Below are 97,354 nucleotides of genomic sequence, written 5' to 3'. Positions count from 1 at the left end.
TGGGGAAGAAGGGCTGGAGCCGCGCCATCTGCGCGTCGGTCAGCCAGAAAAGGTTGCTCATCGATCAGGTCTCCTTGAGGAGCCTGAATCATGCCGAACGCGCAGGATCAATGGGTCCTGACCCTAGCTTGGACGTGCGCTTGCCTTTTGCCTGCTGCGATTTTGCATAATCCGCATAATGCTCTCGAAAGAGGAGCCCATTGGCGATCACCGTGCCTACCAAGAACACGATGACTGCTACAATGATGAGAACTATTGTGGTGTCCATGCACCAAAGCATGCCGCCTTCCACAGCAGAAGCAATGTGTATTCCGCAATTTCGCAGCGCGACATGTGATGCAGCTATAGCTTATAAAGCCAAAGACAGCTTTGGGCTCTTCGCGTCGATGCTGCGCCGAGCGCTGACCGTCCGCTCTTATGAAGTAGCAAAGCTTGAGAAGCAGACTGCCTGACAGAAAAGGCAGAACTATGTGCCACAGAACATCGGGGAAATGGTCGGAGCGAGAGGATTCGAACCTCCGACCCCCTGCTCCCGAAGCAGGTGCGCTACCAGGCTGCGCTACGCTCCGACCGTAGGACGGGCAGGTAGCGCGACGATCCGGAGAATGCAAGCCCCCATCAGCGACGGGGGGCCCACAATCTTTGCAGGATCGTCGATTTCGGCGCCGTCACCGTCTCGGCGCGCAGGCGGGCGCTGGTCGCGGGGCGATTGGCGCTGACGCCGCGGCCTTCGCGCCAGACGATGTAGATGCCCGAGGCGATGATCACCCCCGCGCCCAGCAGGGTGGCGGGGTCGACGCCCTCTCCGAACAGGAACCAGCCATAGCCGGTCGCCCACAGGATCTGCGAATACTGCATGGGCGCCACGATCGCGGCCTCTCCGGTGCGATAGGCCATGATGACCAGGAACCCGCCCATCAGGCCAAGCCCCGCGATGATGCCGGTCATCGCCAGATGCACCAGCTCCATCGGCTGATAGCTGACCGACAGCGCCGCGCCGGTCGCGAAGAAGTTGCCCAGCATCGGCCACATCATCAGCACCATCGGGCGTTCGGCCCGGCCAAGGCGGCGGATGATTACCGCGGCCAACGCGCTGGCCGTGGCGCCGGCCATCGCGGCGATGTGGCCCAACTGGATCTCTTGCCCGCCCGGGCGCAGCACGATCAGCACGCCGGTCAGGCCGACGATGACGGCGGCCCAGCGGTGCCAGCCCACCCTCTCGCCCAGAAGCGGGATCGACAGGATGGTGATCAGCAGGGGCGTCGTGAACAGGATCGCATAGACCTGCGTCAGTGGCAGGGTCGAGAAGGCGAAGAACCCCGCCATCCCCGCCACCACGGCGCACAACGTGCGCAGGATGACCCAACCCGGATTGGCCGGGCGCAGCGTGCCGGGCTGGGGGTCGCGCATCAGCACGATGCTGACCAGCGGGAACGACAGCAGCGATGCGAAGAACAGGATCTGCATCGCCGGATAGATGGCACCCAGCGACTTGATCACCACGTCATGCGTGGCATAGAGGCCCATCGCCGCAAGCTGCAGCAATGCGCCTCTGACATTGGCGGTCAGGGCCAATCAGGCCTCCAGCGCGGCGACGATGGCATCGCCCATCTGCGCCGTGCTGATCGGGGTGCCGCCTTCGGGCCCCATCAGGTCGGCGGTGCGCAGGCCGTCGGCCAGCACACGCTCGACCGCGGCCTCCAGCGCGTCGGCCGCGGCACCCTCGCCGAAGGAATAGCGCAGGGCCATGGCGAAGGAGAGGATGCAGGCGATCGGGTTGGCCTTGCCCTGCCCCGCGATGTCGGGTGCCGATCCGTGGACCGGTTCGTACAGCGCCTTGGGCCGGCCGTTCGCCATCACCGCGCCCAGCGACGCGGACGGCAGCATGCCCAGCGAGCCGGTCAGCATCGCCGCCGCGTCCGACAGCAGGTCGCCGAACAGGTTGTCGGTCACGATCACGTCGAACTGGCGCGGCGCGCGCACCAGCTGCATCGCGCCGTTGTCGGCATACATGTGCGACAGGGCCACGTCGGGGTATTCGTTGTCATGCACCCACTGGACCTCCTCGCGCCAAAGGATGCCCGATTCCATCACGTTGGCCTTTTCCATCGAACAGACCTTGTTGCCGCGGGCGCGGGCCAGCTCGAAGGCGGACCGGGCGACGCGGCGGATCTCTCCGCTGGTGTAACGCTGGGTGTTGATGCCGACGCGGCCACCCTCGTTGTCGGGATTGTTGTCGTCGGAATGGATGCCGCGCGGTTCGCCGAAATAGACGCCTGAGGTCAGCTCGCGCACGATCAGGATGTCCAGGCCGGCCACGACCTCGCGCTTCAGGCTGCTGAAGTCGGCCAGCGCGTCAAAGCACTGCGCCGGACGCAGGTTGGCGAACAGGTCCATCTCCTTGCGCAGGCGCAGCAGGCCGCGTTCGGGTTTCACGCTGAAATCCAGGACGTCGTATTTCGGGCCGCCGACCGCACCCAGCAGGACCGCATCAACCGCCTGAGCCTTGGCCATTGTCGCATCCGCCAGGGGCACGCCATGCACATCATAGGCCGCGCCGCCCACCAGGTCATGGGTCACGTCGAAGGTCATGCCGCGGTTCGCCTGGAACCAGTCGATGACCTTGACCACCTCGGCCATGACTTCGGGGCCGATCCCGTCGCCGGGCAGGATGAGAAGCGAATAGCGGTCGGACATGATCCCTCCTTCAGGTGCCAGCCGCGACAGCGCAGGCTGCGGCTTCGGGTTAGACGCCGCCCGCCCTAGGGTCAAGCGCGGCGGGGAACGGGCGCTCACGACAGTTTGCCTTGCGCCCGGGGGGCTGCTGGTCGACCCTGTCGCCCGACCAGCCCTGTGAATGAGGAATGCGATGACCCGCTGGACTGTCCTGATGATCGCCGCCGCGGCGGCGCTGACGCAACCCGCCCTGGCGCAGACCTCGGACGGGGTGCCGGGCGACCGGGTCGTGGTACCGCTGCCGGACGTGTCTGGGCTGTCCGACGACGAGGCGCAGGCGCTGGCGCGCGACGTCGCGCAGATGACCGTGATCACCGCGGAATGCCCCGAACACGATGTCAGCGGTCCGGAATTTCAGCTGATGGCCGGCACCACTGATGCGCTGACCGAACGGCTGGGGCTGGACCCGGTCAGCTATGACCGTGACTATGTCCGCCCGGCCTTTGCCGTGGTCGAGGAGGCGGATGCCTGTGACCGCCTTGGCCCGCAGGTTCCCGAACTGATCGCCCGGCTGGAGGGGATGGGCGGCAGCACCCAGCCCGTGACGCCGGGCCTGGCCGAGGCCGCCGCCGCCAAGGCCGCCGCCGCGGGCACCAGCGACACGGCCCCCGACCCGGAAGCCGCCCCCGCCGAATAACGCCCCGCCGCCCCCGGCGTGATTTGCACATCTTGCAGCTTCCGCGTCCTTGGCCCAGCGTGGCGCCGGGGAACGGAGGAACGAATTCATGCTCAAGGCCGGATTGGTCAGCCTGGTGCTGGCCTATATGCTGTCGCAATTCTATCGGGCCTTTCTGGCCGTGCTGGCCCCGGTGCTGCAGGATCAGGTCGGTGCCGGCCCTGGCGATCTGGCCCTGTCATCGGGGCTGTGGTTCATCGCCTTCGCGCTGATGCAGCTGCCAGTGGGGGCGGCGCTGGACCGGTTCGGACCGCGCCGCACGGTGGCGTGGCTGATGGCGGTGGGCGGGGCCGGAGGCGCGGTGATCTTTGCGACGGCAGACGCGCCGTGGCACCTGCATCTGGCGATGACCGCGCTGGGCATCGGTTGCTCTCCGGCGCTGATGGGGCCGTATTTCATCTTCGCGCGCGAATACCCGCCCGCGTCCTTCGGGATGCTGGCCGGGGTGCTGGTGGGGTTCGGATCGCTGGGCAACATCCTGGGTGCCTCGCCCCTGGTCTGGGTGATCGAGGCCGCGGGGTGGCGCCAGACCCTGTGGGGTCTTGCGGCCGTGACGCTGATGGTGGCCGCGCTGGTCCTGGCGGCGGTGCGCGACCCGGCGCGGCTGGGCGCGGGGCATCCGCAGGGCTCGATCGGTCAGATCCTGCGCCTGCGCGCGCTGTGGTTCATCGTGCCGCTGTTCGGCGTGAACTATGCGGTGACGGCGGCGATCCGCGGATTGTGGGCCGCCCCCTGGCTGGAGCAGGTGCATGGCGCCGACGCGACCCAGATCGGCCGCGTCACGCTGGCGATGGGGCTGGCCATGGTCGCGGGCAGCTTTGCCGTCGGACCCGCCGCGCGCCTGGCGGGCAGCGCACGCCGTGCGACGATGCTGTTTTCCGCGGTGATGATCGTCACGCTGGCGGTGATGTGGCAGGCCCCCGCCCTGCCCCTGCCCACAGTGACCGCGCTGCTGGTCGTGCTCGGGTTCTTCGGGTCGGCTTATCCCTTGCTGATGGCGCATGGACGATCGTTCCTGCCACCACATCTGGTGGGACGCGGGATGACCTTCCTCAACATGATCTCCATCGGCGGGGTCGGGGTGATGCAGTTCGCGTCGCGCCCGGTCTATGCCGCGGCACAGGGTGCCTATGCGCCCGCGCAGGCCTTCGCTATGCTGTGGCTGTTCTTCCTGATCCCGCTGGCGATCGGGTTCCTGCTGTATTTCCTGACGCCCGAGGCCGCCGCCCATGACTGACCCGCTGATCGTCGCACCGAACCTGAAACGTCGCCTGTCCGGGGTGACGGCGACGGTGGTGCGGCTGATCCCGGTCCAAGCGCGGATGATCGACATCCGCGCGACCGGCCCCGGCCTGCCCGCGGATGTCCCGCACATTCCCCTGGTGCGCGCGGCCACCCTGCCCCGCGACCGATGGCGGGTCTGGCACGCGCGCCGCAACACCGAGATGGCGCTGGGCCTGATCCTGCGTCGCCTGCTGCGGCGCCGGTACCGCCTGCTGTTCACGTCCGCCGCGCAGCGCCGGCACACCGGCTTCACCCGCTGGCTGATCCGACAACAGGACGCACTGATCGCGACCTCGCCCCAGGCGGCCAGCTATCTGGAACGTCCCGCGACCGTGATCCTGCACGGGGTCGACACGGACGTGTTCCACCCCGCCCCGGACCGTGCCGCTTTGCGCGCGCGGCTGGGCCTGGACCCGGACGCGGTGCTGATCGGCTGCTTCGGCCGCATCCGTGCGCAGAAGGGCGTCGATCTGCTGGTGCAGGCGGGGCTGGAACTGCTGCCCTCGCGCCCGCGGGTGCAGATCATCTTCACCGGCCGCATCACCCCCGACAACCGCGCTTTTGCCGATGACCTGCAGGCGCGCATCAAGGCGGCCGGGCTGGACGGTCGCATCCGCTTCCTGGGGGAACTGCCGTGGGACCAGGTGATCGCGCATTACCAGGCGCTAGATCTCTTTGCCGCCCCCGCCCGGTGGGAGGGCTTCGGCCTGACGCCGCTGGAGGCCGCCGCCTGCGCCGTCCCCACCGTCGCCGCCCGCGTCGGCGCCTACGAGGCGCTGATCCGCGACGGCCAGACCGGCAGCCTGGTCCCGAAAGATGACGCCCCCGCCCTGACCGCCGCGCTGGCCCGCTGGCTGGACGACGACGCAGGCCGCGCCGCGGCGGGTCAGGCCGCCCGCGCCCATGTCACCGCGAACCACGCCATCGAGGGCGAGGCGCGGGCCATCGTCGACATCTATCGGTCGCTGCTGTGAACCGGCTGGCCTTTGCCACGGCGCGCCTGATGCGCCGCGACGCGCCCCTGGCCGCGCTGTCGGTCCCGCAATCCGCGCTGCTGGCCGACCTGTCGGGCCGCCATGTCGCGCTGATCGGCAATGCCCGCGCGCTGGCCGATCAGGCCCACGGGGCACGGATCGATGCCGCCGACAGGGTCGTCCGCATCAACCGCGCGCCGATGCCCAGCCCTGCCAGCCACGGTACGCGCACCGACTGGCTGGGACTGGCCACGCGCCTGCCGGACGCGGACCGTGCGCGCCTGGACCCCGGCCGCATCCTGTGGATGTCGCCCAAACGCAAACGGTTGGACTGGGACAGCGCGTCCAGCCCCGGCTTCTACCTGCACCCCCTGGCGGATATCGACATGCTGGCCGGGCGGCTGGGCGCGCCGCCCACGACGGGCGCGATGCTGATCGACCTGTGCCTGCGCAGTGATCTGGCATCGCTGACGCTCTATGGTTTCGACTTCTTCGCCAGCCTGTCGCTGTCGGGACGGCGCAATGCCGCGCAGGTGCCGCATGATTTCGCGGCCGAGGGCGCCTGGGTCGCCGATCTGTTGCGCCAGGACCACCGTCTGACGCTGATCCGTTGAGGCGGCCTTGCACGTGCTGCGCGCTGTGCAATCCTGTGGGCTTCCCCCGCGCGGGGGACACCAAAAAGCAGGCAGGGAAACCCCATGAGAACCATCAAGGCCGCCTTGGCCTCCACGGCGCTGATCTGCGCCACCCCGGCATTGGCGCAGGATTTCGGCGCCTATGGCTATGATACGATGCGCGACTTGGCGCTGAATTATCCGGGCCGCTTCACGGGCGCGCCGGACAGCGGTACGACCTTCTTCAATGCGGCCCAATACATGCGCGACCGCCTGTCCTTCGGCAGCAACGCGGTCGTGCGTCAGGACTTCACCGCCACCAGCCGGTCTGGCGCCACGCTGGGCCCGTCGCAAAACCTGGTCGTGTCGATGCCCGGCGCCAGCGACCGCTTCATCGTGGTGGGGGCGCATTTCGACAGCGCCGGAACATCGCCCGACCTGCAGGGGGTCGACGACAATGCCTCGGGCGCGGGGGTGCTGACCGAACTGGCGGCGCACATGACCGGGTTGTCCACCGATGTCGGCCTGGAGTTCGTGGCCTTCGGCGCCGAGGAGGTCGGCCTGCAGGGGGCGGCCCATTACGTCGACGCCCTAGGCGGCCGCCGCGACGACATGGCCGGGATGATCAACATCGACAGCCTGATCACAGGCGACTTCATGTATGCCCATGCCGGGACCGAGTACCTGGAGAACCCGGCGCTGCTGTCGCTGTGGACCCGCGCGCACGCCATCGCGGACGAGCTTGGCATCGATCTACGCAGCAACCCCGGACGGAACCCGGACTATCCGATCAACACCGGCTGCTGTTCCGACGCCGCCGTGTTCGAAGGCTACGGCATCCCGATCCTGTGGCTGGAGGCGACGAACTGGGACTTGGGCGATCTGGACGGCTATACCCAGACCGACAATCCGCTGATCCCCGGCGGTTCGACCTGGCATGACCCGACCGAGGACAACTGGGACTTCCTGCTGGCGGCCTTGGGCCCTGAGCGGTTCGAGCAGCGCATGCGCGACTATGCCCGCATCCTGACCCGCCTGCTGGTCGAGGAGACGGGCGCCGACCTGGTGGCGTCGTCCCAGGACGCGGCCCTGTCGGCGGCCCAGATCGCCGATCTGGCCACCCGACAGCAGGCTGACCTGGCCGCCCTGTCGCTGCGCGCGACGCGTGACCGCCTGGGCGCGGATGCGCCCTTTGGCCAGATCACGCCCTCGATCGCGGTTCAGGGCCTGGCCACGCCGGACAGCAGCGCGACCTTCGGGCGCGACGGCGGGGCTGCGCTGATGGCGCGGGCAGGCGCGTCGTACCAGGTGGCCCCCGGCCTGTCCCTGGGCGGCCAGCTGGCCTATGCACGCACCGGCGACGACCTGCGCAGCGGCGACGACCTGGAATCGACCGGCTATCAGCTGTCGCTGGACGCGGCCTATGCGATGAACGACGACTGGGTGATCGGCGCGGTCAGCTGGGGCAAGTCGGACCTTGAGGGCACGCGCGACTTCGTGCTGCGCTCGGGCCTGGGCGCGACCATCGTCGAACGGGATTTCGACTGGTCGACCAACGCCTATACCCTGGGCGCGCGGGTCCAGGCCGGGCGCGACTATGCGCTGGCATCGGGCGTGACCTATGGTCCGGTCGTGGGGCTGGATTACAACCGCACCCGGATCGGCGGCTTTTCGGAAGGGTCGGGCGACCGCCGCGCGGTCACCTATGCAGGCCAGGCCATCGAAAGCCTGGAGGTCCAGCTGGGCGGTCGCGTCGGCACCGATCTGGCCGTGGCCGGGCGCGACGTGACGCTGTCGGCGCAAGGCACGCTGGTCCACGACCTGGCCGAGGGCGCGCCCTCGCGCATCCGCGTGACGGACAGCACCGGCAACGACCGCCGCGTGACGCTGGATGGACAGGACCGCAACTTTGCCCGCATCGGCCTGTCGGCCCAAACGGCCCTGTCCGACCAAGCCGATGCCTGGGTGACGCTGGACAGCCGCATCGGCCATGACGCCGGATCGCAGGCGACCGTCGGCGCGGGCCTGGGCCTGCGGTTCTGAAAACCGCTTGTGCGCGTCCGGTCAGCCGGGCGCGCACAAGCCGTCCCTGCGGCGTTTCGCGGCAATCGCCGGGGCCGCCCGACCTGTTGCCGGAACCCCGCGGCCGGGTGCGGACCTGCAACGCGCGCTGGCGTTGCGCGGCCGTTTGCGGTAAATGCCCCCGACCGCAGAAAAAGGAGCTCCCCCGAAATGGGTTACAAAGTCGTCGTCGCCGGCGCCACGGGCAATGTGGGCCGCGAAATGCTGAACATCCTGGACGAACGCCAGTTCCCCGTGGACGAGATCGCCGTGCTGGCGTCCCGCCGCAGCCAGGGCACCGAGGTCAGCTTTGGCGACAAGACTTTGAAGATCAAGGACATCGAGCAGTTCGACTGGACCGGCTGGGACATCGCGCTGTTTGCCATCGGATCGGATGCGACCAAGATCCACGCCCCCAAGGCCGCGGCCGCCGGCTGCGTGGTGATCGACAACTCCTCGCTCTATCGCTACGACGCCGACGTGCCGCTGATCGTGCCCGAGGTGAACCCCGACGCGATTCAGGGCTATGCGAAAAAGAACATCATCGCGAACCCCAACTGCTCGACCGCGCAGATGGTCGTGGCGCTCAAGCCCCTGCATGATCGCGCCCGCATCAAGCGCGTCGTCGTCTCGACCTACCAGTCGGTCAGCGGCGCGGGCAAGGAGGGCATGGACGAGCTGTGGGACCAGACCAAGGGCATGTACGTGCCGGGTCAGGAAAAGGAACCCAAGAAGTTCCAGAAGCAGATCGCCTTTAACGTGATCCCGCAGATCGACGTCTTCATGGAAGACGGCGCGACCAAGGAAGAATGGAAGATGGTCGCCGAGACCAAGAAGATCATGGACAAGTCGATCAAGGTCACCGCGACCTGCGTCCGGGTCCCCGTCTTCGTCGGCCATTCGGAATCGATCAACATCGAGTTCGAGGATTTCCTGGACGAGGACGAGGCCCGCGACATCCTGCGCGAGGCGCCCGGCGTCATGGTGATCGACAAGCGCGAGCCCGGCGGCTACATCACCCCCGTCGAATGTGTGGGGGAATACGCCACCTATGTCAGCCGCATCCGCCAGGACGGCACGGTCGAGAACGGCCTGAACCTGTGGTGCGTCAGCGACAACCTACGCAAGGGTGCGGCGCTGAACGCGGTGCAGATCGCCGAACTGCTGGGCAACCGCATCCTGAAGAAGGGCTGATCCTTGTTCGAATGGATCACCGGCCTGCTGGAAAGCGGGGGAGCCTGGGCGATCTTTGCCCTGATGCTGCTGGAAAACATCTTTCCGCCGATCCCGTCGGAACTGATCATGCCGCTGGCGGGGTTCAACGCCGCCCGCGGCGGCACGCCCCTGTGGCTGGCGATCCTGGCGGGCGGGGTCGGATCGACCCTGGGCGCGTGGTTCTGGTACGTGATCGGGGTGGCTTACGGCCCGGCGCGGATGCGCCGCGTCGTGGTCCGCTATGGCCGCTGGCTGACGCTGACGCCCAACGAGCTGACCTCGGCCGAGGGCTGGTTCGCCCGGCATGGCGGGGCCGCGGTCTTCTTCGGCCGCTTCCTGCCCACGATCCGCACGCTGATCTCGGTCCCCGCGGGGCTGGCGCAGATGCCGGTGGGGCGGTTCCTGCTGTTCACCGCCATCGGCAGCTTCATCTGGACGGGCGGGCTGGCCATCGCCGGCTATGTCCTTGAAAACGGCTATGAGGCCGTCAGCCACCTGATCGATCCGCTGTCCACGGCGATCGTTCTGGGCTTTGTCGCGTTGTATGTCTGGCGGGTCATCCGCTGGCGGCCCGACGCCTGAAGACGCGCCGGGCGGGCGGGTGTCAGATCGACACCCACCGCCTGCCGCCGTCATCGGCCTGCAAAAGTGTGCCTTCGCTGATGTCGTGCAGCAGACCGTGCAGCGACATTTCCCCGGACTCGACCGCCGCGCGGACGAAGGGGAAGGTCATCAGGTTCTCCAGCGACACCAGCACGGCCTCGCGCTCCAGCGCGTTGACCTGTTCGGCTTCGGGCAGGTCCTTCACGCGGTCATAGCCGGGGCGCAGAATGTCCATCCAGCGACCGACGAAGCTGGTCTTCTCCTCCAGTTCGGGCGCGGCGCCCGAACACATCGCGTGGCATCCCTTGACGCCGCCGCAATTGGTGTGGCCCACCACGATCAGATGCGCGACCTTCAGCGCCGTGACGGCGTATTCGACCGCCGCCGAGGTGCCGTGCTGCAACCCGTCGGGCGCATAGGCCGGCACCAGGTTGGCGATGTTGCGGTGAATGAAGAACTCGCCCGAATCGGCGCCGAAGATGCTGGTCACGTGCACGCGGCTGTCGCAGCAGGAGATGACCATCGCGCGCGGGCGCTGTCCTTCGGTCGCCAGCCGGCGGAACCAGGCCGCGTTCTCGGCATAGGACGTCGCCTTCCAGCCGTGGAAACGCTTGACCAGATATTGCGGCAACGGAGACAGGTCGTTCATCTGGCACCTCGCTTTCTGACAGGGGTGATAGGCCGGGATTGAGACAAATTCGAGCCTTTTCTTGATCCCGCCTCAAGGCTTTCTTCACCGCTTGCCCCGCATGGTCGGCGCGTGCGGGGACAGATCCCCTGGAGGTGCGGATGGCACAAATTTCGGCTTTGGCCATATCAGAGGCGGTCCGCGTGGACAGCCGCCGCGTCGCGGAAATCGTGGCCGAGCTGGGCGAGACATCGGCCCAGCATGTCATCGGCCTGGCGCTGGAACAGCTGGCGGCGGCGCTGACGGCGGTGGACGGTGCGCTGGACGACGCGGACCTGGCACAGGCGGCGGCGCATGCCGAACGCATGTCGCGCTTGGCCTGGCAGATCGGCCTGCTGTCGCTGGCGGGCGTCGCGATGGACCTGGGCAGCACCGCCGAACGCGGCGACGTGCCGGCGCTGGCCGCGATCCGCGCGCGCCTGCTGCGGGTGGGCAACCGGTCGCTGACGGCGATCTGGGACCGGACGGCTCTGGCCTGAGGTTGCAGTCGGGGCACGGTGCTGTAGGCTGTGCGCCGAACTGCCAAGGACCTGCCCATGACCCCCGAATTCGCGCCCGCCTCTGATGCCACCCTGCCGCTGTGGCTGGTCTGGACCGGCGACCCCCTGCCCCAGGACGCGGGCGACTGGCCCCAGGCCTGCGGGTTCGCAGCCAAGGCGGGACAGCTGTGCCTGCTGCCCGATGCGTCGGGCGGGCTGCGCGGCGCGATCATGGGCCTGGGCGAGCGCGCGCAGGCCGGCCGCGACCGGTTCCACCTGGCCCGCGCCCATGCCCTGCCCAAGGGCGACTGGCATCTGGCCGGCATCCCGCAGGGTCTGGACCCCGATCAGTTGGCGCTTGGCTGGCTGCTGGGCCAGTACCGGTTCACCCGCTACAAGGGCGCGCCGGTCCAGGGGCCGCGGCTGGTCTGCCCGGAAGGCGTGGACGCCGACCGCCTGCTGGCCATCACCGCGGGCGAATTCCTGACCCGCGACCTGATCAACACCCCTGCCAGCGATCTGGGCCCCGACAAGCTGGAGGCCGCCGCGCGCGGTCTTGCCAACGATCTGGGCGCGCGGGTCGAGGTGATCTGCGGCGGCCAGCTGCTGAAGCAGAACTTTCCCCTGATCCACGCGGTCGGCCGCGCCGCCGCCTGCGAGCCGCGACTGATCGACATCCGGCTTGGCGATGCGGGGCCGATGCTGACCATCGTCGGCAAGGGCGTGTGCTTTGACACCGGCGGGCTGAACTTGAAACCCGGCGCCTCGATGGGGCTGATGAAGAAGGACATGGGCGGGGCCGCGACCGCGCTTGGCCTGCTCAAGATGCTGGCGCGCAGCGGCGCGGCATCGGGCCTGCGCCTGCGGGTGCTGATCCCGGCGGTCGAGAACAGCGTCGCGGGCAACGCCTTCCGCCCCGGCGACGTGCTGGCCAGCCGCAAGGGCCTGTCGGTCGAGGTGAACAACACCGACGCCGAGGGTCGCCTGGTGCTGGCCGACGCCCTGACCTATGCGGCCGAGGAAAGCCCCGACCTGATGATCTCTCTGGCGACGCTGACGGGGGCGGCGCGGGTGGCGCTTGGTCCCGACCTGCCGCCGCTTTACTGCGACGACGACGCGACCGCGACCGCGATCCAGGCCGCCGGGATGCAGGTCGGCGACCCGGTCTGGCGGATGCCCTTCTGGGACGCGTATGAATCGCTGATCGAACCCGGCATCGCCGATCTGGACAACGCCCCCGCGGGCGGAATGGCCGGGTCGATCACCGCCGCCCTGTTCCTGCGCCGCTTTGCCGAGGGCGCGGGACGCTATGCGCATTTCGACATCTATGGCTGGCAGCCCACCGCCGCGCCGGGCCGCCCCAAGGGCGGCGTCGGGCAGGGCGCGCGCGCGATCCTGGCCGCGCTGCCGCAGATTTTGGCGCGCTGATGGATCGCCGTCTGACGCCCGCCACCGACCGCGTGGCCCTGGACAGCCTGCGCGGCGTCCTGGACCGGCCGTCCTTCGTGCCGGGACAGCCCGCACGGGTGATCATTCCGGTGGTCGACCTGCTGGACGCCCCCGAAGGCCGCCGCGACCGGCAGCTGAACTTCGGGGCCGACGTGACGGTGATCGACCGCGAGGCGGGGATGAGCTTTGTGCGCGCGGCGCTGGACGGCTATTGCGGCTGGATCGCCGACACCGCGCTGAGCGGCAGCCTGCCGCCCATCACCCACCGCGTCACCGCGCCGGCCACCCATGTCTATCTGGAACCCGACATGAAGCGGCCCGAGCGGTTTTCGCTGTCCCTGGGCGCGCGGGTGTCGGTCACCCAGGTCCAGGGGCGCTTTGCCACCTTGGCGACCGGCGGCCATGTCCCGGTCCAGCATCTGGCCGACGGCCCGGCCGGCGACCCGGTTCCGGTCGCGGAAAGCCTGCTGGGCACACCCTATCTGTGGGGGGGAAACAGCCGGGCGGGGATCGACTGTTCTGGGCTGGTGCAGGCCGCGCTGACCGCCTGCGACATCGCCTGCCCCGGCGACAGCGACCTGCAGCGCGCGATGTTCGCGCCGACCGACACGATCGCGCGCGGCGACCTGCTGTTCTGGCCGGGCCACGTGGCGATGGCCGTGTCGGCGGATCTGATGATCCACGCCACCGCCTGGACCATGTGCGTCACGTTCGAGCCGATCCGCGACGCCATAGCCCGCATCGACGCGGCGGGCGAGGGGCCCTTTCTGGGCGCCCACCGCCCCGGTGGCATCACAGGTTGAACACCCGGTCGGGCTGAACCATGCCGCCCTGATAACGGCCGATGCAGACCGGCCCCCTGGCGTCCTGGACCCAGACCAGCTCGCCCCATTCGGCGCCGCCGGTCACTTCTCCGGGATTGCCGTTGCGGATGCGGATGCCGCCTTCGGTCGTGGCGCGCAGCATGGGCAGGTCGGCCAGGCCCGTCTCCAACGGCAGCATCTGCGTTTCCAGCCAGTCCAGCGCGTCACGGTCGACGCGATCGAAGGCCACCCCGGCGCTGGCCTCGAAGGGGCCGGACCAGGTGCGGCGCAGATGCGCGACATGGCCCAGACAGCCCAAGGCCCGGCCCAGGTCGCGCGCGATCGAGCGGACATAGCCGCCCTTGCCGCAGACCATTTCAAGGCGGGCGGTGTCGGCCTGGGCTTCCAGCAGGGTCAGGCTGTCGACCCACAGCGGGCGCGCGGCCAGCTCCATCTCGACCCCCTCGCGGGCCAGGTCATAGGCGCGCTCGCCCTCGACCATGACGGCGGAAAAGGCGGGCGGGACCTGCATGATGTCACCGGTAAAGCCCGCCAGCGCCGCCTCGACCTGCGGGGCGGTGGGGCGGTCATCGCTGGTGCGGACCACGCTGCCGGACGCGTCGTCGGTGGTCGTCTCGGACCCCCAGTTCACCACGAAGTCATAGCATTTCAGCGCGTCGGTGACGATCGGCACGGTCTTGGTGGCCTCGCCCAGGGCGACGGCCAGGACGCCGGTCGCGTCGGGGTCCAGCGTGCCGGCATGACCGGCCTTCTTGGCGTCCAGCGCCCAACGCACCTTGGCCACGACGGCGGTCGAATTGACGCCCGCGGGCTTGTCCACGATCAGCCAGCCGTTGATGTCCCGGCCCTTCTTGCGCGCCATGATCACTCCTGAAAAAACAAGGGCCGGGGGATAGACCCGCGGCGGGCAGGGGTCAACCGGTCACTCGACCAGGCCGATGATCGGACCCATGCTGCGCCCGAAATCGGCCCGGTTCACCGACGGCGCATAAAGCCGCGAGATCGAGCCGTCGAAATACAGCGCATCGCGCACGCCCAGCCCGTCGCGGAAGAACCGCCCGAATTCGTGGAACGTCACCGGCCTGTTCGAGATCGCGAACCATGCGGTCTGCCCGTCGGGCGACACGCCGACCCCGTTGCGGATATAGCGGCTGTCGCTGTCGGCCAGGAACCGCGGATGCAGATCGCCGTCGATGACCAGCATCGGCCCGGACTGGCTGGCCAGTCGGCAGTCGGGGCGCGTCTCGGCAAAGCTGACGCTTTCGATGACCTGGAAGGGTTGCGCGCCGCCGGTACAGAAGACGCCGTTGGGCAGCATCCCGAAATTGTCGCGGCTGGCGCCGGTGACGATGGGCGACAGTTCGACCCTGTCGACGACCAGCAGACCCACTGGACGGTAATCGGCATGGAACATGCCCGCATTCATGGCAAACGACAGCGTCTGACCCGCGTCCAGCGTGCGGCGGACATTGGCGAAATTGCGCAAGGGCGCGCCGTCGGGGCCGTCCTGGAACAGCCGCAGGGCGGGTTCCTGCGCGGCCTCGACCTGGCACAGCACATAGCCCTGGCCATCATGGTCCACGCGTTCGCATTGCGCGGCCCCCGACGGCAGCGCCATCGCGACCAGCATTCCGACCGCCGCCGCCGCCAGACGCGGCAGATCAGGCGTCATCGTCGTCCCGGTCCGGGGCGGCGACGTCGCGGCGCACGCGCTCGTCCTCGAACAGGCGGCGGGTGTCGTCCATGCGGTCGAAGGTCTCGTCCAGCTGGAACCGCAGCTCGGGCGCGAATTTCAGCGTCATGGCCTTGGCGACCAGATGGCGCAGTTCCGGCGTGTTGCGGCGCAGCGCGGCCAGCGCCTCGGGCGCGTCGCGGCCGCCCAGCGGCAGCACATAGGCCGTCGCCACCTTGAGGTCGGTCGACATCGACACCTCGGCCACGGTGATGGAATGACGGTTCAGGTCGGGGTCGTGCACGTCCGCGCGCGCAAGCACGTCGGCGAGGGTGCGACGGATCAGTTCGCCCACGCGCAGCTGGCGCTGCTTGGGGCCCTGACCTTGGGAATTGCGGTTCTGTGCCATGCGTCCCGATGTAGGGGGTCGCGGCGCGGGCCGCAACCTTGTATCACGCCCCAAAGCCAACAGGGGTGGACCATGAGCGATTTGCAGAACACCGATCAGCCGCAACGGCCGGGCGTCGTGGTGACCGGCGCATCGGGCCGCATGGGCCGGATGCTGATCCGCCTGATCCTGGACAGCGACCACCTGCGGCTGGTCGGCGCGCTGGACCGCGCGGGCCACGACTGGATCGGGCAGGACATCGGCACGGCGATGGGCGGCGCGGCGGCCGGCGTCACGGTCAGCGACGATGCGGTGACGGCCATCGCGCAGGCGCAGGCGGTGATCGATTTCACCAGCCCCGATGCGACGGTGGCGTTCGCCGAACTGACCGCGCAGGCGCGCGCCGTCCACGTCATCGGGACCACCGGGCTGGAACAGCGGCACCTGGACGCGCTGGCGGCCGCCGCCCGCCACGCGCCGATCATCCGCGCCGGCAACATGAGCCTGGGCGTGAACCTGCTGGTCGGGCTGACCCGCAAGGTCGCCGCCGCCCTGGGCACGGACTGGGACATCGAGGTGGTCGAAAGCCACCACCGCCACAAGGTCGACGCCCCGTCGGGCACCGCCCTGATGCTGGGAGAGGCCGCGGCCCAGGGACGCGGCGCCCCGCTGGACGACCTGCGCGTTCCCGCCCGCGACGGCATCACCGGGGCCCGCGCACCGGGCAGCATCGGATTCTCCGCCATCCGCGGCGGTGACGTGGTGGGCGAACATGACGTGATCTTTGCCGCCGACGGTGAACGGATCGTCCTTCGCCACCTGGCGACCGACCGCGCGATCTTTGCCCGCGGCGCGATCCGCGCGGCGGTCTGGGGTCAGGACAAGGGTCCGGGTCAGTACGACATGATGGACGTGCTGGGCCTTCAGGGCTGAATCGAGCAGCACCCCGACAGCATCCGCGGGGCATCGCCGTGGATCACCACATGCGCGCGCATCCCGAACAGGCGGTCGGACATGCCGTCGGAACACAGCTGCGGGATGGCGGTCAGGGTCAGCCCATCGGCCACCACCGCGCGGGTCGGATCGCGAAAGATGCCGGTGGACAGCACCGCCCGGACGGGGCGCGTGTCCTCGGGCATGTCGGGGCCGCCCAGCACAACGCTGTCGCCCTGCGGGATGACGGCCCAGAACGGTTCCGTGCCGAAACACTGGAACCCCGTGGGCAGGGCGCCGTCCTGCCAGACGTCGACGCGGTAATCCAGATAGCGGTCCGACACCCAGCCCGACCCCTCTCCGGTGTTCACGCGCGACCAGCCGGCGCGCTGTTCGACCACCTCGATGCGGGTCGCATCAAAGGCCAGCGAGCCGATGATCGGGGCGGAGGCATCCGGCTCGGCCCGGATGTTCAGCACGTCGTCGGCCTCGACCCGCGCCACGTCGAACAGGGTGGGCAGGATGTATTCCTGGGTGGCCAGCGCAGGCCCCGACAGGGCCAACGTCAGGGCAAGGGCAATGCGCAGCATGGGGCCTCCGATCGGTTTCACCGCCAGCCTAGCGCATTCGCGCGCGCCGTCCATCCACGGCCTGTTTCCCCCGCCCGCGCGACAGGCTAGAACCGGGGCATGAACACGCGCCTGATCGCCTCCGAGACCCTGACCGCAGCCCTGGCCCGGATGCTGGCCGCACAGATCGCGCCCCCGGCGACGATCCTGCTGGACGGACCGGTGGGGGCGGGCAAGACGCATTTCGCCCGCGCCTTCATCCGCGCCCGCCAGGGCGATGCGGCCGAGGACGTGCCGAGCCCGACCTTCACCTTGGTCCAAACCTACGACGACCCGATGGGCACGCAGATCTGGCATGCCGACCTGTACCGTCTGACCGACCCGTCGGAATTGACCGAGCTGGGCCTGGACGAGGCGATGGAGGACGCCATCTGCCTGATCGAGTGGCCCGAACGGCTGGACCATGTGCCGCCCGGCGCGATCACCATCGCGATCAGTGCCGACCCGGACCCCGACCTGCGCCGCATCGACATGGCGTTCCCCGGCGCGGACCGTCTGGCGGCGCGGGCGGCGTTCGTCGTGGCGGCAGGACATGGCGACGCGCCGGTGCTGCCCTTGGCGGGCGACGCCTCGGCCCGGCGGTATTTCCGGCTGCCGGGGGTGGGCGTGCTGATGGACGACCCGTCGGGGTCCGTGGGGCCGTTCCTGACGATGACCGACTGGCTGCGCGGCCGCGGGTTCGGCGCGCCCAGGGTCCTGGCGCAGGACGCCGATCAAGGGTTCCTGCTGCTGGAGGATCTGGGCGACGATCTGGTGGCCCGGGTGCTGGCCGACAGGCCCGATCTGGGTCTGCTGATCCACGACCGCATCACCGACCTGCTGGTCGACCTGCACCGCCAGCCGGTCCCCGCTTTCGTGGCGCCGCTGGACGGGCCGGCGATGGGCGATCTGGCGGCGCTGTTCGTCGATTATTATCCGGGGGCCGACCTGCCGGACCTGCCCGCGCTGATCGCCGATCTGCACGACCGCCTGTGCGGCGATCTGCCCCCCGCCATCAGCATGCGCGATTTCCATGCCGAGAACCTGGTCTGGCGCGGCGACGCGCCCCTGGGCCTGCTGGACTATCAGGACGCGGTGGCCGCGCATCCGGCCTATGACCTGGTATCCGCCCTGCAGGACGCGCGCCGCGACGTGGACCCGGCAACGGAACAGGCACAGATCGCCCGCTATCTGGCCGCGACCGGCCTGGCCGAGGCCCCGTTCCGCGTGGCCTATGCCCTGATCGGCGCACAGCGGGCGCTGCGCATCCTGGGTGTCTTTGCCCGGCTGGCGATCCGGGACGGCAAGCCGCGCTATCTGGCCTTCATGCCGCGGGTCTGGGCGCATCTGCAGCGCGACCTGGCGCATCCGGCGCTGGCGCCTCTGCGGGCCATGCTGGCGAACGTGCCCGCCCCCGACGCCGCCCTGCGCGAAAGGATCGCCCGATGCCGTCCCTGATGATCTTTGCCGCGGGCCTGGGCACGCGGATGCGCCCGCTGACCGACGACCGGCCGAAACCGTTGATCAAGGTCGCGGACCGCACCCTGCTGGACCGCGCGCTGGACCTTGGCCGCGACGCGGGCGCCGCGCCCATCGTGGTCAACACGCATTACCTGGGCGATCAGATCGAACGGCACCTGGCCGGTCAGGAGGTCGCGATCAGCGCCGAGCCGGACCTGATCCTGGACACCGGCGGCGGGCTGCGCCAGGCGCTGCCCCTGCTGGGACCGGGGCCGGTGATGACGCTGAACCCCGACGTGGTCTGGACCGGGCCGAACGTCCTGTCGGCGCTGATGGCGGCGTGGGACGACCGCATGGACGCGCTGCTGGCGCTGGTGCCGCTGGCGCAGGCCACGGCGCGGCAGGGGGCGGGCGATTTCAGCCTGGATGGCGGACGCCTGCACCGGCGGGGCGACTATGTCTATGCGGGCGCCCAGATCATCCGCACCGACCGGCTGGCCGAAATCGGCGATGCGGTCTTTTCGCTGAACCGACTGTGGGATCTGATGATCGCGGACGGGCGCGCGCATGGGCTGATCCATCCCGGCGGCTGGTGCGACGTGGGCTATCCCGCCGCCATCCCCCTGGCCGAGGCGCTGCTGGATGGCTGAGATGCGCGGTCTTTACGCGCTGCCCCCCGGCGTGGATTTTGCCGACGCCTTCGTGCGGGGCCTGCTGGAGCGGATGGCGGACCAGCCGCCCGAGGCGCTGGCCGGGGTCACCGTCTTCGTCAACGCCGCGTCCACGCGCGGGGCGCTGTATCGCGCCTTCGATAGGGCGGGGCCGCTGCTGCTGCCGCAGATCCGGTCGATCACCGGGGTCGATCCGGGGCCCCTGGTCATGCCGGACCCGCCGGTGCCGCCCCTGGCGCGGCGGCTGGAACTGGCGCGGCTGATCGCGCAGATGCTGGCCATGCGTCCCGATCTGGGGGCGGGTCATTCGATCCCGGTGCTGGCGCAGTCCCTGTCCCAGCTGATGGTCGAGATGCAGACCGAAGGCCGCGACCTGTCCGACCTGGAGGCGATCGACACCGGCGATCATGCCCGGCACTGGCAGAACGCGCTGGCCTTCCTGCGCATCGCGGCCCAGTTCCACCTGGGCGATCCGTCCCAGGACCGCCCCGCCCGCCAGCGCGCCGCGGCCGAGGCGGCCTCCCGCGACTGGCCGCAGGGCATCGATCTGCCGCAGGGACCGGTGATCGTCGCGGGGTCCACCGGGTCGCACGGGGCGACGCGTCTGTACATGCAGGCGGTCGCTGCGCTGCCCAATGGCGCGGTGGTGCTGCCCGGTTTCGATTTCGACCAGCCCGCCCCGGTCTGGGACGGGCTGGAGCGCGCCGACGATCATCCGCAGGCGCGGTTCGCGCCGCTGATCGCGGCGGCGGGCTATCCGCAGCGCTGGACCGCGGTGCGGCCGCCATCCGAGGGGCGCAACCGGCTGATCTCTCTGGCGCTGCGGCCCGCGCCGGTCACCGACCAGTGGATCGCCGAGGGCCCCGCCCTGCCCGACCTGATCGCCGCCACCGCGGATCTGACCCTGATCGAGGCCGACCAGCCCGGCCAGGAGGCCGAGACCATCGCCCTGATCATGCGCGACGCGGCCGAACGCGGCGGCGAACAGGTCACGCTGATGGCGGCCGACAGCGGCCTGATCCGACGCGTCACCGCGGCGCTGGACCGCTGGCACATCCGCCCCGACGACAGCGCGGGCCGGCCCCTGCCGCTGACCGCGCCGGGCCTGTTCCTGCGCCAGGTGGCCGCGCTGTTCGGTCAGCCGCTGACCATCGACCGGCTGCTGATCCTGCTGAAGCATCCGCTGACCGCGACCGGATCGACCGCGATCGGTCGAAACGACATGCTGCGCGAGACGCGCGAGCTGGAACTGCAGCTGCGCCGGAACGGCCCGGCCTTTCCCGATGCCGCCACGCTGGCCGATTGGGCGACCAAGGGCAACGGCACGCGCAAGATCTGGGCGGAATGGCTGGCCGCGATGCTGTCGCGCATCACCGCCGTGGCCCGCGACCGGGCGCCGCGGCCCCTGCCCCATCGGCTGGCCGACCTGCTGGGCCTGGCCCAGGCCCTGGCGGCGGGACCGGATGGCGATGCGGAACGCTCTCAGCTGTGGCAGGACAAGGCCGGGCAGATGGCCCGCGCGGTGCTGGACCATCTGGTGGAACACGCGGCGCTTGGCCCCGACATCGGCCCGGGCGACTTCAGCGCGCTGCTGGTCACCGAACTGCAGGCCAAGGCGGTGCGCGACGATGTCGAGGCGCATCACTGCCTGCGCATCCACGGCCCGCGCGAGGCGCGCCTGCACGGCCACGGCACCGTGATCCTGTCAGGCCTGAACGAAGGGGGCTGGCCGCAGGCCCTGTCGCCCGACCCTTGGCTGTCGCGCCAGATGCGCGCCGCCGCGGGCCTGCCCTTGCCCGAACGCCAGATCGGGCTGGCGGCGCACGACTTTCAGCAGGCCGTGGCTGCCGACCGGGTCTATCTGACCCGCGCGAAACGCGATGCCGAGGCCGAGACCATCCCGTCGCGCTGGCTGAACCGGATGCTGAACCTGATGGGCGGGCTGCCGGATCGCGGCGGTCCAGAGGCGCTGGCCCGGATGCGGGCGCGCGGCGCGGAATGGCTGGCCCTGGCGCAGGCCGTGGCGCGGCCCCCCGCCCCGGTGCCCCCGGCGGCGCGCCCCTCGCCCATCCCGCCGCTGCCCCTGTTCCCGGACCTGCCGGTGACGGACGTGTCGCTGCTGATCCGCGACCCCTATGCGGTCTATGCCAAGCGCGTGCTGGGCCTGCGCGCGCTGCCCCCGCTGCGCCCGCAGCCCGACGCGTCGCTGCGCGGCCAGACCCTGCATGCCATCGTCGAGGCGCTGCTGCACAGCCGTCCTACCCCCGACACCCCGCCCGAGGTTCTCAGGGACCGGTTCCTGGCGCTGACCGACCGGGTGCTGGCGGACGAGGTGCCCTGGCCCGCCGCCCGCGCCTTCTGGTCGGCGCGCATCGCGCGGATCGCCGACCGCATCGTCGCGGACGAGCTGACCCGCCTGGCCGAGGGGCGGCCGATGGTCGTGGAGCATCGCGGCAAGGTGCCCGTGGCGGACCTGGGCATCACCCTGACCGCCAAGCCCGACCGGATCGACCTGCTGACCGACAACCGCGTCGTGGTCTATGACTACAAATCCGGCACGCCGCCGACCGACGCGATGATCCGCCATTTCGACAAGCAGCTGATGCTGGAGGCCGCGATGGCGCGCCGCGGCGGGTTCGACGCGCTTGGCCCGGTGGACGTGGCGGGCCTGCGCTACATCCAGCTGGGCGGAGAGGGCAAGACCCACCCGCGCGAGCATGACGACCTGATCGAGGCCGAGACCTGGGACGGCTTCGTCCGCCTGCTGCGGTCCTATGTGACCGGAGAGGCCGGGTTCACCGCGATGCGTGCGCCCCAAAGCACGTCCTATGCGGGCGATTACGATCACCTGGCGCGGTACGGCGAATGGGCGCTGACCGATGCCGCGGCGCCGCGAAAGGTGGGCGATCATCATGGATGAGGCGACGCTGAACCAGATCGCGGCGGCCGATCCGCTGCGCTCGACCTGGCTGACGGCCAATGCCGGGTCGGGCAAGACCCGCGTGCTGACCGACCGTGTCGCGCGGCTGCTGCTGGCGGGGACGCCGCCCGAACGCATCCTGTGCCTGACCTATACCAAGGCCGCCGCGACCGAGATGCAGAACCGCCTTCTGGCGCGGCTTGGAACCTGGGCGATGCTGCCCGAATCCGCCCTGCGTGCCGAACTGGCCCAGCTGGGCGAGGGGGGTGACCCCGACCTGCCCGCCGCGCGGCGCCTGTTCGCCCGCGCGATCGAGACGCCGGGCGGCCTCAAGGTGCAGACGATCCACAGCTTTTGCGCCGCCGTCCTGCGCCGCTTTCCGCTGGAGGCCGGGGTGCCGATGGGGTTCGCGGAACTGGACGACCGCAGCGCCCGCGCCATGCGCGCCGAGATCATCGAGGCGATGGCCGAGGAATCCCACCCCGCCATCGCGGACCTGACCCGCCTTCAGGGGGGCGACGACCTGGACGGGTTCTTGGCCGGGCTGTCCCTGGCCGATTACGCGGACGCCCCCGACGCGGCGGCGATCTGGGCCGCCCTGGACCTGCCCCCCGGCCTGACGGCGGACAGCCTGCTGGCCGGGGTCTTCACGGGCGGCGAAGGTGATCTGGCCGATGCGGTGATCCCGCCGCTGCGGGGCAGTTCCGCCAATGACGTCAAGCTGGCCGAGGCGCTGGCGCAGGTGAACTGGCGCGATCCCGGCATGGACGACCTGTCCCGCCTGTTCGGCTGCCTGCTGTTCGGCGGCAGCGCCAAGGTGCCGTTCGGCGCCAAGACCGGCAAGATCCCGACCAAGGCCATGGCCACCGGCCCCTGCGCCCCCTTCATGGACGATCTGGACGCCCTGATGGAGCGGGTCGAGCTGGCCCGCCCGCAGGCGCTGGCCCTGGCGGCGGCGGAACGCACGCTGGCGCTGCACCGGTTCGGGCATGCCTTCGCGGCGCGCATGAACGCGGCCAAGGCGGCGCAGGGCTGGCTGGATTTCGACGACCTGATCGGCCGCACCGCCGCGCTGCTGGAGGAATCCAGCATGGCGCAATGGGTGCTGTGGCGTCTGGACGGCGGCATCGACCATATCCTGGTCGACGAGGCGCAGGACACCAGCCCCGGCCAGTGGCGGGTGATCCGCCGCCTGACCGACGAATTCACCAGCGGCGCCGGCGCACATGACCGGCCCCGCACGCTGTTCGTGGTGGGCGATCCGAAACAGTCGATCTATTCGTTCCAGGGTGCCGACATCACCGTGTTCGAGGCGATGCGCGACCGCTTCGCCGCCGATTTCCAGGCCGTGCAGGCGCCCATGCAGCAGCGCGGGCTGGCCCACAGCTTTCGGTCGTCGCCCGCAGTGCTGGCGCTGGTCGACGCGGTGTTCCAGGGAGAGGCCGCGACGGGCTTGGGCGATCCGCCCCGGCACGTGGCCTTCAAGGCGGCCCTGCCCGGTCGCGTGGACATCTGGCCCGCTCTGCCCAAGCCCGACAAGACCGACCCCGAGGACTGGACCCGCCCGGTCGATGCGCCGTCCGAAAACGACGCCGACACGCAGTTGGCCCGCCATGTCGCGATCCAGATCCGTGCGATGCTGGGCAGTCCCATCATCGACGCGAAATCGGGCCAGCCACGACCCCTGCATGCGGGCGACATCCAGATCCTGGTCCAGCGGCGCGGCACGCTGTTCGCGGCGCTGATCGCGGCGCTGAAATCGGCGGGCCTGCCGGTGGCGGGGGCCGACCGCCTGCGCCTGGCGGGTGAGCTGGCCGTGCGCGACATCATCGCCACCCTGTCGGTGCTGGCCACGCCCGAGGACGACCTGTCGCTGGCGGCCGCGCTGCGCTCTCCGTTGTTCGGGCTGTCCGAGGACGACCTGTACCGCCTGGCCCATGGCCGTCGGTCGCGCGAATACCTGTGGATGCGCTTGCGCGAATCGTCCCACATGGACGCACAGGCGGTGCTGAACGACCTGGCCGGGCAGGCCGACTATCTGCGCCCGCACGACCTGATCGCCCGGCTGCTGACCCGCCATGGCGGCCGCGCCGCCCTGTTGGCCCGCCTTGGCCCCGAGGCCGTGGACGGCATCGACGAGCTGATGTCCCAAGCCCTGGCCTATGAGCAGGTGGAAACCCCGTCCCTGACCGGCTTCCTGGTCTGGTTGGCCCAGGACGAGGTCGAGGTGAAGCGACAGCTGCCCGGCGGCGCGGGCAGTCTGATCCGGGTGATGACGGTGCACGGGTCGAAGGGCTTGGAAAGCCCCGTGGTGATCCTGCCCGAGACCCAGGTCCGCAAGCCCAACAACCGCCAGGCGCTGGTGCGTCTGGACGACATGCCGGTCTGGCGCGGCGCCGCGCCCGAACGCTGCGACGCGGTCGCGATGGCCGTCGCCGAATGGCAGCGGCGGCAGGAGGAGGAGCGGCGGCGCCTGCTGTATGTCGCGATGACGCGGGCGGAAAGCTGGCTGATCGTGGCCGCAGCCGGCGATACGGGCGAGGGGCTGGACAGCTGGCACGCGATGGTCGCCGAAGGCGCGGGCCGCACCGCGCTGACGCGTCAGGACCTGCCGATCGAAGGCGTCGGCACCGGGCTGCGCCTGTCCTGGGGCGACTGGCCGGCAGAGGCCGAAAGCCCAGCCCCCGATGCGGCCGTGCCGGTCGCGGCGCCGGACTGGGCGCTGCGGATGGCCCCGCCCGCGCCTGATTTCGTAGGCCCGGTGACGGCCAGCGGGCTGGGGGGCGCCAAGGTGCTGGCCGGGACCAGCGCAGGCGACCGCGACGCCGCGATGCTGCGCGGCACGCGGCTGCACCTGCTGCTGGAGCATCTGCCCGCCCATCCTGCATCCGACTGGCCGCGCATCGCCCGTGCGATCCTGTCTGGGGCCGAAGGCGGCCTGCCCGACGCCCCCGACATGGCCGATCTGCTGGACGAGGCCCACGCGGTCCTGTCCGCGCCGGCCCTGACGCAGGTTCTGCAGCCCGGAGAGGGCGCCCGTATCCTGTCCGAGGTCGCGCTGACCGCGCCCGTCGCAGGCCTGGGGACGCTGAACGGGGTGATCGACCGGCTGGTGGTGACCGACGCGCTGATCACGGCCGTCGACTACAAGACCAATGCCGACGTGCCACAGGATGCCGATGCCGTGCCGGAGGGCATCCTGCGGCAGATGGCGGCCTATCGCGCGGCGCTGCGGGGCATCTGGCCGGACCGCCCGATCCGCATGGCGGTGCTGTGGACGGCGACGCGCAGCCTGATGACGCTTCCCGATGCTCTGCTGGACCGGGTGATGGCGGGGTTGGTCAAGGCGACCCCTGCCCCTTGACCCGTCCCCATGCGGCCCATACCTGTTGGACAGAACCCGATATGCCGGCCCGTCCGGCCCATCCCCAAAAGGAGCCCGAACATGGCCACCGTGCATGTGAACGACGCTGAATTCGACGCCGAAGTGCGTCAGGCCGACACCCCCGTGATCGTCGATTTCTGGGCCGAATGGTGCGGTCCCTGCAAGCAGATCGGCCCCGCCCTGGAAGAGCTGTCCGACGAATATGCGGGCAAGGTCAAGATCGTGAAGATCAACGTCGACGAGAACCCCGAACAGGCCGCGGCCCTGGGCGTGCGCGGTATCCCCGCGCTGTTCATGTTCAAGGGCGGAGAGGTCGTGTCGAACCGCATGGGCGCCGCCCCCAAGGCCGCGCTGAAAAGCTGGATCGACGAATCCGTCTGATCTCTGCCTGATTTGTGCGAAAGGCGGCGGCCCCTCAGACGGGCCAGCCGCCTTTTTTCATCGCCGCCAGCAGGCGGTCGTCGGCATCGGGCGCCATCATGTCCAGGCTGGTGCGGCGCAGGAACCAGTCCAGGAACTTCGCGGTCGGGGGTGTGTGGTCCGCCGCCATCGCCACGGCGCGGTCGGCGCCCAGGTGCCCCGCGTCCAGCGTGACGTGATGATAATCCGACAGGGCGAACAGCACGACCGGCTTGCCCAGGATCAGCCCGTCGAAGCCCACCCCGCTGTTCTGGGTCACGACGAAGGCGCAGTCGCGCAGGCGCGCGCCCGTGTCGCCGCCAATGGTCAGGTTCGGATGATCGCGGGCCAGGCGGTCCAGGGCCGCGCGGTCGGCATCGTCATAGACCTCCTTGGGGTGCAGGGTCGCGACGCAGGGCCGGCCCGTGCGGGCGGCGGCGCGGATCATCCGGACGGGGCTGGCCGACTGAAAGCTGCGCTGGCGGCGGATGTGGCCCTGCAGCGGGATCAGGATGTGATCGCCCCGCACCGGCTCCGGCCCCGGCAGCACGCGGTCGCGCAGGCGGCGGGCAAAGTTGTGCGCGGCACCGTCCTCGATCCGGGCGGGATCGAACGCGGCCTGCGCGATGGGCCAGCGCCAGCGTTCGGCCACGTGCTCCAGCCGCCAGTAGGGATAGTGATAGGCGAGGCGAAAGGTCAGCGCGCGGTCATGGGTCGGACGTTCCATGTTGAACAGCGCATGGCCGGGGCGGTCGGGCGCCTGCGCGCGCGCATCGGGGCCGGACCGCTCGATGCGGATCTGCCAGCCCCGGGGTTCCAGCAGCGCGCGGATGCGGTTCACGATGCCCAGCTTGCCCGCCTGCGCGGTCTGCAGGACGGGCGGATGCAGATACACGGTCAGCAGCAGATCGCTCATGGCGCGACGCTAGGGGGGGACCGGACGGTTTTCAACGGGTTGCAAGCCGGGCGGGGCGTCCATATCTGCTGCCCCAACGCAGACAGAACGGAGCGCGCAATGGCTGATGACAAGTTTCCCGGCTGGCATGGCACCACGATCCTGGCGGTCCGCCGGGGCGGCAAGGTGGTCGTGGCGGGCGATGGGCAGGTCAGCGTCGGTCCGACCGTGATGAAGGGCAGCGCGCGCAAGGTGCGCCGCCTGACCCCCGGCGGGCGCGACGTGGTCGTGGGCTTTGCCGGATCGACCGCCGATGCCTTCACCCTGCTGGAACGGCTGGAGAAGAAGCTGGAAGCCGCGCCCGGTCAGCTGCAGCGCGCCTGCGTGGATCTGGCCAAGGATTGGCGCATGGACAAGTACCTGCGCAACCTGGAGGCCATGCTGATCGTGACCGACGGAACCGACCTGCTGGTGGTGACCGGTGCGGGCGACGTGCTGGAGCCCGAGCATGATGTGGCGGCCATCGGGTCGGGCGGAAACTTTGCCTTGGCCGCTGCGCGGGGGTTGCTGGAGAGCGATCTGGATGCCGAGGCGATCGCGCGCAAGGCCATGCAGATCGCGGCCGACATCTGCGTCTATACCAACGGGCGTCTGACGGTCGAAACCATCGGTTGATGGATATTTGGACAAAGAAGAAGGGGCGCGCGGTGCACGGCGCCGGACCCCGTGGAGAACGACATGAGTGACCTGACCCCCCGCGAGATCGTGTCCGAACTGGACCGGTTCATCATCGGGCAGAGCGATGCCAAGCGCGCCGTCGCCGTGGCCCTGCGCAACCGCTGGCGCCGCAAGCAGCTGGGCGACGACCTGCGCGACGAGGTGTATCCCAAGAACATCCTGATGATCGGACCGACCGGCGTCGGCAAGACCGAGATCAGCCGCCGCCTAGCCAAGCTGGCCAATGCGCCCTTCATCAAGGTCGAGGCGACCAAGTTCACCGAAGTGGGCTATGTCGGTCGCGATGTCGAACAGATCATCCGCGACCTGGCGGACGCAGCCATGATCGACACGCGCGAGCGGATGCGCGAGGCGGTCAAGGCCCGTGCCCACAAGGCCGCCGAGGAGCGTGTCGTCGAGGCGCTGGCCGGCAAGGACGCCCGCGACGGCACCCGCCAGATGTTCCGCGACAAGCTGAAGCGCGGAGAGCTGGACGACACGGTGATCGAGCTGGAGGTCCAGGACAATTCCAACCCGCTTGGCGGGATGGAGATGCCGGGCCAGCCGGGCCAGCACTTGGGCGGGATGATGGATCTGTCGGGGCTGATGAAGGCCTTCGGCGGCCGCAAGGTGCGCCGCAAGGTGACGGTGGCGGAGAGCTATGAGCTGCTGATTGCCGAGGAGGCCGACAAGCTGTTGGACGACGACGCGGTCAAGGCGACCGCGCTGGAGGCCGTGCAGCAGAACGGCATCGTCTTCATCGATGAGATCGACAAGGTCTGCGCCCGTGCCGAGGCGCGCGGTGGCGATGTCAGCCGCGAGGGCGTCCAGCGCGACCTGCTGCCGCTGATCGAGGGCACGACGGTCAGCACGAAATACGGCGCGGTCAAGACGGACCACATCCTGTTCATCGCCTCGGGCGCGTTCCATGTGGCCAAGCCGTCGGACCTGCTGCCCGAGTTGCAGGGCCGCCTGCCGATCCGGGTCGAGCTGCGCGCCCTGACCGAGGAGGATTTCATCCGCATCCTGACCGAGACCGACAACGCCCTGACGCGCCAGTACACCGCGCTGATGCAGACCGAGGGCGTGACCGTCGATTTCACCCAGGACGGCATCGCGTCCCTGGCCCGCATCGCGGCCGAGGTGAACGCATCCGTGGAGAACATCGGGGCACGCCGGTTGTACACCGTGATCGAGCGGGTGTTCGAGGAGCTGTCCTTCACCGCCCCGGACCGCAGCGGCCAGTCGGTCAGCGTCGATGCCGATTTCGTGGAACGCCATCTGGGCGATCTGTCGCGGTCGACTGACCTGTCGCGCTACGTGCTGTGAACGGGGGAACCTGCGGCCAGCCTGTGGTGTTGGCTGGCTGAACACAACAGGGGACGGATCACATGGGTTGGCTTTTCAGCGTCATCATCTTTGCACTGGATGTCTGGGCGATCGCGCAGATCATCAACACCAATGCCAGCAACAAATCCAAGATCCTGTGGATCCTGCTGATCGTGATCCTGCCGGTGGTCGGCCTGATCATCTGGTACTTTGCCGGACCCAAGTCCAACGTCAGGCTTTGACGCGACCACACTGACCTGACGCCAGCGCCCCCCGATTTCGGGGGGCGTCTTTCATTGCGGCCTACGCAGATAGACGTAATAGGCGCCGTCGCCGCCATGACGGAAATGCGCGGCCGTGACCTGCTGAACCACCGCCGCCAGGGGAGGGCTGTGCAGCCAATAGGGCACCTGATGGCGCAGCGCGCCGGGCCGCGTCGGCAGCGGGCCGTGATCGCCCCGCCCCTTGCCCGTGATGACCAGCACCAGCCGCAGCCCTGACGCATGGCAGGACAGGATGAACCGCAGCAATTCCGGTCCCGCCGCGGCCAACGTCAGCCCGTGCAGGTCCAGACGGGCCTCGGGGCGCAGCTTGCCCTGGCTCATCTTGCGATGCGTGCGGGCATCCATTCGCAGCCCGGCTTGGGCCAGCCGTTCGGCCGGGGTCTGAGGGCGCGCGACGACGGGGGTGGCGGGCGTGGCCGCCTGACCGATGCGGAACCGGGGCATTGCCTGCGGCTGCGGCGGCACGGCGGCCGGGGCGACCGCGGGCGGTGCGACGAATGCGGAAAAGGCCGCCAGATCGGCGGCCTGTCCTTTGCGCTTGGGGTCAAGCGGCTCTGCGGTTCGGGCGACCCGGGACCACAGGTCCCGGTCTTCGGGCGTCAGGCCCCTGCGCCGGCGCATCAGCTTGTCGCGACAAGCTGCCAGTTCGGATCGTCCTGGCCCATGCGGCGCGCAAAGGTCCAGGTGTCCTTCTGCTTGCGCGAAGCCTTGGGATCGCCGTCGATGACCGTGCCGTCGGCGTCTCGGGTCGCGGCGATCAGCTCTCCGACGAATCGGATCGAGATCTCGGCCAGACCGGTCGCGGGGTCGAACTCGGCTGCGGCCAGCTTGGTGTCGCGGGTACCCAGATAGGTCGCCTCGACCGTCTGGCCGTTGGCAACGCGCTGGTCGATCACCGACTGGAATGCCTCTGCCACGGGATCGGACAGGAACGGGCGCACCTCGGTCAGATCGCCCCGTTCGAAGGCCATCAGGATCATCTCATAGGCGCTGCGGGCACCGCCCAGGAAATCGCGCAGCCCGAACGACGGTTCGACCCGTTTCATCGCGGCCAGCGCCTTGGCCGCGGCACCGCCGGCCTCGGCATGATCCAGGATGTCGTGATCCACCTCGTCGGCGGACCCCTCGATCACCTCGAAACGGGCGGGCGTGGTGCTGGCCGTCGGCTGGTCGACCTGCGGCGGCTCAAAGCCGTCACGCGTCCCCAGCACGTTTTTCAGCCGTAGGATCAGGAAGATCGCGATCCCGGCAAGGACGATCAGCTGAAGAAGCGGGTTGGACATGCAGGCAACCTCTGGGTCATAACGGGTCGTTGGTATCGGGCGGTCTGTGCATTATGTAGGGAGTGCCTCGGCGCAAGTCCAGTTTCCGCGCCGGCAGGAAGGGGAATTCACATGCGGCTGATCGCCATGTTTCTGGTGGTGCCGATCATCGAGATCGCGCTGTTCATCCAGGTCGGGGGCCTGATCGGCCTGTGGCCCACGCTGGCGCTGGTGCTGCTGTCGGCGGTGGCAGGCGTCGCCATCATGCGCAGCCAGGGTGCGCGGGCCGGCATGCAGATCCAGCGCAGCCTGGCCGAGATGCGCGATCCGTCACGCCCGCTGGCGCATGGCGCGATGATCATCGCCGCGGGCCTGCTGCTGCTGCTGCCGGGGTTCTTCAGCGATGCCTTGGGTCTGCTGCTGTTGATCCCCGCGGTCCGGACGATGCTGATGGCACAGCTTGCGCGCCGCGTGCGGGCATCACGGGTCCAGATGCATGCTGCGACGATGCGCCGCGACCCGCATCGCCCGCCCTATGACAAGGGCGTGATCGACGGCGAATTCGTCGTGGCCGACGAGGACGACCGCCGTCCGCCCGTCGATCTGCCGCTGGACACCGACGACACGGGGCCCTCGCGGCCGGGACGCGGGTCGGGCTGGACCCGGCATTGAGGGCAGGCGGCCGGCCTGCTACAAGCTGGGACAAATCCGCATCACAAAGGTAGGACCATGGCCGAAGAAACCCCGCAGAACGGCGCACAGCCCGCAGCAGCGGCACAGCCGCGCATGCAGATCATGGCACAGTTCATCCGCGACCTGTCCTTCGAGAACGCCGTGGCCCAGAAGGGCGCACCCCAGGGCGAGGTCCAGCCCGAGATCACCGTCCAGGTCAGCCTGGACGCCCGCAAGCGCGGCAGCGACACCCAGTTCGAGGTGATCACCAAGTACCGCGTCACCTCGACCAACAAGGGCGACGGCGCGACGCTGTTCCTGGCAGAGCTGGACTATGGCGGGGTGTTCCAGATCGAGGGCGTGCCGCAGGATCAGCTGCACCCCTTCCTGATGATCGAATGCCCGCGGATGCTGTTCCCCTATGTGCGTCGCATCATCTCGGACATGACCCGCGACGGGGGATTCCCGGCATTCAACATGGACCCGGTCGATTTCGTGGCGCTGTATCGCCAGGAACTGGCGCGCCGCGCCCAGACCGCGCAGGCGGCACCCGCCGATCAGCGCCTGTCCTGAGGCGCGATGGCCAAGCCCGCATCGCGTGCCTGGCAGCGGATGCTGTCGGGCCGCAGGCTGGACCTGTTGGACCCGACGCCCTTCGACATCGAGATCGAGGACATCGCCCACGGTCTGGCCTTCGTCGCGCGCTGGAACGGCCAGACGCGCGGCGACTGGCCCTATTCGGTGGCCGAACATTCGCTGCTGGTGGAACAGATCTTCGACGGGCTGAACCCCGGCGGCGATCCCTGCTGGCGGCTGGCGGCCCTGCTGCATGATGCGCCGGAATACGTGATCGGGGACATGATCTCTCCGGTCAAGGCGGCATTGGGGCGGGAATACGGGGCGATGGACGAACGGCTGGCCTCGGCCATCCACCGTCGGTTCGGCCTGCCCGCGACGCTGCCCGTGGCGGTCAAGCGGCGCATCAAGGCCGCCGACCGCGTGTCCGCCCGCCTGGAGGCCGTGACCATCGCGGGCTTTGCCCTGCCCGAGGCGCGGCGTCTTTTCCCCGTCCCCGAGGCGCAGATGCTGCCAGACCTGCAGATCACCCTGCGCCCGCCCGCCCAGACACGGGCCGCGTATCTTGAACGGTTCGCACAGCTGATCGCCCTGATCGACAAGACACGCTGATACGCAAAAGGGGGCCGCAAGGGCCCCCTGTCGATCACGTCGGCGATGTGTGGATCAGATCAGCAGATCGTCCAGCTCCTTGCCGCTTTCCAGGCTTTCCTGCACCCAGCGCGGTTTGCGGCCGCGACCCGTCCAGGTCATCGTCGGGTCCTGCGGGTTGGCGTATTTCGGGGCGACGGTCCCGGACTTGCGCGTCTTGGCGCCGGTCAGCTCGGACAGGTTGAAGCCATGCTCGCGCGCGGCTTCCTCGATGGCCGTCAGGGCTTCGCGCCGCTTGCGGTCCTCATAGGAGTTGATCGCGCGATCCAGCTTGGTCCGCAGGTCGCGCATTTCCTTAAGGGACATGGTGTCGAAATCGATGCTCATTGGTTCCGGTTTCTATATAGGGAATGTTAATCCCCATCCAATATAGACCGTTTTCTTAAACGTTCAATATATTTAAATCGTCAGCGTGGTCCGCGTTTTGCCAGAATACGCTGCAATGTCCGGCGATGCATATGCAATCGGCGCGCGGTTTCACTGACATTACGCTCGCATTGCTCATAGACGCGTTGAATATGTTCCCACCGCACGCGATCCGCGGACATCGGGTTTTCCGGTGGCGGCGGCAGCAATTCACCGCTGGACAGCAATGCGGATGTCACGTCATTCGCGTCGGCAGGCTTTGCCAGATAATCTGTGGCACCCATCTTCACCGCGGCGACGGCCGTGGCGATGGCGCCGTATCCGGTCAGGACGATGATGCGGGCATCGGCGCGCCGTTCGCGCAGCGCCTCGACCACGTCAAGGCCGTTCCCGTCCTCCAGACGCAGGTCCACGACCGCGTAGGCGGGCGCACGACGTTCGATCAGGCGCATCGCACCGGCCACGGTCAGCGAGGTTTCCGGCTGAAACCCGCGCTTTTCCATCGCGCGCGCCAGGCGGGTCACGAAGATCTCGTCATCGTCGACCAGCAGCAGCGAGGCGTCGGGGCCGATTTGTGCGTTCAACTGATCCATCTGTTGGCCTTTTCACGGAATTTAACGGCAAATGGGAAGTCGCGCGGGCAATATCAAACCCCATGCGACAAACTGCCTTATGCAGAGGCATCGGCATAACAGGCGACGGTCTCGGCAATCTGTTCGGGGGTGGTTTCGCGGGAAAAGAATTCGACCGTCTTTCCGCCGGGCATCACCAGATAGGTATTTGTCATGTGATCGACCAGATAATATTCCTGATCCTCTTCGTCATTCAGCTTGAAGTAATTGCGCCAGCCCTTGTTTACGGCAGCAATCTCCTCGTCGCTGCCGGTCAGGCCGATCATGCGGTCGGAAAACAATTCGGTATAGTCCGCCAGAACCTCGGGGGTGTCGCGGCGGGGATCGACGGTGACAAAAACGGTCTGCACATCCTCTCCGGCCTCTGTCAGCAGGGCCTCGGCCTCGGCGTTGCGGGCGCTGTCCAGGGGGCAGACGTCGGGACAGAAGGTATAGCCGAAATAGAGAAGCGTCGGCTTGTCGAAGACATCCTGGTCGGTGACACGCTGGCCGTCGTCGCGCGTCAGGGTGAAGGGTGTGCCAAAGGCGTCCATGCCCCCCGCGACGCTGCTGCTGCTGCATTGCGCGAACTGGTCGTCGCCCGGACGCATGGTCAGGAACAGCGCCCCGCCCGCCAGCACGCCGATGGCGGCCGCGGTGCCGATCAGCAGGATTTTCCGGTCCGTCATTGGCGGGCCTCCTTCGCGTGTCAAATGCCCGCATTGATCGTCCATCGGCGCGCGGGTATCAAGATCGGGCAATGTCGCAGCAAGGGTCGACGATGTCCACATCCACAGCCCCCGACGACATCGCCGATCCCGACCTGCACCAGGCCATGTCGCGGCCGATCGACACCCCAAAGGCCGAACCGATCCGCATGCGCACGCTGGTGCTGTTGCGCTGGTTCGCCATCGGCGGGCAGATGGCCGCGGTCATCGTCGCGTGGATGATGGGCATCGGCTTCGTCAAGACGCCGATCATCCTGCTGATCGCGGCGTCGATCACCATGAACCTGTGGCTGTTTTTGCGCCCGCACAAACGGACCTCTCCGGGGCGTGCGGTGCGGCAGCTGTCCTTCGACCTGGTCCAGATCTCGACGCTGATGGCGCTGACCGGGGGGATGGCCAATCCCTTCGCGCTGCTGGTGCTGGCGCCGGTCACGATCGCTGCCGCGTCGCTGAACGCGCGGCAGGTGCTGGCCCTGGGGCTGGCCACGGTGGCGCTGATCTCGGTCGCGGCGGTCTTCGGGCTGCCGCTGCGCGATCCGGACGGCCAGATCCTGCGGATGGAGCCGATTCTGGCGGTCGGCCACTGGGTCGCGCTGGTCATCGGCGTGGTGTTCTTTGCGGGTTACGCGCATCGGGTGACGGCGGAACTGTCGGACACCTCGGGCGCGCTGTTCGCAACCCAGATGGCCCTGTCGCGCGAACAGCGTCTGCAGCATCTGGGCGGCGTCGTGGCGGCCGCCGCGCACGAGATGGGCACCCCCCTGGCCACCATCAAGCTGATCGCCGGCGAACTGGCGGACGAGTTGCGCGACCGCCCCGACCTGCATGCAGACGCCATCGCCCTGCGCGACAGCGCCGACCGCTGCGCGGCGATCCTGCGCAGCATGGGGCGCGCGGGCAAGGACGACCTGCACATGCGCGCGGCCCCGCTGCGCGCCGTGGTGGAGGACGCCGCCCAGCCCCATATGGACCGCGGCCCCCTGATCGAGATCCATGCCGAAGGCCCGGTGATCCACCGCGATCCGGCCATCATCCACGCGCTGCGCAACCTGATCCAGAACGCCGTCGATTTCGCCGAAAGCCGCGTCGTGATCGAGACCCAGGTGACGCAGGGCGCGCTGGTCGTCACGGTGCGCGATGACGGGCCGGGCTATCCGCCGCATCTGCTGTCACGGATCGGCGACCCCTATCTGACCCGGCGCGCCGAGGCGCAGCGCGGCAGCTACGAAGGGATGGGCCTGGGTCTGTTCATCGCCAAGACCCTTCTGGAACGGTCGGGCGCGCGGCTGACCTTTGCCAATGGCGGGCCGGGTGCCATGGTGTCGGTGCGCTGGCCGCTGGACCGCATCCGCGCGCATGACCGGATCGCGCTGGCCCACAATCCGACCTTCGACGCCTGAGTTTCTTAACGCCCTGTTAATCAAGCCCGGATTATGGTCCCATCGAACGGAAGGGGGCGTCGGTAGTGGACATTCAGGGTGCAGGTCTTGTGGCGATGGCGGTCCTGTGCGGGACGGCGTCGGTTCTTCTGGCGGTGGCGGTGATCCGGGTCTGGGACCGCCGACAACCGGGCCAGGGCCGCGCGGCACGGGCGGGGCACGCGCTGGACGGCAAGGTGCAGCCGATGGTGTTCCTGTTCCGCGCCGCGCGCCTGGTCGACGCGACCGCGCCGGCCCGCGCGCTGCTGGACCGGATGGGCGCGCCGGATGACGACTGGCTGCGCCTGATGCGCTGGATCGGACCGCGCTTTCCCGACGCGCCCGACCGCCTGTCCATGCTGCCTCGCCTTGGCCGGATCGAGCTGGTGGGCCAGCAGGGGCGGGGCAGCGCCACCCTGCGCCTTGTGGCCGAGGATCTGGGCGACCGGCTGTGGCGCGTCAGCGTCACCGATCCGGGTGCCGAACATGCGGGCATCGTGGTCGATTCGATGTCCCTGCAGGCTATGGAGGAAGAGCTGGACCTGCTGCGCGGCGCGCTGGACCAGACGCCGATGCTGGTCTGGCGCCTGGATGAGGAGGACCGCGTAACCTGGGCCAACGCCGCCTATCTGCGCCGTGCCGAGGCCCGGTCCGACGAGGCGCTCGGTTGGCCCCTGCCCCGCCTGCTGGACGCGCCGCGCCCCGTGCCGGGTGCGGGCACCGCCACCCGCCGCGCCGGACTGGAGGATCAGGGCGCGGTGTCCTGGTACGACTGTCACAGCCACCGCATGGGCGACGAGGTGATGATGTTCGCCCTGCCCGCGGACGCCGCCGTGCGCGCCGAACGCAGCCTGCGCGATTTCGTCCAGACCCTGACCAAGACATTCGCCGACCTGCCGATCGGGCTGGCGATCTTCGACCAGGGCCGGAACCTGCAGCTGTTCAACCCGGCGCTGATCGACCTGACGAACCTGCCGACGGGCTTCCTGACCGCGCGGCCGTCGCTGTTCGATTTCCTGGACCAGCTGCGCGAACAGCGCATGGTGCCCGAACCCAAGGACTATCGCAGCTGGCGACAGCACATGGCCAATCTGGAAAGCGCGGCCGCCAACGGCCACCACGTCGAGACATGGTCCCTGCCGGGCGGGCAGACCTATCGCGTGACCGGCCGCCCCCATCCCGACGGCGCGGTGGCCTTCCTGTTCGAGAACATCACGTCCGAGATGTCGCTGACCCGCGAATTCCGGGCAGAGCTGCTGCTGGGCGCGCATGTCCTGGACGGGCTGGAGGACGGGCTGGTGGTCTTTTCGGACGCAGGCCAGCTGGTCCTGTCGAACCAGGCCTATCGCGGCTTGTGGGGCGCGCCGCCCGAAAGCCTGGCCGATGCCATCGCCACCTGGGAGGCCGCGGCCCCCGCCGGGCGGGGCTTTGCGGCAATGCGCGACGCGCTGAACCATGCCGATGCCCCGCGGGCCAGCGGCGCGATGGCCGGCCCCCAGGGCCAGCTGCTGGGCTGGACCGTCACCATCCTGTCGGGCGGGCGGCGGATGCTGCGTTTCGGCATCGCCTCGGGACAGGTGATGTCCCAGGGCCTGCCCCAGGACACGCGCCCCCTGTCCAGCGCGATCGGCGCCGACTGATCAGTAGTCGCGCTCGAAGAACACCCCAAGCGAGCTGCCGCCGTCGCTGCCCACCGATCCCCGCGCCCGCAGCGACTGCGTGATGTCCAGGTTCAGGTTGATCGACGACCGCCCCCCCTCGCCCACCGAGACGTCGGTATAGACGTTCTCGGACAGATAGCGTCCGGCACGAAGTTCGATGTTGCCTTCGTCGTCGGTCGTCAGGTCCAGGTCGTCCAGGCCCGCGCTTTCGCGCAGGTTGCTGATGATCCCGTCGCCGCCGCGCCCGGCCAGCACCGCGATGGCATTGGCCAGCTGTGCCGCCTGAAGCGGGCTGATGCTGTCCAGCCCCCGCCCGAACAGCAGCTGGGACAGCACCTCCTCCTGCGGCAGTTCCGGAGAGGATTCGAAGGTGATGTCAGGGTCGCGGACCTCTCCGTCGATGATGATGCGGGTGGTGATCTCGTCGCGCTCGGTCTCGGCGACCAGGCGGATGACGGGGATCAGGCTGCCCTGCAGCTCGACCAGACCCTCGGTCAGGTTGAAGCGACTGCCCAGCAGGTCGACCCGGCCGCGGATCAGCTGCAGGTTGCCGATGGGGATCGCGTTGCGGGCGGTGCCCTGGATGCGGAAGCCGCCGCCCAGTTCCGCGTCGATCCCGCGGCCGCGGATGAACACCCGGTTGGGCGCATTGATGACCAAGTCCAGCGCCGGCGGCCGTCCCGGCGTGGCCGGCGGCCCCGACATGCCCGCGTCGCGCGAGGCCTGGCTGGGATAGGGCTCCAGCCCGGCCTTGGCGCGCGTGGCGCGGACCGGCGGGCGCTGGTTGCCGACATGGGTGATGTCGGGGATCGCCCGCGCGCCGCCCAGGCCGGTCGAGGGGATTCGGATCTCGGTCTCACCCAGGTCGATGCGGCCGGACAGGGTCTGGCCAGTCGCGGCCGTTCCGCTGAAGCGGACCTGCCCGTCGATGATCGTCTGGTACAGGTTCGGGTCGCGCAGCACGACCTGCGCCAGCGCGACCGAGATGTCGGTCGCCCCGTTCGTCAGGTCCACCGGCCCGGACAGCGTCACCCGCCCCCCGGCCGAGACGTTGGCCGCCCCGTCGATCTGCAGCCGCCCCGACTGGAACCCGGCGGTGACGTCGATCCCGTCCAGCCGCACGCCCAGGCCCGGATCGGCCAGCTGGCCGTTCGTCAGCTGCACCTGTCCCGACACCGCCTGCAGCGACGGGGCGCCCTGGACACGCAGGTTGATCGCCAGCGGGCCCGACACGCTGCGGGTCCGCAGGGTCGTGTTGGCCAGCGCGGAATCCGCGCTGCCATTGACGCCCAGATCGACGGTCGATCCGTCGCGGGCGGCGGTGCCCGCGATGCGCAGGTCGGTGCTGCCCGGCGCGGTGGCGCGCAGGTCGACCGCAAAGGACGGGCCCTCCTCGCGCACGGTTCCGGTCACCGCGACGGCGCCCGGAAATTCGGGGACGATCAGTCCCAGATCGGCCAGCCGCGCGTTCAGGTTGATGCCCGTCGCGGGCGCCCCGTCCGCGGTCACCTGCAGTTGCGGGTTGGTCACGTTCAGCCGCTGGACCGAGATGCCCTGCGCCCCCTGGCTGGCGGCCACATCGAACCGGGTCTGCCCTGCCAGGATCGGATCGATCCGCGGCTGGCCCAGGGACAGGCCGCTGGCGGTTCCGGTGGTCTCGATCCGGCGCGTGGTGCCGTCATCGGTCAGCCGCGCGTCGGCCTGGACCGCGCCGCTGATGCCGTTGCCCAGGAACCGCAGATCGCCCGCGTTCAGCGTGGCTGCGACATCGGTCGCCCCGGCGCCGACCTGGCCCGTGGCACTGGCCGACAGGCGCGGGTTTTCGACCTGCGCGGTGTCGATGGTGAAGATGCCGCCCTGTTCGGTGCCGGTCACGGACAGGCGCGTCTCGCCCGCAAGGGCGCCGTCCACCTGCGCCTGACCGAAGGACAGGTCGCGCCCGGTCCCGGTCACGGCCAGCCTGCGGATGCCGTCACCGGCCTCGGCAAAGCTGCCCTGCGCCTGCAGGCTGCCGCGCCACCCCGGCCCGAAGGGCGCCAACGACGCGACGTTCACGTCGCCGGTCAGATCGGTGACGCCCGGACCATAGGTTCCCTGCACCACCGCGCGCATCTGGTCATTGGTCAGCCGGCCCTCGGTGATCGTCACGACCCCGTCGCGTTCCGACGCCTGCAGCGCCAGCTGGGTCGTCCCGGTCAGCGCGCCATCCGCCCCCGTCGCGCCCAGGGACAGGTCCTGCCCGCTGCCCGTGACGTCGATCAGCCTTGCGCCATCCTCCTCGCGCAGCGTGGCGCGGGCCTGAAACCCGCCCGCCCAATCGGCGCGGATCGAGGACAGGTCAACGACCGCCACCTGCGCGACGGCGTCCAGCGCGCCCTGGGCAAAGCTGCCCTGCGCATCCGCGCTCAGCTGCGGGTTGGCCAGCCGGAAATCCTCCAGCTGAAAGCCCTGCGCCGTCTGCAGGGCGCTGGCGGTCAGCTCGGTCTGCCCGCTCAGCGCATTGTCCAGCGCCTCGATGCCGATGCGCAGATCCTGGGCCTGCCCGTTCAGGGTCAGGCGGCGCTGGTTCTGCGGTCCGGTGACCTCGGCCGTGGCCTCCAGCGACCCGCCCAGTTCGGGGCCGGCATCCGCCAGCGACGGCATGGACACCTGCGCGCGCAGATTGCTGGAGGTCGAGTTGATCAGGCCCTGCGCGGTCGCGGTCAGGCGGCTGGCGTTGACGCGGAAATCCTCGACCTCAAGGCCCAGCTCGTCGCGGCGCGCCTGCAGCAGGATCGTGGATTCGCCGTCCAGAAGCCGGTCCAGCTGCGGCTGGTCCAGCGCGATGTCGCGGCCCGACACGCGCGCGTCGATGTCGAAGCTGCGGTTCAGCAGGACGTAATAGCCCTCGACCGTGGCATCCGCGCTGCCGGTCAGCGGCCGGCCCGCGACGCCCGACAGGCGCGTCAGATCGGTATACCGGGCACCTGCATCCACCGACAGCGTGATGCCGCTGCCCAGGCCCGAGACCAGGAAGTTGCCGTCCAGACCGTAATCCGCGCCGCGGACCCGCAGGTTGGTGATGTCGACCGCGTTGCCGGGGGTAAAGTTGAACCCGGTCCGCCCCTCGATCTGCGTGCCCACGGCCTCGGCCAGGGATGCGTCGTCGAAATCCAGATCGCGGGCGGCAAAGTCGATGGCGCCGATGACCTCGGACAGGGCGCCCTCGTCCAGGAAGATCTGGCCGCGCCCGGCCAGGTCCAGCGCGCCAAGCGCCACCCCGTCCAGGTTCAGCGCGCCGATGCCCCCGTCCAGGCGCCAACCGTCGCTTTGCGCCGCGTCATAGTCAAAGGTCAGCCGCCCGGAATCCACCGTCGCCCCCTCGCCCGCGAAGGGCAGCGGGACGGGCACCTGCGGGGCGCCCGCGTCGCGGCCCAGCATCACCTGCAGGTTGGCCTGCTGGGGCGCGGACTGGTCGTTCGTCGACAGCGACCCGGCAATGCGCAGCGCCTCGGTGCGGATGTCCAGACGCGGAATGTCCAGGCGGCCAGTCTCGGCCCGCCAGCCTTCGGCCAGCAGCTGGGTGTCCTGCCCAAAGAAGGCCCGGTCCTGCGGTCGCAGCAGCGGCGCGACATCGCCACCCAGCTGGAACCGGAATCCGGTGCCGGGGGTCCCATCGGCGCCGGTCTCGCCATTGGCGCTGACCTGGCCGGTGATGCGGGGCTGACCGTTGGTGGCCAGCCGGATGTCGGCCGCGAAATCGCGGATCTGGCCCTCGCCGCTGATCTGGGCGGTCAGGGCGGGCTTGTCATAGATGCCGACCAGGTTCGCCAGCAGGCCGTCGGCGGCCTCGTCCAGGCCCAGGTTCAGGCGCAGGATCTGCGTCTCGTTGCCATAGCCCGCGTCCAGCACGAACTGTCCGCGCGGGCCGTCCAGGCGGTCGATGGTCAGCTGGGCCGTGCCCTCGCCGCCCTCCAGGCTGATGCCGCCGGCGATGCTCAGCGCGGCCTCGACCCCGATCACGGGTTCGCCCAGCACCACGCGTTCGGCGCGGATCTGTTCGATGTTCAGCGACACGGGCAGTTCCGGCAGGGCAAAGACCGGTGCCTCGGCCTGCACGGCCGTCTCCTCGGCCTGGGGCAGGCGGGGCAGCAGGATCTCGGCCGCGGACAGTTCCGCAATCTCGATCCGGCGGCGCAGCAGGGCGCTGCGGTTCCATTGGATCGCGCCGTTGCGCAGGGTCAGATAGGCGCCATCCTCGTCCGAGATGCGCAGTTCGGTAAAGGTCGCGCGCGACGACAGGGCGCCCTGGAACCCCTCGATCACGACTTCCCGACCGTCTCCGGACAAGTTGCTTTCCAACAGGCCGGTCAGAAAGCCGCGGTCGCTGTCGGCCTCGGCGCTGATTTCGGCGGCGCTTTGGCCCAGAACGGCCATCGGAAACAGGACGGCAAAGGCGGTGATCCAGAAACTGCGCATCAGAATGCCTGTCCCAATCCAAGGTAAAGTTGCACGCCGCTGCCGGTATCGCCGCTGACCGGCCCGGCCACGTCGAACCGCAGCGGCCCGATCGGGGTGTCGTACCGCACGCCCAGACCTGCGCCCGCATGGTCGTCGCTTTCGCCGCCGAAGGCATCGCCCGACCAAACCTGGCCGTAATCGGCAAAGGCCACCAGGCCGATCTTTTCGCGCACTTGGAAACGCGCCTCTGCGGTGGCGCTGGCGACCGACAGGCCACCGGTCTTGATCGGCCCGTCGGGGCCTGCGATCTCTTCGACCCCCAGGGACTGATAGGGATGGCCGCGCACGGTGCCGCCTCCGCCCGAAAAGAACAGATAGTTGCGCGGCGTCGTCGCCAGGTCGCCGCCGAACACCGACCCCGCCCGCGCCCGGCCCGCCAGGGTGAACCGGTCATCCGCGCCGAATGACCGGAAGGCCCGGCCCTCGGCAAGGGCGCGCATGCCGGAACTGGTATCCTCGAAGCCGCTGAAGGGGGTCACCTCGGCCGACAGATAGAAGCCGCGCTTGGCGTTGTTCTGATCCTCTCGACGGTCCCAGATCACGTCCATCGGCAGGGCCAGGACCTTGAAGTCGGTGCGCCCGTTGGCATCGAAGACGCGCGAATACTGATATTCCAGCGCCGCGTCGGCGGTCAGGCGGTCGCTGAAGATGTGGTTCAGACCGAAACCCAGGGTGGCCAGATCCTCGTCGTAATCCTCCTCGCGCATCTGCGCGACCTCGGCCTCGACATAGGCGGTGGTATCGGCGGTGATCGTGGCGGGGCGTTCCAGGCGGACGGTCAACTCGTCGTCGCGGTCGCTGGTTTCCGACCCGATATCCTTGATGCGCCCATCGATGCGCAGGCGTTCGCCCCCGCCCAGCAGGTTGCGGTGCATCCAATAGGCCGACACCAGCGCCCCGTCGATGGTCGAGATCTCGAACCCCGCGCCGATGCGGCGGGGCGCCTGTTCGACCACCGCCAGATCCACGTCCAGCGTGTCGCCGGGGCTGAGGGTCTCGGCCTCCTGCAAAGTGATGGCGGAAAAGACGCCGGTGCGGCGCAGGCGCTGGCGGACGGTCTCCAGCTCTTCGGGGTCGAAACGCTCTCCCTCGGGGAAACCGGCGATCTTGCGCAGGCGGCGTTCGTTCAGGCGCTGGTTGCCGCTGACGGCCATGCGCCCGAAGGTGACGGCGGGGCCGGGCGACAGGGCGATGCGGCTGTCGACCTGATCGGCGTCGTGATCGGCCACGATCTGCTGGTCGGCGATGTCGGCCTTGGCATGGCCATAGGCGCGCCAGCCGTCGACCCCGGCCAACGCCGTGCTGCGCATGACGCCGGTGCCCGCGACTTCGCCCACGGCGTATTCGGTCGGGATGTCGGTTTCGGGGGCCACCGGGGCGATCTGGGCGCGCGAGAAGCGGAAGACCGGGCCGGGATCGACGGTCACGACGACACGGGACACCTGGGCGGGCGCGTCCAGGGGCGCCACCTCGGCGGCCTCGACCCCATCCAGGGTGATGGTCACGGCGCCATCGTAGAACCCCTGATCGTACAGCAGGCCCAGGATGCGGGCGTAATCGCCGCGCGCAGCCGCCAGCACGTCCTGTCCGGTGGTGCGATCCTCGTTCAGCGCGCCGGTCAGCAGCAGCGACTGGCGGATCTGGCGGGTCAGCCCCTCGTCCCCGCCGGCGACCTGCACGTCCAGCGCGACGGGCCCCTCGGATTCGCTGCTGCCGCCGAACAGGCCCGAGAACGGGGAGCTGCTTTGCGCCATCGCGGCACCCGCCACGCCAAGCGCCGTCCCTGCCACCAGGATCGCCCTAAGATATGCCCGCATCGCCTGCCCCGTCTTTTTGCTTGCGGCAATTCAAACAGGATCGACGGGGCGAATCCAGCAATCTTTGGGGATTTTCCCGGATTGGCAGTTAACCTTTGCGGGACCGGCGAAGCCTAGCTCAGGGCCGCCAGGCAGCCGTGCAGCGCCGCCATGTCGTCACGGATCAGAAAGACCGGCGTGTTTTCAGGGATATGGCGCATGTGGCTTTCCGCCAGGAAGGCCGGTTCGAACAGCGCCATCCGGTCGGCGATGCTGCGGCCCACGCTGCCGGCCAGGAACAGCCCCTCCAGCGGCATGAAGCGCAGCGACAGTTCGCGGCACAACAGCCCGACCAGTTCGGCGAACAGGTCATAGGTCGCGACGGCCGCCGGATCGCCCGCCTCGGCGGCGCGGGCGACGTCCTCGCTGCGCATGGGGGCGGTGCCGGTCATCGCGGCGTGCAGGCGCGACAGGCCGCGGCCCGCGAACGTCTCCTCGGTCGAGAAGAAGCCGGCCGCGGCGTCGGTGCCGACGCGGTCCTGCAGGCGGGCCATGATGTTGGCGGGCAGATGGGTGTGCCCCTCCTCGGCCTCGAGGACGGTGATCGCGCCGCCGGGCAGCACGCGCACCGCGCAGACGTTGAAGCCGGTGCCCAGGCCCACGACCAGCGCCTGCCCGTTACGGGCGCGGGTCACGGGGGCCGCGCGCAGCGTGCCCAGCTGTTCGCCCGCCAGCGACGGGGTGGAATAGCCAAGCGCCGACAGGTCGTTGATCAGCCGCACCTGGTCGGCATCGGTCAGCCGCGCCAGGTTGTCCTCGTCAAAGGACCAGTCGCGGTTGGTCAGCCGCGCGCGTCCGCCGCTGACCGGTCCCGCCACGGCGATGCACATGGACGAGATGTTGGGCTGGTGCTGTTCCGCCATGAACTGGCGCACCACGTCGTCGAAGCTGGCAAAGTCGTCGCCCTTGAAGCGGGTGACCGTGCCGGCGTCGATGGACCCGTTGCGCGCGATCGCCATCCGCGCATTGGTTCCGCCCACATCGCCCAGAAGCATCGCCATGCTGTCACCCCTTCTCAGTTCAGCCGTTCCCCGTCCTTAGGCGAGAAGTACGACACTTTCGAGAGGTCGAATGCCAGCGGAAACGGCTGGCGCGCCCGGACGGCGCTTTCCGCGCGCAGCCGCGCGGTGACAGCCTTGCCGCCCAGATGGGTGACGGCGAAGGTGTCGGCACCCGCCGGCTCGACGATCTCGATCATCACGTCGCCGCCTGCACCCTGCGCGGTTCCGGGCAGATGGGCGTTGCCCGTCGCCTCGTGGATGTCCTCGGGGCGCACGCCCAGGACGATCTGGTCGGGCAGGTCGCGGGCCACCGGGTCGGTGATGACCAGCGGCGTGTCGCCGGGGCGGTCGATCTCGATCCGGGTCTGGCCCGCCTCGGACCGGACGCGGGCCGGGATCAGGTTCATCGCCGGGCTGCCCATGAAATCGGCCACGAACATGTTGGCGGGCTTGTTGTAGATCTCGGCCGGGGTGCCGATCTGCTGGATCACGCCGCCCTTCATGACGACGATCTTGGTGGCCAGCGTCATCGCCTCGATCTGGTCATGGGTGACATAGACGATGGATGCGTTCAGGTCCTGGTGCAGCTTCTTGATCTCGGTCCGCATGGACACGCGCAGCTTCGCGTCCAGGTTGGACAGCGGTTCGTCGAACAGGAACAGCGCGGGGTCGCGGACCAGGGCGCGACCCATGGCGACGCGCTGGCGCTGGCCGCCCGACAGCTGGCCCGGCTTGCGGTCCAGAAGCGGCTCGATCTGCAGCTGGCGCGACACCTCGGCCAGCTTGGTGGCCTGGGTCGCCTTGTCGACGCCGCGCACCTTCATGCCGAAGGTGATGTTCTTGGCGACCGACATCGTCGGGTAGAGCGCGTAGGACTGGAACACCATCGCGATGTCGCGGTCCTTGGGGCTGACGCCCGTCACGTCGCGGTCGGCGATGCGGATGGCGCCGCCGGTGATCGGCTCCAGCCCCGCGATGCAGTTCAGCAGCGTGGACTTGCCGCAGCCCGACGGGCCGACCAGCACCAGGAAGTCGCCCTCGTCGATGCTGATGTTGATGTCGTGCAGAATATGGGTGTCGCCATAGGCTTTCTGCAGGTGGTCGATTTCCAGAATGGGCATGGCTTATCCCTTGACGCTGCCGGCGGTCAGGCCGCGGATGAAGTATTTGCCGGCGACGACATAGACCAGCAGCGTGGGCAGGGCGGCGATGATCGCCGCGGCCATGTCCACGTTGTAGGCTTTTACGCCGGTGGTGGAGTTGACGATGTTGTTCAGGGCAACGGTCACGGGCTGCGACCCGGCCCCGCTGAAGCTGACGCCGAACAGGAAGTCGTTCCAGATCTGCGTGAACTGCCAGATGACCGACACGGTGATGATCGGCAGCGAGATCGGCAGGAAGATCGACCAGAAGATGCGGAAGAACCCTGCCCCGTCGACCTTGGCCGCGCGCACCAGTTCCTGCGGGATGGTGACATAGTAGTTGCGGAAGAACAGCGTGGTGAAGCCCAGGCCATAGATCACGTGGACGAAGATCAGCCCCGGGATGGTGCCCGCAAGACCCATCAGGCCCAGCATCTGCGCCATCGGCAGCAGCACCACCTGGAACGGGATGAAGCAGCCGAACAGGATCGCGGCAAAGAACAGGTTCGCGCCGCGGAACCGCCACTGGGCGAAGACATAGCCGTTCAGCGCGCCGATGATGGTCGAGATCATCACCGCGGGCACGGCCATCAGGACGCTGTTCCAGAAGAACGGGCGCAGGCCCTCGCACTGGGTGCCGGCGCAGGCGGACGACCAGGCCTCGGCCCAGGGGGCGAAGGTGATCTCTCGCGGCAGGGCCAGCAGGCTGCCGGTGCGGATCTCCTCCAAGGATTTCAGCGATGTCGTCAGCATGACGAACAGCGGCATCAGATAGAACAGGGCGAACAGGATCAGGATCCCGTACAGGCCCCACCGCAGCACGGTCTTACTTGTCATGGCGCGGCCTCAATTCGCTGTAGAGATAGGGAACCACGATGGCGAAGATGACCATCATCATGATCATGGCGCTGGATGCCGCCTGCCCCAGGTCGCCGCGCGAAAACGCCATGGCGTACATGTAGGTCGCGGGCAGGTCGGTGGCATAGCCGGGTCCGCCGCCAGTCAGCGCGATGACCAGGTCGAACGCCTTGATCGCCAGGTGCGCCAGCACGATGAAGGCCGACAGGAAGATCGGCGCCATCGTCGGGATGATGATCGCGGAATAGATGCGGTGCGTGGGAATGCCGTCGACCTGGGCCGCGCGGATGATCTCGGTGTCCACCGAGCGCAGTCCGGCCAGGAACAGCGCCATCACGAACCCGGATGCCTGCCAGACGGCCGCCAGCACGACGGTATAGATCGCCATTTCGGGCTTGATCAGCCAGTCGAAGGTGAAATTCTCGAACCCCCAGCCGCGGATCGCCTGCTGGATGCCCAGGCCCGGGTTCAGGATCCATTTCCAGGCGGTGCCCGTCACGATCAGCGACAGCGCCATGGGATAGAGATAGATGGTGCGCAGGACGCCCTCGGCCCGGATCTTCTGGTCCAGGAAGATCGCCAGCATCAGCCCGATCGCCATCGAGATGACGATGAACAGGGCGCCGAAGATGAACAGGTTGTTCATCGCCACGTCCCAGCGGGGGGCGTCGAACAGCCGCTGATATTGCGTGATACCGTCCAGTTCATAGCGCGGCATCAGCCGCGAGCGGGTGAAGCTGATCCAGGCCGTCCAGGCGATGAAGCCATAGACAAAGACCAGGATCGCCACGAAGGACGGCGCCAAGACGACCTTGGGCACGTTGCGTTCAAGCCATTCCATTTCCGGTAAACCCCCAAAGAAAAACCCCGCGCCCGCGATCCGGGGCGCGGGGTCGTCAGGCCGTGATCACATCGCGTTGGCGACGGCGTCGGCCAGTTGCGCCACGGCGTCGTCCGACGACATGTCGCTGTTGAAATGCGCGGTCACCACGTCGGTGATCGCACCGGCCGGCGCGCCGCGCAGTGCCATGCCATGCGCATAGCTGGGCAGCAGGGAGCCGTTTTCCGCATCCGCGGTCATGTCGGCGTTCGACTGCTTGGCGCAGTCGTCGAAGTCGTCCAGCGCCACGTCGGTGCGGGCCGGGATCGAGCCCTTGTTCAGGTTGAACGTCTTCTGGAAGTCCGGGCCCATGATCAGGCTGGCCAGAAGGGCCTGGCCCTGCTGCTTGTCCTCGCCGTCCAGCTCGAAGAAGGCGAAGCTGTCGACGTTGTAGAGGAAGCCCTCGCCCGGGGTGGGCGCGCAGACGAAGTCGACGCCCGGCTGCTTGCCGGCGGCCAGGAACTCTCCCTTGGCCCAGTCGCCCATGATCTGGAAGGCGGCCTCGTTGTTCATGACCATGGCCGTGGCCAGGTTCCAGTCACGACCCGAGAAGTTGTCGTCGACAAAGCCGCGGATGGTCCGCATCTGGTCGAAGACCTGCTTCATCGTGTCCGAGGTCAGCGCCTCGGGGTCCAGATCGACCAGCGCCTGCTGATAGAATTCCGGCCCGCCCAGGCCCAGAACGACCGTCTCGAAGATGGTCGCGTCCTGCCAGTTCTGACCGCCATGGGCCAGGGGCGTGATGCCCGCGGCCTGCAGCTTTTCGGCCGCGGCGTTGAACTCTTCCCAGGTCGTCGGCATCTCGATGCCGTTCTCGTCCAGGATCTGCTTGTTCCCCCAGATCCAGTTCACGCGGTGGACGTTCACCGGTGCGGCGCACCACTGGTCCTCGCACTTCATGTGGGCGGCGATCTGCGCGGGCAGCACGTCCGCCCAGCCGTTCTCCTCGGCAACGGTGCCGATGTCGGCCAGGCCGGTCTCTTCGTACCATTCCTGGATCGCGGGGCCCTTCAGCTGCACGGCGGTCGGCGCGTTGCCGGCCAGCACACGGGCGCGCAGCGCCGTCATCGCGGCGTCACCGCCGCCGCCGGCCACGGGCATGTCGGTCCAGGTGCCGCCCTCGGCCGCGAACTGCTCCTGCAGGACGGCGACCGATTTCGCCTCGCCGCCGGATGTCCACCAGTGCAGCACCTCTGCGGTGGGTTCGGCCATCGCCGGCGCAGCCAGCATCACGGCGGTCGAAGCCGCCAGAACGGATTTGATGTTCATGGATCCTCCCAGATCTATCCCGCGCGGATTCGGTGATCCGCGTGTGGGTCGATCATGCCGCAAGCCCAGTCATGTCCGCAACGCAGTGCAGCCATGCGTCCAGCAGTTTTCGCAGCGTTACGTTACAAACTGTTACGTAACCCCTCCCTGCGATGCTAGATCACGGATCGGAGGACCGTTGATGAGCCTGCACCGCCTTCTGCTGGTCGAGGATGACGCCGACATGGCCGCCATGCTGGCCGCCTATCTGCAGCGCCACGGCCTGCACGTGACGCGCGCCGACAGCCGCGCGACCGCACTGGCCGCGCTGCGCGGCGGCCGGGTGGACCTGATCCTGCTGGACGTGTCCCTGGGCGATGACGACGGCGTGGCGATCTGCGCCGAGATCCGCGAGGCGCAGGACGTGCCCATCATCATGGTCAGCGCCCTGTCCGCCGACCACCAGCGCATGGCCGGCTACGAGGTCGGTGCGGACGACTATATCGCCAAGCCCTTCAACCCCGACCTGCTGCTGGCGCGCATCCGGGCGGTGCTGCGCCGCGCGGGCCGCGCGCCCAGCCTGTCGCACCGCAAGCGCGACAGCGTGCTGCGGTTCGCGGGCTGGCGCTATGACGCGCGGCGCGACGAGGTGACCGCCCCCGGCGGCTGGCAGGTCAGCCTGTCGTCACGCGAAACCGCGCTGCTGCGGGTGTTCCTGGCCAATCCGCTGATCCCCCTGACCCGCGACGAGATCGCCGCCGCGCTGGACGACGACGAGGCGGCCGAGGGGCGCGCGATCGACATGCTGGTCGGCCGCCTGCGCCAGAAGACCGACCCGGCGCTGATCCGGACCGAACGCGGGCTGGGCTATGTGCTGTCGGCCGAGGTCGCGCGTGACGCTGACTGACCGCCTGTCGCTGCGGGTGATGGCAAGCCTGTGGGTCGTGCTGGCGATGCTGGCGGGCGGCGGGTCGGTCTGGCTGTGGACCGCCAGCGACGCGGCCTGGGACGCGCATCTGAACCGCGCCTATATCGCCGGTCTGGCGCTGGCCGACAGCCTGGAGGCGGGCAGCGCCCTGCCCCAGGGCCTGTCCCAGGTCCAGCTGCGCGCCGCGCCCGACCTGCCGCCCGGCTGGCGGCAGACGGTGATCACCCTGACCGGCGGCGGCAGGCCCGACCTGTCGCAGGGCGCGCGGCTGTCGGTGCGCATCCAGTCGCCCGACCTGACCTATCCCGCGGCCGAGGTGCAGTCCGTCGGCGGCGGCAGCCAGGCCGCGGGCCTGGCCTCGATCACACGCACCCTGGCGCGGTTCTGCAGCGAGCCGCGGCTGTTCGTGCAGCAGGACACCGGCCCATGGATCCGCGTGGACGGTGCGCCCGTCTGGGGCTGCCAGGCCGCGCCGCCCGACCGCCGCCTTCTGGCCGGGGCGCTGGCCCTGGGGGCGCTGGCCCTGCTGCTGGGCTGGGTGGCGGGGGTCGCGGGGGCGTTCACCGCCTTTGCGGCCGCGCTGCGCGATCACCGCGCCCGCACCGCCGCCCTGCCCGTCGGCGGCGTGATCGAGCTGCGCCAGACCGCCGAGGCCGTGAACGCCTATGTCGCACAGGACCGCGCCGCGCTCGAGAACCGGGCCCTGGTCCTGTCGGGGGTCAGCCACGACCTGGGCACCCCCGCCACCCGTCTGCGCCTGCGCAGCGCGATGATCGAGGATGCCGCCCTGCGCGACCGCCTGGACCGCGACATCGACGAGATGACGACGATGATCGACGGCGTCCTGACCTATACCCGCGCCGAGATCGGGGCCGAACCGTTCCGCCAGCTGTCCCTGACATCCCTGGCCGAGGCGGTCGTGGCCGATTACCAGGACGTGGGCCTGCCCGTGACGCTGCGCCAGTCATCGCTGCCTCCTGCCCGCGCCGGCACGCTGTTTTCACGAACCACCAGCCGTCCGACGGTGGACAGCCACGCCCTGCTGATGCGCGGCCAGCCCACCGCGCTGCGCCGCGCGTTGTCCAACCTCATCGACAACGCGTTGAAATACGGGCGCGAGGCGCAGGTGCTGACCGGCGGCGACGCGGACGAGGCCTGGATCTCGGTCACCGACCGCGGATCGGTCCTGACCGAGGACGACCTGGCGCGCCTGACCGGGGCCTTTCAGCGCGGAGAGAATGCCGGCACCGCCAGCGGCGTCGGGCTGGGCCTGGCCATCGTGTCGACCATCGCCGCGCAGCATGGCGGACGGCTGGAATTCCACCGCGCGCCGCAGGGGCTGGAGGCCCGCCTGGCACTGGCGCGCAGCTGGGCGTAAGACGGGCCGACGGAACTCTTGCGAACAAAACCGCGTTTTGTTGGGGAATTCGCAAGAAAGGCTATCATCATGACCCGTGCAGACCGCATCACCCGCCTTGGCTGCGCCGGCGTCGTGGCGCTGCTCAGCGTCACGCCGGCATTGTCGGCCAGCCCCAACCAGCCGGTTCAGGGCTGGAGCGCGATGCAGGGCATCGAGCCTGCCGCCCTGCTGGAGGACATCCAGACCATGCCGGTTTCGGAAATGGCCGTCGACGACCAGCCCTATTGCGCCGATGATGCGGAAATCGCCGCGACGCTGGAACAGGATTTCGCGGAACATCCCGTCGACATGACCGGCGTGCAAGGCACGCAGCTGTGGGGGTCCGATCAGCTGGGGACATGGACACTGGTCGCGCCGCGCGATGATCAGACCAGCTGCATCATCGCCAGCGGCATCGGCTTCAGCGATGACCGCAGCACGCAGGCCTATTTCCAGGTCGCAGGGCTGTAATCAGCCCACGCGACGCAGGAAGGCCCGTGTGCGGTCGTCCTGCGGGTTGCCGAAAATCTGCGCGGGCGGCCCCTGTTCCACGATGCGCCCACCTTCCATGAAGACCACCCTGTCCGCGATTTCGCGGGCAAACTGCATTTCATGGGTCACGATCAGCATGGTCTGGCGTCCGTCGGCGATGCGGCGGATCAGGTCCAGAACCTCGCCCACCCATTCGGGGTCCAACGCGCTGGTCGGTTCGTCGAACAGCATCAGGTCCGCGTCCAACGCCATTGCGCGACCGATACCGACGCGCTGCTGCTGACCGCCGGACATGGCCGCCGGATAGCTGTCGCCCCGATCCGCCAAGCCGATCTGAGCCAGAATGTCATCCGCCCGCGCCCGCGCCTTGTCGGCGGGCCATCCGCGCACGGTGGTCAGCCCCTCGGTGATGTTCCCGCGGGCGGTCTTGTTGGCGAACAGCGCATAGTTTTGGAACACGAACCCCGTCCGCCGCCGCAGGCCCAGGATCTGCGCCTTGGTCGCGCGTGCGGCATCGACCGTCACGTCGCCCATGCGGATCGTGCCCTGATCGGGCGTGTCCAGCCAGTTCATGCAGCGCAGCAGGGTCGATTTTCCTGTCCCGGACGGCCCGATGATCGCCACGCGTTCCCCCGGCTCCAGGCACAGGTCGATGCCGTCCAAGACGGTGTTGTCGCCAAAGCGCTTGACGAGTCCGGTGATCTCGATCTGACAGCTCATCGCGCGACGGCCTTTCCAAGGCTGGATTCCAGCCGGCGCTGGCCGACCGACAGGGTTTCGACGATCACCCAATAGAACAGCGCGACCACCAGGAACGCCTCCAGGTACAGAAAGCTGCCTGCGGCCTCCTTCTGGGCGGCGCCCATCATCTCGGTCACCCCCAAGGTGAAGGCCAGCGAGGTGCTTTTGATCATGTCGATGAAATAGTTCATCAGCGTCGGCGCCGCGGTCCGCGCGGCCTGGGGCAGGATGATCCGGCGCAGAAGCTGTCCTTGGGTCATGCCGATGGAGGCTGCGGCCTCCCACTGGCTGCGGTCGACGCCCAGGATGGCGCCGCGGATGCTTTCGGCCATATAGGCCGAGAAATGCAGCGTCAGGCCGATGATCGCGGCGGTGACGCCGTCGATGCCGGTCATCGCCGGCACGATCTGGGGCAGGCCGAAATAGAAAAGGAACAGCTGCACCAGCAGCGGCGTGCCGCGGAAGAAGCTGATGAACACCGCCACGATGCGGTCCAGGACCGGCACGCGCAGCACGCGTACGATGGCCAGCGCCGACCCCAGGGTCAGCGCCGCCACCATCGCGACGATCGCCATGAACAGCGTCAGCGGCACATAGCCGGCGATGACCGGGACCAGGTCCCACATGTAGGCGGTGTCCAGAGGCCGCATGTTACTGGGACACGGGCTGCGTCACGTCGGCATCCAGCCATTTCTGAGAGATTTCGGCCAGGGTGCCGTCCTCCTTCAGGGTGGTGATGGCCGCGTCAACGCGGTCGCGCAGCGCCTGACCGGCCTCGTCGTTGCGGAAGGGCAGGGCGTTCCTGATCTCCGAGAAGGGCTCTCCGGCCAGTTCCAGCGGGAGCGGGCTCTGGGCGATCACCTGGGCCGAGGACACGCGGTCCATGACGAAGGCATCGACCCGGCCCAGCGCCGTGTCCTGTTCGATGTTGCTTTCATAGGTGCGGATGTCGATCTGGTCGGCATTGGGCAGTTCGCGCAGCAGCTGTTCGAAGTTCGATCCCAGGTTCACCGCGACGGTCTTGCCGTCCAGGCTGTCCGGCCCCTCGATCGCGGCCGGGTTGCCCTCGCGCGTGACGATCTGGGCGCCGTCATAGACATAGGGCTGGGTAAAGGCGAATGCCGCCTCGCGTTCGGGGGTGATGGTGATCTGGTTGGCGATGGTGTCGATGCGGTTCGATTCCAGCGCGCCGATCAGGCCCGAAAAGGACATCGTGACGAATTCGACCTCGTCGCCGGTCTCTTCGGCGATGGCGTTCAGGAAATCCACCTCGAAGCCCTGCAGTTCATCCGCACGGGTGAAGGTAAAGGGGAAATAGCCGCCGGACATGCCGACGCGGATCGTGTCGGCCGCGGCGGGCAGGGCGGTGGTCAGGGCAAGGGCGGCGGTCAGGACAAGCGTGCGCACGGGAAATCTCCATAGGTTCTTGGACGTTACCTGCGATCTGGCAATGCGATCCGCAAGCGGGGCGGTGGCAGAAAAGGACAAAGATGCGGCAGGCCGCAGCACCGCGGAACAAGCCCTGCTGGCGCAACGGCGGGCGGGGAACTTCGTTCCATGACGGGTCCGGGGACCGCGATCAAGCGCGCGAAGGCCGCGTCATCGCCTTGATCGTGGCGACATGGGCGGGGTCGGCGGCCAGGGCATCGGTGGCCAGGGCGCGCGCGGCGTCCATCAGGTCGGGCGCAGGCAGGATGCGGTCGACCAGGCCCCAGGCCAGCGCCTCGGGCGCGTCGATCCGGGCGCCGGCCATCAGGATCATCCGCGCCCGCGCGGGCCCCACCAGCGCCACGAGGCGCGCCGGGTCGCTTGGCTGCGGCAGAAAGCCCAGCCGCATCACCGGATAGAAGAACCTTGCATCGGGCACCGCCAGGCGGATGTCGCAGGCCAGCGCCATTCCGAAGGCGCCCCCGGCCAGCGACCCGTTCAGCGCGGCGACGGTCAGGCAGGGCAGGGCGGCCAGCGCGGCGGACAGATCCTCCCATTCAGGGGCCGTGGCCAGGCCGGCGCGGGCCTGGTCCAGGTCCGCGCCGGCCGAAAAGACCCGGCCCGCCCCGGTCAGGATCAGCGCCCGCGCGCCGCCGTCCAAGGCCTGCGCCACACCCGCGCGCAGGTCGCGCAGCATGTCGGCGGTCAGGGCGTTCGCCTTGTCGGGGCGGTCGATCGTCAGCAGGGACAGGCCGTCCCGGTGGTGGCTGCGGATCACGACTTGTTCCCTTTCCCTTTCGGCGGCACTGTGTCAGGAATCCCCCCGATTTCAGGTTTGCGAAAGGTATCCGCCATGAACCGTCCCCTTGCAACCTCGGCGCTTGCGCTGATCCTGGGCGCGGGCCCGGCCCTTGCAGACGTCACCCCCGCCGAAGTCTGGCAGAGCCTGCAGGACAGCTATGAACAGATGGGCTATGCGGTCCAGGTCGGGTCCGAGGATGCCTCGGACGAAGCGATCACCCTGACCGACGTGGTCCTGACCGTCGACGGAGAGGCCGATGCCCCGGACATGGTCCTGACCCTGCCCGAAATCGTGCTGACCGCGGTCGGCGACGGCACCGTGCGGTCGGTCGTGGGCGGCCAGATGACGCTGGAGAGCAGCGCCGTGCCCGAGGGCGACGACGAGGCCGTGGGCTTTTCCATGACCATGGACGCCCCCGGCAACGAGACGATCAGCTCGGGCACGCCCGAAGCGCTGACCCATGACGTGACCATGCCCACGCTGACCATGTCGGGCCGCGCGCTGGACGACCGGAACGAGGTTCCGCTGACCGCCACGCTGACCGGCGTCACCGGCAGCCAGACCGTCACCACCGCCGCCGACGGCGCCAGCACCCAGACCTTCGAGGGTCGCGCCGATGCGCTGGAGGCGCAGATCACCGCCTCGGGGCCGTCGATTGCCGCCACAGATGCGCCTGAAACCGAGACCGCGCCCGACGCCACCGACGCGCCGGAGACATCCGAGGCACCCGACGCCCCGGCCGCCACCGCAGAGACCGACGATTTCCAGGCCACGATCACCATCGCCGACCTGACCATGCAGGGCGACGGCACCAGCCCTGCGGGCGAGGTCAACTTTGGCAGCCAGCCCACGCAGGCGCTGCAGGCGGGCTTTGGCGGCAAGGGCAGCTTTGCGATGGGCGCGACCAGCGGCAGCTTCACCGCCAGCACCCTGACCGCGGATGGCAGCCGCAACGATTCCGAAGGCAGCTTCCAGGCGGCAAGCGGCACGCTGGCCGTCGGCATCTCCAAGGACGGCCTGTCCTATGAAGGCGGGCTGACGGACATGACGACCAACCTGACCGCCACGGACATGCCCTTCCCGATCGCCTATGGCGCGGCGGAGAACCGGTTCCGGCTGGCCATGCCGATCGTGGCATCCGACCAGGAACAGCCCTTTGCGCTGACCTATGTCCTGGACGGGCTGACGCTGGACGACGCGATCTGGCAGGCGCTGGACCCCGAGGCGGCGCTGCCGCGCGATCCGGCCAGCCTGACCATCGACCTGGAAGGGACGGCGCTGCTGACGCAGAACTTCATGGATCCCGACTTTCCGCAGCCGGTGGAGCCGGGTCCGGACGGCGCCGCGCCCATGCCCCTGCAGCCGCGCAGCCTGACCATCAAGGAACTGGCCCTGGACGCCGTGGGCGCCACCGCCGACCTGTCCGGTGCGCTGACCTTCGGCGAGGATCCCAGCCAGCCCCTGGGCAAGATCGAGGGCACGTTTGGTGGCATCAACGGCCTGCTGGACACGCTGGTCGCGATGGGCGTTGTGCCGCAGGAGCAGCTGATGGGTCCGCGCATGATGATGGCGATGTTCGCCCGCCCGGTCGAGGGCAACCCCGACCAGCTGCAGACCGAGATCGAGTTCCGCGAGGGTGGCGCGATCTTTGCCAACGGCCAGCAGATCCAGTGATCCGCATCCCTTGACAGCGGGCCGGGGCATCCGTCCCGGCCTGATCCTTTCGCCTGTGAGGCCCGCATGACCGACGCCGCCGACCCCCTTCGCCTTCAGCGCCTGTCCGAGGCGCTGATCGATGCCGCGCGCCGTGCCGGGGCCGACCAGGCCGACGCGCTGGCCGTCGACGGGCGGTCCGTCAGCATCGACATGCGGGCCCGCGCGCTGGAACAGGCCGAACGCGCCGAAGGGCTGGAGATCGGGCTGCGCGTGCTGGTGGGCGGGCGCCAGGCGGCGGTGTCGTCGTCCGACCACCGCGACGCCGCCATCGTCGAGATGGCCGCCCGCGCCGTCGCCATGGCGCGCGAGGCGCCGGTGGACGATCATCTGGGCCTGGCCGATCCCGGCCAGCTGGCGCGCCATCGCGACGCCGCCGGCTTGGAACTGGCCGAGGACGCGCCGGAACCCGAACCCCAGCACCTGCAGGACCTGGCACAGCGCGCCGAGGCCGCGGCGCTGGACGTGGCGGGGATCTCTCAGGTCGAGGCGGCCAATGCCAGCTACAGCCAGCGGCGCATGTGGCTGGCCGCGTCGAACGGGTTTTCGGGCGGCTATGCCCGGACCGGGCATTCGCTGTCGGTCGTGGCGATCACCGGCGAGGGGCTGCGGATGGAGCGCGATTATGCGGGCGAATCCCGCACCTTCGCTGCCGACCTGCCCACCCCCGAGGAGATCGGCGCCCTGGCCGCGGAACGCACGCTGGCCCGCGCAGGCGGGCGCAAGCCGCCGACGGGCGCCTATCCCATCCTTTATGACCGCCGCGTGTCGGCCTCGCTGATCGGCCATCTGCTGTCGGCGGTGAACGGGTCGTCCATCGCGCGCGGGGCCAGCTGGATGCGGCGCGACCTGGGCCAGCCCGTCCTGCCCGCCGGCATGGACCTGGCGGAGGATCCGCTGCGCCCGCGCTATCCCTCGTCGCGCCCCTTCGATGCCGAGGGACTGCCCACGCGGGCGCGGATGATCGTGGCCGACGGCGTGCTGCAGGGCTGGACGCTGGACCTGGCCACGGCGCGCAAGCTGGGCATGGACAGCACCGCATCGGCGGCGCGGGGGCTGGCCTCCAGCCCGTCCCCCAGCCACAGCAACGTCATCCTGACGCCGGGTCGCGTCAGCCGCCAGGACCTGATCGAACGGATGGGCACCGGCCTGATCGTGACGTCGATGCTGGGGGCGTCGGTGAATGGCACCACGGGCGATTATTCCCGCGGCGCGGCCGGGTTCTGGGTTCAGGATGGCCGCATCGCCTGGCCGGTGAACGAATGCACCATCGCGGGCAACCTGCGCGACATGCTGATGACGCTGGAGGCCGCCGACGACGCCCTGCCGTGGCGCGGAACCGAGGTGCCCAGCCTGCTGGTCCAGGGCATGACCGTTGCCGGGGGCTGAGGCCGACCTGGACCTGCTGACCGCCGCCGCGCGGGACGCGGGGCGGATCGCCCTGCAGTTCTGGCGGCGCGATCCGCAGGCCTGGGACAAGGGCGGTGGCGCGGGCCCGGTGACCGAGGCCGACCTGGCGGTCAACGACGCCCTGCACGCGACCCTGACCGCCGCGCGCCCCGATTACGGCTGGCTGTCCGAGGAATCAGAGGCCGACCCCGCCCGCCTTGACGCCGAACATTGCTTCATCATCGACCCGATCGACGGCACCCGCGCCTTCATCGACGGGCAGGAGGGGTTTTCCCATTCGCTGGCCGTGGCACGGGGCGACCGGATCGTGGCCGCGGTCGTCCACCTGCCGGTGCTGGACCTGACCTATGCCGCCCATGTCGACGGCCCCGCCACGCTGAACGGCGCCCCCATCGCCCCGACCGATGCAGCGATCGAGGGCGCACGGGTGCTGACCTATCGCGCGGTGGCCGATGCGCCGAACTGGCACAGCGGCATGCCCGGATTTCGGCGCGAGTTCCGGTCTTCGCTGGCGTGGCGGCTGTGCCTTGCGGCCGAGGGACGGTTCGACGCGGCGCTGTCGCTGCGCGCGGCGTGGGAATGGGACATCGCCGCCGGGGCGCTGATCGCGGAACGCGCGGGCGCCCGCGTGACCGACCGGCGGGGCCAGCCGATGCGGTTCAACAGCGAGGCCGCGCAGGTGGACGGGCTGATCGTGGCGGGCTCGCGCCTGCACGGCGCGCTGCTGGCCGCGCTGCGCTAGATCAGCCGTGATCCCGCGACCTGCAGCAGGCCCAGCCTGCGCAGGCTGTCCACCGGATATCCGTCGCTGCCCATCAGGTCCAGGCTGAAATCCGGCTCCAGCCTGCGCAGGGCCAGCAGGGCGCGGACGGTGCCTTCCTCGTCGCGCTGCGCGTATCGCAGGGCGGCCAGGAAGCGCAGGGCAGGGCGGTTGTCGGGGGCAAAGCGGTGCACGGCCTCCAGGTGGCGGGTGGCGGCGGACAGATCGCCCGCGCGCATCATCGCCACCCCGATTCCCAAGTGCCAATTGGCGGGGTTCAGGCTGGACAGCGCCTGGTCCAGCCCGGCCCGCGCCTGCGCCGCGGAATCGGCAAAGCGGTCGACACCGGCCAGCGCGCGGGAATGGGCCAGCCGCGCCAGGGGGTTGCCCGGATCGGCCAGCACGGCCTGGCGCGACAGGTCGAAGGCGATCTGGTCGCGGTCCAGATAGGCCTCGACCACCGATTGCACGGCCAAGGCGGTGGCGTGGAAGGGCGCGGCCCGACGGGCGCGGGCGGCAAGCTCTGCCGCCTCGGCGATCGCCTGGCGGGGATCGGGGGTCAGACGTTCAAAGGCGTGGGTCGTGCGGATCCAGGCGCGCAGCGACAGGGTCACCGCCGGGGTGATGCTGTCGCCCAGCTGCGCCAGGACCTGATCGGCGCGCGCCAGACGGGACGCGGAAAAGCTGAACACGTCCGCGAACGAGATTCCCATCGCCGCCCCAAGCGCCCGCCCCTGGTCCAGCACCTGCAGCATCCCCAGGCAACAGCGCGCGGCCAGGTCGTCCAGCCGTCCGTCCAGGCCGGCCAGCGGCGCCGTCAGCCGCTGTGACCACATCACCCGGCCCGACGGCTGGTGGATCAGCCGCACCAGCAGGCTGAAGACGCCGCCCCGCACGTTGGCCATCGACGATACCCGCACATAGGCCCCCCGCGGCGCAGTCCCCGGCGAAAGGACCGCGATGGGCAGCAGGTCTGCGGCCCTGCCCGCGGCCTCGGACAGGATCATCGTGGCAAGCACCATCGCGTCCTGCCCGATGGACACCGGATCGGACAGCAGCAGGTCGGGCAGCGCATCCGCCGTGGCGACCTGGGGCGTACGGGCGGCCGCGGTCTGGCGCGCATCGCGCAGCCAGTCCTCGAACTCCGGGTCGGGGATGTCCAGGTCGGCCGCGAATTCGGGCACCTGGCCGTCTGGACCGGGACGGGCGGCCAGATCCACCTGCACCCGGTCGGGGTCCAGCCCGACCCAGCCCGGCCCCGTGACCAGCGCGTCGCGGGCGGGGCCAAGGCCCTGGCGGATCTCTCTCAGCAGCTGGCGCAGGCTGGCATTGCCGTGATCGGGGTCGCGGTCGCTGAACAGCAGGTCCTGCAGCCGCGCCCGCGTGACGCGCAGACCCCGGGCCGTGCCCAGAACCGCCAGCGCCCCCCGGGCCCGCATGCCCCGCGGCGTCAGACGGCGGTCGCCCGGGCCGGTCATCTCGACCGGACCGATCAGGTGCAGGGTCAGACGGTCCATGGCGTTGTCCCAAAGGGCGATTTGCAAAAGGTTATCCAATCACGGCTTCGTGTGATAGATTAATCGGGTCACCCGTTCCTGTTTTCCCTGGTGCATCATGTCCCTGTTCCACGCCAAACATGCCAAGCATGCCAAGTCCGACGACATGCCGGACGGCCAGGGGGCGCTTTTGTCCCTTGCCCTGATGCGCACGCGCGATGCGATCGCGGGGATCGAGGATCCGCAGGGCCGGGACGGTTCCCCCGCCATGCTGGCACCGGGTGCGCGGCTGGCGCGGCTGGACCCGGACCACCGCGCCGCAATCCTGTTGGCGGAACTGTCCGAGGACCTGCCCCTGTCGGCCGATGACGGGGTCGCCGGTGCATCATCCGCCAGCCTGCTGTGCCGCCAGGCGGACGGAACCTGCGCCTCGCTGGTGCGGATCGACCGGCCCGATCTGGTGCAGTTCCGCGAGGCTGCGGCGATGGTCGGGCATTACGCCGAACTGCGCCCCGACCGCGCCCCCGAGATCGAGGTCCAGACCCACGGCCTGATGCCGTTCTTTGCCGCGATCCGCCCCCTGGAGGCGTCGCGAAACCCCGCCACGCTGGAGATGCTGGCCCGTGCGATGGACCTGACCACCGCCGCGGTCATGCGTCTCAAGCTTGCGTTGGCATGCCCGCGCCCCACGCAATTCAGCGACCTGATCCAGCCGATGATCGCCTGTCCCAGCCATCCCACCCTGCCCAGCGGTCATGCGACCCAGGCCTTTTGCCTGGCCACGCTGCTGACGCGGCTGGACGACCCACAGGCGCCGCCGCGGGCCGACGACCCGCTGTTCCGACTGGCCTGTCGCATCGCGGTGAACCGGACGGTGGCCGGCGTGCATTTCCCCGCCGACAGCGCCGCGGGGGCGGTGCTGGGGATGCAGCTGGCGCATTACATGCTGGCCCGCGCCGATCCGGCCGCGACCGCCCACGGGGCGCAGTTCGACGGGCGGCTTTATCACGACGGCGGGGCCGTGCGCGATTTCCACTATGGCATCCTGGCCGAAATTCTGAACGACGCCGATCCCGCCACAAGGCTCAGGGGACCTGCACTGACCCCGCGCCCCGCACCGTTATGGGCCACGCTGGTCGCGCGCGCCCGGGACGAACGGGCGGACCAGTGGAGCTGACAGCCATATGGACCACCCCGGGTGCCGCCCCGGCGGGGCTGTCGCCCGCGCTGGTGGAGTGGTGCCGGCGACACCGGGCGCCCCCGCCCACATCCGCGCCCGACCTTCCCACTCTGATGGCGCAGGCGTTCGGGCGGATGGATCGGTCCTGGTTCCTGCCATCCGCGGTCCTGCCCCCGGACGCGGTGAACCGTGACCCGGCCCCTGCGGGCGCCGGTCCGCTGATGGCTGCGGGCGCGCTGCCGGACCCGGACCGTGGCTGCATCATCGCCGTCATCGACGATGCCATTCCGTTCGCACATCAGCACCTGCGCCTGCCGGGGGCGCTGTCGCGGGTGGCGTCGCTGTGGGTCCAGGATGCCCGCGTCGATCCCGACGGTCCGGGCCGCGACCTGCCATGGGGAATCGAGCTGCGGGGCGACAGGATCGGCGGCTGGCTGGCGGGACTGGAATCGGGTGCGATCGCGGCCGAGGATGCGGTTTATCGCAGGGCCGGGGTCGTGGCGATGGACCGCCGCACGACGCACAGCGCGGCCTTTGCCGCGGGTCACGGCGCGGCGGTGGCGCTGTTGGCCGCGGGCTTTGCACCGGACGATCCGCGTGCCCGCAATCATCCGGTGATCGGGGTGACGCTGGCCCCCGGGGTGATCGCGGACACCTCGGCCACGCTGGCCCAGGACCCGCTGCTGGCCGCCATCGTCTTCGTCATCACCCGCGCCCGGATGCTGTGCCGCCAGGTCGAGGCCGCGCATGGCCTGCCCGTGGACAGCGTGCGCCTGCCCGTGGTGCTGAACCTCAGCCTGGGGCTGACGGCGGGGCCGCGCGACGGCACGGGCCTGCTGGAACGTTTCTTGGATGCGCTGGCGACCCATGCGTCCACCGGACTGGGGCCGGTGCATGCGGTGCTGCCGACCGGCAATCATCGCATGGCGCGCCTGCGCGCGACCCTGCGTCCCCAGGGCAGGATCGGATGGCAACTGCCGCCCGACGACGCGACCCAGACCCCGCTGGAGATCTGGGGGCCGGTCCGTCCCTCGCGACCGGACTGGCCCATGCGGATCGGGCTGACGCCGCCCGGCGGGACCGAGGCCCGGACCCACTTTTGCGCCTCGAACCAGTCCAGCACGTTGCGCGACGGGCGGGGGCGCGACCTGGGGCGGGCGTTCTATCGGGTGATGCCGCATCCCGACGGCTGGCGCGAATGCATGACGCTGATCATGGCGCCGACCTGCCCTGCAGCCGTGGGCGACAGCTGGGCGCCGCCCGGCCGGTGGGGGCTGGCGCTGGTGCAGGGGGACGGCGATCACGCGGTATCGGTCCAGCGTGACGACGTCCTGCGCGGTTTCCCGCGAGAGGCGCGGCAAAGCTGGCTGTCCCAGCCCGCCTATGCCGACATGGACGCCCGGGGGTTTCCCGTCCTGCTGGACCCGCGGGCCGCTGGCCCCGCGCGGGTGCAGCGGGCGGACACGGTGAACGCCTATGCGACGGGGCGGCACAGCCTGCGGGTGGGCGCGGTGGACCGGAGCGGGCGGGGGCTGGCCTATGCGTCGTTGATCGGGGTGGCGCAGGGCGGTGATCTCTTGGCCTGCGTGGACCGGTCGCAGGCCTGGCCCGGCATGATCGTGCGCGGCCGCACCAGCGGCAGCTTTGCCATGATGAGCGGCAGCTCGATGGCGGCCCCTCAGGCGACACGCTGGCTGGCCGGACACCTGGCCGACGGGGCGCGGCCCGACAGCCGCGCGGCGATCATCCGGCTGGTGCAGGGGGCGACAGACGTCCCCGTGCCGGTCCTGCCGACCGACCCGCCGCGGGACTGATCCTTTCACGCCGCTTTCACGGCGGCATGCGAATCACGATGCACAGGACGAACGGATCGTCCGCACGGGGGACAGGCGATGAAGGACAAGGACACCGCGGAATTCCAGGACATGCTGGCCGCCCTGCGGATGCTGGGCGCGGACCCGGCGCCCGGCGCGTCGGTCGGGCGGGCGATGGCGCGGATGCAGACCACCGGCACCGCCGACCGGCCCAGCTGGGCCGCGCTGCAGCGGCTGGAGCGTGAGAACGAGCTGTTGATCGATCACGCGGAGATGCTGGCCTGCGCGCTTGGCGCCTGTCCGAACTGTTGGGGCACGCTTGAGGATTGCGAGGAATGCGGCGGCGTCGGGCGGCCCGGCGCCTTCAACCCGGACCGCACCTGCTTTGACCATTTCGTGCTGCCGGTCATCATCCGGGTGCTGGGCCACGGGCCCACCGAGACATCCGGCGCCTGATCCGCGCCGGAAGGGATACCTGCAGGGCCGTCTGTCGTGAGCGGTGTGGTGGTATTGGTGCCCGTCCTGCGGGTGGATCGGCGGAAGGCCGTCTGGGGCGGCCTTCCGCCGATCTTTTTCAGAACAGCGGCGGCAGGTCGAACGGATCGGACGCGGCCGGACGCGTGGTGGCGATGGTCGCCCCCGGCCCCGACAGCGTCGCGATCTGCTGTGCCAGGATCGAGATCGCCTGGCTGGCCGCGGCCGCCGTCGCGGCCGGCCCCTGCGCGGTCATCGGAACGCGGATGTCAAAGCTGCGCGCGTGGTTCGTGCCGCCCCCCGAAAGGCCGTCGTCGGACACGAAATACCGCCCCGACAGGCGATAGGTGGTGTCAGCCTGCGCCAGGGCGCGTTCGACGCGCACCTCCAGGATGCGGGCGGGGGGCTGGGCCAGGGGCCAGGGCTCGCTGATGACGGTGGCGCCGGACACGTCGCTGATCGCGCGGGCCAGCGTCGTGGTGAAGGACCGGGCCGGGTCGTCCGCCCACAGGTTGTCCGAATTGGACCGCACCGCCCCGTCGCCGGTCTGGAACGCGACCTCCTGGTCGGCGGCGTATTCGGGCAGGGACACGTCCTTGAGTTCCGCAGTGCCAAGGCGGTTGGGCACCTGGACCCCGGCCACCGGGGGGTCGATCAGGAAACGCCCGGTCTTTTCCGGATTGGAACAGGCGCCCAGCAGGGACGCCCCGATCAGGGCGGCGATGGGCAGGGCAGGCAGGCGCAGGGCGCGGTGGGGCAGCATCATGTCTATCGTCCCAGAATGAAGGCGCGGGGGTTGCGTTCGATCAGCCGGGCGACCGAGCCGATGGAGGAGGTGGCACGCCGCAGCTCGCGCAGCGCCCCGATCAGTTCGTTGTTGAAGGCCGACCGGTCGCCATAGCTGGCGAACAGCGTGTCGGCCCGCGCCGCGGTGACCTGCAGGCGCTGCAGCAGGTCGGGCAGCTGCTGGACCGACGCCGCGATCTGGTCGGCGGCCTGGCTGGCGCTGTCCAGCGCGTTGTTCAGGCTGCCCACGGCGTTGCCGTCGCGCAGGTCGTCCAGCAGGCCCGTGGCCGATTCCAGCACGTTGGACAGGTTGCGCGGCAGCTGTTCGGCATCCTCGCTGCCCAGCATGGCGCGCAGGTCGGCCAGGATTCCCTCGGCCTGCAGGCTGATCTCGGCAAAGCCGAACTCCTCGACCGAGGCGGCGGCGCTGTCGATCTGTTCGACCATCTCGGGGACGCCCACGGTGGCCTCGGACACGGCGGTGAAGGCGGCGGAGGCCTCGTCCAGCATCCGGGCCAGGGTCTGTCCGCTTTCGGCCTGCCGCAGATCGCCCGTGATGGCGCTGATGTCGGCCAAGGCAACGCTGCCCCCCTCGATCGCCTCGCGCAGCGCACCGGGGATCGCGCGGGTATCCTGCGAGGTCGCCAGCGCGGTGATCCCGTCCAGCGTGTCGCGGGCCGAGGTCAGCAGCTCCTCGATGGGCAGGTTGCCGATGCGGTTGACCAGTCCCTGGGCGCTGGCGGTGAAATCGTCCAGATCGCCGGGCACCGACGGGATCAGCGGGTTCGGACCCGTTTCCAGATCGATCGTCGCCGGGGCCGCATCGGGCATGTCGACCAGTTCGACCATCAGGGTGGTGCCCAGGAATCCGGCGCTGGCCACGCGCGCGCGAAGGCCATCGCCGACCTCCTCGGTCAGCAGGGCCAGCGCGTCGTCGGCAGTCGATCCGTCCGGCAGGCCCATGCGCCGCGGAGAGATCACCATGCTGACCAGCTGGCGCGGCACAGTGTTGCCCTGCTCATCCTCGGTCAGGCTGACGGCCAGGTCGGTCACGCGACCGACGCGCAGGCCCTGGAACTGGACATCGGCGCCGGTGGACAGGCCCTCGACGCTGTCGTCGATCAGGATCCCCACGCGCAGCAGGCGGGTATCGTCATCCTCGAACCGGGCGGTGCGGGCCGTGCCCTCGTCCGCCTGAACGGCGAATTCCTGTCCGGGTTCGATGGGCGTGCCGCCGCTGACGAAGGTCTCGAAGGCCACGCCGCCCTGCAGGAGCGACGACAGCGAATTGACGTTCAGCGCCACCCCCTGCGTCCCAAGCGAGACCGAGAAGCCGGACGTGTCCCAGAAGACGGTCGCGCTGGTCAGCCGCGCGTCATGGGGCGCCTCGACAAAGGCGTCCACGATGACGCGGTCGGTGCCGGAATCCACGCGGATGTTCTCCAGCCGCCCGACCTGAACGCCGCGGAACAGGACCGGGGCCCCTTCGGACAGGCCGTCGGCGGTCTCCATCGACAGGGTGACCCAGGTGCCGGGCTGATCGTTGCGGATCAGCGGCGGGCGGTCCAGTCCGGTGAAGCGTGCGGCAGGCTCGGACACCTCGGCGTCCCAGTAACCCTCGATGAAGGCGCCGCTGAGGACCGTGTCCAGACGGGTGACCCCCTGGGCGCTGACCTGCGGGCGGACGATCCAGAAGGACGCGTCGGCATCGATGAACTGCGCCACGTCGGTGTCCACGCGGACCGACACCACGACCCGCGACAGATCGTCGGTGAACTTGACCCCCTCGACCCCGCCCACGGTGATCTCGCGAAAGCGCAGCGTGGTCTCTCCGGGCGTGATGCCGGTGGCGTCCGCGAATTCGATCTCGATCACGCTGCCCCGGTCGCGGAACGCGTTCCAGGCGATGCCAAGCGTCACGATCAGCGCCACGATGGGCACGATCCAGATGACGTTGATACCGGCCTGGGCCGCGCGGGCGGCCGTCTTGCGCACCGGGCTGGCCGGCGTCAGGGGCGGGGGTGTGTCCGTCATGAGGTCGTGATCCTTGGGCGTTCGTACTGGAAATGCAGGTGGTCAGGGTTCGCGGCGGGTGCGCAAGGGCAGACCGCGCCAGATCAATCGTGCGTCAAAGCTTTGCGCAGAAAGCATCGTGAAGGCAACCGACAGGGCAAAGGACACCGCGGCCGGTCCCGGCCGGATCGAGGCGACGAAGCCCAGCTGCACCAACGCCGACAGAATGGCTACGACAAAGACGTCGATCATCGACCAGCGACCGATGAATTCGACGACCTCATAGACCTTCAGCCGCGAATGGGCCTGGTCCACGCTGGCCGGGCGGCCCGCGACGACGGCCAGCCAGGCGATGGCCAGGAACTTGCCCACCGGCACGATGACCGAGGCCACGAAGACGATCAGCGCGATGTCGTAATTGCCGTAATGCATCAGCTCGACCACGCCGCCCAGGATCGTCGCCTCGGAGTTGCCGGCAAGGCCCGCGAAGGTCTGGGTGCTCATCATCGGGAAGACGTTGGCGGGGATATAGGCGATCAGCCCGGCCAGCCACCATGCCCAGACCTTCTGCAGGCCGCGCCGGTCGGGCGCGACCAGATGCGCGCCGCAGCGGTGACAGCGGGCCTGATCCTGGGGCCAGACCCGGCCGCAGCGGTGGCACCCCGACAGCCCGGCGCGATGCGCGGTCAGGACGGGGGCATCGGACTGTCCGGCAGGCGCGCTCATGCGTCGCCGGGGGCGGTCAGGGGGGTGGGGGTCTTGGCCTGATACTCGGTCTTCATGCCGGCATCCTCGATCGCGTCCCAGATCGAGGTCTGGCACATGAAGGCGCGGCTGGCGAGGTTCACGAAGATCAGCGCGCAGAATGCCCAGAAGGCCGGGCCCAGATGGACGGTGGCAAGACCTGCGACCTTGATCAGCGCGACCGCGGTGCCGATGACAAAGATCTCGGCCATGGACCAGGGGCGCAGCAGTTCGGACCAGCGGAAGGCGACGGCGGCATGGCGATGCGGCGGACGCCCCTGCGCCAGCGGGACCAGCGTATAGAGCAGCAGGAACGCCCGCAGGATCGGCAGCCCGATGATCATCGCCAGCACCGCCAAGACCAGCGGCAGCAGAACCCCGTCGGCAAAGGCCAGCGCCACGTCGAACAGCGAGCTGGCATTGCCGAAGCCCATCGCCGACACCTCCAGGAAGGGAAAGAACACCGCCCCCACCAGCAGCACCATCGAGGTGAAGGCCAGCGCGATCAGCTGCGCGAACGCGCCGTCGCGCGGCTTGGCCAGGACCGTGCCGCAACGGATGCAGCGCGCGGTCTCTCCGACGTCCAGATCCTCCTGGACATGCAGGGCGTCGCAGAGCGGGCAGGCAATCAGCCCTTCGCCGGTCGACAGATCATATGTTTGTTCGCGTTCCATGCGCCGAAGATAAGCCTGACGGCCTGCGGTGCAAGCATGGCGCGAGCGGGCCACGCAGAATTGCACGCAGGCGCGGCGCTAATGCCGCGATCCGGCCCGCGCCGCCGATGTCAGGACGACCTGTCGCGGGCTGTTACCGCCCGCGGAACCGGCCTGGCCAAGCCGGAAGGTCAGCGCCAGGCGATAGGCGCCGGGCTGGGAATCGGTGGTGACATCGCCCTCCAGCTGCATCGAGAACGCCTCGATCAGCTGGCTGCCCAGGCCGGTGCCGCCCGCGGCCTCGTCCGGGCCGGTGGAGTTCACCACCTCCAGAAGGCCCTGCCCCGGCGTGGGAGAGGTCAACGACACGCGCACCCACGGATCGCCGCCATCCGCCGGATTGCCCGCGTATTTCATGGCGTTGGTGAAGGCTTCGGTCGTCAGCAGGGTCAGCGGCACCGCCTGGTCGGGCAGCATCGTCAGCGGCTGGATGTCGGTCTGCACCTGCAGGTGACGGCCCGCGCTGGCCGATGCGGTGGTCAGCTGGGCGATGATGTCGGTGATCAGCCGGTCGGCATAGACCTGATCCAATTGTTCGGCCTGATACAGGTTGCGATAGATCGTGGCCAGCGCCGCCACCCGGTCCTGGACCGAGCGCAGCACGCGCTTGGCGTCGCGGTCGTCAATCAGGCGGCTTTGCATATTGATGATCGAGGCGATCAACTGAAGGTTGTTTTTGACCCGGTGATGGACCTCCTTGAGGAGGACGGTCTTTTCGGCGACGGCCTGCTCCATCGCTTCCTCGTCGCGGATCAGGATGCGGGCCATGTTGTGAAAGGTCTGGCTGACATCTGCGATCTCGGTCGGCGCATCGGCCAGGACCGGGGGCGGGCTGTCACGATTGCCGATGGCGAAACGACGCATCTGTCCGCGCAGGACGGTGATGTGGCGCAGGACCAGCCGGAACACCGCGAAATAGGCGACCGCCAGCGACACGACCCACAGCGCCACCGGCAGCATGACCGCGCCAAAGCGCGACAGCTGGAACAGCCCGACGCCGGCGATGCTGGGGCTCCAGCTGCCAAGGGCATAGACCAGGCCGGGGACCACCGGCACGACGGTGAAGACGCGCATCTCTCCGCTGTTGGCGCGGGTGCGAAAGGTCGCTTCTCCCTGTCCGGGCAAACTGACCAGGGGCACGTCGCGGGGCAGCAGCTGGGCCGGGTCGTCGCCTTGGCTGGTATCCGCGATCAGCACGCGGCCGGAATTGTTGAAGGTCAGGATACGCGCGCCTTCGGTCCCGAAATCCATCGCGTGGGTCGAACGCAGCAGCTCCTGCGTCAGGGACAGGGCGGTCAGGCCCAGGAATTCGCGGTCGCGATACAGGGGCTGCAGCACCACCACGACGGGTTCCCGGCTGACCGGCCCCTGGGCCATGGCGGTCACGGCGGTCATCGGGTTCTGCATAAAATCGCGGACCATGTCGCTGTTCGACAGGTCCAACTGCGGGTCGTCCGGCCCGGCGGAACTGCATTCGACGCGCCCGTCCACCGGCACGAAGGCCGCATGGCGATAGGTGCCGCTGCGCTGCACGAAATTGCGCAGCAGATCCGAACACATGCCGGGCTGGCCCGCGCTTTCCAGGATCGCGGGGCCCAGGGCGTCGGCGGCCCCCAATGCGCTTTGCAGCAGAGCCCGCTCTCCGGCGGCGGCCGATGCGGTCCGGCCCAGCAGCGCGATTTCGGCGCTGCGTTCCGCCTCGCGCGACAGGTGCAGGTTCTGGACAAGGGAGATCAGGCCGATCGGAAGGATCGCGATGGACAACAGCGCCCCGAGCCGAAACCCGAGACGCCGCGTAAATTCCATCCGTTGGGTGATCCGCCTCAGCACACCGCCCGCCTCAGCGAGAACTGTAGTTGTTCTGCGCCATGACGGCCAGGGTCGCTTGGTCTGTCATGCTCAACTCCTCACCCTGTTCCAGGTGCAGCAATTCAGCCAGCTTGCGGCGCCCGCGATTGGCGCGCGACTTGACCGTGCCGACGGCGACCTTGGTCATCTCGGCCGCTTCCTCGTAGGAAAAGCCCGATGCGCCGACCAGAATCAGTGCCTCGCGCTGTTCGTCGGGCAGCTTGTCGAAGGCCGCGCGGAAGTCGCGAAGGGCAAGGCGCCCGTCATGGTCGGGCCGCGTCGCCTGGCGGGCGGCATGGATGCCGTCGCTGTCGCTGACCTCACGCTTGGTCTTGCGGCGCGACGAATAGAACGTGTTGCGCAGGATGGTGAACAGCCAGGCGCGCAAGTTCGTTCCGGCCTGGAACTTGTCCATGTTCGTCCACGCCTTGACGATGGTGTCCTGCACCAGATCATCGGCCGACGCCCCCTCGCGGGTCAGCGACAGCGCAAAGGCCCGCAATGCGGGCAGGTGGTCGACCAACTGGTCGCGCGGATGAACCGAAGGGGAATTGGTCATGGAAATGAAACACCGGAAAGCTTGGGGATCGAGGAACGCCGGGCCGGGAAACGGATCATTCCTGTTCCTTCAACTTCTTCAGCAGTTCCAGAAACCGATCGGGGATCTGGTCAGTTGCATCCTGCTCATAGACGCGTTTCAGGTTCTCATCGATCTGTTTTTCCACAGCCGCTCTCCTGCGGTCGTCTCGCTTTGGTGTCATATTCGTGTCAGTCCCGACAAACTTGTGCGCACAGCATGCAACCGATAGGGGGTTCAGTTGGTTCCCTGCAATACGCGATTTAAGAGGACTGTGTAATGACTGTTGCCGATCTGGCCCAATCCATCGGGCGCGAGCTTCCGTTTCTGCGTCGCTATGCGCGCGCCCTGACCGGCAGCCAGCGCGCCGGCGACAATTATGCAGCCGCCACGCTGGAGGCGATCCTGACCGATCGCAGCGTCCTGGACGGCGAAGACGACCTGCGCATCGCGCTGTTCAAGACGTTCCACGTAATCTGGCAAAGCTCGGGCCAGCCGGTGGACGATGCCGAGATGTCCGAACGTGAACGCCGGGCCCAAGGCCATCTGCGTGGCCTGACGCCGAATTCGCGCGAGGCCCTGTTGCTGCGCACGATCGAGGAGCTGCGCGCCGACCAGATCGCCCGCGTGATGCAGATCGAGGCTGCCGAGGCGGAGGAACTGGTCCAGATCGCGCTGAACGAGATGGGCCAGGCGCTGCGCGGCAAGGTCATGGTCATCGAGGATGAGATGATCATCGCGATGGACCTGAAGGGCATCGTCCAGGCAATGGGCCATGACGTCACCGGCGTCGCCCGCACCCACACCGCCGCGATCGAACTGGCCGGCAAGCACCGTCCCGACCTGATCCTGGCCGACATCCAGCTGGCCGACGGATCGTCGGGCGTCGATGCCGTCAACGAGCTGCTGGGCAGCATGGGCGACATCCCTGTGATCTTCATCACCGCCTTCCCGGAACGCTTGCTGACGGGCGACCGACCGGAGCCGGCCTTCCTGATCTCCAAGCCCTACAGCGAGGAGCAGGTGCGTTCGGCGGTCAGCCAGGCGATGTTCTTCGCCTCGACCGAGGGCCTGAACGCCTGAGGATAAGGACAGGGGCGCCCCGGACCGGGCGCCCCTTTCACTTTGCCTTCTCGGCCAGCAGTTCGTCAAAGCCGCGCCGTGCCTCGCGTGCCGCACGCATCCGGCGACGCCGTGCCAGTTCGACATTGATCAGCGCACCCAACAGCACCGAGAACCCCGCCAGATAGAACCACATCAACAGTGCCACCACGGTCCCGATCGAGCCGTAGATGCGGTTATAGCTGTTGAAGCTGCCCAGATAGGCGGAAAACGCGATCGACCCTGCCGACCACAGCACGGCCGCGAACAGCGCCCCCCAGGTGAAGATCGGGGTGCGCGGCGTCTTGACGTTGGGACCGTAGCGATACAGCACCCCGATGGTCACGATCACCAGTAGGAACATCCCTGCCCAAGGCAGCACCGTCAGCAGCGATGCGCGCACCGGCGCAAAGACCAGAAAGTTCAGCAGTACCGGCACCACGACGATCGTCGCCAGCCCCGCGAGGGAGATCCCGACGATCACCAGGGTCAGCGCATAGGCCAGCACGAAGCCGAAGATCGTCGAATGCGCCCGCACCCCATAAGCGGCGTTCAAACCGCGGATCAGGGCGTCCACCCCCGCCCGCGCCGCGACGGTGGCGATCATGAACGACACGAACGACGTCCACCCGACCGAGGTCTGGCCATTTTGCGTCAGCGTGGTCACCTGGTCGTCGACGATGTCGGACGCGCCGTCCGGCAAGAATTCATGCGCGACGTCCAGATAGGTCAGGACGACCATCGGGTCGAACCACAGGCTCCACAGCGCGATGATCGCGGCCAGTCCGGGAAACACCGCGAACATCGCATAGAACGCGACGCCCGCCGCGATCAGCGTCATGTGGGTCTTGTCCATCCGTTCGAAGATGGCGCCCCAGAATGATCCCAGATCCCGCAGCCAGTCCAGCATCCCGCCCCGCATCCCTTTTCGTCAGCATGGTCCGCGAAACCGGCCCGCGCAAGACCGCCGTCAGGTCGTGGCGAAGCGCGCCCAGACCGAATCCTCGCCCAGCTTGGCCACGAATTGGGCATGGGCATGCGCCTCGTCCTGGGTCAGGCGGGGCGGCAGGGGGCGGGGACGCGCGGCGCGCGGGCGCATCTGGCCATCGGGGCTGCGGGCACCGTCGTCCTGTGCACCGGGCTTGTCCAGGACCAGGTCAGGCTGGCGGCCACCGATCAGTTCCAGATAGACCTCGGCCAGCAGTTCGCTGTCCAGCAAGGCGCCGTGTAGCTCACGACCCGAATTGTCCACGCCGAAGCGGCGGCACAGCGCATCCAGCGTCGCAGGCGATCCGGGGAATTTCTCGCGGGCCAGCATCAGCGTGTCCAGCGCCCGCGACCATGGCAGCGGCGTGTGCCCCGCGCGTTTCAGTTCAGCGTTCAGGAATTTCATGTCGAAGCTGGCATTGTGGATCACCAGCTTGGAGTCGTCGGCGATGAAGTCCATGAAATCATTGACGATCGCCGCGAATTTCGGCTTGTCGCGCAGAAAGTCGTCGCCCAGGCCGTGGACGTCGAACGCCTCCTTGGGCATCGACCGTTCGGGGTTAATGTAGACGTGGAAGGTGCGCCCGGTGGGCAGGTGGTTCATCAGCTCCAGCGCGCCGATCTCGACGATGCGGTCGGCACCCTCGGCCTCAAAGCCGGTGGTTTCGGTGTCCAGGACGATCTCACGCATGGGGGGCAACCTCGTTCACGATGCGGGCGACGGCGGCACGGGCGCCATCCAGGCTTTCGGTCGGAATGATCCAGTCGGCGCGCGCACGCTTGTCCGCGTCGGGCATCTGGCGTGCCAGGATCATGGCCAGCGTATCGCGCGTCATACCCGAACGCGCAAGCACGCGGGCCGCCTGAGTGGCGGGATCGGTGGACACCACCGCGACCCCGTCCAGATCGGGGGGATGCGCGCTTTCGAACAGCAGGGGGATGTCCAGGACGACCAGGGGTGCGCCCACATGTCGCGCCAGGAAATCCTGCCTGTCCCGTGCGACCAAGGGGTGGACGATCCCCTCCAGCCGCGCCAGTGCGGCAGGGTCGGCGGCAAGCGCGGTCTTCAGCGCGCCCCGGTCGATTCCGCCCTGAGCCAAGGCCGCGGGAAAGGCGGCGGCGACCGGCGCCACGGCCAATCCGCCCGGGGCATACAGACGATGGACGGCCTGATCCGCGTCCCAGACCGGGTGACCAAGATCGCGGAACATCTGTGCCGTGGTCGATTTGCCCATGCCGATGCTGCCGGTCAGGCCAAGACGAAAGGTCATTCCAGCGCGACCCGCCGCGCCTCGTCGTCGACATCGGGGCGCTGGCCGAACCAGCGTTCAAAGCCTGGGGCCGCCTGGTGCAGCAGCATTCCCAGACCATCGACCACGCGGCATCCGCGAGCCTGTGCCTCGGTCAGGAAGGGAGTCATCAGCGGGGTATAGACTAGGTCGGTGACCAAGGCACTGGGCGACAGCGCGTCCAGCGGCACCCGCAGCGGCTGTTTTCCATCCATCCCAAGCGAGGTGGCGTTGACGACGGTGGATGCGCCTTCCAGCATGTTGCCGACCTGGGCCCAGTCATAGACGACCAGGCGCGCCCCGAACTCTGCCTTGATCTGTTCCGCCCGCAGCCGCGTCCGGTTGGCGATGCGCAACTCCTTGACGCCGCTGTCCAGCAGGGAGGCGACCACCGCCCGTGCCGCACCCCCCGCACCGATCACCGCGGCGGGGCCCAGATCGGGCTGCCAGTCGGGTTCGTTCTGCCGCAGGTTCGCGATGAAGCCATAGCCGTCGGTATTGTCGGCATGGATCTTGCCGTCGGGGCGAAAGATCAGCGTGTTGGCGGCACCGATCAGGGCTGCGCGGTCCGTGACCGTGTCGGCCAGCGTGAGGACCGCCTCCTTGTGGGGAATGGTGACATTGGCGCCGACGAAACCGGCACGCGGCAGAATGCGCAGAACTTCGGCCAGATGTTCGGGCATTACCGGGATCGGCACGTAGTGGCCGGGCAGGCCATAGCGGGCCAACCAATGTCCGTGCAGGCGCGGAGAGCGCGAATGCGCGATGGGCATCCCGATCACGCCGGCCAAGGGCGCGTGGGTGATCTGGCTGGCGGGCAGGTCGTCTTGCATCGGCTTGATCATCACGTGGCGTCTTTCGGTGCAGACTAGGCACACGAACGGCGTGGCGAAAGCCCCTGTCGGCATGTGGCGGCATATCCGTGGCGGATCGGGCAGGCACGCTGTGGACAAATCCTCGGAGGAATCGGCGCCGGGGTTGGTGGCAACCCGCGTCAATCCTCTGCGTGTTCTGATTTGCCCTCGGAACGAAGCAAAAACAGAAGGGCGTTTTCCACAGGGGGACGAATCGGGCGTCCCGATCGGGCGGCCTGTGGAGGAATCAGCGGCCAAATCATTATCCGCAAAGTTATCCACATATGATCGCTTTGTTTACAAAAGGTTTTCAGGTCGGCTTGCCGCTTTCGCACATGCTTGTCCACAACGCCCGATTCTGAGGAAATCCCGGTGAACAGAGTCCTATTCCTGCTATCCACAGGCCCTACTTCAACAACATTCCTTTCTTTATCTTTCTTATTTAAGAGAAGACCGAAGAGAGGTTTCGCGATGATCGACGGACTGGCCCTGATTTATCCCTACGTGAAGGCGTTCCACGTCATGGCCGTCATTTCGTGGATGGCGGGCCTGTTTTACCTACCCAGGCTGTTTGTCTATCACGCCGAACGCAGTAGGGAATCGGCCGAACCGGTCGCAAGCTTTGTGATCATGGAACAGAAGCTGCTGCGGCTGATCATGAACCCGGCGATGATCGCCACGTGGATCAGCGGGTTGGCCCTGGTGATGACGCCGGGCATCGTCAGCTGGGACATGACCTGGCCGTGGGTCAAGGCGGCCTGCGTGATTGCGATGAGCGTGTTTCACATGTGGTGCGCGCGCGAACGACGGCATCTGTCGGCCGGAATGGCCCGTGCCGGGCGGTCCTATCGGATGATGAACGAGGTGCCGACCCTGCTGATGGTCGGGATTGTGACTGCCGTGATCGTCAAGTTCTGATCGAAAAGATTGACTCGTGACCGGCGCGGCCTTATCTGCGCCCCAACCCCGGCCGTCCGGTACGGGATTCCCTTGAACACCTGCCTGCTCCGTCCGATACGTCGCGCGGCCGAAAGTTTGCATCAGAATGACCGAAGAACGCCTGAATCTGTCCGACCTCAAGGCAAAGAGTCCCGCCGACCTGCTGTCGATGGCCGAGGAGTGGGAGATCGAGAACGCCTCGACCATGCGCAAGGGCGAGATGATGTTCTCGATCCTCAAGGAGCATGCCGAGGAGGGCTGGGAGATCGGCGGCGAGGGCGTGCTGGAGGTCGTCCAGGACGGCTTCGGCTTTTTGCGGTCGACCGAGGCGAACTATCTGCCCGGACCGGACGACATCTATGTCAGCCCGGACATGATCCGTCAGCATTCGCTGCGTACGGGTGACACGGTTGACGGCGTCATCCGTGCGCCTGGTGACAACGAACGGTATTTTGCGCTGACGAAAGTCGAGAAGATCAACTTTGAAGAGCCGGAAAAGGCCCGTCACAAGGTTGCATTCGACAACCTGACGCCGCTTTACCCGGACGAACGTCTGAATATGGAGATCGAGGATCCCACGGTGAAGGATCGCAGTGCCCGGATCATCGATCTGGTGGCGCCGATCGGCAAAGGTCAGCGGTCGCTGATCGTGGCACCGCCGCGGACGGGCAAGACGGTTCTGCTGCAGAACATCGCACATTCGATCGAGAAGAACCATCCGGAATGCTATCTGATCGTCCTGCTGATCGACGAGCGCCCCGAGGAAGTGACCGACATGCAGCGCAGCGTGCGCGGCGAGGTCGTGTCCTCGACCTTCGATGAACCGGCCAGCCGCCACGTTGCGGTGTCCGAGATGGTCATTGAAAAGGCAAAGCGTCTGGTCGAGCATAAACGAGATGTTGTGATTCTTTTGGACTCTATCACAAGACTCGGTAGAGCGTTCAACACTGTTGTCCCAAGCTCGGGCAAGGTGCTGACCGGTGGTGTCGATGCGAATGCATTGCAGCGACCCAAGCGGTTCTTCGGCGCGGCACGCAACATCGAGGAAGGTGGAAGTCTGACGATCATCGCCACGGCGCTGATCGACACCGGATCGCGCATGGACGAGGTGATCTTCGAGGAGTTCAAGGGTACGGGCAACAGCGAGATCGTTCTGGACCGCAAGGTCGCAGACAAGCGCGTCTTCCCGGCCATGGACATCCTGAAATCCGGTACGCGGAAAGAGGAACTGCTGGTCGACAGCAAGGACCTGCAGAAGACCTATCTGCTGCGTCGCATCCTGAACCCGATGGGCACGACCGATGCCGTTGAGTTCCTGATTTCCAAGATGAAACAGACCAAGAGCAACGCCGAGTTCTTCGACTCGATGAACGCCTGACGAGGCAGCCATGGACCTGATCTTTGCAGAAGCCACCCCGCCCGGGCGGGGGGGAGTTTCTGTCATCCGTCTGAGCGGCACGAATGCTCGGCTGACTGCCGAGCGTCTTGTCGGCCAAATGCCCGATGCGCGTCATGCGTATTTTCGGACCTTGAGGCACGACGACGAGCCGATCGATCAGGTTCTGGCAATGTGGTTCCCAGAGGGTCAGAGTTTTACCGGCGACGAAGTGGCAGAACTGCATCTGCATGGTGCACCTGTGATTTCACGACGGGTGGGGTCAGCGCTGCTGTCCATGGGTGCCAGACCAGCGGAAGCCGGTGAGTTCACACGGCGAGCCTTTCTGAACGGCCGGATGGATCTTGCCGAAATCGAGGGGCTCGGTGATCTCCTTGCAGCAGAGACGGAGGCTCAGCGTAAGCTGGCCTTGCGCACCGCGAGCGGCGAGCTGGCCCAAAAGGCGTTGGAATGGCGGCAACTTCTGATCGAAGCTGGCGCTTTGGTCGAGGTCAGTGTTGATTTCGCGGACGAAGACGTTCCTGATGAGGTCCCCAATCGGGTTTTCGAAGCAATCGCCGAACTGCGCGAAGCGCTGCAGCGCGAGTTGGCAGGATTTTCGTCGGCCGAACGGATCAGGATGGGGTTTGAAGTCGCTATCATCGGACCGCCAAATGCCGGAAAATCGAGTCTCCTGAACAGGTTGGCCCAGAGAGATGTGGCGATCGTATCTGATCGGGAGGGAACGACAAGAGATGTGATTGAACTTAAGTTTGATCTGAACGGGTTGCCAGTGACGTTTCTTGATACGGCAGGTTTGCGGGAATCCGAGGATGCTGTTGAGAGGATTGGGATAGACCGTGCATTGAGCCGCGCGAAAAGTGCTGATCTGCGTATCCATCTTTCGCGTAACGGAGATATCGTCCAGGAACTTTGGCATCCTGATGATGTCATTGCGGTCAGCCATGCGGACATCCGTGAAAGTGACGCCGATCTGACACTATCCGCAGTGACCGGGCATGGTATTGACAAAATGATTGGTATAATCGGTGAAATACTGAGAAACCGTGTTTCTTCTGCAGGTTTGATCAGTCATGAGCGGCAGCGTTTAGAAATCATCACCGCACTTGAGGCAGTTGAAGGCGTAGGGGAATTGCCCGCAGAACTTATTGCGGAGAAGCTTCGTCTATCTGCAGTGTCGTTAGATCGTTTACTTGGAAGAATCGGTGCGGACGACTATCTTGATGCTATCTTTTCGTCGTTTTGCATCGGCAAGTAGGAGTTGTTTCACGTGAAACATTACGACGTCGCAGTCATCGGTGGGGGGCATGCAGGCTTGGAAGCAGCTACCGCTGCAGCGCGCCTTGGTGCAATTGTAGCCCTGGTCACCATGCGCCGCGAGGACATCGGTACGTTATCCTGCAATCCTGCTATCGGTGGACTTGGTAAAGGTCATCTGGTCCGCGAAGTTGACGCGATGGACGGTGTGATGGGACGGCTGGCTGATCAAGCAGGTATCCAGTTTAGACTTCTGAATCGTCGAAAGGGGCCTGCGGTTCAAGGGCCTAGGGCTCAGATGGATAGAAATCTTTACCGCGCCGCCGCTTGGGAGCTTATTTCCAGCTACGTTGGCGTTGATGTCGTGTTCGGCGAGGCTGTTGAATTTCTTGGCGATGCAAATGTTGTCGAAGGAGTAAGCTTATCCGACGGAAGAGACGTACGTGCTAAATCGGTTGTCTTGACAACAGGCACGTTCCTCAATGGCATGATACATATTGGCGACGTCAGCCGTCCTGCCGGTCGTTGGGGGGATAGGGCGGCAAGCAGGCTTGCTGAGAGCCTTGCCAAGTTTGCCCTGCCACTGGGTCGGCTGAAAACTGGAACCCCGCCGCGGATCAGAAAATCGTCAATCGATTGGGATAGTCTGGAATCTCAACCAGGTGACGAAAAGCCGGTTACCTTCTCTTATCTTCCTGCCGTGTCATTAGTTCAGCAAATCGATTGCAAGATCACACATACAAATGCGACGACACATCGGATCATCAAGGAGAATATTCAGAAATCCGCGATGTATGGTGGTCACATCAGTGGTCGCGGACCCAGATATTGCCCCTCGATCGAGGATAAAATAATTCGCTTTGCCGACAAAGATTCCCATCAGGTATTTCTGGAGCCGGAAGGATTGGATAGCGATATCGTTTACCCGAACGGCATTTCAACTTCTCTGCCTGAGGATGTGCAGCTAGCTTATGTTCGGTCCATCCGGGGGATGGAGAACGCTGAGATCACTCAGCCAGGGTATGCGGTCGAGTATGATTATATCGACCCTACGTCCCTAGATACTACGCTCGCAGTCAGATCAGTTCGCGGCCTGTTCTTGGCAGGTCAAATTAACGGAACGACAGGATACGAGGAAGCAGCGGCCCAAGGACTCGTTGCTGGCTTGAATGCCGCGCTTAAGGCGGCGGACAAGGCACCTGTGACCTTTAGTCGGACAAACAGCTATATCGGTGTGATGATCGATGATCTGGTCACTAGAGGCGTGACAGAACCTTATCGCATGTTCACATCCCGCGCCGAGTTCAGATTGACCTTGCGGGCGGACAATGCAGATCAACGTCTTACCCCGATGGCAATAGAGATAGGATGCATTTCGAATGAACGGTCTGTGTCGTTTCAGGCGCGTCAATCGAAATACACTTACGCACGCGATCGTCTTAGTTCTGTTTTCTTATCATCAAATGATCTGAGCAATGCCGGATTCCACGTCTCAAGGGACGGCCAAAGAAGGACTGTCTTTAGCTTGCTCGGTAATAGCGATATCAATCCGGCTAAACTCGCAGATATTGTTCCTGAACTGGCTGCTGTCTCCAGTGAAACGTTGGTGCAGCTGCGGAACGATGCTTTGTATGAGCAATATACTGGTCGGCAAAACAAAGATGCTGAATTAATCAGAGCTAATGAGGCTACATCTCTCGACCCTGATATTGACTACAGCGCCTTGGGTGGTCTCTCGTCTGAATTGCGTGGAAAGCTTTCGGATCGTCGACCTAAGACGGTGTTCGAGGCTTCAAAGATTGAAGGAATGACGCCAGCAGCGTTGACGCTATTAATCGTCGCTTCGAAGACAAGCGTGCGTCGTACTGCATGATCGTTTCACGTGAAACACATGAGAGGCTTACCGCATACGAAGCTCTCGTTCGGAAATGGAATGCGAAAATAAACTTGGTTGCGCCTTCGACACTTCCGGAGTTCAACTCAAGACATATTCAGGACAGCATTCAGATCTTCGATCACGTACAATTTCCGGAAGGGAATTGGGTAGACCTTGGAAGCGGCGGCGGACTTCCTGGCATAGTTGTCTCTATATATGCTCAGAAGGCCCCGCTGACAGTGTCTTTAGTTGAAAGCGATCATCGGAAGTCGGCGTTTTTGCGCACCGTCATTCGAGAGCTATCGTTGCAAAATGTATCGATCATGACAGGTCGTATAGAAAATGTTCCCCCACTAGCCGCAAACTTTGTTTCTGCTCGGGCGCTTGCACCATTGTCGGTCCTTCTTTCAATGGTCCGAAGGCACATGCACCAGGACGGCACCGCAATATTCCTAAAAGGCCGTTCGTGGAAAGCGGAATGCGACGAAGCGAGAAACGAATGGCGATTTGACGTTACCAGCTTTCCAAGTAAAACAGATCCAAACGCAGCCATCCTAAAAATTACCGGAGTCTCGCATGCCTGAACAGCATATTGTGGCAATCGCGAACCAGAAGGGCGGCGTTGGCAAGACGACGACCGCTGTTAACTTGGGTGCTGCTCTTGCGCAAGCAGGCTATCCAACGATACTTGTCGACCTAGACCCTCAAGGCAACGCGTCAACGGGACTGGGGATTGGGACCGAAGACCGTGATTTCACGGTCTATGACCTTTTGACCGGCGATGCGGATCTCATGACGGCAGCCGTCGACACTGCGGTTCCGAACCTGCGGGTTGTCCCATCAACATCCGATCTTGCGTCTGCCGATGTACAACTGTCCCAAGTTGCTGATCGCACGCGTCTTTTGGAACGCCAGCTATCTGATGCACCACATGGAACGATCGTGTTGATCGACTGTCCTCCGGCCTTGGGTCTGTTGACGGTTAATGCGATGGTCGCGGCGTCCAGTGTTCTTGTTCCACTTCAGGCGGAATTCTATGCCTTGGAGGGTTTGTCGCAATTGCTGGGTACGGTGAAGCAGGTCCGCCAAGGCGCCAATCCCAAGCTCCGCATCAATGGCATTCTTCTTACGATGTCAGATTATCGGAACAACTTGTCGCAGCAGGTAGAGGCAGACGCGCGCGAGACGCTCGGCGATCTTGTCTATCCCACGGTCATTCCCAGAAACGTCCGCGTTTCCGAGGCTCCGTCACATGCGCAGCCGGTGTTGATCTATGATCCGTCGTCAAAAGGCAGCCACGCCTATCGTCAATTCGCGACCGAATTCACGGCGCGCCTGAAACTGATCCCGGAGATTGCGTGATGTCGGACAGCAAGATTGCGAAACGTGGCCTTGGCCGGGGTCTGTCCGCGTTGATGGCCGACATGGACCTGGGGGACAGCGCAGGTCCCGCGCAATCGCGAGACCGCATGATGCTCCCGATCGAGCAGATCACCGCTAATCCTGACCAGCCGCGTCGGACCTTCGATCCGGACGCGTTACAGGAGCTTGCCGCCTCCCTGCGACAGCGCGGTGTGCTTCAGCCCCTTATCGTGCGTCCCCACCCACAGGACAAGGATCTCTATCAGATCGTCGCGGGCGAACGGCGCTGGCGTGCGGGCCAAATGGCGCAACTGCATGAGATGCCGGTCATCATCCGCGACATGTCGGATACCGAGGTTCTTGAAGTCGCCATTATCGAGAACATTCAGCGTGCCGACCTGAATGCGATCGAAGAAGCGGCATCGTTCCGGCAACTGATGGACCGTTTCGGTCATACGCAGGAAAAATTGGCCGAAGCGCTGAACAAGAGCCGCAGTCACATCGCAAACCTCCTCAGGCTGCTGTCATTGCCCGATTCCGTCCAGGACATGGTCAAGGACGGCAAGCTCAGTGCGGGGCACGCCCGCGCCTTGATCACGGCGCCCAACGCCGCGCAGTTGGCCCGTAGGGTCAGTGAAAAAGGCCTGTCGGTCCGTGATACCGAAGACATGGTGCGAAAGCTGTCGCAGGACGGCGGTGAAAAGCCGCGCAAGGCCTCGCGAAGCGCTGCAAAGGATGCCGATACCAAGGCGCTGGAGGCAGATCTGGGTGCTCATCTGAAGATGCGCGTGCAGATTTCACATGGCGGTGCAGACGGGGGGCAGTTGACGATCACCTATCGTGATCTAGACCAACTGGATCAGCTGTGCCAGCTTCTTGGAGGCAATCGCTGACCATATATAGTATATGGTAAGAAAATTACTGCCAAATCCTGATTATTGGCTGGGCCGCGTTACAAGAAACAGCGCGACCAGCCCACAGATCGCCGCCTGAGTCGCGACGACCCAAGGCGGCATCCCCACCCACCACGAAATGCCGACCCCGGAGCTCATTGCGGTGATGGCCCAGATCTTGGCCAATCGCCCGACGACACCACGTTCCTGCCACGCACGCACGGGTGGTCCGTAGGTGGGGTGATCCAGGATCCGACGCTCCAATGTCGGAGAGGATCGTGCAAAGGCCCACGCGGCCACCAGAAGGAAGGGGACCGTGGGCACCACCGGCAAGGCGACACCGATGATCCCGCACAAGGCAAACAGCCACCCCAAGACCAGCCACATCCGCCGCCGCATCGGTCAGGCCGCCAGTTCGCGCAGAATCGCGTTCAGCACCGGCCGGCCCTGCGCGGTTGCCTGGATGCGCCCATCACGGCGGTCGATCATCCCCATGTCGATCAGTGACGTCACCGCATGCTCCTCCAGCGGCTTGCCGGACAAGGCTGCATAGCGCGCTTCCTCCAAGCCTTCGGTCAGGCGCAGGGACATCAACAGGTACTCGGTCGCCTGCTCATGCGCGGGAATGGCGTCGCGCGGCACTTCTCCGGTTCCGGTTGTTTCCACCGCCTGAATCCAGGCTCCGGGCATGCGATGCGCCTCGGTCGCCATGCGTCCGTTGGGCAGGGTCAGCCGTCCATGCGCACCGGGACCAACGGCCGCCCAGTCCCCCTGGCGCCAATAGACCAGATTGTGACGGCTCTGCGCGCCGGGGCGGGCGTGGTTCGAAATCTCATAGCATCCCATGCCGGCAGCCTCGCACAGGTCCTGGGTGTCGAAATACATGTCGGCCGACAGGTCGTCATCGGGCAGGTCGCGCAGCTTGCCCGCCTCGGCCCGCGCGCCAAAGGCCGTGCCGGGCTCGATCGTCAGCTGATACAACGACAGATGATCCACGGCCATGGACAGCGCCTCGCGCAGTTCCGCCCGCCAAGCGGTGCGATCCTGGCCCTGTCTGGCATAGATCAGGTCGAAACTGACCCTGTCGAAGACGCTGCGCGCGACGTCGAATGCCGTGCGCGCCTCGGCCACGGAATGCATGCGGCCAAGCCGGTGCAGGTCGGTGTCGTTCAGTGCCTGTATCCCCATCGACAGGCGGTTCACACCCGCATCGGCAAATCCGCGAAAGCGGCCCTTTTCGACGCTGGTCGGATTGGCTTCCAGCGATATCTCGATATCGTTGGCAAAGCCCCACCCGGCCTGGGCGGCGCGGATCACCGCATCGACCGTCTCGGGCAGCATCAGCGATGGGGTACCGCCGCCAAAGAAGATGCTGCCCAGATGCCGGTCCGGCGTTTCGGCGGCAAGGCGCGCGATCTCGGCGGACAGGGCGTCGGCCCATCGGCGCTGATCGACATGGGCCACGACATGGCTGTTGAAATCGCAATAGGGGCACTTGGCCGCGCAGAAGGGCCAATGCACATAAAGGCCGAACCCCCCGGCACGCCAATCCTCGCCCGCGACCGTCATCCGCGGAACGCCGTGACTTCGATCTCGACGCGCATCTCGGGCCGGATCAGGCCCGCGACCACCATCGTGGCGGCGGGCCGGATGTCGCCAAGCGCATCGGACAGGGCGGGGGCGATGACGTCGACCAGCGCGGCATCGGTGATCGTGTACTGCACCCGAACGATGTCGGCAGGCGCAAAGCCCGCCTGCTCCAGCACCAAGAAGATCGTCGTGAAACAGTTGCGCGCCTGCTGGCAGGCATCCTCCGGCATGGTCATGTCGGCATAGTCGTAGCCGGTGACACCCGACACGAAGCACCAGTCGCCCTTGACCACGGCGCGGCTGTAGGCCAGCCGCGCCTCGAAGGGCGATCCGGTGGTCAGCCTATGCAAAGCAGGCCTCGATCATGCGCGACACGGCGCGGGCGCGATGGCTGAGGCTGTTCTTGGTCTTGGCGGGCATCTCTCCAAGGGTGACGGGGTGTCCGTCGGGCTGGAAGATCGGGTCATAGCCGTGACCCTCGGCCCCGCGCGGCGGCCAGACGACCTGGCCCGGCAGAACGCCCTCGAACACCTCCTCGTGGCCGTCGGGCCACATCAGCACCAGCGTGCAGCGGAACTGCGCGCGACGCGGGGCAGGAGCATCCACGGCCTCCAATTCGCGCCAGGTGCGCTCCATGGCCATGGCGAAATCGCGGCCCTGGGGCGTTTCGGCCCAGTCCGCGGTCTGGACACCCGGCGCACCGCCCAAGGCATCGACGCAGATGCCGCTGTCGTCCGACAGGACGGGCAGGCCGGTCGCCTGCATCGCGGCGCGTGCCTTGATGCGGGCATTGCCGACGAAGCTGTCCTCGGTTTCGGCGGGTTCGGCCAGACCCAGCTGGGCCGCACCGACCACCTCGACGCCATAGGGCGCCAGCAGGGCGCGCATCTCGTCCAGCTTGCCGGCGTTGTGCGTGGCGACCAGCAGCCGCTTGTCGGTGAACTGCCTCATGCCACGGCCGCCTTCTGCGCGGCGACCAGATCGGCCATCCCGGCCTCGGCCAGGTCCAGCAGACGTCCCATCTCGTCGCGCGAGAAGGTCGCGCCTTCGGCCGACATCTGCACTTCGATCAGGCGCCCTGCACCGGTCAGCACGAAGTTGCCGTCGGTCCCGGCCTCGCTGTCCTCGGCATAGTCCAGGTCCAGAAGCGGCTGACCCGCATAGATGCCGCAGCTGACGGCCGCCACGTGGTCCAGGATCGGATCGCTGGAGATCGCGCCGGCCTTCAGCAGCTTGTTCACCGCCAGCCGCAGCGCCACCCAGCCCCCGGTGATGGACGCACAGCGCGTGCCGCCGTCCGCTTGGATCACGTCGCAGTCGATGCTGATCTGGCGTTCGCCCAGGGCGCTGCGGTCGATGCCCGCGCGCAGGCTGCGACCGATCAGGCGCTGGATCTCCTGCGTGCGGCCCGACTGCTTGCCCTGGGCTGCCTCGCGGCGGTTGCGCGTGTTCGTGGCGCGTGGCAGCATGCCGTATTCGGCCGTGACCCAGCCCAGGCCGGTGCCTTTCAGGAAACGCGGCGGGTTGTCCTCGATGGTGGCGGTGCAAAGGACATGCGTGTCGCCGCACCGGATCAGACAGGACCCCTCGGCGTGGCGCATCACCCCGGTTTCAATTGAAATCGGACGCATTTGGGCTAGATTCCGGCCGGACGGGCGCATGACTGTTCCTTTTCGTGAGGTTAGGATGCCCATACCGTCCGGGGGCACCATCACGCAACCCCACCGGGGGTCACAAGACGGGGCGCATGAACCAGGAATCGCTGCTGCACGAGATGAACGACCGGTCCCGCGAGGTGTTTCGCCGGGTCGTCGAATCCTATCTGGAGACCGGAGAGCCTGTGGGCTCTCGCACCCTGACCCGCGCGCTGTCCGAAAAGGTCAGCGCCGCGACCATCCGAAACGTGATGCAGGACCTGGAATTCATGGGCCTGCTGGACAGCCCGCATGCATCCGCAGGGCGCCTGCCGTCGCAGATGGGCCTGCGCCTGTTCGTCGACGGCATGATGGAGATCGACGCCGTCAATTCGACCGACCGTGCCGCCATCGACCAGACGCTTGGCAATGACGACCCCGAGACCGGGGTGCTGCTGGACCGTGTCAGCACGGCGCTGTCCTCGATCACGCGCGGCGCGTCGCTGGTCCTGATGCCCAAGCACGAAGCGCCGATCCGCCATATTGAATTCGTCAGCCTGGGGCCGGATCGGGCGCTGGTGGTTCTGGTCTTTGCCGACGGCCATGTCGAAAACCGCATCTTTACCCCGCCGCCCGGCCAGACCCCGTCCTCAATGCGCGAGGCCGGCAATTTCCTGAACGCCATGGCCGAGGGCAAGACGTTGGCCGAACTGCGCGGCCATCTGTCCCAGCAAATCAACGCCCGCAGGCGCGAACTGGACGTCCTGGCGGCAGAGTTGGTGGAGTCGGGCATCGCGCTGTGGGGGGCCGAGGCCACCGACCCGCGCCTGATCGTGCGGGGACGCGCGAACCTGCTGGACCGCGAGGCCGCCGACCTGGACCGCATCCGCGTGCTGTTCGACGACCTGGAACGCAAGCGCGACATCGTCGAGTTCCTGGAACTGACCGAACGGGGCGAGGGTGTGCGCATTTTCATCGGCTCCGAGAACAAGCTTTTTTCACTTTCGGGTTCCGCTCTGGTGGTTTCACCCTATATGAATGCCGACCGGAAAATTGTGGGTGCGGTGGGTGTCATCGGGCCGACCCGGCTGAATTACGGCCGGATCGTGCCGATCGTCGATTATACCGCGCAGCTGGTTGGGCGGGTGCTGTCCGGCCGGAAAGGATGAAGTGAAATGACCGAGCAGAACGAACAGCCCATGGACGAATTCATGGATGACCCCCTGGCAGAGCCCGATGACGCGCTGGCCCAGCTGACCGCCGAGCGCGACGAGCTGCGCGACAAGTGGATGCGCGCGCTGGCCGATGCCGAAAACTCGCGCAAGCGGGCCGACAAGGACCGCCGCGACGCCGAGAATTACGGCGGATCGCGCCTGGCACGCGACCTGCTGCCCGTGCATGACGCCCTGACGCGTGCGCTGGACGCCGCGGGAGAGGAGCAGCGCACCGCCGCCGCCGCTCTGATCGAGGGGGTCGAACTGACCCTGCGCGAGCTGTCCAACGTGTTCACCAAGCACGGCGTGACCATCATCCGCCCCGAGGCCGGCGACAAGTTCGACCCCACCCACCACGAGGCGATGTTCGAGGCCGCGGTCCCCGGCACCGTCGCGGGCCACATCATCCAAGTGATGGATAACGGCTTCATGCTGCACGACCGCCTGCTGCGCCCGGCCAAGGTCGGCGTGTCCTCGACCCCCGCCAGCTAACCGATACGCAGCCCGGTCCGCGGGCCGGGCTGCTACCTTCCGCTGACTTGCCGAATGTTCCCGATGGCGCGACGCTTGGTCACACCGGTCAGCCAGAGGAGGGGATGATGACCAGCACTCAGGGGGTGCATATCCACCCTGCCGTCGATCACGGCATCGCGAAAGGCAGCCCGGGCTTCTCGGGCGGGGTCCTGACGTGTCACTGCGCGACGAACCCGGTCAAGGTCCGGGTCAGCGCGCAGACCGCCCACAACCATGTCTGCGGCTGCACCAAGTGCTGGAAACCCGACGATGCGGTGTTCAGCCAGATCGCCGTGGTGTCCCGCGATTCCGTCGAGGTCCTGGAGGGCGCCGACAAGCTGGAAGTCGTGGACGCTGGGGCCGCCATCCAGCGCCACCGCTGTCGCGAGTGCGGCGTGCACATGTACGGCCGGATCGAGAACAAGGACCATCCGTTCTACGGGCTGGACTTCGTGCATACCGAACTGTCGGGGGAACAGGGTTGGTCGGCGCCGGAATTCGCGGCATTCGTCAGCTCCGTCATCGAATCGGGGGTCGAACCAAGCCGCATGGACGGCATTCGTTCGCGCCTGCGCGAACTGGGGCTGGAGCCCTATGACGCACTGTCCCCGCCGTTGATGGACGCGATCGCCACCAGCATCGCCAAGCGCTCAGGTGCGCTGCCCGCTTGACGGAGATGCGCATTAGACTGGAAGAACAGCCAAGGGGCCGCTTGTCGGCCCCTTAGACCTGACTGAAACGCCCGACCGACAAGCCCGTGAGGGAACAGGAGAATAGTCATGAGAACCCGTGCCGCCGTGGCCCTAGAGGCCGGCAAACCGCTGGAAGTGATGGAGGTCAACCTGGAAGGCCCCAAGGCCGGCGAGGTCATGATCGAAATCAAGGCCACCGGTATCTGCCATACCGACGAATTCACCCGTTCGGGCGACGACCCGGAAGGCATCTTCCCCGCCATCCTGGGCCATGAGGGCGCGGGCGTCGTGGTCGAGGTCGGCCCCGGCGTCACCTCGCTGAAGGTCGGCGATCACGTCATCCCGCTTTACACGCCCGAATGCCGCGAATGCGCGTCCTGCCTGTCGGGCAAGACTAACCTGTGCACCAAGATCCGCGCGACCCAAGGCAAGGGCCTGATGCCCGACGGCACGACCCGCTTCAGCATGCTGGATGGCACGCCGATCTATCACTACATGGGCTGCTCGACCTTCGCCAACCACACGGTCCTGCCCGAGATCGCGGTCGCTAAGGTCCGCGAAGACGCTCCCTTCGACAAGATCTGCTATATCGGCTGCGGCGTGACCACCGGCATCGGCGCGGTCATCAACACTGCCAAGGTCGAGATCGGCGCCAAGGCGGTGGTCTTTGGCCTGGGCGGCATCGGCCTAAACGTCGTGCAGGGCCTGCGGCTGGCAGGCGCTGACATGATCATCGGCGTCGATCTGAACAACGACCGCCGCGAGATGGCCGAACGCTTCGGCATGACGCATTTCGTCAATCCCAAGGAAATCGACGGCGGCATCGTCCAGCACATCGTCGAGATGACCAAGACCCCCTTCGACCAGATCGGTGGCGCCGATTACAGCTTTGACGCGACCGGCAGCACCAAGGTGATGCGCGACGCGCTGGAATGCACCCACCGGGGCTGGGGCGTGTCGGTGATCATCGGCGTGGCCGCGGCGGGCGCCGAGATCAGCACCCGCCCGTTCCAGCTGGTCACCGGCCGGGTCTGGAAGGGCACGGCCTTCGGCGGCGCGCGCGGGCGGACCGACGTGCCCAAGATCGTCGACTGGTACATGGACGGCAAGATCGAGATCGACCCGATGATCACCCACACGATGCCGCTGGATGACATCAACAAGGGCTTCGATCTGATGCATCACGGTGAATCGATCCGCTCGGTCGTCCTTTACTGATCCTTCATGGCTGCTTAGGTAAAAGAACGGCGGGGCTCCGGTCCCGCCGTCGCCATGAGAGAGAACAAGGAGCAGGCCGATGCGTCACCAGTGGCTGGACGATGACGACGACGAACCGCAAGAAGACGACCGCCGCCACAAGGAAGAGGGCGGGCTGGGCCTGCCCGAAGGCGACAAGATCGGCAAGCTGTACTTCAAGTCGCGCACGGTGATCGTCGCCGGCGCCATCAACGACAAGCTGGCGCAGCGCACCGTGGCCCACCTTCTGGCCTTGGCCGAGGAAAGCGACAAGCCGATCAACATGCTGATCTCGTCCCCCGGCGGGCATGTGGAATCGGGCGACATGATCCATGACGTGGTCAAGTTCATCCGTCCCACCGTGCGCACCATCGGGTCGGGCTGGGTCGCCAGCGCCGGCGCGCTGATCTTCGTCGCGGCGAAGAAGGAAAACCGCTACTGCCTGCCAAACACCCGCTTCCTGATCCACCAGCCCTCGGGCGGGATCGGCGGCACGTCCTCGGACATGATGATCCAGGCGGAACAGGTGCGCCTGATGCGCGATCGCCTGAACCAGATCTTCGCCGAGGCGACCGGTCAGAAGGTCGAGCGGATCGAGAAGGACACGCAGCGCGATTTCTGGCTGAACACGCAGGAGGCGCTGGATTACGGCCTGCTGGGCCAGGTGATCCGCAGCGCGGACGACCTGAAATGACGGCAGGGGGCGGATTGACCATCCGCCCGGCCACCCCCGCCGATCACGACGCGATCTGGGCCATCCTGGAGCCCGTCTATCGTGCCGGAGAAACCTATTGCATCCCCCGCGACATCACCCGCCCCGAGGCGATCGCCGACTGGTTCGGGCATCCCTTCACGGCCTTCGTCGCGGTGCTGGACGGCCGCATCCTGGGGACCAGCCATGTGGGCGCGAACCGCCCCGCAGGCGGGTCGCATGTCGCCAATGCGTCCTTTGCGACCCATCCGGACGCGCGGGGCAGGGGCGTCGCCCGCGGGCTGGTCGAACATGCCAAATCATGGGCCGCCGCACAGGGATTCGCCGCGATGCAGTTCAATTTCGTGGTGTCGACCAATGCCGATGCCGTCCATTTGTGGCAGAAGGCCGGATTTTCCATTGTCGGCCGGCTGCCGGGGGCGTTTCGTCATCCCCAGCTTGGACCGGTCGATGGGCTGGTCATGTTCCACACCCTGAAGGGAGAGCCCGATGAGCCTTGAGACCCTGTCCGAAACCCGCAGCTTCGGTGGCACCCAGGGCGTCTATCGCCACAAGTCGCAGGCAACCGGCACCGACATGACCTTTGCCGTCTACCTGCCGGAGATGGCGCTGCACGGGCGCGTACCGGTTCTGTGGTACCTATCCGGCCTGACCTGCAACCACGAGAACGCGATGACCAAGGCCGCCGCCCAGCAGTGGTGCGACGAGGCCGGCATCGCCATCATCTTTCCCGACACCTCGCCCCGCGGCGAGGGTGTGGCCAACGACGAGGCCTATGACCTAGGCCAGGGCGCGGGCTTTTACGTGAACGCCACGCAGGACCCGTGGAAGCCGCATTTCCAGATGTGGCACTACATCGTTCATGAACTGCCCGAACTGGTGTCCGACAATTTCGCCATCGACCGCGATGCGATGGGCATCACCGGCCATTCGATGGGCGGGCACGGCGCGCTGACCATCGCGATGACCCATCCCGACCGCTACAAGTCGGTGTCGGCCTTCTCTCCGATCGCGAACCCGACGGAATCGGACTGGGGCCGCAAGCAGTTCACGGCCTATCTGGGCGAGGATCGCGCCACGTGGCGGGCCCATGATGCGACGCTGCTGATGACCGAGAAAGGCTATCCCGGAGAGGTGCTGATCGACCAGGGCGCCAACGACCAGTTTCTGGACCTGCTGCGTCCCGAATCGTTGGCCCATGCGATGATGGCGCGCCGCCAGCCCGGTCAGTTCCGCATGCATCCGGGCTATGACCACAGCTACTTCTTCGTCCAGAGCTTCATGGCCGACCACGTCTTCTGGCATGCCGAACGGCTGGTCTGAACCGATTGCCGAACATTCCCGACGCCCCTGCCGTTTTCCCATAAGACTTTAGGGGCAAAGGGCAGGGGCCGCGATTGACGCAAGGGGGTGCCCGACCAACTACTTGGACATGGAATGCCGCGGGGGGAGGAAATCCGCGGCGCTTATCCAGGGAGCGGAGGAGCACTCGATGAAACATCTCTTGAACAGCGCGGCTGTCGCGCTGCTTTTGACCGGCGCATCGGCTTACGCGAATGAAAGCGTCCTGACCGAGACCGCCGAGGCCGGACAATGGGCCATTCAGACCGGCGACTATGCCAACACCCGGTATTCCGAACTGGACCAGATCACCCGTGAGAACGTCGGCGATCTGCGCGTCGCCTGGACCTTCTCGACCGGCGTGCTGCGCGGACACGAGGGCGGGCCGCTGGTCGTGGACAATGTGATGTATGTCCACACGCCCTTTCCGAACAACATCTTCGCGCTGGACCTGAACGACAACGGCAAGATCCTGTGGCGCTACACGCCCCAGCAGGACCCCGAGGTCATCGCGGTCATGTGCTGCGACACCGTCTATCGCGGTCCGGCCTATGCAGACGGCCTGATCCTGTCGCACCAGGCCGACACCACGCTGGTGGCGCTTGACGCCAAGACCGGCGAGGTCAAGTGGTCGGTCAAGACCGGCGATCCGGCCATCGGCGAGACGAACACCGCGACCGTGCTGCCCGTGGGCGACAAGGTGATCGTGGGCGTGTCGGGCGGCGAATACGGCGTGCGCGGCCGCGTCACCGCCTACAGCCTGGCCGACGGGTCCGAGGTCTGGAAGGCCTATTCGACCGGCCCCGACGAGGAGATGCTGGTCGATCCGGAAACCACCATGCACCTGGGCAAGCCCATCGGTGCCGACAGCTCGCTGAACAGCTGGGAAGGCGATCAGTGGAAGATCGGCGGCGGTTCGACCTGGGGCTGGTATTCCTATGACCCGGACCTGAACCTGATCTATTACGGCACCGGCAACCCGTCGACCTGGAACCCGTCGCAGCGTCCCGGCGACAACCGCTGGTCCATGACCATCATGGCCCGCGACGCCGATACCGGCATGGCCAAATGGTTCTACCAGAAGACGCCCCATGACGAATGGGACTATGACGGCGTGAACGAGAACATCCTGGTCGACAAGGAAATCGACGGCCAGATGCGCAAGCTGCTGGTGAACTTCGACCGCAACGGATTCGGCTACACGCTGGACCGCGAGACGGGCGAACTGCTGGTGGCCGAAAAGTTCGACCCGGCCGTCAACTGGGCGACCGAAGTCGACATGAACAAGGATTCCGAGACCTACGGCCGTCCGCTGGTCGTGTCGGAATACTCGACCGCCCAGAACGGCGAGGACACCAACACCACCGGCGTCTGCCCGGCGGCGCTGGGATCCAAGGACCAGCAGCCGGCGTCCTATTCGCCGAAGACCGGCCTGTTCTATGTGCCGACCAACCACGTCTGCATGGACTATGAACCCTTCCGCGTCGCCTATACCGCGGGTCAGCCCTATGTCGGCGCGACGCTGTCAATGTATCCGGCGCCCGAAAGCCATGGCGGCATGGGCAACTTCATCGCCTGGGACGCCGTCGCGGGCGAGATCAAGTGGTCGCTACCGGAGCAGTTCTCGGTCTGGTCGGGCGCCCTGGCGACCGCGGGCGACGTGGTCTTCTACGGCACGCTGGAAGGCTACCTGAAGGCTGTCGACGCCGAGACGGGAGAGGAGCTCTACAGCTTCAAGACGCCGTCGGGCATCATCGGCAACACGATGACCTACGAGAACAACGGCAAGCAGTATGTCGCGGTTCTGTCGGGTGTCGGCGGATGGGCCGGCATCGGCCTGGCTGCCGGTCTGACCAATCCCAATGACGGTCTGGGTGCCGTGGGCGGCTATGCGGCCCTCAGCGACTATACCGAACTGGGCGGTCAGCTGACCGTGTTCGAACTGCCGGACTGATCTGCCGGCCGCGGGGCGTCTCATACTTTCGTTCCGCATACGCAAGCGTGACCTATGACGGCGCCGCCCCAGCACTAGACTGGGGCGGAACCGTCTGAGGAGACAGACGACTTTGGGAGGACTTCCGACATGAAAGCCATCACCAGCCTCACGGCGCTGGTCCTGGGCGCGTCCTTGGCCGGCATGGCTTGGGCGCAGACCGAAACGACGCCCCCGGCGGACGCGGGCGCTGGTGCGGCCGCCGCCGTGTCGGGTGATGCCGCGGCAGAGGCCCCCGCCGATGCCGCAGCCGCCGAACCTGCAGCCGACGCAGCCGCCGAAGTGACCGAGACCGCAGCGGCAGGCGCCCATGTCCTGCCCAACGGCCAGGACATGACCCCGGTCGAGGAGCTGGACGGCCGCTGGCGCAATGACGAGGGCATTCCGACCTTCAAGGTCGAGGATGGCGTCGTCGATTTCGCGACCTTCAACGGTTTCCGCCGCTATCACGCGGAATGCCATGTCTGCCACGGTCCTGACGGCGAGGGGTCGACCTATGCCCCCGCGCTGAAGGAATCGGTGCTGCGCATGGATTATTACGACTTCATGCAGACTGTGGCGTCGGGGCGGCAGGGCACGAATTCGGTCATGCCCGCCTTCGGCACCAACAAGAACGTCTGGTGCTATATCGACGACATCTATGTCTATCTGTTGGCGCATGGCACCGGCGAGATCGGTCGCGGTCGTCCGGCGGAACGCGCCGACAAGTCCGAAGAGTATACCGCGCAGGAAGATTCCTGCATGTCCAGTTGACGGCCCTAGGACGCCTTGCCGGGCTGGTGCTGGCGGTGGGGGTGCTGTCCACCCCGGCCGCGGCCCAGGTGGCGGACCTGCGCTCCACCACCCAGTTTCGGGTCTGCGCCGACCCCGCGAACGCGCCGATGTCCAGCCGCGACGGCAGCGGGTTCGAGAACAAGCTGGCCGAGTTCTTCGGCCAGCAGCTTGGACTGCCGGTGACCTATTTCTGGTTCCCGTCGGGCATGGGGTTCGTGCAGCGCACCCTGCGGGAGGGCAACTGCGACGTGGTGATCGGCTATGCCCAGGGGGACGAACTGGTCCAGAACACCAACCACTACTACACCTCGGTCTATGGCATCGTGACGCGCAAGGACGGTCCGCTGGCCAAGGTTGACCGCCTCAGCGACCCGGCGCTGAAGGAGGTCAGCATCGGCGTCGTGGCGGGCACGCCGCCTGCCACGCATCTGGCGCGGGCGGGTCTGGCGCCCAACATGCGCGGCGCGGATCTGTTCGTCGACCGCCGGGTCGAGGATCCGATGGGCGATCTGCTGGAGGATGTCCGCAGCGGTGCGACCGGCGCCGCCGTGCTGTGGGGGCCGTTGGCCGGACCGCGCGTCAAGGACGACCCCGACCTGCAGTTCACGCCCCTGCTGCACGAGGAGGCGTCGCCGCGCCTGTTCTTCCGCATCACCATGGGCGTGCGCCCCGAGGAGCAGGAATGGAAGCGCGAGCTGAACAGCCTGATCCGTCGCAATCAGGACGGCATCAACCAGATCCTGCACGATGCCGGGGTGCCGCTGGTCGACGACTATGGCAAGGAAGTGCTGCCGTGATCCGGCTGCTGGTGCTGGCGCTGCTGCTGGCACCAGCAGCGCGGGCCGAAACCGTGCCCGAGCCCGACACCTATCACGGCGAACCCTACCGCTCTCCGGTTCCTGCAACGCTGGCCGGGGCGCAGGTCATCGACGTGGGTCAGGCCATCGCCCTGCAGGGGCAGGCGGCGTTTCTGGACGTGCTGCCGCGGCCCAAGGCCAAGCCCGCGGGCCTTCCAGAAGGGACGATCTGGAACGAGCCGCCCCACCGCTCGATTCCCGGCGCCGAATGGCTGTGGGACACCGGGTACGAAGCCCTGTCCCCTGCCGAGGAGGCGCGCCTGCGCGACGGCCTGACCCGCGCCAAGGCCGGCGATCCCGATCGCCCCGTGGTGATCTTTTGCCGGTCTGACTGCTGGATGAGCTGGAACGCCGCGCGGCGGGCGGTCGAATGGGGCTTTGACCCGGTGATCTGGTTCCCCGGCGGCACGGATGCCTGGGAACAGGCCGGCCAGCCGCTGGTCACCGTGGAGCCTGTCGCCCCGTAAAGCTGCCGAAGGCGCGGGGACCTGATGGCATGTCGATGCTGTGCGTCACCACCAGCGTCTTGGCGTCCAGAATCGTAAGCGTGTCCGAATCCCAGTTCGCGACGGCGACGCCGCTGCCGTCGGGCAGGGTCGCGATTCCTTCGGGATAATCGCCCACGGTGACGGTCGCCACCGGGTCCAGCGTGGCCGCGTCGAACACGGTGACGGTGCCGTCATACTGATCGGTGACGAAACCCCGCCCCCCGGCAAAGGCGACGGCATAGGGATGGCTGCCGGTCGGAACCCGGCCGGTCAGCCGCCCCGCGACCGGATCGATGACCGACACCACGTCCCCCTGCACATCGGCCGAAAACACCTGTCCGTCATGGAAGGTCACGCCGAAGGGATGCGCCCCGGCCGTCGCCACGCGATGCAGCAGCGCCCCGGTCCCGGCGTCGAATATGCTGATCTGATCCGCATCACGATCGGCCGTCGCCACCAGGCCCATACCGTCGGTCGCCACGCCCGCCGGTGCGTCGCCGGTGGGCGCGCTCCAGACCGGCTGCAGGTCGGCGTCCAGCCGGGTCAGCCGCGCGCCGTACCAGTCCGTGACGAAGACCCCGCCATCGCCCACCGCGGCCAGTCCGAAGGCCCCGGCGCCCATGTCCCGATGGGCCAGCGGTCGGGCGTCTTCGTCCAGCACGTGCAGGCGTCCGCTGTCGGCGGCAATGACATACACGCGTCCGGCCTGCGGGTCATAGGCTACAGGCGCAGGGGCATCGGGAATATCGGCCGTCAAAATGATCGCGCCCGTCCCCAGGTCGATCACCGACAACGCATCGGCGTTCTGCGAGGTCACGAACGCAAGATCCCCGGCCAAGACCGGGGACCCTGTCAGCAGTAGCGCAAGGAACGCGCCCCGCACCTATTCGACGCGGCCAAAGCGTTCCGCCAAGGCGTCCAGCCCGGCCTGATAGACGCCGTCGACCGCCGCGATGGCAGCATCGTCGTTCAGTTCGGCCGGGGGTTCGTTGTTTGGGAAACCGCGATAGAAGCCGCCCTTCCACAGCACCTCGGCCTTGCCGTCCTTGTCGCTGACCTGCAGCGTCGAGGAGTAGTTGGTCACCGGCAGGACAGCCGTGTCGACCTCGGTAATCATGTACTTGTACATCATCTTGTCGTTGTCGATGGCCATCAGCTGTTCGGTGATGGTGGGCGCCCCGTCGCCGTTCAGCGTCAGCACGCGGGTCGATTCGTCGGGAACGTCCGCTGCCGCGCCCTCGGGCGTCATCGCGGTCGAGGCGACCACCGGATGCCAGCTCATGTCGTCGAAGCGGCCGATCACCTCCCACACCTCGGCGGGGGTGGCATCCAGCGTCACGGTCTTTTCCGTCTTCAGGCGCGACGGGCCATGCGCCCCCGCCATCCCCGTCAGGGCCAGCACCGCACCAAGCGCGCCGGCCAGAACTGTCGTCGTCCTCATTCCTTCCGTTCCTCCCGAAAGATCACATTTCTCAGCAGATAGCTGTAGCCGCGCCGGAACGCGTCATCGGTGTTGCCGCGGATCTCGACCGATCCGGCGCGCACGGTCTCTCCGGTTTCGGCATCGCGCAGGGTCAGATTGACCGACTGGATCAGGTTGGAGACCTTCTGCACCTCTCCGGCGATGGCATAGTCCGATCCCATCCCGCGGGCGATCCTGGTATCGGCGCCGTTCGACCGGACCGGGTTCAGGATGCCCGCCACCGCCTCGGCCGGGGGCGGGGTCAGGGCAAAGCCACGTCCGGTCAGGTCTTCGGCGATGAAATCCTCGACCATGGCGATGCGCGCGGTCTCGTCCGCGCGGACGCCGTTGATGGCGCCCTCGGTCGAGGTGTCGATGTAATGCAGGCCGAACCAGGTCGCGGTCCCCGGGGGCGGTGCCGGCTGGGCAAGGGCGGCCATGGGGGCCAGCAGCAAGGTCGATATCAGGCCGAAACGGGTCATTCCCCGACCATGCGCCGGGGTCGGGCAGGCGTCCATTAAGACAAAAGGTGCAGCCGCCCCCGACTTTGGGTTGAGGGAAAAGTTCCCGGACGAAACGGGAACAATAACCGGCTTGCCGCATCCCGGATCACCCCCCACCATGCCTGCAGGGAGAGACGAAATGTTCAAAGGAATCATGGGACTTTTGGCTGGTGCCGTGGCACTGGCCCAGCCCGTCGCGGCCCAGACCCCAGACCCGGTGCAGATCCGCACGGCCGTGCTGCGGGTCGACGACCCTGGCCTGCCGCCGATCTCGCGGCTGGACCTGATGCCCGCCGATCTGGGTTTTGCAGGCGCGCGCCTGGCGATCGAGGACAACGACACCACCGGCCGCTTCATGGGCCAGGACTTCGAGGCCGA

98 protein-coding genes and 1 tRNA gene (1 of these 99 only partly in view) are annotated in these 97,354 nt (G+C 67.6%); 54 read left to right on the top strand and 45 right to left on the bottom strand.

Features of this window, described 5'->3' with window-relative positions:
* Positions 1-200 precede the first annotated feature (200 nt).
* Complete coding sequence (locus LZ686_RS06815; protein WP_349547345.1) at positions 201-452, top strand: hypothetical protein; 252 nt, start codon at positions 201-203, stop codon at positions 450-452.
* Positions 453-492: 40 nt separating this feature from the next.
* Here the strand turns inward: LZ686_RS06815 and LZ686_RS06810 are convergent.
* From LZ686_RS06810 to leuB, 3 genes are all read right to left on the bottom strand, one after another.
* A tRNA-Pro gene (locus LZ686_RS06810) sits at positions 493-569 on the bottom strand.
* Positions 570-618: 49 nt separating this feature from the next.
* Positions 619-1,569, bottom strand: coding sequence for a DMT family transporter (locus LZ686_RS06805; protein WP_084693835.1), 951 nt, complete (start codon positions 1,567-1,569; stop codon positions 619-621).
* A gap of 6 nt (positions 1,570-1,575) precedes the next feature.
* A complete protein-coding gene (leuB, locus tag LZ686_RS06800; protein ID WP_295165613.1) occupies positions 1,576-2,697 on the bottom strand; it encodes a 3-isopropylmalate dehydrogenase in 1,122 nt (373 codons plus the stop codon).
* 172 nt (positions 2,698-2,869) lie between these two features.
* Between leuB and LZ686_RS06795 the strand changes: the two genes are divergently transcribed.
* The 7 genes from LZ686_RS06795 to LZ686_RS06765 all read left to right on the top strand — a co-directional run bounded on the left by LZ686_RS06795 (position 2,870) and on the right by LZ686_RS06765 (position 10,142).
* Positions 2,870-3,373 (top strand): hypothetical protein, encoded by a 504-nt coding sequence (locus LZ686_RS06795; RefSeq protein ID WP_187427291.1) that lies wholly within the window; start codon positions 2,870-2,872, stop codon positions 3,371-3,373.
* A gap of 88 nt (positions 3,374-3,461) precedes the next feature.
* Positions 3,462-4,649 (top strand): MFS transporter, encoded by a 1,188-nt coding sequence (locus LZ686_RS06790; RefSeq protein WP_349547344.1) that lies wholly within the window; start codon positions 3,462-3,464, stop codon positions 4,647-4,649.
* On the top strand, positions 4,642-5,670 hold the full coding sequence (locus tag LZ686_RS06785) for a glycosyltransferase family 4 protein (RefSeq protein ID WP_349547343.1): 1,029 nt from the start codon (positions 4,642-4,644) through the stop codon (positions 5,668-5,670). The genes LZ686_RS06790 and LZ686_RS06785 overlap by 8 nt, the downstream gene beginning before the upstream one ends.
* Positions 5,667-6,284, top strand: a complete 618-nt coding sequence (locus LZ686_RS06780; RefSeq protein WP_127897505.1) for a glycosyltransferase family 29 protein — start codon at positions 5,667-5,669, stop codon at positions 6,282-6,284. Before LZ686_RS06785 ends, LZ686_RS06780 begins: the two co-directional genes overlap by 4 nt.
* A gap of 84 nt (positions 6,285-6,368) precedes the next feature.
* The gene (locus LZ686_RS06775; protein ID WP_349547342.1) at positions 6,369-8,327 is read left to right on the top strand and encodes a M28 family peptidase; all 1,959 of its coding nucleotides are present in this window, start codon (positions 6,369-6,371) and stop codon (positions 8,325-8,327) included.
* A gap of 189 nt (positions 8,328-8,516) precedes the next feature.
* A complete protein-coding gene (locus tag LZ686_RS06770; RefSeq protein ID WP_045981957.1) occupies positions 8,517-9,539 on the top strand; it encodes an aspartate-semialdehyde dehydrogenase in 1,023 nt (340 codons plus the stop codon).
* A 3-nt stretch (positions 9,540-9,542) separates the two neighbouring features.
* Positions 9,543-10,142 (top strand): DedA family protein, encoded by a 600-nt coding sequence (locus tag LZ686_RS06765; RefSeq protein ID WP_045981956.1) that lies wholly within the window; start codon positions 9,543-9,545, stop codon positions 10,140-10,142.
* Between the two features lie 22 nt (positions 10,143-10,164).
* Here LZ686_RS06765 and LZ686_RS06760 read toward each other — a convergent pair whose 3' ends face one another.
* A complete protein-coding gene (locus LZ686_RS06760) occupies positions 10,165-10,812 on the bottom strand; it encodes a carbonic anhydrase (RefSeq protein WP_046000489.1) in 648 nt (215 codons plus the stop codon).
* A gap of 140 nt (positions 10,813-10,952) precedes the next feature.
* On the opposite strand from LZ686_RS06760, the gene LZ686_RS06755 reads away from it, so the two are divergent.
* The 3 genes from LZ686_RS06755 to LZ686_RS06745 are packed head-to-tail and all read left to right on the top strand — an operon-like array spanning position 10,953 to position 13,582.
* Positions 10,953-11,330 (top strand): hypothetical protein, encoded by a 378-nt coding sequence (locus tag LZ686_RS06755; protein ID WP_045981954.1) that lies wholly within the window; start codon positions 10,953-10,955, stop codon positions 11,328-11,330.
* Between the two features lie 57 nt (positions 11,331-11,387).
* A complete protein-coding gene (locus LZ686_RS06750) occupies positions 11,388-12,758 on the top strand; it encodes a leucyl aminopeptidase family protein (RefSeq protein ID WP_349547341.1) in 1,371 nt (456 codons plus the stop codon).
* Positions 12,758-13,582 carry a C40 family peptidase gene (locus LZ686_RS06745; RefSeq protein ID WP_349547340.1) on the top strand — a complete coding sequence of 275 codons (825 nt, stop codon included), beginning with the start codon at positions 12,758-12,760 and terminating at the stop codon, positions 13,580-13,582. Before LZ686_RS06750 ends, LZ686_RS06745 begins: the two co-directional genes overlap by 1 nt.
* Here LZ686_RS06745 and truB read toward each other — a convergent pair.
* Genes truB through rbfA form a run of 3 tightly spaced genes read right to left on the bottom strand, consistent with a single transcriptional unit; the run spans position 13,572 to position 15,684 of the window.
* Entirely contained in the window at positions 13,572-14,465 is an 894-nt protein-coding gene (gene truB / locus LZ686_RS06740; RefSeq protein WP_349547339.1) for a tRNA pseudouridine(55) synthase TruB, read from the bottom strand. The genes LZ686_RS06745 and truB overlap by 11 nt on opposite strands.
* 60 nt (positions 14,466-14,525) lie before the next feature.
* Positions 14,526-15,275: a phosphodiester glycosidase family protein gene (locus tag LZ686_RS06735; RefSeq protein WP_502921988.1), complete on the bottom strand. Its 750-nt coding sequence runs from the start codon at positions 15,273-15,275 to the stop codon at positions 14,526-14,528.
* Positions 15,265-15,684, bottom strand: coding sequence for a 30S ribosome-binding factor RbfA (gene rbfA, locus LZ686_RS06730; RefSeq protein ID WP_045981949.1), 420 nt, complete (start codon positions 15,682-15,684; stop codon positions 15,265-15,267). The genes LZ686_RS06735 and rbfA overlap by 11 nt, the downstream gene beginning before the upstream one ends.
* Positions 15,685-15,756: 72 nt before the next feature.
* Between rbfA and dapB the strand changes: the two genes are divergently transcribed.
* On the top strand, positions 15,757-16,596 hold the full coding sequence (gene dapB, locus LZ686_RS06725) for a 4-hydroxy-tetrahydrodipicolinate reductase (protein ID WP_349547338.1): 840 nt from the start codon (positions 15,757-15,759) through the stop codon (positions 16,594-16,596).
* Here dapB and LZ686_RS06720 read toward each other — a convergent pair.
* A complete protein-coding gene (locus LZ686_RS06720) occupies positions 16,587-17,186 on the bottom strand; it encodes a COG3650 family protein (protein WP_349547337.1) in 600 nt (199 codons plus the stop codon). The genes dapB and LZ686_RS06720 overlap by 10 nt on opposite strands.
* A gap of 99 nt (positions 17,187-17,285) precedes the next feature.
* Between LZ686_RS06720 and tsaE the strand changes: the two genes are divergently transcribed.
* The 5 genes from tsaE to trxA all read left to right on the top strand — a co-directional run bounded on the left by tsaE (position 17,286) and on the right by trxA (position 26,022).
* Entirely contained in the window at positions 17,286-18,662 is a 1,377-nt protein-coding gene (gene tsaE, locus LZ686_RS06715) for a tRNA (adenosine(37)-N6)-threonylcarbamoyltransferase complex ATPase subunit type 1 TsaE (RefSeq protein ID WP_349547336.1), read from the top strand.
* Positions 18,650-19,315, top strand: a complete 666-nt coding sequence (locus LZ686_RS06710) for a nucleotidyltransferase family protein (RefSeq protein ID WP_349547335.1) — start codon at positions 18,650-18,652, stop codon at positions 19,313-19,315. Before tsaE ends, LZ686_RS06710 begins: the two co-directional genes overlap by 13 nt.
* Positions 19,308-22,256, top strand: coding sequence for a double-strand break repair protein AddB (gene addB / locus LZ686_RS06705; protein WP_349547334.1), 2,949 nt, complete (start codon positions 19,308-19,310; stop codon positions 22,254-22,256). The genes LZ686_RS06710 and addB overlap by 8 nt, the downstream gene beginning before the upstream one ends.
* Positions 22,249-25,620: a double-strand break repair helicase AddA gene (addA, locus tag LZ686_RS06700; protein ID WP_349547333.1), complete on the top strand. Its 3,372-nt coding sequence runs from the start codon at positions 22,249-22,251 to the stop codon at positions 25,618-25,620. The genes addB and addA overlap by 8 nt, the downstream gene beginning before the upstream one ends.
* An 81-nt stretch (positions 25,621-25,701) precedes the next feature.
* Entirely contained in the window at positions 25,702-26,022 is a 321-nt protein-coding gene (gene trxA / locus LZ686_RS06695) for a thioredoxin (protein ID WP_046000498.1), read from the top strand.
* 34 nt (positions 26,023-26,056) lie between these two features.
* Here the strand turns inward: trxA and LZ686_RS06690 are convergent, their stop codons facing one another.
* Positions 26,057-26,956, bottom strand: coding sequence for a hypothetical protein (locus LZ686_RS06690; RefSeq protein ID WP_349547332.1), 900 nt, complete (start codon positions 26,954-26,956; stop codon positions 26,057-26,059).
* Positions 26,957-27,055: 99 nt separating this feature from the next.
* Here LZ686_RS06690 and hslV point away from each other — a divergent pair, with 99 nt between their 5' ends.
* The 3 genes from hslV to LZ686_RS06675 all read left to right on the top strand — a co-directional run bounded on the left by hslV (position 27,056) and on the right by LZ686_RS06675 (position 29,223).
* Positions 27,056-27,610 (top strand): ATP-dependent protease subunit HslV, encoded by a 555-nt coding sequence (gene hslV / locus LZ686_RS06685; protein ID WP_046000500.1) that lies wholly within the window; start codon positions 27,056-27,058, stop codon positions 27,608-27,610.
* 63 nt (positions 27,611-27,673) lie between these two features.
* A complete protein-coding gene (gene hslU / locus LZ686_RS06680) occupies positions 27,674-28,981 on the top strand; it encodes an ATP-dependent protease ATPase subunit HslU (RefSeq protein ID WP_349547331.1) in 1,308 nt (435 codons plus the stop codon).
* Positions 28,982-29,043: 62 nt separating this feature from the next.
* A complete protein-coding gene (locus LZ686_RS06675) occupies positions 29,044-29,223 on the top strand; it encodes a PLDc N-terminal domain-containing protein (protein WP_045981940.1) in 180 nt (59 codons plus the stop codon).
* 51 nt (positions 29,224-29,274) lie between these two features.
* Here LZ686_RS06675 and LZ686_RS06670 read toward each other — a convergent pair whose 3' ends face one another.
* Entirely contained in the window at positions 29,275-29,886 is a 612-nt protein-coding gene (locus LZ686_RS06670; RefSeq protein WP_349547330.1) for a Smr/MutS family protein, read from the bottom strand.
* Positions 29,886-30,548 (bottom strand): Tim44/TimA family putative adaptor protein, encoded by a 663-nt coding sequence (locus tag LZ686_RS06665; RefSeq protein WP_046000502.1) that lies wholly within the window; start codon positions 30,546-30,548, stop codon positions 29,886-29,888. Before LZ686_RS06665 ends, LZ686_RS06670 begins: the two co-directional genes overlap by 1 nt.
* A 111-nt stretch (positions 30,549-30,659) precedes the next feature.
* Here LZ686_RS06665 and LZ686_RS06660 point away from each other — a divergent pair, with 111 nt between their 5' ends.
* From LZ686_RS06660 to LZ686_RS06650, 3 genes are read left to right on the top strand one after another with little or no spacing between them, the layout of a single operon-like run.
* On the top strand, positions 30,660-31,199 hold the full coding sequence (locus LZ686_RS06660) for an FxsA family protein (RefSeq protein ID WP_139598295.1): 540 nt from the start codon (positions 30,660-30,662) through the stop codon (positions 31,197-31,199).
* 57 nt (positions 31,200-31,256) lie between these two features.
* Entirely contained in the window at positions 31,257-31,772 is a 516-nt protein-coding gene (gene secB, locus LZ686_RS06655) for a protein-export chaperone SecB (RefSeq protein ID WP_045981936.1), read from the top strand.
* A gap of 6 nt (positions 31,773-31,778) precedes the next feature.
* A complete protein-coding gene (locus tag LZ686_RS06650; protein ID WP_217845202.1) occupies positions 31,779-32,387 on the top strand; it encodes an HD domain-containing protein in 609 nt (202 codons plus the stop codon).
* Positions 32,388-32,441: 54 nt separating this feature from the next.
* On the opposite strand, the gene LZ686_RS06645 is transcribed toward LZ686_RS06650, so the two are convergent.
* The 3 genes from LZ686_RS06645 to LZ686_RS06635 form a co-directional block, all read right to left on the bottom strand.
* Positions 32,442-32,753 (bottom strand): H-NS histone family protein, encoded by a 312-nt coding sequence (locus LZ686_RS06645; protein ID WP_046000505.1) that lies wholly within the window; start codon positions 32,751-32,753, stop codon positions 32,442-32,444.
* A gap of 80 nt (positions 32,754-32,833) precedes the next feature.
* The gene (locus tag LZ686_RS06640) at positions 32,834-33,385 is read right to left on the bottom strand and encodes an ActR/PrrA/RegA family redox response regulator transcription factor (protein WP_042252328.1); all 552 of its coding nucleotides are present in this window, start codon (positions 33,383-33,385) and stop codon (positions 32,834-32,836) included.
* A 77-nt stretch (positions 33,386-33,462) separates the two neighbouring features.
* Positions 33,463-34,092: an SCO family protein gene (locus LZ686_RS06635; RefSeq protein WP_194885971.1), complete on the bottom strand. Its 630-nt coding sequence runs from the start codon at positions 34,090-34,092 to the stop codon at positions 33,463-33,465.
* A 92-nt stretch (positions 34,093-34,184) separates the two neighbouring features.
* Here LZ686_RS06635 and LZ686_RS06630 point away from each other — a divergent pair, with 92 nt between their 5' ends.
* Together LZ686_RS06630 and LZ686_RS06625 are read left to right on the top strand one after the other, a co-directional pair.
* On the top strand, positions 34,185-35,531 hold the full coding sequence (locus LZ686_RS06630; protein ID WP_349547329.1) for an ActS/PrrB/RegB family redox-sensitive histidine kinase: 1,347 nt from the start codon (positions 34,185-34,187) through the stop codon (positions 35,529-35,531).
* 65 nt (positions 35,532-35,596) lie between these two features.
* Positions 35,597-37,189 carry a PAS-domain containing protein gene (locus LZ686_RS06625; protein ID WP_349547328.1) on the top strand — a complete coding sequence of 531 codons (1,593 nt, stop codon included), beginning with the start codon at positions 35,597-35,599 and terminating at the stop codon, positions 37,187-37,189.
* On the opposite strand, the gene LZ686_RS06620 is transcribed toward LZ686_RS06625, so the two are convergent.
* From LZ686_RS06620 to LZ686_RS06590, 7 genes are all read right to left on the bottom strand, one after another.
* A complete protein-coding gene (locus tag LZ686_RS06620; RefSeq protein WP_349547327.1) occupies positions 37,190-41,668 on the bottom strand; it encodes a translocation/assembly module TamB domain-containing protein in 4,479 nt (1,492 codons plus the stop codon).
* Positions 41,668-43,527: an autotransporter assembly complex protein TamA gene (locus LZ686_RS06615; RefSeq protein ID WP_349547326.1), complete on the bottom strand. Its 1,860-nt coding sequence runs from the start codon at positions 43,525-43,527 to the stop codon at positions 41,668-41,670. Before LZ686_RS06615 ends, LZ686_RS06620 begins: the two co-directional genes overlap by 1 nt.
* Positions 43,528-43,640: 113 nt before the next feature.
* Complete coding sequence (locus LZ686_RS06610; protein ID WP_045981929.1) at positions 43,641-44,567, bottom strand: glucokinase; 927 nt, start codon at positions 44,565-44,567, stop codon at positions 43,641-43,643.
* A gap of 14 nt (positions 44,568-44,581) precedes the next feature.
* Positions 44,582-45,688 (bottom strand): ABC transporter ATP-binding protein, encoded by a 1,107-nt coding sequence (locus LZ686_RS06605; protein ID WP_045981928.1) that lies wholly within the window; start codon positions 45,686-45,688, stop codon positions 44,582-44,584.
* A gap of 3 nt (positions 45,689-45,691) precedes the next feature.
* Positions 45,692-46,546, bottom strand: a complete 855-nt coding sequence (locus LZ686_RS06600; protein WP_045981927.1) for a carbohydrate ABC transporter permease — start codon at positions 46,544-46,546, stop codon at positions 45,692-45,694.
* On the bottom strand, positions 46,536-47,408 hold the full coding sequence (locus LZ686_RS06595; RefSeq protein ID WP_045981926.1) for a carbohydrate ABC transporter permease: 873 nt from the start codon (positions 47,406-47,408) through the stop codon (positions 46,536-46,538). The genes LZ686_RS06600 and LZ686_RS06595 overlap by 11 nt, the downstream gene beginning before the upstream one ends.
* A 66-nt stretch (positions 47,409-47,474) precedes the next feature.
* The gene (locus LZ686_RS06590) at positions 47,475-48,716 is read right to left on the bottom strand and encodes an ABC transporter substrate-binding protein (protein WP_045981925.1); all 1,242 of its coding nucleotides are present in this window, start codon (positions 48,714-48,716) and stop codon (positions 47,475-47,477) included.
* Positions 48,717-48,897: 181 nt separating this feature from the next.
* Here LZ686_RS06590 and LZ686_RS06585 point away from each other — a divergent pair, with 181 nt between their 5' ends.
* The 3 genes from LZ686_RS06585 (at position 48,898) to LZ686_RS06575 (ending at position 51,493) form a co-directional block, all read left to right on the top strand.
* Entirely contained in the window at positions 48,898-49,602 is a 705-nt protein-coding gene (locus tag LZ686_RS06585) for a response regulator transcription factor (protein ID WP_045981924.1), read from the top strand.
* Positions 49,589-51,001, top strand: coding sequence for an ATP-binding protein (locus LZ686_RS06580; RefSeq protein WP_349547325.1), 1,413 nt, complete (start codon positions 49,589-49,591; stop codon positions 50,999-51,001). Before LZ686_RS06585 ends, LZ686_RS06580 begins: the two co-directional genes overlap by 14 nt.
* A gap of 69 nt (positions 51,002-51,070) precedes the next feature.
* Positions 51,071-51,493 carry a hypothetical protein gene (locus LZ686_RS06575; RefSeq protein ID WP_045981922.1) on the top strand — a complete coding sequence of 141 codons (423 nt, stop codon included), beginning with the start codon at positions 51,071-51,073 and terminating at the stop codon, positions 51,491-51,493.
* Here LZ686_RS06575 and LZ686_RS06570 read toward each other — a convergent pair whose 3' ends face one another.
* From LZ686_RS06570 to LZ686_RS06555, 4 genes are all read right to left on the bottom strand, one after another.
* Positions 51,494-52,234, bottom strand: coding sequence for an amino acid ABC transporter ATP-binding protein (locus tag LZ686_RS06570; RefSeq protein ID WP_349547324.1), 741 nt, complete (start codon positions 52,232-52,234; stop codon positions 51,494-51,496).
* Complete coding sequence (locus tag LZ686_RS06565) at positions 52,231-52,905, bottom strand: amino acid ABC transporter permease (protein ID WP_045981920.1); 675 nt, start codon at positions 52,903-52,905, stop codon at positions 52,231-52,233. The genes LZ686_RS06570 and LZ686_RS06565 overlap by 4 nt, the downstream gene beginning before the upstream one ends.
* A gap of 1 nt (position 52,906) precedes the next feature.
* Positions 52,907-53,662, bottom strand: a complete 756-nt coding sequence (locus tag LZ686_RS06560) for an amino acid ABC transporter substrate-binding protein (protein ID WP_349547323.1) — start codon at positions 53,660-53,662, stop codon at positions 52,907-52,909.
* A 172-nt stretch (positions 53,663-53,834) separates the two neighbouring features.
* Positions 53,835-54,461, bottom strand: a complete 627-nt coding sequence (locus LZ686_RS06555) for an enoyl-CoA hydratase/isomerase family protein (RefSeq protein WP_349547322.1) — start codon at positions 54,459-54,461, stop codon at positions 53,835-53,837.
* A gap of 75 nt (positions 54,462-54,536) precedes the next feature.
* Between LZ686_RS06555 and LZ686_RS06550 the strand changes: the two genes are divergently transcribed.
* The 3 genes from LZ686_RS06550 to LZ686_RS06540 all read left to right on the top strand — a co-directional run bounded on the left by LZ686_RS06550 (position 54,537) and on the right by LZ686_RS06540 (position 58,350).
* Positions 54,537-56,159: a hypothetical protein gene (locus tag LZ686_RS06550; RefSeq protein WP_349547321.1), complete on the top strand. Its 1,623-nt coding sequence runs from the start codon at positions 54,537-54,539 to the stop codon at positions 56,157-56,159.
* A 66-nt stretch (positions 56,160-56,225) separates the two neighbouring features.
* Positions 56,226-57,587, top strand: coding sequence for a TldD/PmbA family protein (locus LZ686_RS06545; protein WP_349547320.1), 1,362 nt, complete (start codon positions 56,226-56,228; stop codon positions 57,585-57,587).
* Entirely contained in the window at positions 57,574-58,350 is a 777-nt protein-coding gene (locus tag LZ686_RS06540; RefSeq protein ID WP_349547319.1) for a 3'(2'),5'-bisphosphate nucleotidase CysQ, read from the top strand. Before LZ686_RS06545 ends, LZ686_RS06540 begins: the two co-directional genes overlap by 14 nt.
* Here LZ686_RS06540 and LZ686_RS06535 read toward each other — a convergent pair.
* A complete protein-coding gene (locus LZ686_RS06535; RefSeq protein WP_349547318.1) occupies positions 58,347-59,885 on the bottom strand; it encodes an AfsR/SARP family transcriptional regulator in 1,539 nt (512 codons plus the stop codon). The two genes, LZ686_RS06540 and LZ686_RS06535, sit on opposite strands and share 4 nt — an antisense overlap.
* Before the next feature lie 97 nt (positions 59,886-59,982).
* Here LZ686_RS06535 and LZ686_RS06530 point away from each other — a divergent pair, with 97 nt between their 5' ends.
* The 3 genes from LZ686_RS06530 to LZ686_RS06520 all read left to right on the top strand — a co-directional run bounded on the left by LZ686_RS06530 (position 59,983) and on the right by LZ686_RS06520 (position 63,314).
* Complete coding sequence (locus LZ686_RS06530; protein ID WP_349547317.1) at positions 59,983-61,041, top strand: phosphatase PAP2 family protein; 1,059 nt, start codon at positions 59,983-59,985, stop codon at positions 61,039-61,041.
* Complete coding sequence (locus tag LZ686_RS06525) at positions 61,032-62,858, top strand: S8/S53 family peptidase (protein WP_349547316.1); 1,827 nt, start codon at positions 61,032-61,034, stop codon at positions 62,856-62,858. Before LZ686_RS06530 ends, LZ686_RS06525 begins: the two co-directional genes overlap by 10 nt.
* Positions 62,859-62,936: 78 nt before the next feature.
* Positions 62,937-63,314, top strand: a complete 378-nt coding sequence (locus tag LZ686_RS06520) for a hypothetical protein (protein ID WP_045981913.1) — start codon at positions 62,937-62,939, stop codon at positions 63,312-63,314.
* 118 nt (positions 63,315-63,432) lie between these two features.
* On the opposite strand, the gene LZ686_RS06515 is transcribed toward LZ686_RS06520, so the two are convergent.
* The 7 genes from LZ686_RS06515 to LZ686_RS06485 all read right to left on the bottom strand — a co-directional run bounded on the left by LZ686_RS06515 (position 63,433) and on the right by LZ686_RS06485 (position 70,161).
* Positions 63,433-64,098, bottom strand: coding sequence for a PqiC family protein (locus LZ686_RS06515; RefSeq protein WP_052714671.1), 666 nt, complete (start codon positions 64,096-64,098; stop codon positions 63,433-63,435).
* Between the two features lie 2 nt (positions 64,099-64,100).
* Positions 64,101-66,152 carry a PqiB family protein gene (locus LZ686_RS06510; RefSeq protein WP_349547315.1) on the bottom strand — a complete coding sequence of 684 codons (2,052 nt, stop codon included), beginning with the start codon at positions 66,150-66,152 and terminating at the stop codon, positions 64,101-64,103.
* 42 nt (positions 66,153-66,194) lie between these two features.
* Positions 66,195-66,857: a paraquat-inducible protein A gene (locus LZ686_RS06505; protein ID WP_045981912.1), complete on the bottom strand. Its 663-nt coding sequence runs from the start codon at positions 66,855-66,857 to the stop codon at positions 66,195-66,197.
* Positions 66,854-67,549, bottom strand: a complete 696-nt coding sequence (locus tag LZ686_RS06500) for a paraquat-inducible protein A (RefSeq protein ID WP_295167666.1) — start codon at positions 67,547-67,549, stop codon at positions 66,854-66,856. Before LZ686_RS06500 ends, LZ686_RS06505 begins: the two co-directional genes overlap by 4 nt.
* A gap of 78 nt (positions 67,550-67,627) precedes the next feature.
* Positions 67,628-69,352 (bottom strand): sensor histidine kinase, encoded by a 1,725-nt coding sequence (locus LZ686_RS06495; protein ID WP_347917620.1) that lies wholly within the window; start codon positions 69,350-69,352, stop codon positions 67,628-67,630.
* A gap of 76 nt (positions 69,353-69,428) precedes the next feature.
* The gene (locus LZ686_RS06490; RefSeq protein ID WP_045981909.1) at positions 69,429-69,995 is read right to left on the bottom strand and encodes an RNA polymerase sigma factor; all 567 of its coding nucleotides are present in this window, start codon (positions 69,993-69,995) and stop codon (positions 69,429-69,431) included.
* A 55-nt stretch (positions 69,996-70,050) separates the two neighbouring features.
* A complete protein-coding gene (locus LZ686_RS06485) occupies positions 70,051-70,161 on the bottom strand; it encodes a NepR family anti-sigma factor (RefSeq protein ID WP_231558891.1) in 111 nt (36 codons plus the stop codon).
* 131 nt (positions 70,162-70,292) lie between these two features.
* Between LZ686_RS06485 and LZ686_RS06480 the strand changes: the two genes are divergently transcribed.
* Positions 70,293-71,096, top strand: coding sequence for a response regulator (locus LZ686_RS06480; protein WP_045981908.1), 804 nt, complete (start codon positions 70,293-70,295; stop codon positions 71,094-71,096).
* A gap of 37 nt (positions 71,097-71,133) precedes the next feature.
* Here LZ686_RS06480 and LZ686_RS06475 read toward each other — a convergent pair whose 3' ends face one another.
* From LZ686_RS06475 to LZ686_RS06460, 4 genes are read right to left on the bottom strand one after another with little or no spacing between them, the layout of a single operon-like run.
* The gene (locus tag LZ686_RS06475; RefSeq protein ID WP_232303326.1) at positions 71,134-72,024 is read right to left on the bottom strand and encodes a YihY/virulence factor BrkB family protein; all 891 of its coding nucleotides are present in this window, start codon (positions 72,022-72,024) and stop codon (positions 71,134-71,136) included.
* A gap of 60 nt (positions 72,025-72,084) precedes the next feature.
* A complete protein-coding gene (gene dnaQ, locus LZ686_RS06470; protein WP_349547314.1) occupies positions 72,085-72,792 on the bottom strand; it encodes a DNA polymerase III subunit epsilon in 708 nt (235 codons plus the stop codon).
* Positions 72,785-73,372 carry a dephospho-CoA kinase gene (gene coaE, locus LZ686_RS06465; protein WP_349547313.1) on the bottom strand — a complete coding sequence of 196 codons (588 nt, stop codon included), beginning with the start codon at positions 73,370-73,372 and terminating at the stop codon, positions 72,785-72,787. The genes dnaQ and coaE overlap by 8 nt, the downstream gene beginning before the upstream one ends.
* The gene (locus LZ686_RS06460) at positions 73,369-74,223 is read right to left on the bottom strand and encodes a shikimate dehydrogenase (protein WP_349547351.1); all 855 of its coding nucleotides are present in this window, start codon (positions 74,221-74,223) and stop codon (positions 73,369-73,371) included. The genes coaE and LZ686_RS06460 overlap by 4 nt, the downstream gene beginning before the upstream one ends.
* Positions 74,224-74,715: 492 nt before the next feature.
* Between LZ686_RS06460 and hemJ the strand changes: the two genes are divergently transcribed.
* The 7 genes from hemJ (at position 74,716) to LZ686_RS06425 (ending at position 81,967) form a co-directional block, all read left to right on the top strand.
* Positions 74,716-75,162: a protoporphyrinogen oxidase HemJ gene (hemJ, locus tag LZ686_RS06455; RefSeq protein ID WP_349547312.1), complete on the top strand. Its 447-nt coding sequence runs from the start codon at positions 74,716-74,718 to the stop codon at positions 75,160-75,162.
* Between the two features lie 127 nt (positions 75,163-75,289).
* A complete protein-coding gene (gene rho, locus LZ686_RS06450; RefSeq protein WP_045981904.1) occupies positions 75,290-76,561 on the top strand; it encodes a transcription termination factor Rho in 1,272 nt (423 codons plus the stop codon).
* A gap of 10 nt (positions 76,562-76,571) precedes the next feature.
* The gene (gene mnmE, locus LZ686_RS06445) at positions 76,572-77,837 is read left to right on the top strand and encodes a tRNA uridine-5-carboxymethylaminomethyl(34) synthesis GTPase MnmE (protein WP_349547311.1); all 1,266 of its coding nucleotides are present in this window, start codon (positions 76,572-76,574) and stop codon (positions 77,835-77,837) included.
* Between the two features lie 12 nt (positions 77,838-77,849).
* A complete protein-coding gene (mnmG, locus tag LZ686_RS06440; protein ID WP_349547310.1) occupies positions 77,850-79,709 on the top strand; it encodes a tRNA uridine-5-carboxymethylaminomethyl(34) synthesis enzyme MnmG in 1,860 nt (619 codons plus the stop codon).
* Positions 79,706-80,296, top strand: coding sequence for a 16S rRNA (guanine(527)-N(7))-methyltransferase RsmG (gene rsmG / locus LZ686_RS06435; protein ID WP_349547309.1), 591 nt, complete (start codon positions 79,706-79,708; stop codon positions 80,294-80,296). Before mnmG ends, rsmG begins: the two co-directional genes overlap by 4 nt.
* Positions 80,289-81,074, top strand: coding sequence for a ParA family protein (locus LZ686_RS06430; RefSeq protein WP_045981902.1), 786 nt, complete (start codon positions 80,289-80,291; stop codon positions 81,072-81,074). The genes rsmG and LZ686_RS06430 overlap by 8 nt, the downstream gene beginning before the upstream one ends.
* The gene (locus LZ686_RS06425) at positions 81,074-81,967 is read left to right on the top strand and encodes a ParB/RepB/Spo0J family partition protein (protein ID WP_349547308.1); all 894 of its coding nucleotides are present in this window, start codon (positions 81,074-81,076) and stop codon (positions 81,965-81,967) included. The genes LZ686_RS06430 and LZ686_RS06425 overlap by 1 nt, the downstream gene beginning before the upstream one ends.
* A 42-nt stretch (positions 81,968-82,009) precedes the next feature.
* On the opposite strand, the gene LZ686_RS06420 is transcribed toward LZ686_RS06425, so the two are convergent.
* From LZ686_RS06420 to rph, 5 genes are read right to left on the bottom strand one after another with little or no spacing between them, the layout of a single operon-like run.
* On the bottom strand, positions 82,010-82,354 hold the full coding sequence (locus LZ686_RS06420) for a YbaN family protein (protein ID WP_273744459.1): 345 nt from the start codon (positions 82,352-82,354) through the stop codon (positions 82,010-82,012).
* Positions 82,355-82,369: 15 nt separating this feature from the next.
* A complete protein-coding gene (gene hemW, locus LZ686_RS06415; protein ID WP_349547307.1) occupies positions 82,370-83,536 on the bottom strand; it encodes a radical SAM family heme chaperone HemW in 1,167 nt (388 codons plus the stop codon).
* Positions 83,533-83,907: a RidA family protein gene (locus LZ686_RS06410; protein WP_148910807.1), complete on the bottom strand. Its 375-nt coding sequence runs from the start codon at positions 83,905-83,907 to the stop codon at positions 83,533-83,535. The genes hemW and LZ686_RS06410 overlap by 4 nt, the downstream gene beginning before the upstream one ends.
* On the bottom strand, positions 83,900-84,508 hold the full coding sequence (locus LZ686_RS06405) for a non-canonical purine NTP pyrophosphatase (protein WP_139598270.1): 609 nt from the start codon (positions 84,506-84,508) through the stop codon (positions 83,900-83,902). The genes LZ686_RS06410 and LZ686_RS06405 overlap by 8 nt, the downstream gene beginning before the upstream one ends.
* A complete protein-coding gene (gene rph / locus LZ686_RS06400) occupies positions 84,505-85,218 on the bottom strand; it encodes a ribonuclease PH (protein WP_046000531.1) in 714 nt (237 codons plus the stop codon). The genes LZ686_RS06405 and rph overlap by 4 nt, the downstream gene beginning before the upstream one ends.
* 86 nt (positions 85,219-85,304) lie before the next feature.
* Between rph and hrcA the strand changes: the two genes are divergently transcribed.
* The 11 genes from hrcA (at position 85,305) to LZ686_RS06345 (ending at position 94,990) form a co-directional block, all read left to right on the top strand.
* Positions 85,305-86,360 (top strand): heat-inducible transcriptional repressor HrcA, encoded by a 1,056-nt coding sequence (hrcA, locus tag LZ686_RS06395; RefSeq protein WP_045981895.1) that lies wholly within the window; start codon positions 85,305-85,307, stop codon positions 86,358-86,360.
* Positions 86,361-86,366: 6 nt separating this feature from the next.
* The gene (locus LZ686_RS06390) at positions 86,367-86,897 is read left to right on the top strand and encodes a nucleotide exchange factor GrpE (protein ID WP_045981894.1); all 531 of its coding nucleotides are present in this window, start codon (positions 86,367-86,369) and stop codon (positions 86,895-86,897) included.
* Positions 86,898-87,004: 107 nt separating this feature from the next.
* Positions 87,005-87,589, top strand: coding sequence for an S-(hydroxymethyl)glutathione synthase (gfa, locus tag LZ686_RS06385; protein ID WP_139598320.1), 585 nt, complete (start codon positions 87,005-87,007; stop codon positions 87,587-87,589).
* A 108-nt stretch (positions 87,590-87,697) separates the two neighbouring features.
* Positions 87,698-88,828, top strand: coding sequence for an S-(hydroxymethyl)glutathione dehydrogenase/class III alcohol dehydrogenase (locus LZ686_RS06380; RefSeq protein WP_045981892.1), 1,131 nt, complete (start codon positions 87,698-87,700; stop codon positions 88,826-88,828).
* A 79-nt stretch (positions 88,829-88,907) separates the two neighbouring features.
* A complete protein-coding gene (locus tag LZ686_RS06375) occupies positions 88,908-89,540 on the top strand; it encodes an ATP-dependent Clp protease proteolytic subunit (RefSeq protein ID WP_045981891.1) in 633 nt (210 codons plus the stop codon).
* Positions 89,537-90,058, top strand: coding sequence for a GNAT family N-acetyltransferase (locus LZ686_RS06370; RefSeq protein ID WP_139598268.1), 522 nt, complete (start codon positions 89,537-89,539; stop codon positions 90,056-90,058). Before LZ686_RS06375 ends, LZ686_RS06370 begins: the two co-directional genes overlap by 4 nt.
* Positions 90,048-90,881, top strand: coding sequence for an S-formylglutathione hydrolase (fghA, locus tag LZ686_RS06365; RefSeq protein ID WP_046000535.1), 834 nt, complete (start codon positions 90,048-90,050; stop codon positions 90,879-90,881). Before LZ686_RS06370 ends, fghA begins: the two co-directional genes overlap by 11 nt.
* Positions 90,882-91,050: 169 nt before the next feature.
* On the top strand, positions 91,051-92,853 hold the full coding sequence (locus LZ686_RS06360) for a methanol/ethanol family PQQ-dependent dehydrogenase (protein ID WP_046000536.1): 1,803 nt from the start codon (positions 91,051-91,053) through the stop codon (positions 92,851-92,853).
* A gap of 372 nt (positions 92,854-93,225) precedes the next feature.
* Positions 93,226-93,645, top strand: a complete 420-nt coding sequence (locus LZ686_RS18820; protein WP_349375741.1) for a c-type cytochrome, methanol metabolism-related — start codon at positions 93,226-93,228, stop codon at positions 93,643-93,645.
* The gene (locus LZ686_RS06350) at positions 93,642-94,463 is read left to right on the top strand and encodes a quinoprotein dehydrogenase-associated putative ABC transporter substrate-binding protein (RefSeq protein ID WP_349547305.1); all 822 of its coding nucleotides are present in this window, start codon (positions 93,642-93,644) and stop codon (positions 94,461-94,463) included. The genes LZ686_RS18820 and LZ686_RS06350 overlap by 4 nt, the downstream gene beginning before the upstream one ends.
* Positions 94,460-94,990, top strand: coding sequence for a PQQ-dependent catabolism-associated CXXCW motif protein (locus LZ686_RS06345; RefSeq protein WP_046000539.1), 531 nt, complete (start codon positions 94,460-94,462; stop codon positions 94,988-94,990). The genes LZ686_RS06350 and LZ686_RS06345 overlap by 4 nt, the downstream gene beginning before the upstream one ends.
* On the opposite strand, the gene LZ686_RS06340 is transcribed toward LZ686_RS06345, so the two are convergent.
* The 3 genes from LZ686_RS06340 to LZ686_RS06330 form a co-directional block, all read right to left on the bottom strand.
* The gene (locus tag LZ686_RS06340) at positions 94,965-95,828 is read right to left on the bottom strand and encodes a Vgb family protein (protein WP_349547304.1); all 864 of its coding nucleotides are present in this window, start codon (positions 95,826-95,828) and stop codon (positions 94,965-94,967) included. The genes LZ686_RS06345 and LZ686_RS06340 overlap by 26 nt on opposite strands.
* 66 nt (positions 95,829-95,894) lie before the next feature.
* Entirely contained in the window at positions 95,895-96,452 is a 558-nt protein-coding gene (locus LZ686_RS06335; RefSeq protein ID WP_045981884.1) for an SRPBCC family protein, read from the bottom strand.
* Positions 96,449-96,955: a DUF3280 domain-containing protein gene (locus tag LZ686_RS06330; protein ID WP_148910800.1), complete on the bottom strand. Its 507-nt coding sequence runs from the start codon at positions 96,953-96,955 to the stop codon at positions 96,449-96,451. The genes LZ686_RS06335 and LZ686_RS06330 overlap by 4 nt, the downstream gene beginning before the upstream one ends.
* Before the next feature lie 175 nt (positions 96,956-97,130).
* Here LZ686_RS06330 and LZ686_RS06325 point away from each other — a divergent pair, with 175 nt between their 5' ends.
* Positions 97,131-97,354, top strand: partial view of a lanthanide ABC transporter ABC transporter substrate-binding protein PedA1 gene (locus tag LZ686_RS06325; protein WP_045981882.1) — the beginning only. Its footprint extends 949 nt past the window's final position; only the first 224 of its 1,173 coding nucleotides appear in the window; it begins with the start codon at positions 97,131-97,133; its stop codon lies off the right edge, out of view.

This window comes from Paracoccus sp. NFXS7, from assembly GCF_040148865.1.
Classification (GTDB): Bacteria; Pseudomonadota; Alphaproteobacteria; order Rhodobacterales; family Rhodobacteraceae; genus Paracoccus; species Paracoccus marcusii.
The sequence above is the reverse complement of the archived record's forward strand: the minus strand, read 5'-3'. Positions and strand labels throughout refer to the sequence as shown.

Coding starts and splice junctions, on each gene's coding strand:
- leuB (WP_295165613.1), bottom strand. CDS start 2,697: ATGTCCGACCGCTATTCGCTTCTCATCCTGCCCGGCGACGGGATCGGC.
- LZ686_RS06795 (WP_187427291.1), top strand. CDS start 2,870: ATGACCCGCTGGACTGTCCTGATGATCGCCGCCGCGGCGGCGCTGACG.
- LZ686_RS06790 (WP_349547344.1), top strand. CDS start 3,462: ATGCTCAAGGCCGGATTGGTCAGCCTGGTGCTGGCCTATATGCTGTCG.
- LZ686_RS06785 (WP_349547343.1), top strand. CDS start 4,642: ATGACTGACCCGCTGATCGTCGCACCGAACCTGAAACGTCGCCTGTCC.
- LZ686_RS06775 (WP_349547342.1), top strand. CDS start 6,369: ATGAGAACCATCAAGGCCGCCTTGGCCTCCACGGCGCTGATCTGCGCC.
- LZ686_RS06770 (WP_045981957.1), top strand. CDS start 8,517: ATGGGTTACAAAGTCGTCGTCGCCGGCGCCACGGGCAATGTGGGCCGC.
- LZ686_RS06760 (WP_046000489.1), bottom strand. CDS start 10,812: ATGAACGACCTGTCTCCGTTGCCGCAATATCTGGTCAAGCGTTTCCAC.
- LZ686_RS06755 (WP_045981954.1), top strand. CDS start 10,953: ATGGCACAAATTTCGGCTTTGGCCATATCAGAGGCGGTCCGCGTGGAC.
- LZ686_RS06750 (WP_349547341.1), top strand. CDS start 11,388: ATGACCCCCGAATTCGCGCCCGCCTCTGATGCCACCCTGCCGCTGTGG.
- LZ686_RS06745 (WP_349547340.1), top strand. CDS start 12,758: ATGGATCGCCGTCTGACGCCCGCCACCGACCGCGTGGCCCTGGACAGC.
- truB (WP_349547339.1), bottom strand. CDS start 14,465: ATGGCGCGCAAGAAGGGCCGGGACATCAACGGCTGGCTGATCGTGGAC.
- LZ686_RS06735 (WP_502921988.1), bottom strand. CDS start 15,275: ATGACGCCTGATCTGCCGCGTCTGGCGGCGGCGGCGGTCGGAATGCTG.
- rbfA (WP_045981949.1), bottom strand. CDS start 15,684: ATGGCACAGAACCGCAATTCCCAAGGTCAGGGCCCCAAGCAGCGCCAG.
- dapB (WP_349547338.1), top strand. CDS start 15,757: ATGAGCGATTTGCAGAACACCGATCAGCCGCAACGGCCGGGCGTCGTG.
- LZ686_RS06720 (WP_349547337.1), bottom strand. CDS start 17,186: ATGCTGCGCATTGCCCTTGCCCTGACGTTGGCCCTGTCGGGGCCTGCG.
- tsaE (WP_349547336.1), top strand. CDS start 17,286: ATGAACACGCGCCTGATCGCCTCCGAGACCCTGACCGCAGCCCTGGCC.
- LZ686_RS06710 (WP_349547335.1), top strand. CDS start 18,650: ATGCCGTCCCTGATGATCTTTGCCGCGGGCCTGGGCACGCGGATGCGC.
- addB (WP_349547334.1), top strand. CDS start 19,308: ATGGCTGAGATGCGCGGTCTTTACGCGCTGCCCCCCGGCGTGGATTTT.
- addA (WP_349547333.1), top strand. CDS start 22,249: ATGGATGAGGCGACGCTGAACCAGATCGCGGCGGCCGATCCGCTGCGC.
- trxA (WP_046000498.1), top strand. CDS start 25,702: ATGGCCACCGTGCATGTGAACGACGCTGAATTCGACGCCGAAGTGCGT.
- LZ686_RS06690 (WP_349547332.1), bottom strand. CDS start 26,956: ATGAGCGATCTGCTGCTGACCGTGTATCTGCATCCGCCCGTCCTGCAG.
- hslV (WP_046000500.1), top strand. CDS start 27,056: ATGGCTGATGACAAGTTTCCCGGCTGGCATGGCACCACGATCCTGGCG.
- hslU (WP_349547331.1), top strand. CDS start 27,674: ATGAGTGACCTGACCCCCCGCGAGATCGTGTCCGAACTGGACCGGTTC.
- LZ686_RS06675 (WP_045981940.1), top strand. CDS start 29,044: ATGGGTTGGCTTTTCAGCGTCATCATCTTTGCACTGGATGTCTGGGCG.
- LZ686_RS06670 (WP_349547330.1), bottom strand. CDS start 29,886: ATGCGCCGGCGCAGGGGCCTGACGCCCGAAGACCGGGACCTGTGGTCC.
- LZ686_RS06665 (WP_046000502.1), bottom strand. CDS start 30,548: ATGTCCAACCCGCTTCTTCAGCTGATCGTCCTTGCCGGGATCGCGATC.
- LZ686_RS06660 (WP_139598295.1), top strand. CDS start 30,660: ATGCGGCTGATCGCCATGTTTCTGGTGGTGCCGATCATCGAGATCGCG.
- secB (WP_045981936.1), top strand. CDS start 31,257: ATGGCCGAAGAAACCCCGCAGAACGGCGCACAGCCCGCAGCAGCGGCA.
- LZ686_RS06650 (WP_217845202.1), top strand. CDS start 31,779: ATGGCCAAGCCCGCATCGCGTGCCTGGCAGCGGATGCTGTCGGGCCGC.
- LZ686_RS06645 (WP_046000505.1), bottom strand. CDS start 32,753: ATGAGCATCGATTTCGACACCATGTCCCTTAAGGAAATGCGCGACCTG.
- LZ686_RS06640 (WP_042252328.1), bottom strand. CDS start 33,385: ATGGATCAGTTGAACGCACAAATCGGCCCCGACGCCTCGCTGCTGCTG.
- LZ686_RS06635 (WP_194885971.1), bottom strand. CDS start 34,092: ATGACGGACCGGAAAATCCTGCTGATCGGCACCGCGGCCGCCATCGGC.
- LZ686_RS06630 (WP_349547329.1), top strand. CDS start 34,185: ATGTCCACATCCACAGCCCCCGACGACATCGCCGATCCCGACCTGCAC.
- LZ686_RS06620 (WP_349547327.1), bottom strand. CDS start 41,668: ATGCGCAGTTTCTGGATCACCGCCTTTGCCGTCCTGTTTCCGATGGCC.
- LZ686_RS06615 (WP_349547326.1), bottom strand. CDS start 43,527: ATGCGGGCATATCTTAGGGCGATCCTGGTGGCAGGGACGGCGCTTGGC.
- LZ686_RS06610 (WP_045981929.1), bottom strand. CDS start 44,567: ATGGCGATGCTTCTGGGCGATGTGGGCGGAACCAATGCGCGGATGGCG.
- LZ686_RS06605 (WP_045981928.1), bottom strand. CDS start 45,688: ATGCCCATTCTGGAAATCGACCACCTGCAGAAAGCCTATGGCGACACC.
- LZ686_RS06600 (WP_045981927.1), bottom strand. CDS start 46,546: ATGACAAGTAAGACCGTGCTGCGGTGGGGCCTGTACGGGATCCTGATC.
- LZ686_RS06595 (WP_045981926.1), bottom strand. CDS start 47,408: ATGGAATGGCTTGAACGCAACGTGCCCAAGGTCGTCTTGGCGCCGTCC.
- LZ686_RS06590 (WP_045981925.1), bottom strand. CDS start 48,716: ATGAACATCAAATCCGTTCTGGCGGCTTCGACCGCCGTGATGCTGGCT.
- LZ686_RS06585 (WP_045981924.1), top strand. CDS start 48,898: ATGAGCCTGCACCGCCTTCTGCTGGTCGAGGATGACGCCGACATGGCC.
- LZ686_RS06575 (WP_045981922.1), top strand. CDS start 51,071: ATGACCCGTGCAGACCGCATCACCCGCCTTGGCTGCGCCGGCGTCGTG.
- LZ686_RS06570 (WP_349547324.1), bottom strand. CDS start 52,234: ATGAGCTGTCAGATCGAGATCACCGGACTCGTCAAGCGCTTTGGCGAC.
- LZ686_RS06565 (WP_045981920.1), bottom strand. CDS start 52,905: ATGCGGCCTCTGGACACCGCCTACATGTGGGACCTGGTCCCGGTCATC.
- LZ686_RS06550 (WP_349547321.1), top strand. CDS start 54,537: ATGAACCGTCCCCTTGCAACCTCGGCGCTTGCGCTGATCCTGGGCGCG.
- LZ686_RS06545 (WP_349547320.1), top strand. CDS start 56,226: ATGACCGACGCCGCCGACCCCCTTCGCCTTCAGCGCCTGTCCGAGGCG.
- LZ686_RS06535 (WP_349547318.1), bottom strand. CDS start 59,885: ATGGACCGTCTGACCCTGCACCTGATCGGTCCGGTCGAGATGACCGGC.
- LZ686_RS06530 (WP_349547317.1), top strand. CDS start 59,983: ATGTCCCTGTTCCACGCCAAACATGCCAAGCATGCCAAGTCCGACGAC.
- LZ686_RS06520 (WP_045981913.1), top strand. CDS start 62,937: ATGAAGGACAAGGACACCGCGGAATTCCAGGACATGCTGGCCGCCCTG.
- LZ686_RS06515 (WP_052714671.1), bottom strand. CDS start 64,098: ATGATGCTGCCCCACCGCGCCCTGCGCCTGCCTGCCCTGCCCATCGCC.
- LZ686_RS06510 (WP_349547315.1), bottom strand. CDS start 66,152: ATGACGGACACACCCCCGCCCCTGACGCCGGCCAGCCCGGTGCGCAAG.
- LZ686_RS06505 (WP_045981912.1), bottom strand. CDS start 66,857: ATGAGCGCGCCTGCCGGACAGTCCGATGCCCCCGTCCTGACCGCGCAT.
- LZ686_RS06500 (WP_295167666.1), bottom strand. CDS start 67,549: ATGGAACGCGAACAAACATATGATCTGTCGACCGGCGAAGGGCTGATT.
- LZ686_RS06490 (WP_045981909.1), bottom strand. CDS start 69,995: ATGACCAATTCCCCTTCGGTTCATCCGCGCGACCAGTTGGTCGACCAC.
- LZ686_RS06480 (WP_045981908.1), top strand. CDS start 70,293: ATGACTGTTGCCGATCTGGCCCAATCCATCGGGCGCGAGCTTCCGTTT.
- LZ686_RS06475 (WP_232303326.1), bottom strand. CDS start 72,024: ATGCTGGACTGGCTGCGGGATCTGGGATCATTCTGGGGCGCCATCTTC.
- dnaQ (WP_349547314.1), bottom strand. CDS start 72,792: ATGCGTGAGATCGTCCTGGACACCGAAACCACCGGCTTTGAGGCCGAG.
- coaE (WP_349547313.1), bottom strand. CDS start 73,372: ATGACCTTTCGTCTTGGCCTGACCGGCAGCATCGGCATGGGCAAATCG.
- LZ686_RS06460 (WP_349547351.1), bottom strand. CDS start 74,223: ATGCAAGACGACCTGCCCGCCAGCCAGATCACCCACGCGCCCTTGGCC.
- hemJ (WP_349547312.1), top strand. CDS start 74,716: ATGATCGACGGACTGGCCCTGATTTATCCCTACGTGAAGGCGTTCCAC.
- rho (WP_045981904.1), top strand. CDS start 75,290: ATGACCGAAGAACGCCTGAATCTGTCCGACCTCAAGGCAAAGAGTCCC.
- mnmE (WP_349547311.1), top strand. CDS start 76,572: ATGGACCTGATCTTTGCAGAAGCCACCCCGCCCGGGCGGGGGGGAGTT.
- rsmG (WP_349547309.1), top strand. CDS start 79,706: ATGATCGTTTCACGTGAAACACATGAGAGGCTTACCGCATACGAAGCT.
- LZ686_RS06430 (WP_045981902.1), top strand. CDS start 80,289: ATGCCTGAACAGCATATTGTGGCAATCGCGAACCAGAAGGGCGGCGTT.
- LZ686_RS06425 (WP_349547308.1), top strand. CDS start 81,074: ATGTCGGACAGCAAGATTGCGAAACGTGGCCTTGGCCGGGGTCTGTCC.
- LZ686_RS06420 (WP_273744459.1), bottom strand. CDS start 82,354: ATGTGGCTGGTCTTGGGGTGGCTGTTTGCCTTGTGCGGGATCATCGGT.
- hemW (WP_349547307.1), bottom strand. CDS start 83,536: ATGACGGTCGCGGGCGAGGATTGGCGTGCCGGGGGGTTCGGCCTTTAT.
- LZ686_RS06405 (WP_139598270.1), bottom strand. CDS start 84,508: ATGAGGCAGTTCACCGACAAGCGGCTGCTGGTCGCCACGCACAACGCC.
- rph (WP_046000531.1), bottom strand. CDS start 85,218: ATGCGCCCGTCCGGCCGGAATCTAGCCCAAATGCGTCCGATTTCAATT.
- hrcA (WP_045981895.1), top strand. CDS start 85,305: ATGAACCAGGAATCGCTGCTGCACGAGATGAACGACCGGTCCCGCGAG.
- LZ686_RS06390 (WP_045981894.1), top strand. CDS start 86,367: ATGACCGAGCAGAACGAACAGCCCATGGACGAATTCATGGATGACCCC.
- gfa (WP_139598320.1), top strand. CDS start 87,005: ATGACCAGCACTCAGGGGGTGCATATCCACCCTGCCGTCGATCACGGC.
- LZ686_RS06380 (WP_045981892.1), top strand. CDS start 87,698: ATGAGAACCCGTGCCGCCGTGGCCCTAGAGGCCGGCAAACCGCTGGAA.
- LZ686_RS06375 (WP_045981891.1), top strand. CDS start 88,908: ATGCGTCACCAGTGGCTGGACGATGACGACGACGAACCGCAAGAAGAC.
- LZ686_RS06370 (WP_139598268.1), top strand. CDS start 89,537: ATGACGGCAGGGGGCGGATTGACCATCCGCCCGGCCACCCCCGCCGAT.
- fghA (WP_046000535.1), top strand. CDS start 90,048: ATGAGCCTTGAGACCCTGTCCGAAACCCGCAGCTTCGGTGGCACCCAG.
- LZ686_RS06360 (WP_046000536.1), top strand. CDS start 91,051: ATGAAACATCTCTTGAACAGCGCGGCTGTCGCGCTGCTTTTGACCGGC.
- LZ686_RS18820 (WP_349375741.1), top strand. CDS start 93,226: ATGACCCCGGTCGAGGAGCTGGACGGCCGCTGGCGCAATGACGAGGGC.
- LZ686_RS06335 (WP_045981884.1), bottom strand. CDS start 96,452: ATGAGGACGACGACAGTTCTGGCCGGCGCGCTTGGTGCGGTGCTGGCC.
- LZ686_RS06330 (WP_148910800.1), bottom strand. CDS start 96,955: ATGACCCGTTTCGGCCTGATATCGACCTTGCTGCTGGCCCCCATGGCC.